Raw genomic sequence first — 109468 nt, 5'->3', positions numbered from 1 at the left:
AGCCGGTCTTCGACCAGCACGATTTCACCACGGGCGACCAGGCGGTCATTGATGAAAATCTCCACCGCCTCGCCGACCTGACGGTCGAGTTCGATGACGGTGCCGGTATCGAGCTTCAGGAGGCTCGAGACCGGCATCTTGGTGCGGCCGAGGACAACCGAGACGCGCACCGGCACGTCGAACACCGCTTCGAGATCGGCGGCAGTGCGCTCGATATAGCCTTCGCCGCGCGCCTCGCGATCGGGCGCATCCATCTCGCTCAGGCTGAAGCCTTCGGCGGCAGTGATGTCGTCTTGAGGATCGGTCATGAACCGCTCTCCTTGTGCTGCCCGCGGGTACGGGAGGCGAGATAGGTGGCAATCTGGCGGTCGATCTGGCCGGAGGTAGCGGCGATGTCGCGCACCAGCCCGCCATCGACCCATTCGAGCCGGCCATCGCCAAGGCGGATATCGGGATCGCCCATCACCACCAGCCGTCCGGCAAAACCGGCATGGGACATCTGGTCGGTGGCGATGTCGCGGATGGCGTCGGCGAGATCAGGATGGCAGCGGATCACCAGGTGCGGCACGCCCGAAAGGCTCGGCAGGCATTCGGCCACCAGGGCTTCGAGTTCGGCCAGCGGGAAACGGGCCACGAGGTGCAGCGCCAGCTTGCGGCCGACGCTGAGGGCCAGTTCCACCGCGTCCTGGTGATGTCCGGCGCGCGCCTCGTCGAGGGCAACCGCCATCTTGGCGGATTGGGTGGCGAGGCTTCCTGCAGCGGCGGCGATGGCCTGGGTGGCCATGGAAGCGGCATTCTGCTCGCCGGCCCGCATGCCCTCGGCATAGGCCTCCTCGCGCGCATTGGCGATGAGCTGGGCGACCACGTCCTCGGGAATGGATGGCACCGGTGGCGGTTGCGGGGCGCCGCGCCGCGTCGGGCGGGTCTCGAGGTTCAGGTCGAAGGTGAAGCGGGCGGGGCTGGCCATGGCGTCACGCAATCATCTGGTCGTCGGACTTGGTCTTGAGGATGATGATGTCGCCCTTGGCGGCAAGATCCTTGGCCGTGGCCACCATGCGGGTCTGGGCCTCGTCCACATCCTTCAAGCGCACCGGGCCCATGCCGGCCATGTCGTCCTGCAGGAGCTTGGCGGCGCGGCTCGACATGTTCTTGAAGAAGCTTTCCTTGACCTGGTCGTTGGCCCCCTTGAGTGCCAGCGCCAGGTCGCGCTTGTCGAGCTTCGAAAGCAGCGTCTGGATGGCCGACATGTCGAGGCGCGCCAGATCCTCGAAGGTGAACATCAACTGCTTGATGCGCTCGGCGTCGTCGCGATTGGCCTCTTCGAGATTGGTGATGAAGCGCGCTTCGGTCTGGCGGTCGAAGGCGTTGAAGATCTCGGCCATCTGCTCGTGGCTGTCGCGGCGCTTGGTGTGGTTGAGGGTCGACATGAACTCGGTGCGCAGGGTCATCTCGATCTTTTCGAGGATTTCCTTCTGCACCGGGTCGAGCCCCAGCATGCGCGCGACCACGTCCATGGCCAGTTCCTCGGGCAGCACGGCAAGCACCTTGGAGGCATGCTCGGTGGCGATCTTGGAGAGGACCACGGCAATGGTCTGGGGATATTCGTTCTTGAGATAGGCCGCCAGCACGTCGGCCTGCACGTTGGACAGCTTTTCCCACATGTTGCGGCCGGCCGGACCGCGGATTTCTTCCATGATCGCGTCGACCTTGTCCTGCGGCAGGAAGCTCAGCAGCAGGCGCTCGGTCGAGTCGGTATTGCCCGAGAGCGAGCCATTGGACGAAATGGTGGTGACGAATTCGATCATCAGGTCGTCGAGCATTTCCTGGGTGATCGGCCCCAGCCGCACCATGGCGCGCGAGAGTTGCTTGACCTCGAGTTCGTCGAGTTCGTCGAAGATCGGTTTGCCGTAGTCGGGGCCCAGGGCCAGCAGCAGAGCGGCAGCCTTTTCGTCGCCCTTCAGGAGGCGCTGTTCGCCGCCCACCTGGAGCTGCGCGCCCACCGTAGTGGGGATGCCGTTTTCATCGCCGGATTGAGAGACCAGGGCCATCTGCGTTACGCCGCGTTACCAAGCCAGTCGCGCACGATCAGCGCGGCCTGGCGGGGGTTTTCCTCGACCAGCGTGCCGACGGTCTTGAGCGTCTGGAGCTGGGTTTCGCCCATCGACTTGGCATTGGCGACCCAGGCGGGGGTCTTGTCGCGCGGTTCGATGATTTCGGCTTCGGCGATCACTACGCCATTGGCGCCCAAGACGCCGTGATGGCCGACTTCGGCAGCTTCCGGCAGGGCCAGCGCCTTGGTTTCCGGGGTCAGCACCTTCTTGAGCAGCGGACGCATGACGAAGAAGACAAGCGCCAGGGCGATCAGCAGGGTCACGGCCATTTCGGCGCCGTTCATCAGGTCGTCGCGGGTGAAATCGAGCAGGCCGCCGCTCGCTTCGGTGCCCAGCGGCGCCAGGTCGGGCCGTTCGGCGAACTGCATGTTGACCACTTCGACGCTGTCGCCGCGATCGGCCGAGTAGCCGACGGCGGAACGGACCAGGGTCAGGATCTGGGCGACTTCGTCGGCCGAGCGCGGCGTATAGGTCTGGTTGCCGGCGCCATCGTCGGCATAGGTGCCGTCCACGACCACGGCGACGGAGAGGCGCTTGACCGCGCCGGCCTCTGTGACATTGGTCTGGGTGGTCTTGGAAATCTCGTAGTTGATGATTTCCTCGGTCGAGGTGCCCTGTTCGGTCGTGCCGCCCGTGCCGGCCGCGCCGCTGGCGCCCGGCAGTTCGTTGGCGACGGTCACCTGGCCATTGTTGCCGCCCGAGAGGTTCTCGCTTTCGCGCGTCTGGGTGGAGCGAACGACCTGCGATTCCGGGTCGAAGCTCTCATTCGTTGTGGTCGAGCGGTTGAAGTCGAGTTCGGCGGCGACTTCGACGCGGGCGCGGCCGGCGCCCACCACATTGGCCAGCATGTCCTCGAGGCGGGTGCGCAGGCGGTTCTCGAAGCCAAGCGTCCGCTCGTCGTTCTGCGCGGTCATGACGCCATCGGCATCCTCGCCGCTGCCCGAGGCGAGCAGGTTCCCCTGGTCGTCGACGATCGAAACGCGGCTCGGTGCAAGGCCCTCGATTGCGGACGCGACCAGGTGCTGGATGGCGCGGATTTCGCCCGAGGACAGTTCGCCTCGAGTGGTCAGCACGATGGAGGCGGAGGGGTCCTTGCGCTCGCGGCGGAACAGTTCGCGCTCGGGCAGGACCAGATGCACGCGGGCGCCGGTGATTCGCGTCAGCGATCCGATGGTGCGGGCGAGCTCGCCTTCGAGGGCCCGGACATTGTTGATGTTCTGGACAAAGCTCGTGGCGCCCAGGGTCGATTGCTGGTCGAAAATCTCGTAGCCGACCTGGCCCCGGCTCGGCAGGCCTTCGCCAGCCAGCGACATGCGGGTCGTGGTGATCTGGTCGCGCGGGATCAGGATCGTGTCGCCTTCGCCCCGCAACTCATAGGGAATGTTGAGGGTTTGCAGCTCGGTGACGATGGCCGAGGAGTCTTCAAGGCTGAGGCCGGAATAGAGCGGCGCCAGGTTGGGGGTCTGGCTGCGCATGATGAGAAAGGCAAAAAAGCCCAGCATCAGCACGGCAACCAGGGCCATGGCTGCCAAGCGCGGCAGGCCGATCCGGTTGATGAGATTGGTGAGACTTTCCACGCCGCCACTCTATTTGTCTGCTGCGGTCGATGGTGCCCCCAAGACCGATGGGCAAAAATTACCTAGCGGATGGTAAACAATGTATTAACCGGCTGTTGCAGCTTGCGAAATTTGGGCAAGAACTGCCGGGTCTCGTTAACAAGGGGTGAATCGCCATGCTACGCGTTCTGGGTCGGGTGACCTCAATCAATGTGCGCAAAGTGCTCTGGGCACTGGATGAACTGGGCCTTACCTACGATCGGGAGGATTGGGGCCTGCCGCTCCGCGACCCAAACGTCCCGGAGTTCCTGGCGCTCAATCCCAATGCGCAGGTGCCGGTGCTGATCGATCGCGGCTTTTCCATGTGGGAGAGTGGCGCCATCCTCATCTATCTCGCCGATCGGGACGGGACGGGCGCGCTGCTGTCCAATTCCCTGCCGGCGCGTGGACGGGCGCTGCAATGGCTTGGCTGGCAGGCTACCGAACTTAACGCGCCCTGGGGCTATGCGGTCAACGCGCTGATGCGGCGCAATCCGGCCTATTCGGACCAGGACAGGATCGCCCAGAGCATTGCCGGCTGGACGGCAAAGATGGCCATTCTCGAAGCGGAACTGGGCAAAGGCTCGCCGTTCATCGCAGGCTCGGACTTCAGCATTGCCGATATTGCGCTGGGCCTCTCCTGCCATCGCTGGTTCATGACGCCATTCGACAAGCCGAGCATGCCGAACGTCGAGGCCTATTACCGGCGCCTTGGTGAGCGCGACGCCGGTGCCCGCTGGATGCCGCAAGATTACGGGTGAGAGGATCGCTTCGGGCCCCAATGCGTCCCCACCCACCGCGCCGTCCTCGGGCTCGACCCGAGGACCTGTCGACCCACAAGGTGAAACTTCGTTGTCGCGCCGCGGCACCCCACCCTCAGTCCCTCCCCATCGAGGGGAGGGAGGCGCAGGTTCGAGCGCCGGTGTTCATCGTCTCCTCCCCCATGTGGGGAAGACCAAGGGCGACAGTACCCGCCAAACAAAACCCGCCGGATTGCTCCAGCGGGGTTTGGATTGTGCTTACCTTGGATCCGGCCCGGCTTCTCGCGAAGCTCGAAGCGTGATCCGCTCAAATCTGTCCAACGGACAGATCTGATCGCCGGAGGCGGTCGCGGATCACCCCTCCCGGTAGTGCTGGATCCAGGTGGTCCTGAGACCGGCAAGGCCATGCTTGTCGATGGCGGCCTGCCAATTCAGGAATTCGTCGACACTGAGCGTATAACGCTCGCAGGCTTCTTCAAGGCTCAACAGGCCACCGCGAACGGCGGCGACCACTTCGGCCTTGCGGCGGATAACCCACCGTCTCGTATTGGCAGGCGGAAGGTCCGCTATGGTAAGCGGGCTGCCGTCGGGACCAATCACGTACTTCACGCGAGGACGCATCTGTACGGTCATTTTACTCTCTACTCAAACCTGACCATATGAGCTTGAGAGTAGGACAGTTGGTTTAAAATACCCCTAAGGGGAAACTTACAACAGGTTAAGAAACGCCAGTGGTTTCAATCAATTGAGTGTTGCAAAATGCGAAAGGCGGCCCGATGGACCGCCTTTGCGCGCAAACTGGTGCCAAACCGTCAGGCCTCGGTCTCGGGCTCTTCCTCGTCCGGGTCTTCCCCGGCAGGGGGCGGGGTAGTGGTTTCGGGCACCACGCGCACATCGGTGACATCCTTGAGCGCCACCTTGTTCTTGCCCACGGTAAGCATGGGTTCGGAACCCGAGAAGTCGACGCCGGTGACCACGCCCACGGACTGGGTCGACACCTTGACCTCGTTGCCCTTGAGGTTGGTGCCCTTGATCTCGATCGTATAGACGCCATCGGGCTTGGTGCTGCCATCCGAACCAACGCCATCCCAAAGGAAGGCGCCGGGTCCGGCATTGAGCGAACCGGTTTCGGTATAGACCACCTGTCCGGCGGAATTCTTGATGGTCACCGTGGCATTGGCGACATTGGCCTCGGCATTGTAGGCCCAATAGGCGCCGCCATCCTTGAGCTCGGCGGTTTCGCCCGAGGCGGAAACCTGCTTGCCGATATAGGAGACCGCATCCGAGCGCGCCGTGGTCTGGGTATTGAGCAGCAGCGCTTCGAGGAACTCGTTGGTCTTGAGCTGCTGCTCGACACCGGTGAACTGCACCAATTGCTGGGTGAACTGGTTGGTGTCGAGCGGATCGAGCGGGTTCTGGTTCCGCAGCTGCGTGGTCAGGATCGACAGGAAGGTGTCGAAATTGTCGGCGATGGTCTGGCGCGACGCGGCATTCTTGGTCGCTGCTGAATTGGTGCTCGAAACGCCATCGACGGCCATGACACCTACTCCTTAGGCAATGATGTTGACGCCGCTGGCCTGCAGCGCGCCACGATAGAGATTGACCATGGGGGGCGATGGCTCGGTCTCGGCCCCGGCAGCATTGTCATTGGCCGAGGGGCCGGTCTCGCCGCCGCCCTGAGCCTTGCCCTCGCCCATCTGGCCCTGCTGGCCGGCAAAGGGATTTTGCTTGAGGGAAAATTCGAGATTGGTCTTGGCGCCATCAAGGCCCGCCTGCTGCAGTGCGCGTTCGAGGCCACGCTGGTCGCGCTGCATCAGGTCGAGCGTTTCGGCCTTTTCCACCGTCAGCCGGGCATTGACCTGGCCGGCTTGGTCGATTTCGAGGCGCACGTCGATGCGTCCGAGTTCCGGCGGGTCGAGGCGGATCTGGAAGCGGGTATTGCCGTCCTGCACCTGCCGGGCCAGCTCGAAGGCGATCTGGGGCAGGTTCAATTGCTGCTGGCTGGTCTGGTAGCCGGCCTGGATGATGCGCGGATTGGCGGCGGCATCGACGCGGGCGCTGGTGGGCTGCTGCGCCGTGGCGTCGGCCGACGGGGCAGGGGTATTGGAAGCATCGGTTGGCGCCGGGGCAGCGGCAAAGCCGGGCCGTGCCTCGCGCGAGGCCGATGGCTCGGGGCGCTCACGTCCGCGATCGCCGTCCTGCTGGTCGCTGCCGGCCTGGCCGGACGTGGTTTCGGGCGCTTCGACAGGCGCCGCAGCGGCCGGAGTGCGCTCAGCCGTATCCGTGGTCTCGGCGACATTGCCCGACAGCACCGGCTCGGTGAGCTTGAGCGTGGGCGCCGCCAGGACCGGCTCTTCGGGTACCGTTGTGGGCTGGCCGGCAAGGCCGGCGGCGAAGCGACCGAGTGCGGCCTCGATTTCGGGGTCGAGCGGCTGGCCCGGCGCCATGCCCAGGGAAGCCAGCTTGCCTTCGGGCACGTCGCCCTTCTCGATCGCCGCCATCAGGGCGGCGAGCTTGTCGCCGAGCGCCTGAAGCTGGGACGCAGCGCCGGGGGCGCCGGCAAGGTCGGCGGCATCGGTGGCCGGCTGTGCCCCGGCCAGCGATTTGGCCAGCGGCGACAGCAGTTGCGTCAGCGCACCGGCAAGCCCCGTGTCATCGGCACTGGCTTCGAGCAGGGCCGCGAAATCGTCCGGAATGGCCAGCGCTTCGAGATCGAGGCCCAGCGCCTCGGCAAGGCCACTGAGCGCCGAATTGACTTGATCCAGCAGTGCGGGGTCGAGCGGCTCGCCCTTGTCGAGGCTGGCCTTGAGTGCGCCGAGCGCCTCGACGAAATCGACCATGGGCTTGGGTTCAGCCGGCGTTTGCGGCAAGACCGGGCCATCCACTGCGGCGGCCAGGGCGTCGGGATCGGCAGCCTCGTCACCGGCTTCGCCGCCACTGCCTTCGAGCGTCAGGCGGAACAGCGCCGCGAGGTCCTGGGTACCGGTTTCGCCCAGCGTGTTGGTGGGGGGCGTCGTGGTGGCGGCAGGGGCTGCATTGCCGAGCAAAGCTGCAAAGAGACCGAGGAGACCGCCGGGCTCGCTCGTTGCATCCTGCGCGCCGGCCTGCTGGCCGGTAAAGGCCCGGGTCGAGGCGCTGGCGCCGCTGATTACAGTCAGATGTGAAGCCACGTGGGCGCCCCTGAACAAACACTCATCCAGCCCACTGCAATGCAAGCGCCTTGCCAGATCACGGGATTTCGGAAATGTCTTTATTCACCGTGGTTTATCGCCGTGTTGTCGCCCCGGGGCAGTTAGGGTCGCGGCCAGAGCTGCCGGGCGGGCGGCAAAAGCTGCCGGGTGGATGCATGGACAGATCGGGCGCTTTTGCGTATGGAAGCGCGGAATAGTAGCCGCTGGCCCTTGACCCCAACCGGATACGAGAAGAGATGCTGAACTCGCTTGATATTGCCAAGCGCCCAGAGGACACGCGCGTCGTCGTCGCCATGTCCGGGGGCGTGGATTCCTCCGTTGTCGCCGGATTGCTCGCCCGCGAGGGCTATGAGGTCGTGGGCGTCACCCTGCAGCTTTACGATCATGGCGAAGCCGTTCATCGCAAGGGCGCGTGCTGCGCCGGGCAGGACATTCACGACGCTCGCCGCGTCGCCGCCGCGCTCGGCATTCCGCATTACGTGCTCGACTATGAAGAGCGCTTCAAGAATGCCGTCATCGAGCCCTTCGCCAACGCCTATCAGCAGGGCGAGACCCCGGTGCCCTGCATTGCCTGCAATCAGTCGGTCAAGTTCGTCGACCTGATGACCGTGGCGCAGGATCTGGGCGCCGATGTCCTGGCCACCGGCCATTATGTGCAGACGCGGCTCGGCGAAGATGGCAAGCGCCACCTTTTCCGTCCGGTCGACAATGATCGCGACCAGTCCTATTTCCTCTTCGCCACGACGCAGAGCCAGCTCGATTTCCTGCGCTTTCCGCTCGGTGGCATGGGTAAGGCCGAGGTGCGCCAGCATGCGCGCGACATGGGCCTCGAAATTGCCGAAAAGCATGACAGCCAGGACATCTGCTTCGTGCCGCAGGGCAAATATGCCGACATCATCGCAAAAATGCATCCCGAGGCGCTGGCCAAGGGCGAAATCGTCCATCTCGACGGTCGTGTGCTCGGCGAACACGAAGGCATTGTCCATTACACGATCGGCCAGCGTAAGGGCCTCGGCATTGCCGCAGGCGAGCCGCTCTATGTGATCAAGCTCGACCACCGCACGGGCCGCGTCATCGTCGGCCCGCGCGAAGCCCTCAAGACCCACACGGTGCGCCTGCGCGACGTCAACTGGCTGGGCGGCATGCCGCTCGCCGAAGCCAGCGCCGGCAATGGCGCGCCCGTCGAAGTCAAGGTGCGCTCCACCCGCGGCCCGCAGCCGGCGGTGATCCAGGTGCAGGGCGGCGATGTCTATGTGACGCTGATGAGCGGCGAATACGGCATCTCGCCGGGCCAGGCCTGTGTCTTCTACGCCGACGACAGCGAAACCAGCGAAGTCCTGGGCGGCGGTTTTATTGCCGAGGCGGTTCCGCAGGCGCTGGTGGCTTAGAGCCGCTCCGCAGCGCTTTCACCTCTCCCTTTGGGGGAGAGGTGGCTTCGCCCTACTCCCCGCTCAATTGCTCCGCCGTCGGCTGGGTCGCAGCGGCGTTGGCTTCCTTCAGCGCCTGGTAGGCATTGGGGCCGCCCAGGAACATGCCGATCGAAATCAGCAGCACCAGCGCGCCCATGGCGAGGATCATGATGCGGATCGGGTTGAGGCCGAAGGGGCCAGTTTTCGGTGCGTCCGGCATGGTGGGACCTTCCAGGATGATACAGCGATAAAAATGTTGCCTTCCGGCCAAAGGACTGGCGCGGCACCGGCGTCTTAGTCTCTACAATAGCCCGGAGAGGCAAGACGTGCATGCTGAACTGATGGGACTGACCGACGCACCCCCGATGGATGCCGAGGCGCTGACCAGCGCCCTGGTCCTGCGCGCCCAAAAGGGCGACGGCACGGCCTTTGCCGAGCTGATCGAGGCGCAGTATGACTGCATCTATCGCACCGCCTGGCGCTGGTGCGGCCGGCGCGACGATGCCGAGGACATTGCCCAGGAGGTCTGCGTCAAGATCGGGCAGGGCCTTGCCCGCTTTGACGGGCGCAGCGCCTTTTCGAGCTGGGTCTATCGCATCACGCTCAATGCGGTGCGCGATTGGCAGCGGGCCGGCGCGCGGCGCGTGCGCCACCACGATGCCTTTGCCGACGTCAGCCCCAGCGAGGCCGAGGCCGAACAGGAGGCTGTGGCCACGGCCTGCGAACTCTGGGCTGCCGTGCGCAGCCTGCCGGAAAAACAGCGCGACGCGGTGCTGCTGGTCTATGCCGAGGAACTGAGCCACGCCGAAGCCGCCGCCATCATGGGCATCAAGGAAGCGACTGTCTCCTTCCACGTATTCGAGGCCCGCAAGACATTGAGGGGGCTGCTATGAGCTTTCCTGACGACACTGATCCGTTTGCCAATCTCAAGTCCGGCGCCGTGCCGCCGCCGCGCGCCGCCGCGAAAACACGCGCTTTGGCTTCTGCCCGTGCCGCCTTCGAGGCCGAAGCGAAAAAATCTGCTGCTGCGCCCCAAGGAAAATCCGTGGGCCAGCGTCTCACGTCCATCATCCAATCCTTGAAGGGGATTTCGATCATGGACATGCGCATTCCCGTCGGCACCGCCGCCATCGCCCTCCTGGTGCTGCCGCTCGGCTGGCAGCTTTACTCATCCACCGCTCTGACCCCGACCATGCAGGTCGCGCCGCAGGTCGGCCAGAATGTGGAAGTGGCCGAGGCCGAGGCGGACCTCGACAGCGAAGTGCCCGTCTCGGCGCCACGCGAGGAAGCACCCGCCGATGCCAGTGTAGCCAAGACCGGAACCGCCGCTGCACCCGTGGCCCTGCCGCCGCCGGCGCCGGAACCGATGCTGGCCCAGGAAAGCCTCGACATGGCTGCCCCGGCGCAGCCGACATTGGGGGCCGCGCCAATGGCCGACAGTTTCGCCGCGCCCTCCGGTGGCATGCTCTCGGAGAGTGAAGCGGAAGTCATGCCAGCCCCGCAGTCGACACAACCGAGCGGCGACGAATTTTCCCGTTTCGAGGAACAGCGCCTGAAGGTCGCCGCCGAGGAGCCAGTCTCCACCTTCTCGCTCGATGTCGATACGGCAAGCTACAGCTATGCCCGGCGCATGCTGGAGGATGGTTATGTCCCCGAGCGCGATGCCGTGCGCATCGAGGAGCTGATCAACTATTTCCCCTACGACTACCCGGCCGCGGAAAGCGCCGATGTGCCGTTCCAGCCGACACTGATGGTCTATCCCACGCCTTGGAACAAGAAGACGCAGATCCTGCAGATCGGCATCAAGGGCTTTGAGCCTGATGTCGCCGACACGCGCAGCAACCTGGTGTTTCTGATCGACACGTCGGGCTCCATGGACGAAGCCGACAAGCTGCCGCTCCTGAAACGCGCCTTCGGCCTCCTGCTCGACCAGCTTTCGTCCGATGACACGGTTGCCATCGTCACCTATGCCGGTTCGGCCGGTGTGGCGCTGAAGCCGACCGCAGCCGACAGCAAGGCCGAGATCATGGCCGCGCTCGACCAGCTTTATGCGGGCGGCTCCACGGCCGGCGCCGAAGGCATCGAGCTCGCCTATCGCCTCGCCGAAGACGCGCGGATCGAAGGCGGCACCAACCGGGTGATCCTCGCCACCGATGGAGATTTCAATGTCGGCATCAACGATCCGGAAAAGCTCAAGGACTTCATCGCCGAAAAGCGCCAGAGCGGCGTCGGCCTTTCGGTGCTCGGCTTCGGTCGCGGCAATCTCGATGACGCCACCATGCAGGCCCTGGCCCAGAATGGCGACGGCAATGCCAGCTATATCGGCAGCTTTGCCGAGGCCAAAAAGGTGTTGGTCGAAGAGATCGGCGGCACGCTCCACACCATTGCTCGCGACGTGAAGGTGCAGGTCGAGTTCAATCCGGCAGTGGTCGCCGAATACCGGCTCATCGGCTACGAAACCCGCCATCTCAACCGCGAGGATTTCAACAATGACGCGGTCGATGCCGGCGATGTCGGGGCAGGGACCACGGTCACCGCGCTCTACGAAATCACCGCTGTCGGCTCGGGCGGCGAGCTTGTCGAACCGCTGCGCTATGGCGGCACGGACTCCACGGGAGCGACCGAGGAAATTGCCTTTCTCAAGATGCGCTACAAACTGCCCGACAGCGCGGTCAGCCAGCTCATCGAACAGCCGGTGACGGCCGAAGTCGTCTATGACGATATCGCCGATGCCGGTGTCGACGCACAGTTCGCCGCGGCGGTCGCCGCCTTCGGCCAGAAACTCAAGTCCAGCACCTATGGCACGTCCATGAGCTGGGACGAGGTCGAGGACCTGGCCAAAGCCGGACGCGGAGCGGATGACGGCGGCTACCGCGCCGAGTTTATCCGCCTGGTGGATATGGCAAGGCTCCTGAAGCCCGACACGCATACCGACGTCTGCGATTTTCCAGCTAGCGCCGATGATTGCGACTAAATCAGGCGGCAGCCGCGATCCCATTCTTCTCCCCATCGGGGAGAGGAATACGCTGAGCTGTTGACCTTCTTCACCTCTCCCTTTTGGGAGGGTGACCGATCAAATGTTCATCGTCATTGCCCGGCTTGTCCGGGCAATCCATGCTTCCGCGAAAATGGACCACCCGGACAAGCCGGGTGGTGACGATCAACGACAGGCCAGGTGAACCCTAAACCAGCGGCTTTAAACCCGCTTCGATCTGGGCCCGGCGGCCTTCGAGGAAGGGTGGCAGGGCCAGCGATTCACCCAGGGTTTCCATCGGCTCGTCAGCGGCAAAGCCGGGAACGTCGGTGGCGATCTCGAACAGGATGCCATTGGGTTCGCGGAAGTAGAGCGAGGTGAAGTAGAAACGTTCCACTTCGCCCGAGGAGCGGATACCAAAGCTGTTCACCCGTTCGATCCATTCGCGGAGACCCTCCTGGTCCGGCGTGCGGAAAGCGACGTGATGCACGCCACCGGCGCCGGGACGGGCGCGCGGCAGGCTCGGGTCGACCGAGACATGGAGTTCCGCCGCCGGGCCGCCGGGGCCCATTTCATAGACAAAGGTCTCCCCGCCGCGCTCGCGCGCCGGATAGTGCCGCACCTGCCGCATGTTCATGACGCGGGTCAGCATGGCATCGGTGGGTTCGAGCACCGGCACCGAGAGGGTGATGGGCCCCAGCCCGATGATCTGCTTGTCGGCTGGCACGGGCGACTTGGCCCAGGGCACGGTCTTGTTCTTGCCGTCGACGACGAAGCGAAACCGCTGACCTTCGAAATCCTCGAAGTCGAGCGAGACATGGCCGAAGCGTTCCTTGATGCCTGACGTCGAGACCTTGTTGGCTTCCAGGTGCTCCTTCCACCACTGCAGCGTCTCTTCGCTGTCGACGCGCAGGCCGGTGCGGCCAACCGTGTGGTTGCCGCGCTGTTCGCGCATGGTGGGAAAATCGAAGAAGGTCAGGTCAGCGCCGGGCGAGGCGACGCCGTCGCCGTAAAACAGGTGATAGGCCGTGGTGTCGTCCTGGTTCACCGTCTTCTTGATCAGGCGCATGCCCAGAGTCTTCGTATAGAAGGCGAGGTTCTTCGGCGCGTCGGCGGTAACGGCGGTCAGGTGGTGGATGCCGCCAAGTTCAAGGGTCATTTCGTTCTCCTCGGCGGCTCCAGCGAGCCGGCCAGTTCATTGGGGCGGCGCATCCGGCGCCGTCGTTCGAGGATGAATGTATGGGTGCCGGCCGCCCTTGCCTAGCGAGCCAATCACGACGGATTGGTGTCGATTGTTGAACGATCTCTCCTATCACAAATTCGCGTCACCTGTTCATTGTGACATGCGCATCGCAGCGTCATCCGCTATCAGTAGAACAAAGGATGAACACATGGTCTCGCTGAGTCTCACCCGAAAACTAGCCATTCTAGCCGATGCCGCCAAATATGATGCGTCCTGCGCCTCGAGCGGCAGCGAAAAACGCAATTCGGCCGGTACCGGGGGCATCGGCTCGACCGAGGGCAGCGGCATTTGCCATTCCTACGCGCCGGACGGACGCTGCATCAGCCTGCTCAAACTGCTGATGACCAATTTTTGCGTCTATGACTGCGTTTATTGCATCAACCGCTCCTCATCCAACGTGCAGCGGGCTCGGTTCTCTGTCGACGAGGTCGTCCGTCTCACACTCGACTTCTACCGGCGCAACTATATCGAGGGCCTATTCCTTTCTTCCGGTATCATCCGCTCGCCCGATTATACGATGGAGCAGATGGTGCTGGTGGCGCGGACGCTGCGCGAGACGCATCTTTTTGCCGGTTATATTCACCTCAAAGTCATTCCCAATGCCGCGCCCGAACTTCTGGTCGAAGCGGGGCGCTGGGCCGATCGACTCTCGACCAATATCGAACTGCCCACTGATGGCGCGCTCGAACAGTTCGCGCCGGAGAAGCGGCCGTCCGAAATCCGCACCGCCATGGCGCGTCTGCGCGGCAAGCTCGACGAGGCGACGCCCGAGGGCAAGACCAAGGCCAAGCCGGCGAAGTTCGCTCCCGCCGGGCAATCGACGCAGATGATCGTCGGAGCCGATGGCGCCAATGATGCAGCCATACTGACTCGCGCAGCCGGCCTTTATTCAGGCTATCGCCTCAAACGCGTCTACTATTCCGCCTTCTCGCCCATTCCCGACGCCAGTTCCCGCTTGCCGCTGAAGCCGCCGCCGCTGATGCGCGAGCACCGGCTCTACCAGGCCGACTGGCTGATCCGCTTTTACGGTTTCGACGTGCCCGAAATCGTCGCGGGCGGCGAAGAGGGGGATCTCGATCTTGCTATAGATCCAAAACTGGCCTGGGCGCTCAAGCACCGGCACGACTTTCCGATGGACGTCAACCGCGCTGACCGGGATCGGCTGCTGCGCATCCCGGGCCTCGGCATCAACGCCGTCGACCGCATCCTTGTCTCGCGCCGGCACCATCGCCTGACCCTGGCCGATGTGGCGCGCATGACCGCTTCGATCGACAAGGTGCGGCCCTTCATCGTCTGCGCCGATTGGACGCCCGGCACATCGCTCGACGATGCCAAGCTCCGGCAGAAGCTGGTTCCGACCCCCACCCAGTTGAGCCTTTTCTGATGCTCGCGGTTCGCCTCGAAAAGCCCAACAACCTCGACGAGTGGCGCGGCAAGGCTCGGCGCCTGCTGGTGGCCGGCATGCCGCCGAGCCAGGTCGTGTGGCGGACCGGAGCGGAGGAGAATGGTCTCTTCGAAGCCGGCGATGACATGCTGCCCTCGGCCGATGGACCGGTAGGGTCAGTGCCGCGCCAGTTCATGGAGGTCGCCACCTCCGTCATTCAGCATTCCAACCCGGATCGCTTCGCCATTCTCTATCGCGTGCTTTGGCGGCTGCAGTCGGATCCACATCTCTTCGCCAATGCGGGCGATAGGGATAACAGTCTGCTAGCAAATATGGCCTCTGCGGTGCGTCGCGACGCGCACAAATTGAAAGCTTTCGTTCGCTTCCGCTCGGTGCCGCGGGACGATGGCGAGGCCTTCCTGGCCTGGTTCGAACCCGATCACTACGTCCTTGAGGCCACCGCGCCCTTCTTCGTCCGGCGTTTCGACGGCATGCGCTGGGGCATTGTGACCCCCTATGCAAGTGCTTGGTGGGACATGGAAAATCTACGGTTCGGGCCTGGTGGCGCCAAGTCCGACGTGCCGGCAGCCGATGCCGTCGAGGATGACTGGAAGACCTATTACGCCTCGATCTTCAATCCGGCCCGCCTCAAGGTGGCGATGATGAAGAGCGAGATGCCGGTCAAATACTGGCGCAACCTGCCCGAGGCCGAGCTCATTGGTCCCCTGATCCGCAATGCGAAAGCAATGGAGCAGGAGATGATCGAACGCACCGCGACCCAGCCGCCGGCCCGCCATCTGCGGCAACAGGCACGTCAGCCGGAAATCGAGCAAAAGCATGAGCTTACCTCGCTCGCAGCAGCGCGCGAGGCGGTCCAGGACTGCCGCCGCTGTCCGCTCTACGAGCAGGCCACGCAGGCAGTCTTCGGCGAAGGTCCGGCCCAGGCCGAGGTCATGTTCGTAGGCGAACAGCCCGGCGACCAGGAGGATCTAGCCGGCAAGCCGTTTATCGGTCCGGCAGGGCAAGTGCTTGATGAAGCAATCGAAAAAGTCGGCATCGACCGTCGCCGCGTCTACGTGACCAATGCCGTCAAGCACTTCAAGTTCGAGCCGCGCGGCAAGCGGCGCATCCACCAGCGCCCCGATATGGGCGAGGTGCAGGCCTGCCGCTTCTGGCTCAATCTCGAACTGCAATTCGTTCAACCAAGGCTGGTCGTGGCGCTGGGGGCCACCGCCGCACAAAGCCTTCTGGGCAAGTCCAGCGTCACCATCAGCAAGCTGCGCGGCCAGCCCATGGAAATGGAGGACGGAGCAGTGCTGCTCGTCACCAATCATCCGTCCTATCTGCTGCGCATCCCGGATGCCGAGGGCCGGCAGCGCGAACGCGCAAAATTCGAGGCTGACCTCGCCCTGGCGCGGGACCTCCTGGCCGATCTGGAAAAGTCCGGCGCCCGACGCGGCAGCGCTTGACAGGACGGAGGGGGAAACCTTAGTAAGGCGCGCATCGGCACTGCCGACAGCCCTTGTGGGGCGGAGTAGCTCAGTTGGTTAGAGCAGCGGAATCATAATCCGTGTGTCGGGGGTTCAAATCCCTCCTCCGCTACCAAAATCCCAATACAATCAGTATCTTGATGCGACGCTAGCTGGCGTGCTGGTGCGCATTTAGGACTTTGCTGGCATTCTCTACATTTCCATGCTCGCTGCAGTCGTAGGGGGGTGCGTTGCCGGAAACGAAAAGGCAGCCGCCGTTTTGGGCGCAATCAAGAATGAGATTGCGTCGCCCGAGCAGTCGTGATTGCGCCCTAGCAAAATTTTCTCCATTTCAAAAAAGCGGCGCAAGCCTGGACCTTTTCAATCACGACTGAGTTGATAGGGTTTGTGCATCATTCACCGGGAGGTTCCGATGAAACGGACAGCCAAGATTGTTGCCTATACCGCCCTTGCCGCCTCGCTGGCATTGGGACTTGCCGTTACCACCTCCGCCCAGGCGCAGGACAATACGCTGATCAACGTCTCCTACGATCCGACGCGCGAGCTCTATCGCGAATTCAACGAAGCCTTCGTGGCGCATTGGCAGGAAACCAAGGGCGAGAGCGTCGCCATCCAGGTGACCCATGGCGGGTCCGGCTCGCAGGCCCGTACCGTCATCGACGGACTCGAGGCCGACGTCGTGACCCTGGCGCTGGAAAGCGACATCAACGCGATTTCCGATGCCAATCCCGACCTGATCCCGGCCGACTGGCGCGGCCAGCTCGAGAACAACAACGCGCCCTATACCTCGACCATCGTCTTCCTGGTGCGCAAGGGCAATCCCAAGAACCTCACCGACTGGGGCGACCTGATCGGCGAGGGCGTGGAAGTGATCACCCCCAATCCCAAGACCTCGGGCGGCGCCCGCTGGAACTTCCTGGCCGCCTGGGCCTGGGCTCGCGAGGCCAATGGCGGCGACGACGCGAAAGCGCAGGAATTCGTGACCGAGCTCTTCAAGCATGTGCCGGTGCTCGATACCGGTGCGCGCGGCTCGACCACGACCTTCGTGCAGCGTGGCATCGGTGACGTGCTGCTGGCCTGGGAAAACGAAGCTTACCTCGCCCTTGAGGAACTTGGACCCGATGCCTTCGACATCGTCACTCCGTCGCTGTCGATCCTGGCCGAACCGCCGGTGGCGCTGGTGCCGGGCAATGCCGAGCGCAAGGGCAATACCGAAGTCGCGCAGGCCTATCTCGACTACCTCTATTCCGATGTCGGGCAGGCTCTGGCCGCCAAGCACTATTACCGCCCCTTCAAGCCGGAACTGGCTGCTGCCGAGGACATTGCCCGCTTCGGCGAACTGAACCTCGTCACGATCGAGGATTTCGGCGGCTGGCGTGAAGCTCAGCCCAAGTATTTCGGCGACGGCGGCGTCTTCGACCAGATCTATTCGGGTCCGACCCAGTAAGCGACGATCACGCGGCCGGCTCCGGAGCCGGCCGCACCTGTTCTGCCCGCGGATCACCTTCTCGAGGAGCACGACATGGTTCACTTCCTTGGTATTTTTGGCCCTGACCGGTTCGCCCGCAGCAGCGGCCAGGAAGCGCCGAACAAGGCCAACTTCTTCGGTGGTCTGCCCGATGCGGCAATGGGTGCCGTTCCGATGACCCGTGCCGAGCAGGATGCCTGCTACCTCAGCGGCAAAGCGCCCCTCCCGCATGACGGCCTTGCGGACCCTCGCCGCGATGGGATGCCGGAGCGATGACCCGCCCCTTTCTCATCGTCCCCGGCCTCAACGGTTCGGGCGAGGACCACTGGCAGCAGCACTGGCTGGTCGACCATCCGGGCGCCATCCTCGTTGAGCAGGTAGGCTGGAGCAATCCGCAGGCGGGCCGCTGGCTGCACCGGCTCGAACAGGCCGTCATCGCTCATCCCGGCGCCGTGCTGGTCGCGCATAGCCTCGGCACCATCCTTGCGGCGCGGCTGGCGACCAGTTCCGTCGCCCCGCTGGTCGGTGGCGCTCTCCTCGTGGCTCCTGCCGATATCGAGCGCACCTCGGCGCTTCACGCCCGCACCTATGAATTCGGAACCCTGCCAATGTCGCCATTGCCGTTCCCGGCGCTGGTGGTTGGCAGTCGCGACGATATCTACATGAGCCTCGACAAGGCGCGCGCCCTTGCCACCGCCTGGGGTGCACCGCTGGTCGATCTGGGCCATGTCGGCCACATCAACGTGGCCAGCGGGTTCGGTCGCTGGCCAGGCGGCTACGAGTTGGCGCGCCAGATCGAGAATCAGGCAGCCAGATGGCAGCGCCCACGCCAGCAGCGGGCCAGCAGCGCGCAAGGCCTTGTCTAGGATGTCTATGGAAATTATACACTCTGCGCTGACGCCGGGGCCCCGCAACCTCTCCGGCAGGCAGGTTCTGCGCAATGCTCACAAAAAAAGGCAAGTACGGCCTCAAGGCGCTGGCGGCGCTCTCGCACCAGCCCCACGGGACGCTGATGGGCGTGGCCGAACTCGCCCAAGCCAATGCCATTCCCAAGAAGTTTCTCGACGCCATCCTGGCCGACCTGCGCAATGCCGGCTTCGTGCGCAGCAAGAAGGGCAAGCTCGGCGGCTACGGGCTGGCGCGGCCCCCGGCCGAGATCATGATCGGTCACGTGGTGCGCGTGCTCGATGGTCCCTTGGCGCCGATCCCCTGCGCCAGCCGCACGCGCTACGTGCCCTGCGACGATTGCGATGTGGCCACCTGTCAGGTGCGCCATCTGATGCTCGATGTGCGCAATGCCGTGGCCGAGGTGCTGGACAAGACCAGCCTGTCACAGATGGCTGCGCTAGGTGGCGCAGACATGCTGGAGCAGAAACTGCCCATCTGAGCGCAGCCATACCGCGGCGGCCGGAGGGCGCGGCATGAGTGGAAAATCCATCATCATCATCGGTGGCGGAGCCAGTGGCGTCTTGCTTGCCGCTCACCTCTTGCGCAGTGCGGACCCGGACCTCCGGGTGACGCTGATCGAGAAGCAGGGCCAGTTCGGCCAGGGCCTCGCCTATTCGGCCTTGCACCGCAATCACCGGGTCAACGTGCCAGCGCGCGGCATGAGCGCCTTTGCCGATGACCCCGACCACTTCTGGCGCTGGCTGGCCAGCCGCGAACCTGGCAAGCATGCCAGTTCCTGGACCTTCGTGCCGCGCCGCGTCTATGGCGCCTATCTCGAAAGCGTGTTGCGTGACGCCGGCGCCAGCATGCCCGGCCGGCTGCGCGTGCTGGTCGAGGAGGTCGAGGCGCTGCACGAAAGACCCGACGGCGTGGAGGTTCTGCTGGCCAACGGGTCGCGCCTCACGGCCGACCAGGCGGTCCTTGCCGTCGGCCACGAAACCCAACCGGCCCGCGGCAAGGGTCTTGCAGTGCGCGCCGGCTCGAGCCGGGACACGCCGCTGGATCCCGATGCACCGGTCATGATCCTGGGATCGGGCCTCAGCATGGTGGATGCCTGGGTGTCGCTTGCGGGCGGCCAGCATCGCGGGCCTATCATGGTCGTCTCGCGCAACGGGCTGGTGCCCCGCGGTCACCATGACGTGCCGCCGGTCAGCATCGATGCTGCCGATGTGCCTTTCGGGACGAGCCTGACTTACCTGACGGCCTGGTTTCGCGACCTTGTCGCCGACACGATCGCCCAGGGTGGGGACTGGCGCAGCGTGGTCGATGGGCTGCGCCCATACAACCAGCGGCTGTGGCAAAGCTGGCCAGAGCGGGAAAGGCGGCAATTCCTGCGCCATGTCCGCCCGTGGTGGAACATTCACCGCCATCGCCTGCCGCCCGACCTGCATCAGGGTCTGGTGGGAGCCATCGCAAACGGCCAGGTCGAGCTGGTGGCGGCCGAATTCGTCGGTATCGAAAGCCGCGACGGCGGTGTCCGCGCAACCATCAGACCGCGCGGCACCTCAGGCCGGCAGGTCGTGGACGTTGCGCGGGTCTATGATTGCGGTGGCGTCAGCGTCGATATCCGGGCCAGCGGCAATCCGGTCATACGTCAATTGGTCCAGAGCGGGGCCGCGCGGCCGGATGCCATGAGCATCGGCATGGATGTGAGCGAGGATTGCGCGCTGATTGCGGCCGATGGCAGCGTCTCGCAGCGGGTGCGTGTGGTTGGTCCGCTCACGCGAGGGCGCTTCTTCGAGATCGAAGCGGTGCCTGACATCCGCTTGCAATGCGCGTCTCTGGCCAAGGCACTCACCTAAGCCGTCGGGCGGGTCGATCTGCCGCAGTCGAGCCGGGCTCATTGGGCCTCCCGAGGTGGACAGCAGCGCCCCTCGTGTTTATGGCTTGGTCAGTGCAACGGTTGGGTGCTCCGCCATATCCCATGACTATCGCTGACCTTTACCCCCAGAACCGGATCTTTCTGAACGTCTCGGCGTCGAGCCGGGAGCAATTGTTCGACTACCTGTCCGATCGCGCCGCAGAACTGGGATTGGTCAATTCGCGCCTGTGCAACAGGGCGCTGCATATCCGCGAAGAGCTGGGATCGACCGGACTGGGCAATGGCATCGCCATTCCCCATGCGCGGATTGAGGGCCTCGACACGGTTGTGGGCCTCTTGGCCACTCTGGCGCGCCCAATTGATTTCGAGGCGGTGGATGGCGAGCCTGTCGATCTGGTGATGATGCTGCTCATGCCCGAGCAATCGGGCAGCGACCAGATCAAGGCACTGTCACGCATCGCCAAGATCGCGCGCGATGAGCCGACGGTGAATGCGATCCGTCGTGCCGTCTCGCCCCAGGAGGTTGCTGACCTCCTCGCGGACGCCGAGGAAGCCCTCTAGCGCCTCATTGATCCGATGGTTTGCCCAGTGCCGACGGCACCTCTGGGGACCCTTCAACGCGATCGCGATGCAGCGCGGCCCTCGCCAGCAGCATCAGTGTCACCGGGGTGGTGACGCTCACGAAAATGAAAATCAGCACTTCATGGGCGATGATCCGCCCCTCGCCCATGCTGGCGAGGATGGACGAGGCCAGGAGGACGCCGATCGCCCCGAAGCTGGTGCCGAGGGTCGGCATATGTATGCGTTGGTAGAAAGAGCGCGCGCGCACGAGGCCGACGGCGCCCACAAAGGTCAACGCGGCGCCGATCAGCACCGAGGCTGAAATCAGGATGGCCGCCCAAAGTGGCACGTCGTCGTAGTTCATTCGATAACCTCGCCGCGCATCAGGAACTTGGCCAGGGCGACCGTTCCCACGAAGCCCAGGAGACCGATCAGCAGAGCCACCTCGAAATAGATGACGGTGTTCGCCTGCATGCCAAAGGTGACGAGCAGCAGCATGGCGACGACATACATGGCGTCGAGGCTGAGCACCCGGTCCTGCGCCCGCGGGCCGACGACCAGCCGGCAGAGCGTGACCAGCATGGCGGCGCCGAGCAGCACTTGGGCTACGCTTATGCTCCAGAACAACATTGTTGCGCTCATCGGAAGATCTCCAGCAGCAGGACTTCGTAGCGTTGCTTGACGGTTTGCACCCACTCCTCGTCGTCGATCAGGTCCAGCACGTGAATGAGCACGCTGCTTTCGGCAGGACTGTATTCCAGCCAGGCGCTGCCCGGTGTGGCGGTGATGATGCAGGAGAGCACGGCCAGGCCCGCCGGATCCCTCAACTCCAACGGCATCTTGATGAAGCCCGCCGTGGTTTCGCGCCGGTCCCCGGCCAGGACGATGCGGCTGACGGCAATGTTGGAGCGGATGATGTCGACCGTCACCAGCGCGAAGAGCTTCAGCACGAGGCCGGGGCGCCGAATGATCGGACGGTGCGGCTGCAACTTGGCCATGGCCTGTGAGGCGGACCAGGCGACGGCGAAGCCCAGGAGGATGTGACCCAGCCCGGCGGATTGCTGCAGCAGGAGCCACATCAGGGTGAGGGCGATGGTGAGCAAGGGATAGGGGAAAATCCGGCTCATTGCGCGGTCTCCCGGGCGAGGGTGGCCGCGGCCTCAGGGCCCATGACCTCGAGGACATAAAGGCCCGGCACGTTCACCAGCGTCGCGGCGCCTTCCATATAGGCGAGGATCGGCGCAGGCAGGATGCCGATGGCGATGCAGAGCACCAGCAGCACCACGATGGGCGCCACTTCGCTGAGGCGGGCGGTGACCGCGCCAGGCTCCAGCGTGGCCCAGAAGATATTGATGCCGCTGCGCGCCATGGCGATCAGCACGGCCAGCCCGGAGACGATCAATGTGCCCATCAGCCACCACGCACTGGCGCCGGGCTCGACGCTGCCTTCCAGCACCGAGCTCAGAATGGCGAACTTGGCGAGGAAACCGGAGAGGGGCGGCAGGCCGGCCAGCAAGAGGCAGCAGATGCCGAAGCTGATGCCGAGAAAGGCGGTGCTGGCGGGAATGACGAGACCCGCTTCTTCGTGTTCGGGCTCGTTCTCGTCCTCGTCGCCTTCACCATATGCTTCCATGGTGACGGCCAGCACATCGGCGCCGACGATGCGGGAACGCTCGATGATTTCGATGAGGAGGAACAGCGCGGCGATCGCGAAAGTGGAGATGACGAGGTAGAACAGAGCCCCGCTCAGGACATTGACGCCGCCATAACCGATGGTCGCCAGCAGCGTTCCCGAGGAAACCAGCACCAGGTAGCTGGCGAGGCGCATGCTGGTCTGGGATGACAGTACCCCGATGGCGCCGAAGGCAAGCGTGACGATGCCGCCGATGAAGAGCACGGTGTGGTTGAAGCCGAGGACACCCTCGGCTTCGGCCGCGAAGAGCAGGTACGACAGGCGCAGCAGCGCGTAGACGCCCACCTTGGTCATGATGGCGAACATGGCAGCCACCGGTGCAGCCGCGACGGAATAGGCGCCGGGCAACCAGAAGCTGATGGGCCACATGCCCGCCTTGATGAGGAAAGTCAGGCCCAGGAGCCCGAGGCCCGCATCGAGCAGCGGCCGGTCGGCAGCCGCAATCTGGGGAATACGCACGACCAGATCGGCCATGTTCAGCGTGCCGGTTACGCCATAGATGAGCGCGGCGCTGATCAGGAACAGGAAGGACGCGACGAGGTTGACAGCGATGTAGTGCAGCGCCGCCTTGACCCGCGCCGTGCCGCTGCCATGCAGCAGCAGGCCATAGGAGGCCGCCAGCATGACCTCGAAGAAGACGAAGAGATTGAACAGGTCACCGGTCAGGAAGGCGCCGTTGAGGCCCATCAGCAGAAGCTGGAAAATGGCCGGGAAATGCGCGCCGGCCGTGTACCAGCGAGAGAGCGAGAAGGTGAGCGTCGCCATGCCAAGGATGCTGGTGACCAGCACCATCAGCGCTGAGAGCCGGTCGGCCACGAGGACGATGCCGAAGGGCATGGGCCAATTGCCCAAGGGATAGGACTTGATCAGCTCGGTGTCGGACGGCCCGACCTGGATCGTGGGCACGACAAGCAGCAGCGCCACGCCGACAAGCAGGGCGGTCGCGCCGAGGCTGATGCCGATCCTCAGCATGCGATAGCGATCGTCGATCAGGGTGACGAGGATGGCTGTCGCCAACGGCAGAAGGATCGGCAGGATAACGAGGTGGTCGGAGATGCCGGTCATGCTCAATCCCTCCCATCCACATGGTCGGTGCCGGTAAAGCCGCGGGCGGCCAGCATTACGACGAGGAACAGGGCGGTCATGGCAAAGCCGATGACGATGGCGGTCAGCACCAGGGCCTGCGGCACCGGATCGGTATAGGCGGAAGGGTCGGTGTTGCCGTGGGTGATGACGGGCGCGGCATCGATGCGGAGGCGCCCCATGCTGAAGATGAAGAGATTGACCGCGTAGGAGATCAGCGACAGGCCGATGATCACCTGGAAGGTGCGCGGTCGCAGGATCAGATAGACGCCTGAGGCGGTGAGTACGCCGATGGCGATGGCCAGGACGAGTTCCATCAGTTGGCTCCGCCGGTTTCGGCTTCCGCACTGCGGCGCGCCGCGCGCGATGCACGGGGCGCGCGCACCGACTGGTGGGCCAGGGCGATGAGGATCAAGACGGTGGAACCGACGACCAGAAGGAACACACCGAGGTCGAAGAGTAGGGCAGTCGCCAGCGGCACCCGGCCGATCCAGGGGATGTCGGCGTACTGGAAATAGGTGGTGAGGAAGGGATAGCCGAAGAGCCACGACCCGAGCCCGGTCAGCAGGGCAATGGCAAGGCCCGAGCCGATCCAGATGACCGGCAGGATCCGGAGGCGATCCTCGACCCAGCGGGTGCCGCCGGCCATATACTGCAGGATAAAGGCGATCGACATGGTCAGCCCGCCGACGAAGCCGCCGCCCGGCAGGTCGTGGCCGCGCATGAAGAGGTAGACCGCGACCACGATGATGACCGGGAACAGCCACTGCATGATCTGCGAGGGGACCAGCAGATAGGCGGCAATGGTATCGCCGGGATTGCGCTCCGGCGTATCCGTGTCGAAGGCGTTCTGCACCACCTGCTGCTGCGGCTTGCCGACGCTTTCCGATGCCGGCCGGAACCGGCGCAGCAGCGAGAAGACGATAAGCGCCACGACGCCGAGCACGGCGATCTCGCCAAAGGTGTCGAAGGCGCGGAAATCCACCAGCATGACATTGACGATATTGGTGCCGCCGCCTTGGCTGTAAGCGTTCTCGACGAAATAGCTCGAAATGCCATCGATGGCCGGACGGGTCATGACGAGATAGGCGGTGACGGCCAGCCCGAGCCCGGCCACGCCGGCAATGACCATGTCGCGATAGCGGCGGAAGCGATCGCGGACCTTCTGGTCCATGGTGACGTTTGGCAGGCGTTGCGGCAGCCAGCGCAGACCGAGGAGGATCAGAACCGTCGTGGCGATTTCCACCACGAGCTGGGTCAGCGCGAGGTCGGGGGCGGAGAACCAGACAAAGGTCATGCAGGTGACGAGGCCTGCGCCGCCGAGCAGGATCATTGCCGCGAAACGGTGAAACTTTGCCTGATAAGCGGCCGCGAGGGCACAGGCGCCGCCGACCAGCCAGATGAAGGCAAAGACCGGATCGAACGGCGTCGGCGGAGCTACCAGCGGATCGACGCGACCCCAGAGCGGCAGCACGCCCACCGCGACGGCGAGCGCCACGATGATCAGCAATTGCGGTTGCAGACGCCTTGTGCCGAAGATGCCGTTGAGCGCGCGGGCCCAGCGGCCGGTCACGGTCACCAGCACCATTTCGAAGATACGCTGCCCGCGGAAGCGATGCAGCAGCGGCGTGCCGTCGCGGTCGCCGTTCAGGTAGCGATAGAGCGCCACATAGAGCAGGGCGCCCCCGACCAGCGCAACGATGCTCATGACCAGCGGCAGGTTGAAGCCGTGCCAGATCGAGAGGCTGTAATAGGGAATGTCACCGTCGAGCACGCCGGCCACGGCCGTGGCGAGGTAGGGGCCGATGGTGATGCCGGGAATGATGCCGATGGCGAGGCAGATGAAGACGAGGAACTCAATCGGCCGCCGCATCAGCGCGGGCGGCTCGTGCGGGACCTTGTCCAGCTTGTCCGGCGGCGGGCCGAAGAACACGCCGTGCACGAAGCGCAGCGAATAGGCGACGCTGAACATGCCGGCAATGGTCGCGCCGATCGGCAGCGCCAGGTTGACGAACATGTTTGGGTCGAATTCGGCCGTCTCGGTGAAGAACATTTCCTTGGAGAGGAAACCATTGAGCAGCGGCACGCCGGCCATGGCGGCGCTGGCGATCACGGCCAGCGTGGCGGTGAAGGGCATCAGGCGGTAGAGGCCACTCAGACGCCTGATGTCGCGGGTGCCGGTTTCGTGGTCAATGATGCCGGCTGCCATGAACAGCGAGGCCTTGAAGGCGGCATGATTGGCGATGTGGAAGATCGCTGCCACCAGCGCCAGTTGCGTGCCCATGCCCAAAAGCGTGGTGATGAGCCCGAGATGGCTGATGGTGGAATAGGCGAGGAGACCCTTGAGGTCGCGCTGGAAGAGGGCGGCATAGGCGCCGATGACCAGGGTGATGAGGCCCGAAAAGGTCACGATCCAGAACCAGCCATCGGTCCCCGACATGACGGGCCAGAAGCGCACCAGAAGGAACACGCCCGCCTTCACCATGGTGGCGGAATGGAGGTAGGCCGAGACCGGCGTCGGGGCCGCCATGGCATGGGGCAGCCAGAACTGGAACGGGAATTGTGCGCTCTTGGTCATGGCCCCGAGCAGCACCAGGATCAGGGCCACGGTGTAGAGGGGGTGGTTGCGGATGGTGTCGCCCGAAGCGAGCACCACGTCGAGGTCGTAGCTGCCGACGATATGACCGATGACCAGGAGGCCGGCAAACAGCGCCAGCCCGCCGGTGGCGGTCACGATCAGCGCCATGCGCGCGCCGTCGCGCGCATCCCCGCGATGATACCAATAGCCGATCAAAAGGAAGGAAATGAGGCTGGTCAGCTCCCAGAAGATCGCAAGCTGGATGATGTTGCCCGATGTGACCAGGCCCAGCATGGCGCCCATGAAAGCCAGCAGAAAGGCGAAGAAGCGCGGCACCGGATCCTTGGGTGACATGTAGTAGCGTGTATAGAGCACCACCAGGAAGCCGATCCCGGTGATCAGTACGCAGAACAGCCAGGCAAAGCCGTCGATCCGGAAAACGAGGTTGAGGCCCAGCGACGGCAACCACTCGATTTCGGAACGTACCACGCCGCCATCCACGACCTGCGGATAGAGCGACAGGGCGATTGCTAGGAGGGCGAGGGACAAGGTGCCTGAAAGCCAGGCCTCGGCATTGCGGGCGTTTGAGGGAAAACTCGCAGCGACAAGGGCCGTGAGGAAGGGAGCAGCAACGATGACAATCAGCAAGAGTGATACTGGCATTGTTGCTTAGGAGTCTCCCCGTGAATCACCCAGGCAAACAGAACCAGGCATGCTGGCATTAGTGAGTGCAAGCCTTCCGCAGATCAAGCCTTGTAGATGTCGCAGGCGCCGGGAAGTTGCCCGTTTTTGTCATGGAGCGGAAGGCTGGGCACCCTGCCGGGCGGGAGCGCACGGTGCCAGGTGGCAGGAGTGCATCTCAGCCGGCGCTAGCGAAAACGCCGAAAAATACTCGCTGAGCGACTGACGTCTCCGGCCTTATGTCAACCGATGATCCTGAGGGCGGTCTTGCTGTCGAACAGATGAATATGCCCGGGTTCAGCGCTGATGCGGATTATGTCGCCCGGCACGCAGGCGAGGCGGTCGCGGAAGGTGCCGACGATTTCGGTTTCGCCGAGACGGGCGAGGATATGGGTTTCCGCGCCGGTCGGCTCGGTGGTGACGATCTCGACCGGGAAGCCTGCCGGATCGAGCCGCAAATGCTCGGGACGAATGCCGATCGTCACCGGGCCGGACGCAGCCGACGCTGGGCCGCTTGCCAGCGCGATGACGGTGCCGCCGTCAGCCGTGAACCGGCCACCGTCCAACGTGCCGGAAATGAAGTTCATGCTCGGCGAGCCGATGAAACCGGCGACGAACTGGTTGGCCGGTTGGTCGTAAAGCTCGAGCGGTGTGCCGATCTGCTCGATATTACCATCGCGCATCACCACGATGCGATCCGCCATGGTCATGGCTTCAATCTGGTCATGCGTCACGTAGACGGTGGTTGTTCCGATCCGCTGGTGAAGCTGCTTGATTTCGGACCGCATCTGCACGCGCAACTTGGCGTCGAGATTGGACAACGGTTCGTCGAACAGGAAGGCCGAGGGGCTGCGCACGATGGCTCGCCCCATGGCGACGCGCTGCCGCTGCCCGCCGGACAGGTTGCGCGGATAGCGCCCGAGATACGAGGTCAGCCCCAGAATAGTGGCGGCACCGGCAACCCGCTGTTTCACCTCCGCTGCCGAAACGCCCTGCAGCTTGAGCGAAAACCCCATATTCTGCTCGACCGTCATATGCGGGTAGAGCGCGTAGGACTGAAACACCATGGCGATGTCCCGGTCCTTGGGGGCGAGCCTGTTGACGACACGGCCGCCGATGGAGATCTCGCCGGCCGTGATGTCTTCCAGCCCGGCAATCATGCGCAGCAGCGTTGACTTGCCGCATCCAGAGGGTCCCACGAGGACGACGAATTCTCCATCGGCGATGTCGATGGAGACGCCGTGAAGGATTTCCACACTGCCGTAGGCCTTGCGCACATTGCTGATGGTGACTGCGCCCATGATCCTGTCTCCCTGTTCGGTTCAGGCGGCCCGGGCCGCCAGTTTGGCGAAAAAATCCTGGAATATCGGATCGCGGCGCACGAAGGTTACGTAACGCATCAGGTGACGCGAGCGATCGACACTGTAGGTCGTGTCCTGCGTCATGATCGGAGTGGGAACCAGCACGCTGGGCGCCCAGGCGGGGTCGAGCAGCCACCCGACCGGCGCCATGTCCCAGATTTCCTTGGACCAGCCCACGCCATTGCCGGTGACGTATTCCTTGAAGCGCATGGCCAGGAAGCGCCCGATCTCGCCGTGTGGCTCCACATGGTTCTCAATTTCCGGGATCGTGCTGTGCAGATGCGACACAGAGCCCATGCAGGGCACCAACACCAGCGGCACCCCTGAATCGTAGAGCACCTGGACCCCGCCCACATCCTGCCTGAGGTTGAATTCCTGCTGGTCGGGCCAATCGAGCGCATGCCCGCCCAGCCAGATCACCACCATCTTGTCGGCAATGTCGGGGGCCTGGATCAGCGCCGAGGCGACATTGCTGATGGCGGCGATGGCGATGACGTAAAGCGGATCATCGGACGACCCGCTTCGGGCCCGGGCGATCAGATCGTCCACCGCCGCGGCCCGCTGCGCTGTCTTACCGGGGCCGACATAGTCGGTGACGCCACGGTGCACGAGACCGTCGGGCTTGACGTCCAGCCGGTCGAGCAGCCTCAGCACTTCCTGGTAGGAGAGTTCCATGCCCTCGCCGGGGCTGCCGCAACGATCGTTATGAAACGGCGCGGCATAGATCGCCTGGAGGTCGAAGCGCTCGGGCGAAAGCAGCATCTGCACCAGGGCGAACTGATCATCGATCTCGTTATAGGTGTCGGTATCGAGCACGCAACGCAGGCGTCCAGCGGGCGGGACGAGCATCTTCAGGCGCGTCGCCTCCGAGAGCGGCATGGGAGTTGGATGGTACAAGGTCACTCCTTGCTGCCCGTGGCAGCAACTGAATTGGTGAAATACTGCTGGAAGAAGACGAAGATCAGCATCGGGATCAGCGACAGGAACATGGCGCCAGCAAAGATCAGGCCGAAGCTGACATTGTAGGCGCTGGAGAATTGGGCCAGCGCTACGGCGGCCACCTTCATGTCATTGGATGGCGCGATCAGCAGCGGCCAGAGATAGGCCTGCCACTGGAAGATGAACATGATGAGCGCCGCGCTGATCAGCGCTGGCTTGGAGAGGGGCAGATAGATGTTCCAGAAGATCTGGAACCAGCCCATGCCATCCACCATCGCCGCTTCGCGCAGGTCCTTGGGGATGCCCTGGAAGAACTGGCGCAGCAGGAAGATGGCAAGCCCGTTGCCGATGCCCGGCAGGATCAGGCCGGCATAGCTGTTCTGCAGGTTGAAGCCGCGCATGATCGAGTAGAGCGGCACGGCAATGGCGTCGAAGGGGATGAGGAAGCTCACGATCATGGCGGTGAAGATCGCCGACCGTCCGGGGAAATCGATGACGGCCAGGGCGAAGGCGGCCGGCGCGCAGACCATGAGGCCGGCGATTACCGTCACCAGCGCCACGACCAGCGAATTGGCGATGGCCCTCGAAAAGGAGCCACTCCAGAGCTCGGTGATGTTCTCGAAAGTCAGCCGGTTGGGCAGCAGCGTCCAGGGCCCGAATGGATTAAGATAGCGGAAGATGTCTTCCTCGGGCCGCAGGGCAGAAATGGTCAGCCAATAGAGCGGCAGCAGGAAGGTGAGCGCGATGGCGGCGATCACCACCATCTGCAGCGCCCTTCGCGGCGTGATGGTCTCTCTCATCGCTCGCTCCTCTCGCCCATCAGGCGGAACTGCACCAGCACGATGGCGAGCACCAGCGCGACGAGCACGACAGTGGCGGCGCCGGCCGAGCCCGGATCGCCGTTGACGAAGGCATTGGTGTAGATTTGGTTCATGATCAGGTCGGTCGACCCCTGGGGACCACCGCGGGTCAGGATGTTGACCGGGGCGAAGACCAGGAAGTTTGCTACCGTGTCTGCCACCAGCACGAACGTCAGCGGCCGGCGCATCTGCGGCAAGGTCCGTACCAGAACTTCTGCCAGCCATTGGCGCCGTCGATCGTGGCGGCCTCGTAGAGCGATTTGGGAATGTCCTGGAGACCGGCGATCAGCATGGTCATCCAGTAGCCAACGCCGATCCAGCTCACGACCACCATGATCGACCACAGCGCCTGCTCGGGCGAGGTGACGAAGCGCTGCGGCTCGATACCGAAAACGGCAAGCAAGCTGTTGAGCAATCCGTCGGGACGGTAGATCACCGCCCAGATCACTGCCGAAACGCTCTGCGGAATTGCCACCGGCAACAGGATGGCGGTGCGCCAGAACCCGGTCATCGGCAGCTTGTTGTTGAGCAGGATGGCAAGCGCCAGGGCGATGGCGATCTGCAGCGGATTGACGAAGAACGAGAAGAGCAGCGTCACCCAGACCGAGTTCTGAAACAGCGGGTCGGTAAAGATATAGATGTAGTTCTCAAGGCTGTAGCTCGTGGCGCGCGGCGCCAGCAGCGACTGATGCACGGCGATGACGGTGGGCCACAGGCGCAGCAGCATGACGCAAAGGATCGCCGGCATCAGGAACGCCATGGCGACGCGGAAGTTGGACCAAGGGGACATGGACGATCCTGGAGAAGGGGAGGCGGCCGGGACGATAGCGTCCCGGCCGAGGCAAGCCTACTGAATGCGGCGGAGCTGGGATTCGAGCTGCTGCTGGGCCTGCTGCAGGGTCGGCTCGACCGCTGCACCATTGCGAATGTCCGAGAAGGCGCGGTTGAGTACGGTCTCGAAGGCGACATAGCCGATCGAGCGCGGACGCGGCACCGGCGTATTGGCCAGTTCGTAGGTCATGATCTTCTTGAGGTCATCGCCCACTTCCGGGTTCTCGCCGGCCAGCCAGTCGATGTAGGGGCCATAGGCCTCGCTGTTGACGGGGATATTCGGGATGCCCTGCAGCACCAGGCCCACACCCTCGGGATCGAGCGTGATGAACTCGGCGAACTTTAGCGCCGCTTCAGGATTGGCGGCATGCGGGCTGATCGCCACGGCCCAGGAATCGGTCGGCGTCTGCGGCTCGCCGCCGTCCCAATAGGGAATGGGCGCGAGGCCGAAGTTGACATCCTCGGCGGCGGCAAAATCCTGCAGGCGCCATGGACCGGTGACGTAGAACACGGTTTCGCCGCTGGTGAAAACGGACGGCATCTGGTCCGGGGCAATGCCACGCGGCGCCAAGCCTTCGTCGAACAGCGAAGCGTAGAACTCACCGGCCTCGATCCAGGCCGCGTTGATCACATCAGGGGTCAGGTTGTCGTCACCGGTCAGCCCGGTACCGCCACCATTGCCCTGGAAGAGCGGCTGCAACTGGTAGTAGCGGTCGATCTGCTCGAGCACGAGGCCGTATTTGGCGTCCGATCCCTCGATCACCTGCCGGGCGAGCGCAATGACCTCGTCATAGGTCATGCGCTCCATTTCCTCGGAGGAGGGGTAGGGGAGGCCGGCCCCGTCGAAAAGGTCCTTGTTGTAGTACATCAACTGGGTCGAGGTCCAAAGCCGCAGCGCATAGAGCGTGTCGTTGTATTCGAGCACGGACTGGGCCGCTTCGCTGGCGACGGCTTCCACCGCCTCGCGCCGGTCGCTGATGTCGCGCAACTGTCCGTTGCGCGCCATGGCAGGAACACGCGGCGTATCGACCAGGAACAGGTCCAGCGAACTGTCCTGGCTGCCAATGCGCGACTCGATGGTCGGCACCATGCTGTCGAACGGCACAGTCTCGAAATTGACCTTGATGTCGGGGTTCTCGGCCTCGAAGCGCTCGATGGCGGCATCGAAGCTGCCCTCGGCCTCGGCCGTGAGGAAATTGATGGTCACCGGCTGCGCCATCACGACGCTGGCGGTCGATACGAGGAACACGGCGGTGAGTCCCGCCATGATGTTCGACTTCATAGAAAGCACTTTGGTCTCCTCCCAAACGGAGCAATCTGCACCCGTGTGCAGAAATTGTTTCATTCTTTTGTCAATGTCAATGGGTGCTGAAAATGCCAAGGAAATGGCGATCTTGGAGGTCTTAGCGCCAAAGTACGAACAAATATGCGCGCGTGTGCAGAAATTGTCAGGCAGTTGGACGTTCGCGCGTCGTCTGGCGCTCCACCATGCGGACCGGCACTACCTGATGTTCCACCGTCGCGTCGCCGGTGGCGATCTTGCGGACCACCATGTCCACGGTGAGGCTGACCATCTCGGCCATATCCGGCCCGACCGAGGTAAGTGCCGGCCAAGACCACATGGAGGGCGCGGAATTGTCGTAGCCAACGATGGCTAAGTCGTCAGGAACAGCCATGCCGAATTCGCCCCGTGACACCTGCAGCGCCGCGAGGGCCATGAGGTCATTGGCGCAAAAGATAGCATCAGGCCGCGGCGAGAGTGACAGTAGCTGGCGTGTGGCAGTCATGGCCCCCTCATGGGTGAAAAGGCCATTCGCCTGGGCATAGACGGCAAGGCCATGGGCGGCCAGGGCGTCGCGAAGGCCCCTTTCGCGATCGCGATTGTTGGCCGTATCGGACCGGCCCGAGATATAGGCTATGCGCCGATGTCCGGTTTCGCAGAGCAGCGTGCCGGCGGCATGCCCCCCGCCATAGTCGTCGCTCGATACCGAGTTGAGCACATTGGCCCCGAGGATCTGCTGCATCATCACCACCGGCCGTCCCGTCTGCACCGCAGCCAGCGGCAGATGCGTGTCGAGGGTCGCCACCGTGGTGATGACCGCATCCACCTGGTAGGAGAGCAGGCGCGGGATGAACTCGTCAAAATTCGACGTATCCGGCACAAGCAGCACGATGCCGAAGCCGCGGGCCTGGAGGCTCCGGCTCATGGCTTCGAGCATTTGCGCATGCACGGGGTTATAGAGGTCGGCAGCGATGATGCCGACAAGGCCCGTGGCGCGTTTCGACAGGCTCCGAGCAATCGCGTTGGGGCTGTAGTTGAGCATGCGCGCCGCTTCAAGCACCTTGCGGCGGGTCTCGTCCGAGACATAGGCGCCCTCGGTAAAGGTGCGTGACACCGCAGATCTCGACACACCGGCAAGCCGCGCCACATCCGCCGAGCGAGCGGCCGTCTGCTGCTTTTTCGTCATGACGCCACTGTCCCCCGGCCAATCTGGCAGCATGACCTAGCACGCTCGCGGCACTTGGCAAACGTGGCCACCTGCCGGGCTATACGCAGGGCTAGATATGGCTGACCTGGCCGAACCGCAGGTCCAGCCCTTCGGCCCGGGAATAGATGCCGAAGGCTGCTGGTCTTGTGCTGCCGCGCTCCTTGCTCATGGCGCCGATCAGCTTGAGTGGCTGCCTGCTGCGTGTGGCATCGGCCCGACTGATATTGGGCAGCTCACAGCGTGTGCACGGCTCCCTGAGGAGCAGACGCGCCGCGCCTAAATCCAAAGCTCCGATGCGTTCTTCCTCGAAAGGTTGGTGGTCGCCACTGAGCACGATATTGGGCCGAAACCGCTCGGGCTCGATGGGCGGCTGCAGCATGCCGAGACGGGCATTGAGTGACGCGAGGGAAATCATGGAGATGGCGTGGAGCGGGTTGAGGCCGCCCCAGTCATGAGCCGCTTGGCCGACACGGACGAGCCGGCACGGCGTCGACAGTCGCTCGCTCAGCCAAGACGCGGCCGCCTCGCCCTGGTCATGGCCCGCAAGCCGGTATCCATATTGAAGGACGTCCGCCGGCGCTCCCTCTGTCGGCGCCACGATAATCCGGTCGGCGGGCTCGGGGCCCTCCAGCACCAGACAGTCGTGTTCGATGCGTGCGGACAGCAGCGTCATCGCCGGCACATCGCCTTGCCAGAGCATCTTGCCATCGGGGCGGGTAACGATCCACTCGCGATCCCCATGGAAGGAGCCCGCGGCGGTGACTTGTACCCGCTCGACCGCCATGCCGCCAAGCGACTTGACCGGATAGATCCAGAGTTGGGCGATCTCGAATGCCGACATGACTTTGGGCGGCTAGAGCATGAAGGCGTCGAGGTCCATCTCGGCTTCCGGTTGCGGATCGTTGGCCGCGGTCGAGATCGCCGCCTTTGGAAACAGCCGGTCATGCGCCTGGCGTTCGGCTTCCATCGTGTAGTGCTTGCGCAGCCCTGCCAGGATAGCCGCCAGATCTGACGACGGGGTGTCCGGAGCCGCATCGCGCGACAATGCGGCGACGGCGAGCGCAAAATCGTCGAGCGTTTCGGCCATGGATGATTGGCCGGACAGGCCCGAGGCGGCGCCTTCGAGCAGTTTGATCACCTTGGGGCCATCGGCATTGAGGCGGGTCAGGGCGGCGGCCATGTGCTGGTCGAGGCGCGACAGGATGTCGAGCGCCAGGTTGGCCTGCTGCTCGAGTTCGCCTACCTGGCCGGCGCCCTGTCCAGAGGCCGCACCGAACGAACCGGCAAGACGCGAGGATTCGTCGAGCCGTGCCATGGCGGCCTCGGCGGCGACCACTGTTTCGCTGGTGAGTTCACGCAACTGCGTGGCAATGACCGTCAGCGAAGCGCCGCGCGGGCCGAGCTGGGCGCAGCGGACCGCCGCATTGAGGCTCACGAGGCGCATATTGGCCTCGATTTCCTGAACGGCCTCGACATGTTCGAGCAAGGTCTTGACCGTGCCCTGCACGGCTGCGGCCACCGTTTCGAGCTTGCCGCGCTCGGCCTCGAAATCGGCCAGAATGGTGACGGCGGTGCGCAACTGCGCCGAGAGACTGGCAATGGCGGAAGACTTGCCGCGCTCATCGCCGCCGAAATCGCGGCTGCGGGCCATGATCGTGCCGGCATCGGCAGCGAGCGCGGACAAGTCAGCCTCGGCCTGACCGACTTCCTGAGCAAAGCTGCTGGCCGCTTCGGAAAGTTGGGTCTGCTCCAGCACAGCAATCGCCGCCAACGCGGCGGCATGGTCACCCTCTGACAAGGTGTGGCCGAATGCAGGTCCACCATCCATGAGGTCCGCCAGGGCGGAAAGCCCGGCCTCGACGTGCTCAATGCGCTGACGCGTGGCGTCGCCGACTTGCAGGGACATGACCGCACTGCCGATGCGGCCCACGATCTGGCGCGAAACGCGGCCGGTCTCGGCGCTGCTTTCGACCGCGCTGGCACGCTGCTGGCCCAGAGCCTCTAGCGTCGTGGCAAGGCTGGAGCCGAGATGGGCCAGCGTATGGGCGTGAGCGCCTTCGAAGCGGGCGCGCTGGCTGGCGGCACGGTCGACTTCGGTGGTCAACTGCCGGTAGACCTGGGCAAAATCCTGGATCGTTCGGTTAGCCGAATCCGAGAGCGTGGCGATGTCGGTGGTGAACACATCGAAATCATCGCTGTCCCCGACAATGCCGGCGGCGGTGACGCGGGCATTGACCGAGACGATACCCATCATCTTGACCGCCCGCTTGAGGTCGGAAATGGGCGAGTTGGCGGCGGCAACCACATCGACGAGACGCGCGAGATCGGCCTTCTCCTGAGAGAAGGTCTGCGCCAACTGTTCGGCTCGCGTCGCCACGGCGCTGAGGCGGGTGCTGGCTTCCTCGGCCTGAGCGCCACCCAGCGCTTCGGGCAGGGCCTCGAACAGCTTGCTCAGGGTGTTGAGTAGCGTGGCGCCATCGGTCAGCCGCGATCCAACGGCGACGAAGGCGCTTTCGATTTCCTGCCGGGGACGGGAGAGCTCGCCGGCGATGCGGCGGATATCGGCGGGATTGGTGGAAGTGCTCATGCGACGCCTCCCGAGGCGGATGCGGTCTTGCGGCCAAAGGCGACGATCTCGCCGGCCATCTTGTTGAGGGCTAGCGTCCGTACTGCGGCGCCGCGCTGGATGGCCTCCTTCGGCATGCCGAAGACAACGCAACTGGCCTCGTCCTGGGCGAGGGTGAGGCTGCCCATCTGGCGCATTTCGAGAAGGCCCCGTGCGCCGTCATCGCCCATGCCGGTGAGGATCATGCCCAGGGCATTCCTGCCGGCCGACTGGGCGGTGGAGCGGAAGAGCACGTCGACCGAGGGACGATGGCGCGAGACATGTGGGCCTTCGGCGACCTTGACCGTGTATCGCGACCCATTGCGCACCAGCATCATGTGAAGGTTACCCGGGGCGATCAGTACATGGCCGGGCTGGACCAGGTCGCCATCCTCGGCCTCCTTGACCGTGACCGCGCAGCCAGCGTCGAGGCGCCGGGCAAAGGCGGTGGTGAACTTTTCGGGCATGTGCTGGACGATGAGGATGGGCGGGCTGTTGGCGGGCAGGGCCTCAAGCACTTCACGCAACGCCTCGGTGCCGCCGGTGGAGGCGCCGATGGCGACGATCGGTTCGGTCACCGGCAGCCGCGCGATCAGACTCTCGCGGCGGGCGTCGGAGATGGGTGGGATGATGGCGTCGGCGGTCAGCTTGGCCTCGACCTTGACGTCCGGACTGGGGGCGCGAATGGTCGGCGCGACCTTCGCGACACCGCGCATCTTGGCATGGGCGGCCGCCTTGGCGGCGTCGCAGATGCGCATGCGCGATTCCTGGAGGAATTGCGCCGTATCGACGCGCGGCTTGGCCACTACATCTACGGCACCTGCTTCCAGCGCCTGCATGAAGGCGTCAGATCCGTCCTGGGCCAGGCTCGAGCAGATGACCACCGGTATGGGCCGCTGGCTCATGATCTTCTTGAGGAAGGTGATGCCGTCCATGCGCGGCAGCTCGATGTCGAGGAACATGACGTCGGGCACTTCCTGGCGGATGCGCTCGACCGCGACATAAGGGTCTGCGGCGGTGGCCATGACTTCGAGGTCGGGATCGGCCGAGATGATGTCGGAAAGCGTCGTGCGCACGGAAGCGCTGTCGTCGACAATCAGGACACGAATTTTCTGGCTCATCGAGGGGCTCAGACTTTCTGGAATACGGCGGGCGCGATCTGGCGCATGGTGATCGACGTCCCGATCATGGACTCCGAATGCCCAAGAAGTAGATAACCGCCGGGCCGCAAATGCCCGACAAGGCGGCGGATGACATCGGCCTGGTCGGACTTCTCGAAGTAGATCAGCACATTGCGCAGGAAGATGATGTCGACATCCCGGTCGTAGGGGTAGGTGTCGTCCATGAGGTTGAGCCGGTCGAAGCGTACCTGGCGGCGCAGTTCGGGCACGATGCGCACTTCGGGGCGGGCGCCCGGGCGACGCGCATGCATGAGGTAGCGAGACTGCATGCCCATGGGCACCGGCACGACCTGGTCGGCCGGGTAGATGGCGCGGCGGCCTGTCTCGATGACGTCGGTGGAAATATCGGTCCCCAGCACGGCGAAGCGGAAGTCGCGGCGCTCCATGGCCAGATCCGCTAGGACCATGGCGATCGTATAGGCCTCGGCACCGGTCGAACTGGCGGCGCTCCAGACCTTGAGCAGCGGCGCGCGCTCCTTGCGAGCGGCGATGAGGCTGGGGAGAAGCACCTTTTCCATGCACTCGAAATGTTCCGGCTCGCGGAAAAAGTCGGTCTTGTTGGTGGTGACGGCGTTGATCAGGTAGGTCAGTTCGCGGTCGAGCCCGTCGCCGCGGAACAGGTAGTCGCCATACTCGGCAAAAGTAGTGAGGTTGAGGTGCCGCAGGCGCCGGCGCAACCGCCCCTCCACCATCAGCCGCTTGGCGGGCGGCAGCTTGATGCCGACCTCCTTGCCGATCAGTGTGGCGATGCGCTGGAAATCGCGCATGTTGAGATGGTCCTCGGCGTCATCGCTCAGGATTTTGCTGGCAGTCGCAGACATGAACTTACTCCGATACGCGGGGTTGACCGGCCCATGGGCCGGTCAGCGGCCGATCAGGCGGCGATGCCGAGCGTGGCGTCGCCCAAAAGGCGATCGAGATCGAGCACGGTGACAAACCGTCCGTTGCGCCGGCCGATACCCTCGATGCAATGTCCGCTCCAGCCGGCGCTGATGGCCGGGGCCGGATCGAGGGTTTCGCTATCGAGCACGGTCACCTCGAACACGCGGTCGGCGCGCAGGCCAACGATCACGTTGCCGTTGGGGCCGTTTACGGCGAGCACCACGATACGGGTGTTTTCCGTGTCCGGCGCCGGAGCGATGCCGAGCGTCTGCCGGAGGTCAAGCACCGGCACGCCCTCACCGCGGACATCGATCATGCCCAGGAGGTTGTCCGGGGCCCGCGGCAAGCGGGCAATGGGCCGCATGTCGAGGATTTCCTGGACCTTGGTGACCGGCGCCGCGAAGAGTTCGTCGGCAACGCCCAGGGTGACGTATTGCGAAAGTTCAGCCATGGCGGCTCCTATGCTGTGCCGCGGCGGGCAAAATCGGCGTCCAGGTCGTCGGCGCTGTCGTCGAGGGCGATGTCGAAGCCGCCGCCCTTGTGCTCTGCCGGACGGGCTGGTTTGCGCTTGGTCATATGCGGCGCCTTGGCCATCACTGCAGCGCGCAATTCTGCCTCGGGCGTGGCGGCTGGTGGCGGGGCGGCGGTTCGCGTCGTGTTGGTGTCGATGCGGAAGTAGCTGATGGCCGACTGCAGGTGTTCGGCCTGGCTCGCCAGTTCCTCGGAAGTCGAGGACAGTTCCTCGGCGGCCGAGGTGTTCTGCTGGGTCACCTTGTCGAGCTGCTGGATAGCCGTGTTGATCTGATTGGCGCCGGCATTCTGCTCTCGGGAGCCGGCGGAGATTTCTTCCACCAATTCGGCCGTGCGCTGGATGTCGGGAACCAGTTTGCCCAGCATGGCCCCGGCCGACTGCGCCGCCTTGACCGTGGTGCCCGAGAGCGTCGAGATCTCGGCTGCGGCAGCCTGGCTGCGTTCGGCGAGCTTGCGCACTTCCGAGGCGACGACCGCGAAGCCACGGCCATGTTCACCGGCACGGGCGGCCTCCACCGCAGCGTTGAGGGCGAGGAGGTCGGTCTGGCGGGCGATCTCCTGCACGACCATGATCTTTTCGGCGATGGTCTGCATGGCGGTCACTGCATTGTCGACGGCCTCGCCAGAGGCGATGGCATCGATAGCGGACTGACGCGCGATCTTTTCGGTCTGCGATGCATTATCGGCCGACTGCTTGATGGTGGCGGCCATTTCTTCCATCGAGGCCGAGGCCTCTTCTGTCGAGGAAGCCTGCTCGGTAGCGCCCTGGCTCAACTGTTCGGCCGTGGCCGACATTTCCTGGGAACCAGCGGCGACATTCCGTGCGGCCTGCATGGCGTCCGAAACCACATCGCGCAGCTTCTCCACCATGCGCTCGAGCGCCAGGCCCAGCGTGTCCTTGTCGGACAGCGGGGTGGGGCGGACGGTAAGATCACCATCGGCGATGCGGTCGGCGATGCCAGCGGTCTGGCGCAGATTGTCGGTCATGGCATTGAGCGCGTCGACCAACACCTCCACTTCGTCGCCCGACTTGACGCTGACATTGGCCGAGACGTCGCCCACGGCCACGGCATTGGCCAGGCTGGTGGCGGAAGCCAGGTTGCGCTTGATGCCGTTGGTGATGAGCAGCACCACGAAGGCGGCGATGGCGGTGACCAGGATGCTCACCCCGATCATGATCCAGGTCAGCAGACCGAACAGCGCCTCGCCCTCTTCCTTGAGGTGGTGGGCGGCGGTCAACTGGTAGGAAGAAAGTTCGGCAATTGCCTCGGTTGTCGGGTCGATCGCAGCATAAAGCTGACTATCGGCGAAGGCCCTGAGAGCCTCGGTGTCGCGAGTGGCGAGGATGGTTTCGAGCTGGGCCACCTTGGCGTCGGCACCAACCTTGCTGGCCTCGACGCGGGCCGCGATTTCGGCCTCTTCGGCGGTCAGTGCTCCGGAAGCATAGGTGTCCCAGTGCTCGTTTATGATTTCGCCCGCCTCATGCACCCTGCTCTCGGCCTCGGTCCAGCTCAAAGAGCCAGAGGCGACGCGATGGGTGGTGTCGACAATGTCAATGGCATAAGCGTCGGAAACGAATTTCAGTTCCTCGAGCGGCACGATGCGCTCGTCGTGGATGGCCAGCATGGCATGGTCCATGCTCAGCATACCGTAGTAGCCCACGCCACCCACGATGCCGGCAATGGCAATGCTGGACGCAAGCTGGAGGGCAAGTATCTTGGCCGGTATGGACCGGAATATCGGGCGGCGGTGACTGCTCATCAAAGTTACCTCCTGGTAATGGTCAGCATGGGAATTCTCAGCAATGACCCGGCCGCCTTCTGGCGGCCGGGATGTTCGTGAGTCAGATCAGGCGGCGCCGCGGCGGGCGAAATCCCCGTCGAGGTCATCACCGGCATCGCCCATGTCGAGGTCGAAGCCGCCGCCCGCACCACTCCTGGCCTTGGCCTTGGCGGGCTTTGCCGGCTTGGCCTTGGCGGTCATGTGCGGCGCCTTGGCGAGGATGGCGGCCTTGAGGTCGGCGGTGGCGGGCACCGTGTCGTTGGCGGCCGCAACCGTATTGGCGTCGATGCGGAAGTAGCTGATCGCCGACTGAAGCTGCTCGGCCTGGCTGGCCAGCTCTTCCGAGGTCGCAGACATTTCCTCGGCGGCCGAGGTGTTCTGCTGGGTGACCTTGTCGAGCTGCTGGATGGCGGTGTTGATCTGCGCTGCACCGGCATTCTGCTCGCGGCTGCCGGCGGAGATTTCTTCCACCAGTTCGGCCGTGCGCTGGATGTCGGGGACGAGCTTGGAGAGCATCTCGCCGGCCGACTGCGCCGCCTTGACCGTGGTGCCCGAGAGAGTCGAGATCTCGGCTGCGGCAGCCTGGCTGCGTTCGGCGAGCTTGCGCACTTCCGACGCCACGACCGCGAAGCCGCGGCCATGTTCGCCGGCACGGGCGGCTTCCACCGCGGCGTTGAGGGCGAGGAGGTCGGTCTGGCGAGCGATTTCCTGCACGACCATGATCTTTTCGGCGATGGTCTGCATGGCGGTGACGGCATTGGTCACGGCCTCGCCCGAGGCGATCGCGTCGGCAGCGGACTGGCGGGCGATCTTTTCGGTCTGCGATGCATTGTCGGCCGACTGCTTGATGGTCGCGGCCATTTCTTCCATCGACGCCGAGGCTTCTTCGGTCGAGGAGGCCTGCTCGGTGGCGCCCTGGCTCAACTGCTCGGCCGTGGCCGACATTTCCTGCGAACCGGCGGCGACGTTGCGGGTCGCGGCTGTCACCTCGGTCACCACTTCGCGCAGCTTGGTGGTCATGGCGTTGAGGGTCTTGATGAGGTCGGTGACCTCGTCGTCGCCCTTGACTTCGGCCGTTGCCGACAGATTGCCGCCGGCAACTTCGTCGGCGAGACGGACGGCGCTGGAGAGGGCACGGGAGATGGTGACGACGATCCAGGTGGCGGCGACCAGCGCGATGAGGGCCGAACCCACGAGCAGGCCGATCAGCAGCATCATGGAGTTGTCGTAGAGCGTCTGGGCCTCGTTGTCGGCCTCGGTCATCAGCGCCTGGCTCCGCTCGATCATGGCCTGCAGGATCGTATTGGCATCGCGGCGCAGCGTGCTGACGGTTTCGAGCGACTGGTTGGCGAAGAAGTCGCCATTTTCCATGCTCACGGCGACGGCCTTGTTCATGGCCGCGACCATGTCGTCATAGGCGGTGCGGGCAGCATTAAAGAGCGCGGCATCCGAAGGCGGCATGATGCGGGCCATGTCGGCGACGCGCTGTTCATTGGCCTCGACGCCGGCCAGGTAGTCCGTATGCCAGGTTTCCTGCAGGGTCCGGTCCTGGGAAGCGGCAAGCAGCACGTTGCGCTGCTGGCGGAACATGTCGGTGCCGGTCAGGAACATTTCGGTCGCGGCCTGATAGGGAGCAAAGGCCGAGAGGTCGCCTGCATCGACCTTGCGTTGGAGCGAGGCGCGAAGCGCACCCATTGTTTCTTCGAAGACGCCAAGCGAGCCGGAGCCCTCGCTGCGGCTGATCTGGAGAGCGGCAGTATCGGAATTCTTGAGCGTGAGTTCCTGGGCGACCTGGGCTTCTGCCCACATCGCATCGAGCTTGGCGGTGAAGGCCGGGAGCTGTTCACGCATCGCGGCATCGGTGACACTGGCCTCGAGGTTGGCCAGACCGGCAGCCAGCTCGGCGTAGTCCTCGCCGATCGAGACCACGTATTCCTGCTTGACCGCCGGGTCATTGCTCAGGATCTGCGCGCGAATGCGCGAGCCGAGGCTTTCGAGGCTGGTCTGCATCTGCGCCGAGGTGACCAGGTTGGCCGAGCGCACGTTGACGATGGTTTCGAGCTTGGAGTTGAGCGTTCCCAGGTTCTGCAGGGCGATGAACATGCTGCCCGCCGACAGCGCGACGACCACGCCGAACACGGCCGCCAGTTTGGTCTTGATAGTCAGTCTCACGATGCAGACCTTTCTTCTGATGCTGCGACGGGTGCGGTTCTTGCGCCCGGTGTTTCGAAAATGCGTTCCATGTTCGGAATGATAATGAAGCCGCCATTGCGCTTGCCGATGCCGCGGATGAATTCAGGGCGCCAGCGCATGCCGACCCGCGGTGCTTCCTCGATGGAGGCCGCCTCGATATCGGTGACGTCGTGGACCTTGTCGGCCAGGATGCCGGCAATGGTCGGCTCGCCGTCCATGTCCACTTCCATCACGACGATACGGGTATCCTTGTCGGGCTCGGGCCGGTTCATGCCGAACATGACCCTGAGGTCCGCCAGCGGCACGACGCGACCGCGGACATTGATGAGGCCGCCGACGAAGTCGGGGGCATTGGGCACTTCGGTGATGGGCACGAGATCGAGAATTTCGCGCACCCGTCCGGCTTCGACGGCGAACAATTCGTCATCGAGCCTGATGGTCAGCGCCGTCATCGAGGAGGGCATATGCTCCTGGGTCTGGCTCATGCGGCCCTCCCGGTAATGTTGCGGTCGACATAGGACTGGCCGGAGGCAACCAGATGCGCGGTATCGAGGATCAGGGCCACGGTGCCGTCACCGAGAATGGTGGCGCCAGAAAACGACTTGATGCCGGAATGAAGCTTGGAGAGCTGCTTGATGACCGTCTGGTTGTTGCCGATGATCTGGTCGACCACCAGCCCCACGCGGCCCTCGCCCGACGAGACGATCACCACCTTTTGGTGGGGTTCCGGATCGGCCGTGGTGCCGAAAACCTCGCGCAACCGCAGATAGGGGACGAGCGCGCCGCGGATGTCGAGGAAATTGCGGCCCTTGGCGTGGGCTTCGATGCCCTCGGGCAGTTCGACGCATTCTTCGACGGCGGCGAGCGGGATGGTGTAGCGGCCATTGCCGACTCGGACCAGCATGCCATCGATGATCGCCAGGGTCAGCGGCAGCCGCAGGGTCATGGTCGACCCTTCGCCTGGCTTGCTGGCCACGTCGATCGTGCCGCGCAGCCCGTCGATAGTCCTCTTGACCACGTCCATGCCCACGCCACGACCGGAAAGCGAAGTGACCTCCTTGGCCGTGGAGAAACCCGGCGCAAAGATCAGGTGATGCAGTTCCTGCTCGGTGAGCTTGGCATCAGGGGCGATCAGCCCGTTTTCCTCCGCCTTGGCGCGAATGCGGGCAGTGTTGAGCCCGGCGCCGTCATCGGTGACCGAAATGGCGACTTCAGCGCCCGAATAGACGGCCGATAGACGGACCACGCCCTTGGCGGGCTTGCCGGCGGCAAGGCGCTTGTCGGCGCTTTCGAGGCCGTGGTCGACCGAGTTGCGGATGAGGTGGACCAGGGGATCGGCCAGACGCTCGATCATGGTCTTATCGAGTTCGGTATCTTCGCCCGAAGTGATGAATTCGATCGGCTTTCCCAGTTCCCCGGAGAGGTCATGGATCAGGCGGCGGAAGCGGCTGAATAGGGTGCCGATCGGCACCATACGAATGCCCATGGTGGTATCGCGCAGGCCGGAAGACAGGCGTTCGAGTTCTTCGGCGATAGTTTTCAGCGCAGTGTCGGAGCTGAGGCCGGCGATCTGGCTGAGCCGGGCTTGGGCGATCACCAACTCACCGACGCGGTCCATCAGTTCGTCGAGCCGCTCGGCCGGAACGCGCAGCGATGAGGCAGCGGCGCGGTCGGCCGTTTCGGCCGCAGGTCCGGCCTTTGCTCTCGGGGCCGGCGCAGGAGCGGCGGGCGCGATCGGCTCAACCGTCGGTCCGGCGTTCACTGACATTGGCGCCGGCGCCGGCAACGCCGCCAAGTCCTCGACGGTATCGAGGCGAGTCAGCGTGAGTTCCATATTGTCGCGCAGGAACAGGAAGACGTCGTCGATGGCCGCAGTCGGGTCGGTCGCCTCGATGTCGACGCGCCAGCCGATATGGGGCACTTCCGGGTCGAGCGTTGCCAGGTCCGGAATGCGGCCGGTCAGAGCGGTGACCTTGGTCGGTCCGATCTGTGCCAGTTCCTCGAGCAAAAGCAGCGGATTGGTGCCATAGATCAGCGCGTCCGAGGGCAGGTAAAATTCGAGGCGCCATGTCGCCGCCGCGGCAGCCGGGACGGGCTCGATCTTGGCCGCCTGCTCGATGATGCTCGGTTTGGGCGCGGCCGCTGGTACGGCGCCGCCGGAAATGACGGCCCGCAAGCGATCGAGAATATCGTCGCCCCCGCCGATCTCGGTTTCGGGCGTCTCGATCAAGAGGTGGATGTGGTCCTTGGCGTCCAGGGCTACCTCGATCAGCGCGCCATTGGCGGCGCTCTGGCCCTTGCGGACCTGATCGAAGGCGGTCTCGAACTCGTGCACGAATTCGGCCACGGCGGTGAAGCCGAACATGGCGCCCGAGCCCTTGATCGTATGGAGGGCCCGGAAGGTCGAGTTGATCAGGTCGGCGTTGGAAGGGTCCTGCTCGAGATCGAGCAGGCCTGCCTCGAGCTGGTCGAGCAGCTCGCGCGCCTCCTGCCGGAAGGTTTCGGTCGGATCGGAAAGGTTCATGCGCCCGTCACCTTCTTGATGATGGCCAGCAATTGGTCCTGCTTGAACGGCTTGACGATCCAGCCGGTAGCGCCAGCTTCCTTGGCCTGGCGCTTGAGGTCCTCGTCGGACTCGGTGGTCAGCAGGATGATCGGGATGCCCTTTGAAGAGGGGTGCTGGCGATACTTCTTGATGAATTCGATGCCGTTGAGGACCGGCATGTTGAGGTCGGTCAGGACCGCATGGACGGTGTTGGTGGTCGCCTTTTCATAGCCTTCCTGGCCGTTGCCGGCCTCGATCACGTCCAGACCGGCCGACGTCAGGGTCATGGCCACCATCTGGCGGATGGAGGCGGAATCGTCGATCGTGAGGATGGTCTTGGTCATGCTCAGTGTCCTGCTGGCTGGTCGGAAAGGGCGGACCAGAAGCCGACATGCTCCTGATCGGAAGAAAGGAAGCCGGCGGCGTCCAGAACGGCTTGCAAGGGGCCGCCAAGGGGCGCGAGCAGCGTCAGGTGCTTTGCTCGGGCATGGGCGGAGGCGCGAGCCGACAACAATGTCTGCACGGTGGTGACGTCGGCGCCGGACAGGGTCTGCGTGTCGACCTCGATGCGGGCGTGCTTGTCGATGGCTTCGGTCAATGCGCCCGCCACTTCCTTGGCGGACTTGATGCCGGCGTCGCCCGAGAGGACGAGCGTGTAGGTACGTTCTTCGGTCATGGCCATGACCGGACGAAGTTATTCGAGGATGACATTCTGTCTCTCTACCGCAAAAAGATACTAGGGAAATCGGTAGGCGATTGGACTGGGGCCGCTAAGTCTCGCTGTTTTATTAATACCGGTTGTCCGCCGTATTCCCATCCGGCTTGAATGTTATACTTACACCTTCCGCTTAACTATTAGTTACCCTTGAAAAATCCTTGAAAAAATCTCCGAGCTTCATAGTTATTACTTCAGCTAATAATCATTTTAATCAAAGTGTTTGTACTGTCTCTTCTTGAATCAATCCGAATCCAACGTGAATCACAGTGAATCGATCGCGCTCGATTCAGAGTCGAGTGCGAAGAATTGGAGTCAGTATAGATTTTGATTCACTGGCTTCGCGGGCGCGCGATCGCGGCCGGACGTGCCAAGCCATTCGCCCGGCAAGGGCGGTGGCTCACCTGTTCAGGTAATAATGAACGTTCAGAAGCCAGCGGCCTTGGCAGGTTCGAGCGGCTCGATGGCGGCGCAGATGTCCGGCCATTTGGCGCGGAAAGCGGCTACGCATGCCGGATCGAAATGCGTGCCACTGCAGCGGATGATTTCCGCATAGGCCTTTTCGATGGGCCAGGCCGACTTGTAGGGACGCTCGGAGCAGAGGGCGTCAAAGACGTCGGCCAGGGCGACGATGCGCGCCTCGACCGGGATGTCGGTGCCCGAGAGGCGATCGGGATAGCCGGTGCCGTCCCACTTCTCGTGGTGGCTCTGGGCGATCAGTTCGGCGGTTCGGATGAGGTCGGAGCCGCCGCGTTCGAGGATGCGCGCGCCGATGGTCACATGCTCGCGCATGATGGCCATTTCCTCCGGCGTGAGCTTGCCCGGCTTGGAGAGAATGGCGTCGGCAATGCCGATCTTCCCGATATCGTGGAGGGGCGCGGCCAGGTAGATCATGCGGCAGCGCTCGGGCGAGAGGCCAATGCCTTCGCCGATCAGCTGGCTGATCTGGGCGACGCGCGAGACATGCTCGCCGGTATCGCCGTCGCGATATTCGATAGCGCGGGCGAGGCGATAGATGATCTCTTCTTCGCGGGCGAGAAGGTGTGCTGTGGCGCGCTCGACTTCGCGGCTAAGCCACTGGGCGCGGTCAGCGAGTTCCACTTGCGCCTGGCGCAGCGCCAGAAGATTGGAGACCCGCGCCTGCAGTTCGATCGGGTCGAAGGGCTTTTGCAGGAAATCGGTGGCTCCGGCCTTGATGGCCTCGATGCGTACGGCCTTGTTCGCGTCGGAAGTGACCATGATGATGGGCACGATGCGATAGGCGGGGCGCGAGCGGAGTGCGGCCGTAAAGGCCACGCCGTCCATTTCCGGCATGATGTGGTCGACGATGAGCAGATCAAACTGCTGCTCATGGCATTTTTCGAGGGCCTCAAGCGGGTTGAGGCACAGTTCTACCTCGCCCATCACAGCTTCTTTGACGATGCTGCCGATCAGCGCCAGACTAGACCGGCTATCGTCGACAACAAGCAAACGCATCGTCGGGCCCCCGCCAGAAACGCGGCAATCATACGCAGTCATCCCTTAGGCTAAACTTAACGGGAATTGAGGCCGGCCAAGTGTTTGCCGGGAGCGGGTGGCTTGGGTTATTCGGTGGTGGACGAGTTTGGAGCGGGCATGGCGCGTATCGCGATCATCGGGGGTGGGCCGGCAGGGCTGATGGCGGCCGAGGCGGCGTCGGCGCAGGGCGTGGCCGTAACGGTGTTTGAGGCCATGCCCACGGCGGGTCGAAAGCTGCTGATGGCTGGCAAATCCGGCCTCAACATCACCCATGCCGAGGATGGTGCCTCGTTCGATGCCCGCTACGGGGGCGCACGGGCGCGGCTGCAGGCGGCGCTCGACGCGTTTCCAGCCCAGACGGTCCGCGACTGGTGCACGGGGCTCGGCGTCGAGACTTTTGTCGGGTCGTCTGGCCGGGTGTTTCCCAAGGCGATGAAGGCTTCGCCGCTGCTGCGTGCCTGGCTCGGGCGGCTGGCCGAGCGGGGCGTTGTGCTCGAGACGCGTCACCGCTGGATCGGGTTTGACGGCGATAGCTTGGCGTTCGATACGCCCAATGGACAGAGCTGCGAGCGCTTCGATGCCGTGGTGCTGGCGCTTGGCGGGGCGAGCTGGCCAGAACTGGGTTCGGACGCGGCCTGGGTGCCGTGGCTGGCCGAACGCGATGTTTTGGTTGCGCCCTTCCGGCCCGCCAATTGCGGTTTCGAAGTGGCCTGGAGCCCGCCTTTTATCGAGCGTTTCGCTGGCGAACCGGTCAAGTCCGTGGTTGCCAGCAGTGATGCCGGCTCCATCCAGGGCGAATTCGTGGTGAGCCGGGATGGTATCGAGGGCAGCCTTGTCTATGCCCATGCGGCGTCGCTGCGGGACCGGCTCGAAGCCGCGGGACGCGCCGTGTTGACGCTGGATCTGGCACCGGGGCGGACGGCGGAAAAGCTGGCGCGGGATCTTGCGCGACAGCCGGCCAAGGCGAGTTTTTCCAACCGGCTGCGCAAGGCGACAGGGCTCGATGGAGTGAAGCTGGCGCTGCTGCGCGAGCTTGTGCCCGATATTTCCAGCCGGCCTCCAGATGAAATTGCTCTATATATCAAGGCGCTACCGCTGCCTGTTCTGCCCCCCCGACCGATCGGGAAGGCGATCTCGGTGGCCGGCGGGGTGGCGTGGGAAGGGGTGACGGATGACTTTATGCTCAGGGCTTTGCCGGGCACTTTTGTCTGTGGGGAGATGTTGGATTGGGAAGCGCCAACAGGGGGTTACCTGCTGACGGCGTGTCTCGCGACGGGTAGGGCGGCGGGTCTGGCGGCGGCGCGCTATGCGGGTGCGAAATTCCCGAGTTGGGGCCAGGAGTCCAATGATGAACAGGATTGACCGCGGAGATTGCGGGCGGCGGTGAGCTAGGCGGCGGATGGCGAGGCCATGCACTGGCCGCAGGTGCCGCTCCAGTCGATCTCGACGGTGGCGTGCCCGATGTTGTGCTCTTCGGCGAGCCGCTGCTTGACCGCGGCGGTGACGGTGGCCGGGTCCGCATCCTGGGCGAGGGCGATTTCGAGCGTCGCCATGGCCTGACCCGAGGACAGCGACCAGACATGCAGGTGCCCCAGGTTGGCAAGGTCCGGCACGGTGCCCTTGAGGTCCGCCGCGAGGCGATCGAGGTCGACGCCATCGGGTGCGCCTTCCATCAGGATGTTGAAGGTGCGGGTGAGAAGGCCCCAAGCGCTCCTGAGGATGAGGAGGCTGACAACAACGGACAATATCGGATCGATGGGCATCCAGCCGGTCAGCCAGATGATGAGGGCGGCGGCGATGGCGCCCACAGAACCGAGCAGGTCGCCCAGCACATGCAGCAGCGCGCCCCTGATGTTGACGTGATCCTTGTCGGCCCCCGAGAGGATGCGGAAGACCACGAGATTGACCACGAGGCCAAGTACGGCGACCACCAGCATGGGCCCTGCCAGCACCTCTTCGGGGTTGAAGAAGCGCTGCACCGCCTCATAGGCGATCCAGCCGACCAGGGCGAAGAGGGTGAGTGCGTTGATGAGACCGGCCAGCACTTCGAGGCGGGAATAGCCGAAGCTGCGACGCGCATCAGCCGGGCGGCTGCCAAGGCGGAAACCGAGCCAGGCGAGAAACAGGGCGACCGTATCGGTCAGCATGTGGCCGGCATCGGCGATCAGCGCCAATGAGCCCGAGAGTAGGCCGCCAGCCACTTCGGCGACCATGAAGCCGCCGGTAAGGCAGAGGCCGATCAGCACCGCCCGCTCATTGCCCTTGCTGACTTTTGGCGCGTGGCTGTGGCCGGCGTGATCGTGGTCATGTCCGGCGTGATCGTGATGGTCATGGTGAGAGTGGTCGTCACCATGGGTATGGTCATGCGCGGCCATAACAGCTTCCTTGTTCACTTCTACATATGAACATTCATTCATGTGAAGTTGTCAAGAGGGTTTGTGAGGGTGAGCAGCAAGAGGCAAGAGGAGCGGCAGGGGGAGGGTCTTGGCAGGGAGGGGGATGGCAAGGGGAGGGGGATGGCAAGGGGAGGGGGAATGGCAAGGGGAGGGGGGGATGGATAGGGGCGAGGGGAATGGCAAGGGGAGGGGGGATGGATAGGGGCGAGGGGAATGGCTAGGGGCGAGGGAGACGGTGAGGGAAGGACGGGATGGAAAGAAGCAAGAGTGAGACGGCGGCCGGACAAGAAGACAGCGGCGGATGGAGAAAGAGGAAGGCGAGGCAGGGGACGAGGCAAGTGGCGAGGGAGACGGAGCGGAAGGATGAGCGAGAGAGAGGACCGCGCAACATCGAGGCGATCAAGCGCCTCGCTGCGGCTTTCCACGCCACCTAAAGAAGAAGGGGCGGCCTCGCTGCCGGCCCCCAGTTTGCCAAGTCGCACAAACACCTCGTCGCCGGTCCCCGCCACCTGATCCTGCATGGGTTGCCCCTGCTGACGGCGGGGCTGGTTTTAGTGCTTCTCGTCGTGATGATGCTCGGCGTCAGCATCGGTGCTGTCGGCATTCCGCTCGATGTGGTCTGGAGCGTCGTCGCCAGTCACCTCGTGCCCGGGAGCGTCGAGGTGACGTGGTCCGCCGGACGGGACAATATTGTCTGGGAGGTGCGCCTGCCGCGCATCATCCTTGGCGCCATTGTCGGGGCAATTCTGGCCCTGGTGGGGGCAGCGCTGCAATCGGTGACCCGCAACCAGTTGGCCGATCCGCATCTGCTCGGGATTTCATCGGGCGCCGCACTGGGCGCCATCATCGTGCTGCTCCATACCGGCATGTTTCTCGGGCTCGTCACCGTGCCGCTCTTTGCCTTTGCCGGGGCGCTGGCGACGACCGTCCTGGTCGTGGGCGTGGCCAATCTCACCAATGCGACCAATGCCAGCCGCCTGGTGCTGACCGGTGTCGCCATATCCTTCATTGTCACCTCGCTCGGCAGCCTGGGCATCTTTCTGGGCGACCCCAGGGCGGCTCATACGGTGGTGTTCTGGATGCTGGGAGGCCTGGGGCTGTCACAATGGGCGCAACTGCCCTATCCCCTGATCGCCCTCGTGGCCGGTGGCGGATATCTCATGTGGAATGCCCGCTACCTCAACGCCATGACGCTTGGCGACGAATCCGCAACGACGCTGGGGATACCCGCCGGACGGTTCCGCATGGTCGTGTTCGTGGTCTGCGCCCTGCTCACCGGGGCCGCCGTGGCCTTTTCCGGGGTCATTTCCTTTGTCGGGCTGATGATCCCACATCTGGTGCGGATGGTGGTGGGTGGCGACTATCGGCGGGTGCTGCCGCTGTCGGCATTGGTGGGCGCGATTTTCCTCGTGCTGGCAGACATGGTGGCGCGTATCGTCATTCCCCCGCAGGACGTGCCCCTGGGGGTGATCACTGGGCTGGTTGGCGGCCTGTTCTTCATCCTGTTGATGCGACGGAGCCAGCGGCTGGGCTGACGCGACTTGCGCCAGCGGCACCTGCGTCGCATGCTGGCACGATGACAGAGATGAAAACCCACGACGACTATATCGCCGCTGCACCCGAACCGTTTCGTGCCGAACTTGAGCGGCTGCGCGGGCTGATCGCCAAGGCCCTGCCGGACGCGGAGCAAGTCATCATGTACAACATGCCCGGCTTCCGGGTCGGCTCGAAGGTGGTCGCCAGCTATGCCGCCTTTGCCAAGCAGTGCGGGTTTTACTGCGCGGCCGAGGCGCTGAGCGAATATGCGGATGAGCTCAAGGCCGCGGGGCTGAAACCAAGCAAGACGGGTGTCACCTTTCCACCCATGCGGCCCATTCCGGAGACGCTGGTGATCGATCTGGCCCAGGCGTCGGCGCGTGCCGCGCCTCGATGATCTCAGGTGCCCGCCGGCCCTGTAGCGGCGGGCAGGTCGATATCGTCTTCGCCGGTGTCGTGCTCTTCCATGGCGTGTTCGATCATATCGCGCAGCATGCGGGCGATGTGGTCGTCTGCGGCCTCATAGAAAACCTGCTTGTTGCGGCGCGTGCCGCGCACGAGGCGCGCGGCGCGCAGCAGGCGCAGGTGATGACTGACCAAGGACTGGCTGGCCCCTGTCACCTTGGCGATATCGCCCACGGCAATGGGTCCTTCGAGGCAGGTCAAGACGACCTTGAGGCGCGTCGGATCGCCCAGGAGCCGGTAGGTTTCAGCAATGACGGTGAGATAGTGGTCGTCGGGCAGGGGCACGGGCAGGTGTCCGATGAGGGCTTGCTGGAGCAATAATTAGGGCGCTTTGCCGCCTCTGGCCAGTCAGATGCGCCTGCCGGCGGCGTCGATCACCACTTCTCCATCTTCCTTGGTGAAGGGAATGCCCAAGGCCTCAGGCAGGATATCGAGAACGACCTCCGATGGCCGACAGAGGCGTACGCCATGCGGCGTTTCCACAAGCGGCCGGTTGATGAGGATGGGATCGGCCAGCATGGCCTCGATCAGTTCGGCATCCGACAGGGCCGGGTTGTCCAGCCCAAGCGCGAAATAGGGCGTGTCCTTGATGCGGATGGCCTCCCGCACCGAAAGTCCGGCGCGGTTGATGAGATCGACGAGGCGGGCACGATCAGGCGGCGTTTCGAGATAGAGGATAATCTCGGGGTCGATACCGGCGCCGCGGATCATCGCCAGCGTGTTGCGCGACGTGCCGCAATCGGGATTGTGGAGGATCGTCACGGTCATCAGCGATACCCCGCTGCCTGCAATTCGAAGAGTTCGGCATAGCGGCCCTTCATGGCTACCAGTTCCTCATGCGTGCCGGCTTCCAGGATGGCGCCGCCATCCAGCACGAGGATGCGGTCGGCCATGCGCACGGTCGAGAAACGGTGCGAGATGATGACGGCGGTCTTGCCGTGGGCGAGGCCCTTGAAGCGGGCGAAGACCTCGGCCTCGGCCTTGGCGTCGAGAGCGGCGGTCGGCTCGTCGAGGATGATGAGCTCGGCGTCGCGCATATAGGCGCGGGCAATGGCGACCTTCTGCCATTCGCCGCCCGAAAGATCGCGGCCCTCACGGAAGAGGCGTCCCAACTGCTGGTCATAGCCCTTGGGCAGCTTGGCGATGACGCCATCGGCCAGGCTTTGCTCGGCGGCGCGGTCGATGCGGTCCGCATCTTCGCGCGCGGCTATGCGGCCGACGGCGATATTGTCGCGGGCGGTCAGCGAATAGCGGATGAAGTCCTGGAAGATGACACCGATATTGGCGTGGATGTCCTCGAGCGCGAGATCGCGCAGGTCGATGCCATCGATGGTGACGCGGCCCTCATCGGGATCGTAGAGGCGGGTCAGAAGCTTGACGATTGTGGTCTTGCCCGCGCCGTTCTCGCCCACGAGAGCCAGGGTCTCGCCGGCCTTGAGCTCGAAGCTGAGATTGCGGACCGCCCAGGTATCGGTATCGGGATAGCGAAAGCCGACATTCTCGAAGCGGATGCCCTGCCTGAGCGGCGCGGGGAAGGCGACGGGCACGGCGGGGGACATGATGCCGGGCTCGATCTCGAAGAAAGAGAACAGGTCGTCGAGATACATGGACTGCGCCGCGACCTGGGTGAAGCCAAGCAGGATCGCCTGGAAGAGGCCGTTGAGCCTCAGGAACGAGCCCGAGAGGAAGGCCAGGTCGCCGATGGTGAAATCGCCGGTAATGGTGCGCCAGACGATGAAGGCATAGGCAAAATAATAAGTGACGGTGGAGATGGCCGCGAAGATGGCGCCCCAGAAGGCGCGCTGGCGGGCGACGCGGGTGTTTTCGACGAAGATAGTATGCGCCAGGGTGCTGAAGCGCTCTACGAGGAAATCCCCCAGGCCAAAGAGCTTGATTTCCTTGGCGGTTTCGGGCGTGGCGCCGATATAGCGGATATATTCGAGTTCACGCCGCTCGGGGGTGCGCCAGCGCGACAGCCAATAGGCGAGCTGGTTGAAGCGGGTTTCGCCCAGGACGGCCGGCATGAAGGAAACGGGCAGCAGGAGGATCAGCCAGGGCGCGTAGACGAAGAGGCCGGCCGCGAGGGTGGCGACGGTGATGACATTCTGCGCCTGGCCGAACAGCACCGAGAGGAGGGCATTGCGGCCGGCGGCCTGGCGGCGCGCGCGTTCGAGCCGGTCCTGGTATTCGGCGCTTTCGAAATGTCGCAAGTCCAGCCGCGCGGCATGGGACATGAGTTCGACGCTCATCTGGTTGGAATGAAGTTCGGTGAGGATGGAATCGACGAGGTTCATCGCCCGGTTGACGATGTCGATGCCGACGACCAGTGCCAGTTCGATCAGCAGGAGGCCGAGGACGTGGCTGAGCTCGCCGCTGGCCCACCAGTCGGCGATTTCGGGGCCGGGCGGGGTGATGCCCGAGAGGCGCACGACGTCGTCGATGATGAGCTTGCCGACCCAGAGCATGGCAATGGGCTGGAGCGCGCCGATAAGGCGCAGGACGACGCTGGCAACGGCCAGCGGTGGGCTGGTGCGCCAGATCTGCACCAGCAACCGGCCCAGCAGGCGGAAATTCTCCAACTGCTCGCGAATGGTCGGTGCGGTTTCGGGAATTGGCGGCGGGCGCCGTCCGGGAAGATCGGTCATGGGACCAATGTAGTGAGTCCCATCCCGCTCGGGAATAGGGCGCGGCTAGCGCAGGTTTCGCAGGAAACCGGCAAGGTCGGCGGTGACATGATGCACATGCGGCCCGGTGGAGCGGCCCAGTTCCCAGGCTTCGACCTGGTCATGGGCAAAGTCATCGCCGGCCACGACCTGCACGGTGGCCATGCCCACTTCGTGCGGCACGACGAGGTTTTTCTCGAGATCGTCGAACATGACGGCGCGCCTGGGGTCGATGCCATGGAGCGCGAAAAAGCCATCATAGGCGGCGCGATGCGGCTTGGGCACGAAGGTCATGGCGCGGATGTCGTGCACATGTTCGAACAGATGATCGCCGCCCAGGCGCCGCAGCACCGAGCGGGCATGACCGGTATCGCCATTGGTCAGGATGAACTTGCGGCCGGGCAGGGCCTGGATGGCGGCGATCAGATCCGGATGGGGATCGACGGGCGAATAATCGATGGCGTGGACAGTGTTGAGGAAGTGGTCCGCATCGATGGCGTGGCGCTGCATCAGCCCGTTCAGCGTGGTGCCGAAGTCGCGATAATAGGTTTTTTGCAGGTCGCGGGCGCTGGCGAAATCGAGCTTGGTGACGTCCATCACATAATTGGTGATGAGCGTATCGATCTGCGCGAACAGATTGCACTCACGCGGGTAGAGGGTGTTATCGAGGTCGAACACCCATTCGGTGACGTGGGCAAGGCTGGTGCTGGATGGTGTGGCGAGCGCGGTCATGGCTGCAGTCTGGCACAAAAGCATGAAGGCTTCATCAGTGCCGGGGCGGGCGGGACCCGAAGGCCCCGCCACGTTTGCGTTACTTGGTCTTCTGGTTGGCCGTCACGGTGAGGCCGAGAGCCTGGATCAGGCTCGCCGGATTCGAGGCGGCGGCGCCCAGGACGAGAAGGCTGGTCGGGGTGGCCGGGTTAATGGCGATCTCGAGGCTCTGCGGATCGTCGAGGAATTCCGAAACCGGCGGCACGACGACGTCGGCCAGGGCGGGAATGCCGCTTTCGGCGATCATGGCCGGGAGCGTTGCCTTGAGGCCTTCAACGAAAGTGGCGCGGTCGGCACCCGACTGGGCGGCGAACAGGTCGAGCAGCTTGGGCGCAAGACCGGCATCGTCATAGCGGATCGAGGCGCTGGCAATGGTCAGGGCCTGGGCGATTTCCATGCCGGCCATCATCTGCTGGGCCTGGGCCTCTTCGCTGGTCGGATCGAGATCCGAGTTCTGCAGCGCATAGACCTTGTCGAGCATGGCCGGGGTGAAGCCCGAGAAATCGGCCTTGATGTCCAGCGCGCCGACATCGGCGAAGTCGAACAGGAACTCGTCGATCACGATATGGCCGTCGGCCATCGTCCAGCTCATGGTCTGGGTGATGTTGCCGCTGATATTGGTGAGGCCGAGAGCTTCAATGATGGCGCCGGCTTCCGGTTCTTCTTCGCCGACGGTGCTCAGATCAGCCCAGATATTGGTGATGGCGAGGGTCGAAACGAGGGATTCGAGGCTGTCGTCGTCGGCATAGGTGAAGTCGGAAGCCGCTTCCATGCTGTCGATCTTGATGACTTCGGCGCCATCGCGGGTGATGGTCAGCGGACCGGTGGCGATGCGACCGACAGTCTGCAGCAGGGCCAGCGAGCTGGTATCGCCGTCTGCGGGCAGCCAGAGATCTTCCGCGACAATGTCGGACAGGGTCAGGTGGCCGACCGGATCGGTAGCAAATTCGGTGTCGATATCGGGAACGGTCAGGCTTTCGGCGGTGTAGCTGCCATCGTCGTATTCAACGACGCCGGTAAAGGTCAGCTCGGTGTCGAGCACCATCGGCTCTTCGACGCCGGCAAGACCGACCGTGACGCCGTCGACGGTGATGGTATCGCCTTCGAGCGTAGCTTCGCCAAACGTCAGGTCATAGCCCATGGCCTGATAGACGGTGGCGATGCGCTCGACGAAAGCGTCGGCTTCAAGGGCCATTGCCGGCTGCATGAGCATGATGGTGGCGAGGCCCGTTGCTGCGAACAGGCCAGTAGTCTTGATCGTCCCGATCATCTAGTTTTTCCCTCGATATGACTTCGCACGGACAGGGCAGTTCCACCCCGCGCGGTTGGTCGACAGATGGCCCCTCACCCCATCAAAAGCAATGGGGGCGTGGCGGAAATAAGTCCGCCTGCTATAGACGGGGTTTATTTCAACCTAATGTCTCAGACCGCTGATGGTTCAGGCAGATTTCAGAAACTGACGATAGGCCGGATTTTCGGTCTCGTCCCAATAGGGGAAGCCGATAGCGTCGATATGGGCGATGAGATCGGCCTCGGTTTGGGCCGGCACTTCGATGCCCACCAGCACACGGCCATAATCGGCGCCGTGGTTGCGATAGTGGAACAGCGAGATGTTCCAGGCGTCGTTCAGCCCTTCGAGAAATTTGAGCAGGGCGCCCGGGCGCTCCGGAAACTGGAAGCGGAACACCCTTTCGTCGGCGAGGCCGGCGGCGCGTCCGCCCACCATGTGCCGCACATGCAGCTTGGCCACCTCGTTATCGGTGAGATCGGCGACCTCGAGGCCGCTCGCTTCGAGCAGGGCGATGATTTCGTGCTTTTCCGCATCGCCGCCCGAGAGTTTGATGCCCACGAAAATATGGGCGCTGGCGCCGGGGGCGTAGCGATAGTTGAACTCGGTAATGGCGCGATTGCCGATGAGGCGAATGAAGGCGCGGTAGGAGCCGGGCTGTTCGGGTATGGTGACGGCCAGGAGCGCCTCGGCGCGCTCGCCGATTTCTGCGCGTTCGGCGACGTAGCGCAGGCGGTCGAAATTGACATTGGCGCCCGAATTGATGGCGATCAGCGCGCCCTCGGGTGCCCTGCCATGCTCGATGTCGCGCTTGAGACCGGCCAAGGCCAGCGCGCCGGCCGGCTCGGTGATGGCGCGGTGGTCGTCGAAAATGTCCTTGATAGCGGCGCAGATCTCGTCGGCGGTGACGGTGACGATGTCGTCGAGCAGTTCGCGGCAGAGCCGGAAGGTCTCGTCGCCCACCTGGCGCACGGCGACGCCATCGGCAAAGAGCCCGACCTGATCGAGCGGCACTGGCCTACCGGCCGTGATGGCGGCCTTCATGCTTGCCGCCTCTTCCGGTTCGACGCCAATGACGCGGATATCGGGCCTGAGGAATTTGACGAAGCTGGCAATGCCGGCGGCGAGGCCGCCACCCCCGACGGGCACATAGATGGCGCCGATGGGTTCGGGGTGCTGGCGCATCAGTTCGAGGCCCACCGTGCCCTGGCCGGCAATGACATCGGGATCGTCGAAAGGGTGGACGAAAACATAGCCGTGCCGCTCGGCAAGGCCTGAGGCGTGGGCGCGGGCGGCATCGAAGCCGTCCCCGAACAACACCACTTCGCCGCCGAGACGCCGGACGGCATTGACCTTGATGGCGGGGGTGGTGGTCGGCATGACGACGATGGCACGGATGCCCAGCCGAGTCGCCGACAGGGCCACGCCCTGCGCATGATTGCCAGCCGAAGCGCAGATGACGCCACTGGCGCGTTCGTCGGCGCTGAGGTGGACGATGCGATTGTGGGCGCCGCGAATCTTGAAGGAAAAGACCGGCTGCAGGTCCTCGCGCTTGACGAGAATGGTGTGGCCAAGCCGGGTCGACAGCAGGTCCATCGGTTCGAGCGGGGTCTGCTCGGCGACTTCATAGACCGATGAGGTCAGGATCTTGCGGACATAATCAGTCATGGCACGGCTTTCCTGGATACGGGGCTGATGGACGCTTCCTGACAGGAAATGTCAACGCCACGTCCGATAAGCCATGCAGCCCAGGCATTGCTGCCCGTTATCAATCAAGTGATTGATTAATGACTGCAGCCTGTGTAGAGCCAGTGCATGAAAACGGATCAGATAAAGCGGGAAACAGGCGAGGGACGCAGGGCGGCCATTGGCAAGGCTGCGCGCCAACTTATCGTCGAGAAAGGCCTTGAAGGTCTTCGGACCCGCGACATCGCGGCCCTGGTGGGGATCAATATCGCCACGCTGCACTACCACGTGCCGAGCAAGGAGGCATTGATTGGCCTCGTGGCCGAAAGCATCCGCGACGACTTCAAGGTGCAGGCGGCCCGGCACCCCCGCGACGGCAAGACCGGGCTTGAACTGCTTCGCCTGGAATTTGCCGACTTCGCCGAGACGATGGAAGAAGCGCCCGACCTCATCGTCGTCATGGCCGAGCTGACCGAACGTGCCCGCCGCGACAAGGCCATCTCCGCCATCATGGCGCCGATGGGCGACTTCTGGCGTCGCCAGATCGCCGAAATCCTGGCGCTCGGTGCCGAGGATGGCTCGTTTCGCACCGACCTCGATCCAAAGGCCGGCGCGCTGCTGATTACCGGAGCCCTTTCCGAATATGCCCGCACAAGCGGCAAGTTCGGGCCGGCTCCCGCCCTTTTTGCCGAAATCGAACGGGCGTTCCGGCGTTCGTCCACTACCTGAGGATAATCAAGATGACTTATGCGGCCGCAACGGCCACGCCACCCGATCCGCGCCGCTGGCTGTCGCCAGCCGTGCTGCTGATCGCCAATTTCATGAACCTGATCGACGTGACCATCGTCAATGTGGCGCTGCCGTCGATGCGGGAAGGCCTTGGAGCCTCCGACAGCCAGATCGAGTGGGTGGTCGCCGCCTATGTGCTGGCCTTTGCCCTGGGCCTGCTTCCCTTCGGGCGCTTGGGCGACATCGTCGGGCGCACGCAGATGTTTCTCTGGGGTGCTGTCGGCTTTACCGCCGCATCGGCGCTATGCGGGCTTTCTGGCTCGATCGAGATGCTGATCGCGGCCCGCGTCATCCAGGGGCTGGCAGGCGCGATGATGGCGCCGCAGGTACTGGCCATCGCCACCGTCACCTTCCCGGCCGAAGAGCGCGGGCAAGCCTTCTCGCTGTTCGGGCTTTCGGCGGGTCTTGCCTCGGTCTGCGGCCCGATCCTGGGCGGCGTGCTGATCGACGCGCAACTGTTCGGCATGGACTGGGAACCGATCTTCCTTGTCAACGTGCCGATCGGCATCGTCGCCATTATTGCCGGCTGGTTCCTGATCCCGCGCCTGCCGGGCCACGGCGAACTGCGGAACGACTTTGTGGGCATTGGTCTTTTCGGGGCCGGCATCGTCGCCATTGTCTATGGCATCGTGGAGGGCGAGCCGCTCGGTTGGCCGCTGTGGATATGGCTCCTGATCGGGGCAGGTCTCGCGCTGATCGGCGCATTCTATCTCTGGCAGCGCCACCGGGCGGCCCAGGGACAGCCGCAGCTTCTCAACTACGACCTGCTGCGCAACCGCGACTACATGTTCGGCGCCCTTGTGGTCACCATCTACGCCTCGGGCATTCCGGGCATGTTCATGGTGATCTCGCTGCTGCTCCAGTCCGGCTTCGGCTTTTCGCCGCTGCAGTCGGGCCTGACCAATACGCCGTTCTCGGTGGGCGTGTTGCTGGCCTCGTTCATCGCGGCACGCTTCGGCTCGCACTATCTGCGGGCGCGTGTCGCGGCGGCGGGGGCCATGCTGGCTGGCGGTATCCTGTGGCTTCATTTCGTGATCCAGAGCGCCGGCGACACGATCAATTCGTGGAGCTTCCTCGTGCCGCTGCTGATCGCCGGGATTGGCCTGGGCACCGGGTTCTCGTCGCTGTTCCAGCTCGTCCTCCGCAACGTGCCACCGCGTGATGCGGGGGCCGGTTCGGGCGCGCTGCAGGCCTTCCAGCAGGTGGGCGGGGCGATCGGCATCGCCATTGTCGGGCAGATTTTCTTCACCGAGCTTGCCGGGAATTTCGCGGCTGGCCAGGCGCCCAACGCCGCTTTTGCCGAAGCAGCGTCCCTGGCGCTCTGGTACCAGGTGATCTCGTTCGTGCTGGTGCTGCTGCTGGCCTTCCGCTTCCGGCCATCAAACCCGAAGGAGCATGGCGGGCCGTCGCCGGTGGTGGTCGAGGCCTGACGCGCTACTCCGGGGCGGCGTCCTACTCCGCCCCGGAGAACAATTCCCAGGCCTGGTAGCCTGCAAGCGCAATGACCAGAATGCCGACCAAGAGCATGAGGCTCTTGCCAGGCAGCCAGCGCACCACGAAGCCGGCGAGGGGAGCGGCGACGAGGCCGCCGACGACAAGGCCGGCCACCGCCCAGAAGTAACGGTTGATCTCTTCGGCTTCCGACCAGTGGCCGGTGAGCAGCGCCGTCAGGAATGCGACCGAAACCGCTGATGTAACGAAAAACTCGACCGCGTTGACAGTGCCCACGACATAGCGCGGCGCGCCGCCCGAGCCGATGAGGCTCGAGGTGACGATGGGTCCCCAGCCGCCACCGCCAACGGAATCGACGAAGCCCCCGGCGACGCCAAGCGGCAGCACGATGCCGGTGCGCGGTTCCTTGTAGGGGCCGTGGTCGCGCAGGGCACGATAGAGGATGAAGACGCCCAGGAGGCCGAGATAGACGGTCACGAAGGGGCGGATCATGTCGCCATCGACCGAGGTGAGCACATAGGTGCCCAGGACGCCGCCCAGCACACCGACCGGGGCGAGGCGCCAGAACAGGGGCCAGTTGATGTTTTTGTTGCGCCAGTGGCTGGTGGCCGAAGCGGCCGTGGTGAAAACCTCGGCTGCGTGGACGCTGGCCGATGCCGCCGCGGGCGGTACGCCAAAACTAAGCAGCATGGTGGAGGAAACGACGCCATATGCCATGCCCAGGGCGCCGTCCACGATCTGGGCGAAAAAGCCCACCGCCATGAAGATAAAGAATTCCGACCCCATCAGAGCCCCCCAAGCTGGCGGATGCCAGGCATGAGTTAACACGCTGGGGCAGAAAAGGTTCGTCGCGTGATTTTGCCGGCGCCTAGCGGACGATCAGCGTGCCGGCACCGAATTCGGTGAAGAGTTCGACCAGCACGACATGCGGCTGCTTGCCGTTGAGGATGACGACACCCTCGACGCCATTGTCCAGTGCTTCGAGGCAGGTTTCGACCTTGGGGATCATGCCGCCCGAAATGGTGCCGTCGGCGATCAGCGCCTTGGCATCGCGCACCGTCAGTTCCGGGATCAGCTTGCCATCGCGGTCGAGCACGCCGGGCACGTCGGTGAGGAACAGGAGACGCTTGGCGCCGAGCGAGCCGGCAATGGCGCCGGCAAAGGTATCGGCATTGATATTGTAGGTGTTGCCGTCGCGGCCGGGGGCCACCGGGGCGATGACCGGGATCATCTCCGAGCGCGCCAGAAGGTCGAGCAGGGTGCGGTCGACTTCCACCGGTTCGCCGACAAAGCCGAGATCGAGCACGCGCTCGATATTGGAGGTCGGGTCGATGACCTTCTTTTCGGCCTTGCGCGCGAAGACCATGTTGCCGTCCTTGCCGCACAGGCCGATGGCCCATTCGCCTTCGGCATTGATGAGGGCGACGATTTCCTTGTTGATGGAGCCGGCCAGCACCATCTCGACGATTTCCATGGTGCGCTTGTCGGTGACGCGCAGTCCGCCCTCGAACTTGGATTCGATGCCCAGGTTCTTGAGCATGGAGGCGATCTGCGGCCCGCCGCCATGGACGACGATCGGGTTGACCTTGGATTGCTTGAGCAGCGCGATGTCGCGGGCAAAGGCCTGGCCGAGCTTGAGATCGCCCATGGCGTGACCGCCATATTTCACCACGACGGTCTTGCCCTCGTAGCGCTGCATATAGGGCAGGGCCTGGGCAAGGATGCCGGCATCATGGCTGAACCGGTCGGTCTCGGAGGCTTGATCGGTCATTGTGTTCGCGGCTCCCTGGCAAGGCCTGTCTTTCGGGAAAAAGGGTCTAGTCGATTTCCGGTTGCGATGAAACGGCTTTAGGCCAAGTTTTTTGCGGCGCCTTGATCCAATTTTGCCCTATTCTCGTTGTGCGAATGGGACGCGCAGGCCAGTCTGCGCGAGGAGGGTGCCTGACCATGGCCGTGCAAGCCGCCAGTGCCGACATTGCAGATCTGATCGCGCGCTGTTCGCTGCACGACCGGACCGCGTTCCGTACGCTCTATCAACGCACCAGCGCGAAACTGTTCGGCGTGGTCCTGCGTATCTTGAAAAACCGAGCGGAAGCCGAAGAGGCGATCCAGGAAGTCTATATCAAGATCTGGCAGCGGGCCGACAGATTTGTCGCGGGGCAGTATTCTCCCATCAGTTGGCTGGTGGCTATTGCCCGCAACCACGCGCTGGACATGCTGCGGGCGCGGCGGCCGGCCGGCGAGGACATCGATGCGGCCCTCGACATCGCGGATGCGGCGCCCAATCCCGAGCGGCTGGCTGCCGCGAGCGAGGACGGAGCGCGTATCGAGGCGTGCCTGGCCCAGCTCGATGCCGAGAAGGCCGACGCGGTGCGCGGGGCCTATCTCGACGGCTATAGTTACGAGGAGCTGGCGCAGCGTTTTGCCGTGCCGCTCAATACGATGAGGACCTGGCTGCGACGCAGCCTTATTCGGCTGAGAGAGTGTCTGACGGCATGAGCGACGATCGGGACGACAGTGCAGGAGACCGGCGCGGGGCGCTGGTGGCAGAGTACGTCCTGGGGCTGCTCGGGCCGGCTGACCACGAGCGCATCGGCCGCCAGATCGAGGCCGACCCAGCGCTGCAGCGCGAACGCGATTTCTGGTCGGCGCGCTTTGCGGCGCTTGATGGAGAATTCGCCGAGGTGGCGACCCCGGCCCATGTGCTCGAACGCATCGAGGCACGGCTGTTCGGGGTGGAAAAGAAACCGTCTGTGTGGGAAAGCCTGGCGCTGTGGCGCGGCATTACCGCCGGCGCGCTGGCGGTGGCCGTGGCGGCCATCGGGTTCAATGTCATGCGGCCGGCGCCCAGCGTCACGGCGCTCACCACCCAATTGGTGGCGGCGCTCGAGGCCGAGGGCAGCGACGTGCGCTTCTTGGCGCTCTACGACGGCGCCGGCACGGTGCGGCTGACGGCGCTCTCGGGCGATGTGACGAGCGAGCAAGATCTCGAACTCTGGGCTATCCAGGGCGGGGCCGACCCCATTTCCATGGGCGTCATTCCGGTCAATGAACGCTCGGAAGTCGAGATTTCCGAAGAGATCATGGCAGGCTGGGGCGAAGGCTCGGTGCTGGCCATTACCGTGGAGCCCAAGGGCGGTGCGCCGGAGGGCAAGCCCACCGGCCCGGTGGTCGCGGCCGGCGAAGTGCACCAGATTTAGTTGAAACGTGAGGATGGTTTCATCCCACCCTCATTCCCTCCCCCTTAAGGGGAGGGAGGCGCAGGGCCCAGAATGCTCGGTTCTTCTGCTCCCTCCCCTTGAGGGGGAGGGAGCAGAAGCTTGGCGTCAGCCATAGCGGAGCTTGGGTGGGGTGATTGCCCCTCAGTCGATCAGCAGTTCTACCTTGACCCGGTCGTCGAAGGACCAGCCGCCCAGGGCCAATACGCCGCCCTCGGCGTCGCGCACCAGGGGAGCGGTGCGGATGGCTTCGGCCGGGGTGGTCACCTTGAAGCCGAGGAAATCCTCGAGCCGGTGGCGAGGCATGAAGTCGGTGGCGCCGGCCACAAGGTCGATGTCGTCGGACACGTTGGTAATGAGGAAGCGCTGGTCCCAGACCAGCTTCTGGCGGGGCATGAGGATGATGTCTTCAGGCAGAGCGCGGCCGGGCTCGCGCGAGACGAGGAGCGTCTCCCCCTTGAGGCGCACCACCGCCCCCAGGAGGGTCGCGGCGCGCGGCAGGTCGCCCTCCGCGATCTGGTCGTAGAGCCGTTCGACCTGTCCGAGTGCCCGCGGCTTTTGCCGGCCGCCGACGATGTTGAGAATGCGGCCGAGAAGGCGCCGGCCGATCGCCGGGCTCAATGCATGGAAAGCACTGCGCGGCACGCTGGCGGCGCCAAATCCATCCAGCACGACGAGTTCGGCGAAGGCTGCATCGGCAAGCTGCGCCAAGGCAGCATCGGCCTCGCCCATGCGGGCTGCGAACCGTGACAGGGCGGAGCTGTCCAGGCCCTCGGCCGCAAGCGCCGGCATGAGCTTGCGCCAGCGCACACGCTCATAGGCCGGATCGACATTGGACGGGTCGCGCGCTGGAGTGAGGCCGGCTTCGTCCACCAGCGCCGCCAGACTTGTCGGCTCTACATCGAGCAGCGGGCGGAAGACTGCGACGCCCTCGACCTGGCTCAGCGGCACCATGGCCTTGAGCCCTTCGATGCCGCTGCCATGGGCAAGGCGCATCAGCACGGTCTCGGCCTGGTCACCGCGATGATGGGCCGTCATCAGCAGGGTGGCGCCGTCGGCCTGCATGGCCTGGCCAATCAGCCGGTAGCGGACCTGCCTTGCCGCTTCCTGCAGACCAGAATCGGGTTTCGCGCCGTCCCAGCGCAAGCCCCGGGCCTCAAGCCCGAGGCGCTTCGCGGTGGTGAGCACCATGGCCACCTCGTCCTGCGCCTCGGGCCGCAGCGCGTGGTCGAGGCTGTAGACGACCAGTTCGGGTCCATTGTCCTGCGTTTCCAGCCAGCGCTGCGCCAGCAGCATCAAGGCAAGACTGTCGGGCCCGCCTGACACGGCCAGGCCCAGTTTCCCGTGTCCGGCGGCCGGCGCGAAGAGGCGCGCCAGCACGTTCGGATCGCCCAGGTCGGGCGTCAGGCCGGCGGACATTCAGCCTTGGCCTTTTCCTCGGCAAGACGCGCCTGGAATGCGGGAATGGTATTGGGGTAGCGTGTCGAGACTTCCGCAAAGGTGCGGCAGGCCGTTTCCCGCTCGCCGACACCGGCCAGCGAGACGCCGAGCTTGAGCAACAGGTCGGGCGCACGCGGGTGGTCGGGGTCGTTCTGGTAGGCGTCGACCAGCACGTCTGCCGCTTCGGCATAACCGCCGCGGGCAATCATGGCCTCGCCCAGCCAGTTGCTGGCATCCATCACCTGCGCATTGTCCGGATAGAGTTCGATGAACTGGGCGAACTGCTGCTCGGCAAACTCGTAATTGCCGGCCACCAGGGCCTCGTATCCAGCGCGATACTGCGCATCGGCGTCGGGATTGCCGGTGGCGGCGGTGGCCGGGTTGTAGCTCAGGTCCAGCGGCTGGCCGGTGATGAGGTCGACGCCGCCCGATTGACCGGTGCCCAGAAGCGGGTCGGCGGAGGGCGGGACCGTGCCGTCGTCGAATGTGGGATCGAATTCCACCTCGCCCGGCAGCGGCTGCACGCCCTGCTCGGGAATGTCGGTCATCGGGACGTCGGTTTCGGTAGGAGCCGGGGTCTGCGGCAACGCCTCGGGCTGCGTCGCGCCGCCCGGTTGGGTTGCCGCATCAGTTTTTCCCCCAGCACCGCCTTCCAGCGCCTGGAAGCGGAAATCGGCGTCTTCCTGGAAGCGGTTGAGAATTTCCTGCAATTGGGTGAGCTGGAAAGTGAGGCCGTCGACCTGGCCGTTGAGCAGGCGGATCTGCTCTTCGAGCTGCTGGATGCGCACCATGAGCTGGGCGCTGTCGGCCTGGGCGACGAGGATGCGGCCACCATCATTGTTGAAGGTGAGGCCGCTCAGTTCGCCGGGTGGATAGATGGTCTGGGCGCTGACCGCCGGGGCGCTCAGGCCGACGCCGAGCGCGCAGAGCGCCGCGCGACCGAATTTGCTAAGTCTGGATTGCGTCAAGCCTGCCTCCGATTGTGCCTTGCCCGGCCAAGATGGGTATTCCCCATGAGGCGATAAAGAGCAATTTTGGTGAAAAGAAAGCGCCCGGGCCATTTTGTGGCTCCGGGCGCTTCTTGCCTCCAGTTCGCACTGGATCGCGTGGGCTCTCCGGTTTCCCGGAAAGCCGTTCTGTTACTGCACGACCGTGACCGCGCGGCGGTTCTGGCTCCAGCAGGAAATGTCGTTACAGATCGCCACCGGACGTTCCTTGCCGAAGGACTGGGTGGTGATGCGCTGGGCGTTGACGCCCTTGGACACGAGATAGTTGACCACGACCGAACCGCGACGGGCGCCCAGGGCGATGTTGTATTCGCGGGTGCCGCGCTCGTCGGCATGGCCTTCGATCATGACGCGATAGTTCTGGTACTGGTTGAGCCACTGGGCCTGCTTGTCCAGGGTAGCCATGGCTTCCGAGGTCAGCGAGCTGGAATCGGTTTCAAAGAAGACGCGGTCGCCAACGGTAACGATGAATTCCTGCTGGCTGCCCGGCGCGCCGGCGCCGGTATTGCCCACGCCGGTGAGGCCGACATTGTCGGTGGCGGAACGGGAACAGGCGGCGATCACGACGACGAAAAGCATCATCGCGGCAGCGCGCATAACGGTATTGAGGGGTGCGGGGATGACCACGTGAGGCTCCTGAAAGACTACAATCTTAAGCGCAGCATTTACCGCGCTTAATCTTAAAAGCCGGTGTGCAGAGAGGGTTAATCTTCGGCTAATGGGGCGCCGATGTGGCGGGAATCCGGGCTTTTTTGTGGCGTTGCCATGGTGCAACAGCGCCCGGCCGCCACTCCATTAAGGTTAAGCCCCCCGCGCTCGCGAGACTGCTGGAGAGGTCCTGAGCAAGCCGGTTTTTTGCTGTTCCGGCTTCCGCGCGGCGTGGCACTCTGCTAACCCAGCGCGCAACACTTTCCGACCGGAGGCAGCACCATGGGCAATGGCTTCAAGACGCTCGACGAACTCGACCTGACGGGCAAGCGTGTTCTGCTCCGGGCCGATCTCAACGTGCCGGTCGCCGAGGGCAAAGTGACCGATGCCACCCGTATCGAGCGGCTCGTGCCCACCATCCGCGAAATCGTCAAGAAGGACGGCAAGGCCATTCTGCTCAGCCATTTCGGCCGCCCCAAGGGCAAGGTCGATCCGGAATTCTCGCTCGAGCAGGTCTGCGAAGCCGTCGCCAACGAGACCGGTCATCCGGTCGGTTTCGTCGCAACCGACTGGGTGGATGTGAGTGCCGCCAAGGCGGCCATCGACCAGGCGCCTGCCGGCTCGGTGCTGGTGCTGGAAAACACCCGCTTCCATCCGGGCGAGGAAGAGAACGACCTCGAACTGGCCAAGCGCATGGCGAGCCTGGGCGATGTCTATGTCAACAACGCCTTCTCGGCGGCGCATCGCGCCCATGCCTCGACCGAAGCGCTGGCGCATCTGCTGCCGGCCGCAGCGGGCCTTGCCATGGAAGCCGAGCTCAAGGCGCTCGAAGCGGGCCTGGGCAAGCCCAAAAAGCCTGTCGTCGCCATTGTCGGCGGCGCAAAGGTGTCGTCCAAGATCGACCTTCTCGAAAACCTCGTGACCAAGGTCGATGGCCTCGTCATCGGCGGCGGCATGGCCAACACCTTCCTCTTCGCCATGGGCTATGGCGTCGGCAAGTCGCTGTGCGAGAAGGACCTCGCCGATACGGCGCGCCGCATCATGGACAAGGCCGAGAAGGCCAATTGCGCCATCATCCTGCCCATCGATGCCGTGGTCTCCTGGCATTTCAAGGCGAATTCGCCGACCCGACTCTATGGCGTCGATGCCGTCGATCCAGATGGCATGATCCTCGATATCGGCCCGTCCTCGATCGAGCGCATCAACGGGGCCATCGATGACGCCCATACCGTGGTCTGGAACGGCCCGGTCGGCGCCTTCGAGATGGAGCCTTTCGACGCCGGCACGGTTGCCATTGCCAAGCATGTCGCCAAGCGTACGCATGACGGGCATCTGGTCTCGGTGGCCGGTGGCGGTGACACGGTGAGCGCCTTGGCCCATGCCGAGGTCAAGGACAAGCTGACCTATGTGTCCACTGCCGGCGGCGCCTTCCTTGAGTGGATGGAAGGCAAGCCGCTGCCGGGCGTCGAAGCGCTCAAGAAGTAAAGGGGCCGTTGCCAAGGGGCCTTCGCGCTTCGCGGCAAAAGTTCCTGTTCAATCTTCCATACAAGATCATCCTTTCGTCTCATAACCGGAGGTCTAATCGAAAGGGCGGCGACGAAAGTCTAATCTGGCGCCCAATTCAGACCCGAGGTGCAGATCCCATGACGAAGTCGCTCAATGCCATTGCCCAGAAGCTCATGACCCCCGGCATGGGTATCCTGGCCGCCGACGAATCCGAAGGCACGATCGGCAAGCGCTTCGACAAGATCGGTCTGCCCAACGTGCTCGAACTGCGCCGCGACTATCGCGAGATGCTGTTCGGCGCGTCGGAAGCCATGACCAAGTATATTTCCGGCGTCATCCTCACCGAGGAAACGCTGAAGCAGGAAGCGGCCAGCGGCACGCCGTTCCGCGCTATCCTCGCCGATGCCGATGTGATCCCCGGCATCAAGGTGGACCGCGGCGCCTTCCCCATGCCCGGCGAGGGCAATGAAAAGATCACCGAGGGCCTCGACGGCCTGCGCCAGCGCCTCACCCACTATGCCGAACTGGGCGCTGGCTTTGCCAAGTGGCGCGCGGTCATCACCATCAACGACATCGCGCCCACCCGCAACAATATCCGCGCCAATGCCCATGCGCTGGCCCGCTATGCCATGCTTTGCCAGGAAGCCGGGATCGTGCCGATCGTCGAGCCGGAAGTGGTGGGCGACGGCGAGCCCGGCAATCATTCGCTGGAACGCTGCGCCCAGGTGACTGGCGACGTGCTCGAAAACGTCTTCAAGGAACTGCGCCTCGCTGGTGTCGATCTCGCCGGCATGCTGCTCAAGCCCAACATGATCCTACCGGGCATCAATTCGCGCGAACGCCCCAGCGTCGAGGAAGTGGCGCGCCGCACCGTCGAGGTGCTCAAGGAGCACGTGCCGGCGGCTGTGCCCGGCATTGCGTTCCTTTCCGGCGGCCAGACCGACGAAGAAGCGACCGCGCACCTGTCGGCCATGAACCGCATCGGCGGCAAGCCTTGGCCGATGACCTTCTCCTATGGCCGGGCCCTGCAGAACGTGGCGCTCCGCACCTGGGCCGGGCGGCGCGAGAATTTCCCGGCTGCCCGCCAGGCTTTCGCCCATCGCGCCCATATGAATTCGCTCGCCGCGACCGGCGAATGGAGCAATGATCTCGACCGGGCTGCCTGATAGCTGCGGCTGACTTTTCCCCGCGAACCCAACGTCGCGGCCTGGCGCGCGCCTCCCCAGTGGAGCGCGCGCCTTTCGTTTTGGCTTCCGCCATTGCCTAAGGCGGGGTGCATCCCCTATTGAGGCATGTCCCTTTCTTGCCAAAATGGCAGCATAGGGAGCGCTTCCGGCAGGGCTGGCAATCCTGCGGTTCGGAAGGGCGACAGAACCAGAACAGCGTCGTCTTCACCCAGGGACATCATGGCTCCGCAGCTCTATCTCATTACGCCGGACACTCCGAACCTGGAACAGTTTCCGCGCCAGCTCATGGGTGTCCTGTCGGGCCCGGACGTGGCGGCATTGCTGGTGCGGCGTGGCGGGCTGGGCGAGGCCGATTATGCAAGCCTTGCCGAGCGGCTGATCCAGATCGGGCAGGCGGCCGGTGCTGCGGTGCTGCTCGAAGACGATGCCGAACTCGCCGCGCGGCTGGGCGCTGATGGCGTGCATGTTTCGTCCGGCGGGGTGAAGGCGATCCGCGCCGCGGTTGCGACGCTCAAGCCCGACGGCATTGTCGGGGCCGGCAATATTCGCAGCCGCCATGACGCGATGAGTTTTGGCGAGCTCGACGTCGACTATGTCATGTTCGGCACGCTGGGTGGGGCAGTGGACCCGCAGGCGGCCGAATTGGCCCAGTGGTGGGCCGAGACATTCGAGGTGCCCGCCATCCTCTCCGACCCCAAGGCGGAAACGAGCCTCGTCGGGACGACTGAAGCGGAATTCATCGCGCTGTCCGACTGCGTGTGGGCGGCGCCGGATGCGGCTGCGGCACTGGCGGGGTTCGACAAGGCGGTCAAGGCGTCTTCATGAAACTCATCTCAAGGCTCCTCATCCCCCTTCTCTGCGCTGTTTCACTGCCGGCCCTGGCCCAGAACAATGCTGCCGATGCGATCAGCAGCGACGTCTTCGGGCCGCGCCATCCCGTCGACCAGGCCTTTGGTGCCTTCCAGCGCGGCTACTACCTGACGGCGCTGGAGCTGGCGCTGCCGCGCGCCGAGCAGGGCGACGCCGCTGCCCAGACGCTGATCGCCGAAATCTATGCGCGTGGCCTGGGCGTGGTGCAGAGCGCGGAGCGGGCGGCGGGTTGGTATCAATTGGCGTCGCGCAATGGCGACCGGCTCGCCACGTTCGAACTGGGCATGCTCTACCAGTCCGGCACCGGGGTGCCGCGCAACAGGCAGCGTGCGGCGGAACTGTTCAAGACCTCGGCCGATGCAGGCTATATACCGGCGAAATACAATCTGGCGCTGCTGCATGTCGAAGGCGTCTATGTCGAACCAAGCCTTGCCACCGCTGCGACCCTGATGAAGGAAGCGGCCGACGCCGAACTGCCCGAGGCGCTCTATGACTATGGCGCCATGCTGCTCGAAGGGGCGGGCGTTGCTCCGGACGCGGCAGAGGGTGCGCGCTACATGAAACTGGCCGCCGAGGCCGGGCTGATCGATGCGCAGGTTGATTATGCGACGCTGCTCTATCTCGGGCAGGGCGTCGCCCAAGACATTGAAGAAGCAGCGCGCTGGTATGGCATTGCCGCGGAAGGCGGCAGCGTCGTGGCGCAGAACCGCTATGCCAAGCTCCTGGCCGTGGGCGAGGGCATCACGCTCGACCTCGAGGAAGCGGCGATGTGGCGGGCGCTGGCCCGGCGGCAGGGCCTGACCGATCCCGACCTCGACCGCCTGCTGATCTCGATCCCGGCGGAAGCGCTGGCGCGGGCCGAGGAGCGGGCACGGTTCTGGCCGTCGCCGCCGCCCAGTGCGGCTCCTGCGCAGCCCGCCCCTGAGGCGGTGGAAGGCCCTGTGCTGCCGGCGCCGACCGATGCCGAAAATGCACCCAGCCAGGTGGTCGACCCGCAGGCGGAGGAAGCGGTAACCGACGATGCCACCGGCGCTGCGGAGAACGCAGAGCCGGCCGACCCTGAGCCCGGCGCGGCGCAAGACCCTTGAACCGCTGACGGTTCTGGGGCAATAAGCCCGCCACACTTCAAACCAGCGGTGGGGCCCTGCGGCCCCCGAGCCGGCCGGCAGCTTTCCTGCGCGGCCCGGCTGATCCGCATGAGCTAGCGAGCACACTTTTCATGGCACGTTCCGCCCTTCTCAATGTCATGGTCAGTGCCGCCATCAAGGCCGGCAAGTCGCTGTCGCGCGATTTCAACGAGGTCGAGAACCTGCAGGTGTCCCGCAAGGGCCCGGCCGATTTCGTTTCCAAGGCCGACCTCAGGGCCGAGCAGATCGTCTATGACGAATTGCGCAAGGCGCGCCCGACCTATGCCTTCCTCATGGAAGAGGGCGGGGAAGTCGCCGGCACTGACGGCCAGCATACCTGGATCATCGATCCGCTCGACGGCACCACAAATTTCCTCCATGGCATTCCGCTGTTCGCGGTGGCCATCGCGCTGCAGCGCGGCGAGGACATCGTGGCCGCGGTGATCTACAACCCTGTCATGGACGAGCTTTATACCGCTGAAAAGGGCGGTGGCGCCTGGCTCGCCGATACCAAGCGCCTGCGCGTCGCCGGCCGCCGCCACCTGTCGGATGCGGTGATCTCCACCGGCATCAAGACCCAGGGCACCGGCAATGACACGCTGCAGCTCCGCCAGCTCGCCACCGTCAATCCGGCCGTTGCGGGCATCCGCCGCTCGGGTTCGATCTCGGTGGACATGGCCTGGCTGGCCTCCGGCCGGTTCGACGGGATCTGGGAAGCCGGCCTCAAGCCCTGGGATGTGGCTCCGGGCCTCCTGCTGGTCAAGGAAGCCGGCGGCCTCGTCTCGGATTTTGCCGGCCAGCCAGGCTCGGTCTGGAACGGCCAGATCGTCGCCGGCAACGAAACCCTGCACGGTCAGTTGCTCAAGACGCTGCGGACCATTCAGTAACCGGAGCGGGGCGACCCGGGTGCCGCCCCGATCTCGCCATACGTCATCGTTAACCTTTTCCGTTGTCACGCCTTTCGGCCGCCTCTAGTCTCCAGGGCAGTTGATTTGCGCGAGAGGGGCAAGGTTCGGCAAAGATGACGCAGACTTACGATCCCTACCACCTCTCCAGCCCGGCCGTTTATCTGGTCAAGATCATCATCTTCCTGGTTCTGGTGGGCCTCGTCGCCGCTATCCTGTTCACCAACATCATCACCTTCTTCTGGGCGAATCCGTTCATCAACTCGATGATCTTTTTCGCCTTGGCCGTCGGTATATTCCTCAGCTTCCGGCAGATTTTCCGCCTCTTCCCCGAGGTGAAATGGGTCAATTCGCTCCAAGACGGAACCGCAACCACGGTGCGGCCGCCGGTGCTGCTGGCCCCGGTCGCCGGGCTGTTGCGCGAGCGGATCGGCGAGGCGGTCATCACCCCGTCCTCGATGCGCTCCATCCTCGATTCCGTGGGCAATCGCCTCGACGAGGCCAAGGACACCTCGCGCTACCTCACCGGCCTCCTGGTGTTCCTGGGCCTGATGGGTACGTTCTATGGCCTGCTCGAAACGGTGGGCTCGGTGGCCGGGGTCATCAATGCGCTCGATGTCTCGGCGGGCGACACGGCTTCGCAGTTCGCCACCCTGCGCGAGGGCCTGGCCGCTCCGCTGGGCGGCATGGGCACGGCTTTCTCGTCCTCGCTGTTCGGTCTGGCCGGCTCGCTTATCCTGGGTTTCCTCGACCTGCAGACCAGCCAGGCGCAGAACGCGTTCTATACCGATCTCGAGGACTGGATGACCTCGATGACCGAGCTCGACCACCCGGTCAGCGCCATGCAGGCCAATGCCGGCGGGCCTGACATGACGGCGGCGATCGAAAAACTCGGCGCCAACATGCAGAACCAGAACTCCTCGCAGAACGCCATTCGCGCCATGGCCGAACTGGCGCGCGGCATTGACGGGCTGGTCAAGCATATCCGCACCGAGCAGGACGATTTGCGCAAATACATCACCGAGCAGGGCGAGACCAACAAGAAGCTGCGCGATCTCATCGAGGCCATGCTCAACGAAGCCGATAACGAGCGCAGGAACTGATGCCCGGAGCGCGTGCCCGCCGCAGACAGGAAGCCAATTACTGGCCGGGCTTTGTCGACGCCCTGTCGAGCCTGTTGCTCGTCATCATCTTCATGCTCTCGCTGTTCATGCTGACCCAGTTCTTCCTCGGCCAGGAACTGCAGGGCCGCGACACCGCGCTTTCCCGCCTCAACAGCCAGATCGCCGAGCTGACCGACCTCCTGCAGCTCGAGCGCGCCAATTCCGACGATCTCACGGCGCAACTGGCAACGCTGACCGCGACGCTGGCCGGTGCCCAGTCGGAAAACGAGGACCTGGCGAGCCAGTTGGCCGGCATCGGCACCGGCCTTGGCGATCGCGACGCCACCATTGCGGGACTGGAATCGGACCTGCTCGAGGCCGAGGCCCTCTCGGACGAGGCCAATGCGCAGGTTGCGCTGCTCAATCAGCAACTGGCGGCACTGCGCACGCAGATCGGGGCGCTGGAAGCGGCGCTCGAAGCCTCCGAGTCGCGCGACGCGGAATCGCGGACCCAGATCGCCGATCTCGGGCGCCGGCTGAACCTCGCCCTGGCGCAGCGCGTGCAGGACCTCGCACGCTATCGCTCGGACTTCTTCGGCCGCTTGAGGGAAATCCTCGAGGATCGCGCCGATGTGCGGGTCGTGGGCGACCGCTTCGTGTTCCAGTCCGAAGTGCTGTTCGATCCGGGCCAGGCCGATATCGATCCGGGCGGACGGCCGGAACTCGATGCACTGGCCGATGCCATCCTGCAGCTCGAAACCGAAATCCCGTCCGACATCAACTGGGTGCTGCGCATCGACGGGCATACCGACAGCCGCCCGATTTCAAACGAGCGCTTCCCGTCCAACTGGGAGCTTTCGGCGGCACGCGCCATTTCCGTGGCGCAGTATCTGGTGTCGCGCGGCGTGTCGCCCAATCGCCTCGTTGCCGCCGGTTTTGGCGAGTTCACCCCGCTTGACCCGGCCGAAACCGAAGACGCCTATCGCCGCAACCGCCGCATCGAATTCAAGCTGACGGAGGGGTGATCGGCTCAAATTGCTCCGGTGGAGCAATTTGAGCCGATCACGCCCTGAGCCAGCGAAGGGCCGGGCCAGCCTTTCCTCATACACGATTCCCCCCTCGGGCTTGACCCTGGGGCCTCTAGAGGCCTGAACCAAAAGTTCGGTGATCATGGTGAGCGGCCCTCGGGTCAAGCCCGAGGGCGGGCTGGTGCGTGCACGAGTTTCAGAACCCACCCAACATCGCCGAAATCATCGTGCCGATAAAATAGGTCCCCGGCGAGACCAACGTCTGACCGCCCAGGCGCAGGAGGTCGTCGACCATGACGTGCTTGGCAAAGCCGTCACTGGCGATCGGTGCGGTGCCAACCTGGGCGAGGATGTGGCGGTGCCGCCAGGTGAGAAAGCCCAGCATCAGGAGCGCGGGCAGGGGAAGGAGCCACGGCTCCTGGCAGATGCCGATGGCCAGATAGGCAAAGGGCAGGCTGGCGTTGAGGCGTCTCGTGACATGGAACATGGCTGTTGCTCCTGATATCAACAGCGCCAGTTCCTAGGCTGATTTGGTGACAGAGGCGTGACCCACTCGATCAGTCCGTGCGGGCAAAAAGGCCCGGATAGGTTACCACCAGATCATCCGCATCCACTTCCAGTATCCGCTCGAAGTCAGCGGACTGGAAGCGGACATGTGTGTCGTCGATCCGCGTATAGACTTGCTCCGAGCGTTTGACCTCGAGCGTCGTGGCGTCGATCCAGGCCATGGCGTAGCGGGTCGGCTTGTTCGCCTCCAGTTCGGTGCGCCACAGCGGTAGGGAATTGGTCAGCGGCGTGGGCCAGATGTCGACATCGACGCAGCCGCGCAAGGAGGGGATTGGCTCCGCACGGTCGTCCGACCAGCCGCCGGCGCCATCGCAGAACAGTTCCAATTGCTTGCCGTCCGCGCGCTCGATCTTGACCGTCCGCGTATTGCCGTTCTCGTCGAGCTTCAGGCGATAGAAAAGGCCGAAATCGGGGCCGATGATGGCGCCGCGGATCCTGGTGTCGCGGCCATTGGCGACGACATGGCAGTGCTCCGATGTGGCGAGGTCCAGCCCGCGCCAGCGGATCGATCTGTTGAGCATGGCCGAGCCTCCCTTGCCCCGCATTTCCATCAAATGCCCGGGAAAATCACAAGCCGCAGAATTGCAATTGCGTCATGCTCTGCGCACCGGCTGGCGCAGGATGGTCTTGAGCTTTTCGGGTGCCGACCGGCGCGGATCGCCGAGGTAGATTTCGTGGTGATGGCCGTTGAAGGTGAGGCCGCGCGCCGGCATTTCCACATCGTGAAGCTGCGCGAGAGCGGGGCCTTCGTCGTCATAGGGGCCGATATGGAGCATCTGCAGGCACTGCCCCTCACTTAGTGCCGCGAGCCGCAGGGTTGCGGGCGCATCGCCCAGCTTGCCTTCTGCCTTGGTCCGTGCTGCGTCGAACATGTCGGGCGTGATGACGTCGGGGGCGAGGATCATCATGGTCCAGTGCCAGCGCTCCTTGCGGCGCGCGATGAAGTCGGCCGGGTCGTCGGCCCACCAAAGGCCTTCGAGAGGTGGCACGACATAGTCCTGTCCCAGCGCCTTGGCAGCAAATTTGAGCGCATAGCTGGTCGAATAGAGCCACTCGACAGCCGCCTTGTAGGCTGGCGCCGAATTGGGATCGCCGGAGCCGTCGACCATGACATAGCGCAGCGGCGGCACCTCGATCTCGCTCCAGCGTGCCGTGGCCGAATAGATGGGCTTCAGTGCCGTGCGAATATCGATCTTGGTCATGCCCTCTGGGCCTTACTTGTCGGCGGCTGGAAGGCTCAGATTATCGCGGATGAGATCCAGCGTGACCAGATCGGTCGTGAGGGTCTCGTTGGTCGTTTGACAGGCCAGCGTCACGCGGCCCGGCGGGGTATCAAATATGGTCGCGACATGGACGGGGTAGTCATGGTTCTCGGCGTCCGGCCCCGGCGCGGCGAAGGTGAACTGGTGCCCGTCCACGCCGTCGAGGCTGACGGCTTCGTCTTCGCGCATGGTGAAGTTCTGGCCGAAATGGCCCAGGAGGGCGTCGATGCTTTCGGGGTCGCGCATCCGCGCATTGAGCTCGTCCTGGGTCTTGCCTTCGGTGTCCTCACGTTCATGCAGGGTCAAGACGCAGTAGGGCGTCGGCGGGTTGGCGAGGTCGGTGGTGGTGTGGGGATAAACGCCGACTGAGGATTTGGCCGTTGATTGCGCACTGTAGTCCGCGAGGTCGATCAACAGGAAACTGTTCGGCGGCTCGATGCTGAGCCCGGTCTCGGGGTCGGCAAAGCGGTCGAAGCTGGTAAAGCCGCAGAGCAAGAGGGCGAGCGGCAGGAGCGTCAGTCTGGAATGGATCACGGTGGCCTCCGCAGAACCAGTTTTCTGCAGGCAGAATTGGCAAGGTGGCCGGGAAGTTCCAGCGCGGCTGGCGGATACAAAAAGGGCGCCCCGGAGGACGCCCTTCAAATCTTGTAGTTCCGAAGACCTTAGAGAGTCTTGCCAAGCGCCACGGCGGTGTCGGCCATGCGGTTGGAGAATCCCCATTCATTGTCGTACCAACTCAGCACCGAAACGAAATTGCCGTCCATGACCTTGGTCTGGTCCAGCGCCATGGTCGAGGAGTGCGGGTCGTGGTTGAAGTCGATGGAGACGTTGGGCTGGTCGGTATAACCGAGCACGCCCTTGAGTTCGCCATCGGCATAACGCTTGACCGCGGCGTTGATCTCTTCGGCGGTCACATTGCGCTTGGCGATGAACTTGAAGTCGACGCAGGAGACGTTCGGGGTCGGCACGCGGATCGAGACGCCGTCGAGCTTGCCCTTGAGTTCGGGGAGGACGAGGCCGATGGCCTTGGCGGCACCGGTCGAGGTCGGGATCTGGCTGAGGGCCGCCGCGCGGCCGCGATAGAGATCCTTGTGCATGGTGTCGAGGGTCGGCTGGTCACCGGTATAGGAATGGATGGTGGTCATCATTCCCTTTTCGATGCCGAATTCCTTGTGCAGCACATAGGCCAAAGGCGCGAGGCAGTTGGTGGTGCACGAGGCGTTCGAGATCACCACGTCGTCCTTGGTCAGCGAAGCGTGGTTGATGCCGTAGACGATGGTCTTGTCGGCACCGTCACCGGGGGCCGAGATGATGACCTTCTTGGCGCCGGCTTTCAAATGCGCCGAGGCCTTTTCCTTGGAGGTGAAGATACCGGTGCATTCGAGCGCGATGTCGACGCCCATGGCGGCGTGCGGCAGTTCTTCGGGATTGCGGACGGCAGTCACCTTGATCGGGCCGCGACCCACGTCAATGGTGTCGCCATCGACCTTGACGGTGTGCGGGAAACGGCCATGCACGCTGTCGAATCGCAGCAGGTGGGCATTGGTTTCCACCGGGCCGAGATCGTTGATGGCCACGACTTCGATATCGGTGCGGCCGCTCTCGATGATGGCGCGGAGGACATTGCGGCCAATACGGCCAAAACCATTGATGGCGACGCGAACTGCCATGTTTTTACGCTCCAGGAGGGGAGGGGAGGAGAAAGGGAGGCGAGGCTCTCTTACAACTGTGCGGTGACGGCTTCAACAACGGCCTTGGACGTAATGCCAAAGTGGGCATAGAGCGCGTCGATGGGGCCGGAAGCGCCGAAGGAATGCATGCCGACGAAGCGACCCTTGTCGCCCAGCAGCTTGCTCCAGCTCATCTCGATGCCAGCTTCGACGGCGACACGGGCCTTGGCCGAACCCAGCACTTCAGCCTTGTAGGCGTCGGACTGCTTGGCGAAGAGCTCCATCGAGGGGACCGAGACGACGCGAGCCTTGATGCCCTTTTCGGTCAGTTCCTTCTGGGCTTCGACGGCGATGGCCACTTCCGACCCGGTCGCGAAGATGACGGCGTCGGCATCGGCGGGGCCGACCAGCGTATAGGCACCCTTGGCCGACTTGTTCTCCGCCGAATATTCGGTGCGTACGGCCGGAAGGTTCTGGCGGGAAAGCGCCAGGATCGACGGGCGGTCGGCGGTTTCCATCGCCAGTTCCCAGCATTCGGCGGTTTCCATGGCGTCGGCCGGGCGGAACACCAGCAACTGCGGGATGGCGCGAAGCGCGGTCAGGTGTTCCACCGGCTGGTGGGTCGGGCCGTCTTCGCCGAGGCCGATGGAGTCGTGGGTCATGACATAGATGACGCGCTGTTCCATCAGGGCCGAGAGGCGGATGGCCGGGCGGGCATAGTCGGTAAAGACCATGAAGGTGCCGCCATAGGGCACGAGGCCGCCATGCAGCGCCACGCCATTCATGGCGGCGGCCATTTCATGCTCGCGAATGCCGTACATCATGTAGCGGCCGAGACGGTTATCGGCCTGGAAGGGCAGGGTCTCGGGTGTATTGGTGAGGTTGGAATGGGTCAGGTCGGCGGAGCCGGCCAGGGTTTCCGGCACGGTCTTGTTGATGACTTCGAGAGCCATCTGCGACGCCTTGCGGCTCGCGACCTTCGGCTTATCTTCGGCAAGCTTCTTCTTGTAGTCGGTCATGGCCGACTTGAAGCCCTCGGGCAGCGTGCCCGACATGCGGCGGGTGAATTCGGCCTTCTTGTCCGATTTGGCGAGGCGGGCTTCCCATTCGCCGCGTACATTTTGCGAGCGGGTGCCGGCGGCGCGCCAGGCGTCGAGAATGTTGGCGGGGATTTCGAACGCCGGATAGGTGATGCCGAGCGCCTGCTTGGCCCCGGCCAATTCCTCGGCGCCGAGCGGAGCGCCGTGAACCTTTTCGGTGCCGGCCTTCTTTGGCGCGCCGAAGCCGATCGTGGTCTTGGCAGCGATCAGGGTGGGCTTGTCGGTCGAGGCCTTTGCCTGGAGCAAGGCCTTTTCGATGGCGTCCTGGTCGTGGCCGTCGATCTCGATCGTGTTCCAGCCGACGGCCTTGAAGCGGGCGATCTGGTCGGTCGAGTCGGCATTGGAGACCTTGCCGTCGATGGTGATGTTGTTGTTGTCCCAGATCACGATCAGCTTGTTGAGCTTGAGGTGACCAGCCAGCGAAATGGCTTCCTGGGAAATGCCTTCCATCAGGCACCCGTCACCGGCCAGCACATAGGTGTGGTGATCGACGATGTCCGAACCGAATTCGGCGGCGAGCTTGGCTTCGGCAACGGCAAAACCGACCGAATTGGCGAGGCCCTGGCCGAGCGGGCCGGTGGTGGTCTCGATGCCGGTGGCATGGCCGAATTCGGGGTGGCCGGCGGTTTTCGAACCGATCTGGCGGAAGTTCTTGACCTGGTCGATGGTCATGTCCTCGTAGCCGAGCAGGTAGAGCGAGGAATAAAGCAGCATCGAGCCGTGGCCGGCCGAGAGGATGAAGCGGTCGCGATCTGCCCATTGGGGGTTCGCGGGATCAAACTTCATCACCTTGGTGAACAGCACGGTGGCGATGTCGGCGCAGCCCATGGGCAGGCCCGGATGGCCCGAATTGGCTTTCTCGACCGCGTCCATGGAAAGGGACCGGATCGCATTGGCCAGGTCGTTCTGCTGGGCTGTATTCGTCATGGGAAGGACCGCTCGCTTGAGGAAGAAAGTCTAGGATTTCTCGGGAGCGGCGGCCGGAGCGACCTCCTCCCAAAGGCGGGTTTGAGGCATAACAGGTTCGGCTTGCCTGTCAATGTCGCCAAGGGCCTCAGGCGTTCGGTCGAGGGCCGGATTTCGGGGGAGTTGAGCCTCCAAGGCAGTTGCATTGCCATAATCGGTGGGGCAGGCTGGAAAAGTTGGAATCGTCGTGTCCTGAGGGCAGTAGCGGCCATGAGTGAGACGGAACTTGAAGAGGGCCTGGTGTCCGCCGCCGCCCGGTTCGACCGGGCCCTGGCGCGGCTGGGCGCGAGTACCCGCGATCTCGGCAGCCGCCTGCAGCGCCATCAGCGCATGGAAGTCGATACCCAGCGTCTCGTGCATGAGAGGGCCCGGCTCGCCACCGAGCTGGACAAGACCGCGGCTCGCGCCAAGCGGCTCGATGACAGCGCCCACGAAGTGTCGCGCCGCCTTGTCGAGGCGATGGAGACGGTGCGCTCGGTCCTGGCCAAGGCGGAGTAGCGCAGTGCCCGAAGTCAATGTCGAGATCAACGGCCGCAAATACCGCATGGCCTGCGAAGAGGGCCAGCAGGGCCACCTGATCGGGTTGGCTGATCGCTTCAACGCGCAGGTCGAGGGTTTGAAGGGCGCTGTGGGCGAAATCGGCGACAACCGCCTCACCGTCATGGCCGGCATTGCCGTGCTCGATGAACTTTCCGAGGCCGAGCGCAGGATCAAGGTACTCGAGGCGCAGGTGCTCGAACTCACCCGCGCCGGGCAGGACATTGCCGTCGAGCTCGAAAATACCGAGGCGCGGTTTGCCCAAAAGCTGGTTGAAGCCGCGAAGGCGCTAGAAGGCGTGGCCGCAACGCTGGACGAAACCGCCGTCCTGCCATAACCTCTGGCTTTATTGGCAAGGATTGCCAATAAAGCCAGAGGTGCCTCATGGCCACGATGAACGTCTCCCTTCCCCAGGCAATGAAAGACTGGGTCGAAGAACAGGTCGCCAGCGGCCGCTATGCCAATGCCAGCGACGTCATGCGCGACCTGGTGCGACGCGAGCAACAGCGAGCAGACGCGCGGGAAAAACTGCAGCAGATGGTGGATGATGCTCTCGCTAGCGGCATTACCGAGATGACCCGCGAGGATTTGCTGGCACGCATGAAGGCCAAGCGGATGGAAGCGATCGCGCAGCGTAAATCAGCCTGAAATGTGGGTGCTAACGGCGGATGCGCGCGATGACCTTGACCGCATCTCGCTCTGGGGTCTCGAGCGGTTCGGCCTCAATCAGGCTGAGAAGTATGATCTTCGCCTGGCGGACACCTTTGACGCTCTGGCGGCAAATCCGAGGATGGCTCCCGAACGTCTGAATTTTGGGCGCAGCGTGCGTCTCATGACCTGCGAGGCCAACCACATCCTCTACGTCATCGACGGCGACGACATCATCATCCTGCGCGTCCTCCATCACCTGCAGGATTGGTTCGACCTGCTCTAACCCCTGCCCACGCTGTCCATAAAAGCCTGTTCGAGATCGAGCTTGTCGAGCATGTCACGCACCACGGTGTCGTCGATTTCCTGCCTGTCGCGCGCCTGCACAAGGCGGGCACGGCGCGCCGCAAGCAGATATTGGCCGATGGCGAGGGCCGCCTCGGGATCGTCGCTGCGGGGTTGCTGCGCCTTGCGGCTGGCATCGAAACGCTGACGCATGCTGGCGACCAGCCTTTGCGAGGCCGGGTCGGGATTGTTCCTGGCATAGGCGTCGAGCCCCTGCATCGTAGCCTCATGCGTCAGGTCTTCGGCGTGTTCGATCTGCTGGGCGACGAATTTCTCGTGCCTGGCATTGTCCAGTTTCAGCCAGTCGATCAGCAGCGGCAGCGTCAGCCCCTGGATCAGTAGCGTGGCGATGGTCACGAGAAAGGCCAGCGAGACGATGGCCTCGCGGCCGGGCAAGGCGTCGCCACTGGCTGTCAAAAGCGGCGTACCGGCAGCGGCTGCCAGGGTGACGACGCCGCGCATGCCGGTCCAGGAAAGGACGGTATTTTCGCGCCAGCTCAGTGGCGCTTCCGGCTGCGGCCGTTGGCGCCGACGCGCTCCGGCGCTTGTATGCGCCAACTTGCCGGCCACGCGCCGGTAGCGCCAACGGCCGAGGGCGGCCGAGGCGAACACCCAGGCAAAGCGAATGGCGACGATGGCGAGGAAGATGACGAGGGTCGCCGTGGCAAGCTCGACCGTGTCGAAGCCGGCCTCGTTGGCATCGGTGATGACGAAGCGCAGTTGCAGCCCGATATAGGCGAAGACGAAGGTTTCGAGCAGGGTGTCCACAGTCCGCCAGAAAGCCCCCTCCTGCATCCGCTCGCGATAGTGCGACTGTACGCCATGGTGGCCGACGGCAAAGCCGGCGGCGACTACGGCGAGAACACCGGAAGCGTGGAGTTCTTCGCCGATGAGATAGGCGGCGAAGGGCACGACGACGGAAAGGGCGGTCGCCAGGGCAGGGTTGGACAACCGGCCGCGCACCCAGTGGGCGAGATTGCCCACCACAAGACCAACGATGATGCCCACCGAAGCCGCATAAAGAAAATAAAGCGGCAGGTTGTCGATGAAGGCATGGGTACCGGTGGCGATGGCAACCAGAATGGAAAACAGGGTCAGGGCCGCCGCGTCATTGATGAGGCTTTCGCCCTTGAGCACCGTCATCAGCCGCGCCGGGAGGCCAGCGCGGCGGCCGATGGCAATGGCGGCCACCGCATCGGGGGGAGCGATCACCACGGCCAGGATCAGCGCCGTGACCGGCAAAAGGTCCGGAAGCACCGAGAGAACGGCGATGCTGACCACGAAGGTGGAGGCAAAGATCAGGAATACGCCCAGATTGACGATCGAGCCGAGGCGGCGCCGGAAATCGGCAAAGGAGAAGTCGCGGGCTGCCGTGAACAACATGGGCGGCAGCACGATGGTGAGGATGAACTCGGGCTCGAGTTGCAGCTGCGGCACGCCGGGCACATAGGATGCGACGAGGCCAACCATCACCACAAGCAGGGCCGGGTGGATGTGACGACGCTCCGCCACCGCGCTCAGCGCCAGGGCAATGGTGATGACGATCAGCGTATAGGCGAACATCGAGGTCCTCGGGCGGCAAGCCGACACGGTCAAATCACGGTGCAATCCTGTCCAGAGACAGTGTGGGCCCCTTTGCTTGGCGAAGGGAAGCGCCTATATCTCTGTTCGCTGCCCGGCGCGTGAGGACACACATATCCCCGGGGCCTTAATCGATCCTAAGGGAGCTGTCCCTGACCAGGCCCGTGGGCTTGGACATACGGCGCCCACCTACGTATGTAGGTTCCCGGGATCGCAAGTCCCACGGCCAGGGTGGCACTGAATTTCTACGAGGGCGCATGGCGGAGCTGAATATCGACGAGGCGAAGGCCGCCCTGCGCCGTCAGGCCCATGCGAGCCGCGCCGCCCTTTCCGACGAGGACCGGGCCGATGCCGCCAAGATCGTCGCGGCCTATTTCTTCGACCAGATCGCCTATGAGCCCGAGCAGGTGATCGCCGGCTACTGGAAGATTCGCGACGAGATCGATTGCCAGACCATACTTGCCCGTCTCATGGACGGGGGCCAGACCGTCGTACTGCCGGTCGTGGCGGGCGACGATGCGCCGCTCGACCTGCGCGTCTGGGAGGCCGATGCGCCGCTCTACGAGGCCGGTTTCGGAACGCTGGCCCCGTCGGACCTTGCGCCCCGTGCCGTGCCCGATCTCATGCTGGTGCCGCTCCTGGGCTTTGACGGCGAGGGCACGAGGCTGGGCTATGGCGGGGGCTACTATGACCGTACCCTGGCCGCGCTGCCGAGAAAGCCGCTGCTGATCGGCCTTGCCTTCGCGGCCCAGGAAATCCCGCGCATTCCGCGCGAGGCGCACGACGTGCCGCTCGATGCCGTCATCACCGAAAACGGCGTCCGTTTCTTCGAGGGTCGCGCATGAGGCTATTGTTCCTGGGCGATGTCATGGGCCGCTCCGGCCGCGATGGCGTGACCGAGCGCCTGCCGGGCCTGATTGCCCGCTATGGCTTCGATTTCGTCGTGGTCAATGGCGAGAATGCCAGCCACGGCAAGGGGCTCATCGAAAGCCATTTTCAGGCACTGCGGGATGCCGGCGCCGATATCGTCACCCTGGGCGACCATGCTTTCGACCAGCGCGAGGCACTGACCTATATTGAGCGCGAACCCAGCCTTGTCCGCCCCATCAATTATCCGCCAGGCACGCCTGGGCGCGGCGCCATGTTGGTGGAAGGCCGCAATGGCCACCGCGTCCTCGTGGTCAATGCGCTGGGGCGGGTGTTCATGCCGCCGGTCGACGATCCCTTCCGCGCGGTGGACGCCGCGCTGGCCCAGGCGCCGCTGGGCGAAGTGGCCGATGCGGTCGTGGTCGATTTCCACACCGAAGCGACTTCGGAAATCCAGGCGATGGGCCATTATCTCGATGGCCGCGCCACGCTGGTCGTGGGTACCCATACCCATATCCCTACCGCCGACCATCGCATCCTTCGGGGCGGCACGGCGCTGATGGCCGATGCGGGCATGTGCGGGGACTTCGACAGCATTATCGGCACCGAGACGGAGGAGCCGCTCAACCGCTTCCTCACCGGGCTCCCAAATGGCCGCTTCACGCCGGCCGAGGGCGAGGCGACGCTCTGTGGCGTCGCGGTCGAAACCGATCCGCGTAGCGGCCTTGCCCGCTTCGTGGCGCCTCTCAGGGTCGGTGGTGTGCTGGCTCAGTCGTTGCCGGAGTTTCCGGAGGCCTAGGGGCCCCACGACTTCCTTTTTGCCGTTCCGCGCCCTATAAGCAGCGCGAAATTGCAGATTTGCTTACCCGAGGTCTCCCATGGCTGGCCATTCCCACGCCAAAAACATCATGCATCGCAAGGGCAAGTCCGACGCGATCCGCTCCAAGATCTTCTCCAAGCTGGCACGCGAAATCACCGTCGCGGCCAAGATGGGCATGCCGGATCCGGCCTTCAACGCCCGTCTGCGCCTGGCCGTCACCAATGCCCGCTCGCAGTCCATGCCCAAGGACAATATCGATCGCGCCATCAAGAAGGCGTCGGGCGCCGACAGCGAGAACTATGACGAGATCCGCTACGAGGGCTACGGTCCCGGCGGCGTTGCCGTCATCGTCGAGGCTCTGACCGACAACCGCAACCGCACCGCCTCCAATGTGCGCTCCTACTTCTCCAAGAATGGCGGCGCCCTGGGTGAAACCGGTTCGGTCGGCTTCATGTTCGACCGCGTCGGCGAAATCACCTATCCGGCCAAGGTGGGGTCGGAAGACAAAGTCATGGAAGCCGCTATCGAGGCTGGCGCCGACGACGTCGAGAGCGACGAAGAAGGCCACTATATCTATACCTCGTTCGAGGGCATGGCCGAAGTCTCTGCCGCCCTTGAAAAGGTTCTGGGCGAAGCCGAGTCCGTCAAGGCCATCTGGCGCCCGCAGAACCAGACCCCGATCGACGCCGAAAAGGGCGCGACGCTGATGAAGCTGATCGCCACGCTCGAGGAAGACGACGACGTGCAGAACGTCTATTCGAACTTCGACATGAGCGAAGAAGACGCGGCCAAGCTCGAAGCCTAAAGCTCGCAGGCCTTCATCAGCGATACCAAGGCGGCCTCCGGGCCGCCTTTTTTCATGCCGTGCGCTGGAGATTGATGGTCGGGTGATCTTCGACCTGTACCACGGCTGCGGTGTTGCGGCCGGCATGCTTGGCGCCATAGAGCCGCTGGTCGGCAATGCGGAAGAGCTGCGTGAAGCTCGTGGTCTCGGAAAATGCGGCGCCGCCAATGCTGACCGAAAGCGGCCGGGGCTCGCCATGCGGGCTGAACTCGGCGGCGTTGACCGCGGCGCGGATGCGCTCGGCCACGAGCTGGGCCTGGTGCTGGGTGACGCCGGGCAGGAAGACGCCGAATTCCTCGCCGCCCATGCGGCCGACAATGTCGCCATTGCGCAGCACCGAACGAATGGCGCGGGCGATGACGGTCAGGGCCTCATCGCCCTTGTCGTGGCCATAGAGATCGTTGATCGACTTGAAGTTGTCGGCGTCGATCATCAGCAGTGCGCCGCAACTGGCGGCCGCCGGCGCGCGCAGCCAGGCATTGATATGGCTGGTGAAGGCACCGCGATTGAGACAGGAGGTCAAGCTGTCGGTCCTGGCTACGCGTCCGAGCCGCGCATTGGCGATGGCGAGGCCCCGCATCCGCATGCTGAAATAGAAGAACAGCGGCGCGCCGATGATGATGGGCAGCGCCACGGCGCTGATCAAGATGCGCAAAGCCAGTTCTCCGCTGAGGTCGCCAAAGGCGAGAAGCGTGAAGCTGATCGAGGCGGCGATGCAGGCCATGGTGCCGAACAGCGTCCAGCGCCCGACACTGGACCAGCCGAAAAGCGGCAGGTTTCGCGGTGACATCATGGTTACAATGCGACCTCGTGCAGGACGAAAGTCTGAAGGCGGGCGGCCGATGCTGCGCCTGGCTGCGATGCATCAATTGCGCGGTTTGCCCCGCGCGCCAGTCGTCTTGCCACCTTTTCCATGTGCGCCCCGTCACTATTCCCAGGTTCGGGACGCTACAGCCTGCTTCCTCACCACTGGGTTTTCCCATTCGTTAAAAGTTGAATCAGCGATGACCCTAAGCGGGTTTGTTGCCCATTTGTTCACTTTGCTCTTGGTAAGCTCCGGGCGGCTGACTACAAGGAAGACCATGACACGTTCTGTGCGAATCATCGGCATCGATCCGGGGCTGCGCCGCTGCGGCTGGGGCATCATCGAGGCGCTGGACAACCGGCTGAGTTTTGTCGCGGGCGGAACCATCACCCCGCCTGTGGATGGCGACCTGGCCGATCGGCTCGCCGCGCTGGCCAATGGTCTGGGTGAAGTGCTGGACAAGCACAGTCCGGACGAGGCCGCAGTGGAAGAAACCTTCGTCAATGCCGGCGCCCGCTCGGCGCTGATCCTCGGGCAGGCGCGCGGGGTCACGCTGGTAGTGCCGGCCCTGCGCGGGCTCGTGGTGGCCGAATATGCCACCAATCTCGTCAAGAAGTCGGTGGTCGGTACCGGACACGCCGAAAAGAACCAGGTGGCCCTGATGGTCAAGACGCTGCTGCCCGCCGCCGTGATCAAGGGGGCCGACGCGGCCGACGCGCTGGCCGTGGCCATCTGCCATGCGCACCATCGTGTCTCGGCCCGCCGCATGGGAGCTTATGCATGATCGGCAAGCTCAAAGGGCTCGTCGACAGCTTCGCTGAGGACAGCGTTCTCATCGACTGTGGCGGGGTCTGCTACGAAGTCTTCTGCTCGAGCCGCACCCTGCAGGCATTGCCGCGGGTGGGCGAGGGGGCGGTCGTCTTCATCGAAACCATTGTGCGCGAGGACTTCATCAAGCTTTATGGCTTTGGCTCCGAAGCGGAAAAAAGCTGGTTCAACCTCCTCACTACCGTGCAGGGGGTGGGCGCCCGCGTTGCCCTCTCGATTCTCTCGATCATGTCGCCCTCGGAACTCTCCAGCGCCGTTGCCCTCCAGGACAAGGCCATGATCGGGCGGGCCAATGGCGTCGGTCCCAAGCTTGCCCTGCGCGTCGTCACCGAACTCAAGGGCAAGGTTCCGGCCATCGGCGCGATCGATGCCGGCACACTGGGCCTGCAGGCGGCTTTGGGCGACGGCATCGCCTCCAGCAATGTCGCCGATGCGGTGTCGGCCCTTACCAACCTTGGCTATTCCAGCGCCCAGGCCTCGGCTGCCGTGGCGAGGGTGATCGCCAAGGAGGGCGACGAGGCCGCCACCGAAAAGCTGATCCGGCTGGGCCTCCGGGAATTGAGCAGCTAGGGTGCCCCGAGCAATGGAGGTTTGGGGATGACTGGCATTGGTTTGAAACTCCTGGCAGTGGTTTTTTCCGTGACGGCAGCACTGGCCCCGGTCGCGGCGAGCGCCGACCAGAACGAGGCGACTGCCGTGGCGATCTGGTTCGTGGAGGAAGACGGCTCGACCAAGCCCTATTATTTCCATGACCCGGCCAATCCCATGCCGCGCTGGTCCTGCGAGCCGCGGCTGGACTACCTCACCAAGATGTTCTTTCGCATGACGCGGCAGAACCCCGACCTCAAGGACAAGACGGCCGTGCGGTCGGCCTGTGTTCCGGTGTCGAGCATAGAATAGGCCCCGTGTGACCAATCTCACTTCCGCGTCCGCCGGTCGCGATGACAATCTCGACGTATCGCTGCGGCCCTCCGGCTTTGCCGATTTCGTGGGCCAGGCCGCGGCGCGCGCCAATCTCGAAGTATTCATCGAAGCCGCCAAGAAGCGCGGCTCGGCGCTGGACCATGTGCTGTTCGTCGGCCCGCCGGGTCTGGGCAAGACCACCCTGGCGCAGATCATCGCCAAGGAACTGGGCGTCGGCTTCCGAGCCACGTCGGGCCCGGTGATCGCCAAGGCGGGGGACCTCGCCGCGCTCCTCACCAATCTCGAAGAGCGCGATGTCCTCTTCATCGACGAAATCCACCGGCTCAACCCGGCGATCGAGGAAGTGCTCTATCCGGCGATGGAGGATTTCCAGCTCGATCTCATCATCGGTGAGGGTCCGGCGGCCCGGTCGGTCCGCATCGACCTCGCAAAATTCACCCTTGTGGGTGCCACCACCCGCGCTGGGCTGCTCACGACGCCACTGCGCGATCGCTTCGGTATCCCGGTGCGGCTCAACTTCTACACGCCTTCCGAGCTGGTGCAGATCGTGACGCGGGGTGCTCGCCTCCTCGGCATGCCCATGTCGCCCGACGGCGCCATGGAGGTTGCCCGGCGTTCGCGCGGAACGCCCCGTATTGCCGGGCGCCTGTTGCGGCGCGTGATTGACTTCGCCCAGGTCGAGGGGGCGGAAGAGGTCAACAGCACGCTCGCCGACAAGGCCCTGTTGCGCCTCGATGTCGATGCCCGCGGACTCGATCAGCTCGACCGGCGCTACCTCACCACTATTGCGGATTTCTACAATGGCGGCCCGGTGGGGATCGAAACCATTGCCGCCGCCCTCAGCGAGCCGCGAGACGCCATCGAGGAGATCGTCGAGCCCTACCTGTTGCAGCAAGGCTTTATTCAGCGCACTCCGCGCGGGCGCATGCTGACGGCAATCGCCTTCCAGCACCTCAACAAGATCGTGCCACAGGGTTTTGCCGGCCTGCAGGCAAGCCTTTTCGAGGAGGGCGAGGAGTGAGCGCCCGCCACGTCATCAGCTTTCCCATCGATGGACAGCGGTTCAATTTCCGCGTCGCCGGCATCATCGTGGCGGAGGGCCACGTGCTGGTGTGCCGGGAGGATGATGACGCCTATTGCATGCTGCCCGGCGGACGTGTCGAACTGGGGGAGGACAGCCGCCTCAGCCTCGGTCGCGAAATCGCCGAAGAACTGGATATGCCAGCGGAAATCGGCGCGATGGTCGCAACCTCGGAAAGCTTCTATCGGCGGGAAGAGCAGGATTTCCACGAAGTCGGCTTTTTCTATGCTGTCACCCTGCCGGGGCAGGCGCCCGATGGAAAGACACCCTGGCTCAAGCGCTTCGACGAGGGTCACGACCTCTCGTTCTACTGGCTGCCACTGACGGGTAATGCCCTCGAGGAGTTCAACCTCCTTCCAGGCTGGTTGCCGGGTTTCCTCCGTGATCTGCCCGCAGAGCTGACCCATGTCATCCATGACGAGAGGCCGGCATGAGCGGCGCCGGGGATCGCATTGCCGACACGCTGAAGCTCAGCCGACCGGCCCATCGGGCGCTCGAGCATGCCGGCATCGTCACCTTCGCGGACCTCACGCGATGGACCCGCAAAGATGTCGCCGATCTTCACGGCATCGGTCCAAAGAGCTTCATCGAGCTGGATCCGGCTATGGCCGAACGCGGCCTCGGCTACGCCTCATGACCACCCATTCCCATTTGGTCCGCATCTATTACGAAGACACCGATTTTTCCGGCAATGTCTACCATGCGGCGTATTTGAAGTTCTTCGAGCGGGGCCGCACCGAGTTTCTGCGTGACCTCGGAATCCACCATCACGAACTGGCCGAACAAGGGATTGCCTTTGCGGTGCGGTCGATGGAACTCGACTTTGTTGCCGCAGCGCGGATCGACGATCTCCTGACCGTGACCACTGAAGTGGTGGAGACGAGCGGCGTGCGGCTGCTGCTCAGGCAGACACTTTTGCGTGACGACAAGCTCATCACCCAGGCCAAAGTCACGGTTGTGGCGATCAAGATTACGGGCGGACCGGCCCGCCTGCCGGCTGATCTGCGCGCGCGTCTCGTGCCCGGAGCCTGAAGCGCGGACTCTGTTTGTTAACTCCTTGGTGACCATAAGAAGGGCATAGGCGGATTTGCGCCGTGCCGGGTCGTCGCAGGCCCCGGAATGCGGGGCATTTCTCTTAATTTTGACAGATTTCGTCCCCATCGCACGGCAATGGGGCCGCACGAGCCGGCCAGAAGGAAAATAGTTTCATGGAAGCCATGGATGCAGTGGGAGCGGCCGCTCCCCATGCGGACCTCTCCATCTGGGGCCTGTTCTGGATGGCCGACATCGTGGTCAAGTCGGTCATGCTTGGCCTGCTGGCCGCATCGGTGTGGTGCTGGGCCATCATCATTGACAAGACCATATCCTATCGCCGCATGCGGGCCGAGATGAACCGCTTTGAGCGTACCTTCTGGTCCGGTCAGTCACTGGAAGAGCTTTACCAGCAGCAGGCCGAAAAGCCCTCGGGTGGCCTAGGCTCGGTCTTCGTCGCGGCGATGAAGGAGTGGAAGCGCAGCCACGAGCAGAATGCGGCCAGCTTTGTGGGCATGCAGCAACGCCTCGACAAGGTGCTTGATGTGGCCATTGCGCGCGAGAGCGAGTATCTCGAAAAGCGCCTCGGCTTCCTCGCCACCGTCGGTTCGGCTGGTCCCTTCATCGGTCTCTTCGGCACGGTCTGGGGCATCATGAATGCCTTCACTAATATCGCCGCCTCGTCCGATACCAACCTGGCCGTGGTCGCCGGTCCGATCGCCGAAGCGCTGTTTGCCACGGCCATCGGCCTCGTTGCCGCTATTCCGGCCGTTATCGCCTACAACAAACTCTCCTCCGACGCCGGCAAGATGATCGGGCGCCTGGAAGGCTTTGCCGACGAATTCTCTACCATCCTCAGCCGCCAGCTCGAAGCACGGGGCCGCTGACATGGGCATGGGTGGACCATCGGGCGGTGGCGGAGGCGGCGGACGCCGTCGCCGGCGCAAGCGCAGCGGCGTGATGAGCGAGATCAACGTGACGCCGATGGTGGACGTCATGCTGGTGCTGCTCATCATCATGATGGTCGCGGCCCCGATGATGACATCGGGCGTGTCTGTCGATCTGCCGCGCACCGCCGCTGGCGACATGGCCAGCCAGACGCGACCGATCACTGTCGCCGTGACGCCCGAAGGCGCCATCTTTGTCGACGAGACCCCGGTGACGGAAGCCGATCTCGTGGCCACCGTGGGGACGCTGGCCACGGTCGAGGATCGTGTGTTCCTGCGTGGCGATACCACAGCCAATTACGGCACGGTCATGCGGGTCATGGGCCTGCTGTCCGCTGCCGGTTATACCAAGATCGGGCTCGTCACCGAGCGCGAGAGATAGGCCCCAGCGTATGCGCACTGGCCTTGGCGTATCGGTATCCGTTCATGTGTTGCTGCTGGTTATCGGCCTGATCAATCTTGGATCGACCGAACCCCTGCAGGTAACCACGCAGTCGATCGCCGTCGATCTGGTGCCGATCGAGGAATATTCCAATATCCGCGCCGGTCAGCTCGACAGCACCGTTGTCGAGACCGATACACCCTCGATCGTCGAATCCGAGGACCCGGCCGAACTGGCACAGCCAACCGGCAATACCGAAGAGAACCAGGTGACGCCGTCACCGGCCGATGTGCCAACGCCTGCTCCGGTGACCGAGACGGCCCCGGCCCCTGAGGCTGAGCCCACGCCCGAGCCTGAACCCGAGCCCGAGCCCGCCCCCGAACCGGAGCCTGCGCCGGAGCCCGAACCCGAGCCCGAGCCCACCCCAGCGCCGGCTTTGCCGCAAACCCGCCCCGACGACCTCGCACCACCGCCTGAACCCGAGCCCGAGCCAGAACCGGTGCCCGAACCGACCCCTGAGCCGGAACCCGCGCCCGAGCCTGAGCCCGAACCGGAGCCGACCCCGGAGCCGGAACCCGAGCCGACTCCTGAACCGACCCCCGAACCGACGCCGCAGGTGGATGTGGCCTTGCCGACATCGCGCCCGGCCGACCTGGCGCAGGTGCGTGAGCAGGCGCAGGCCGCCGAGCGTCGTCGCCGCGAGGAAGAAGAACGTCAGCGCCAGGCCGCGGCTGCCGCCCAGGCTGCGCCGCCGACCGAAATCAGTTCGGAGACGGCTGATGACATTTCCTCGATCATCAACAATGCCCCCACGACCGGTGGTACCACCGGGCAGGGGGGCTCGCCGACCCTGGGCGATACGGGCGGTACGTCTGCACGCTTGAGCCAGACTGCAATCGATGGTCTGGTTGCCAAGATCAAGACCTGCTGGAACCTGTTGCCGTCGGACTTCAATAGCGGCCTCAATGTCACCCTGTCGGTGAGCATGAACCGCGACGGCAGCGTCAATGGTACGCCGCAGGTCATCGCCAGCGACAGCTCGCCCGCCGGGCAGTCGATCGCCCGCGCCGCACAGCGTGCCGTGGTGCAGTGCGGACCCTATTCCATGCTTTCCGCCGACGCCTATGATGAATGGCGCCAGATCGAAATCGAACTCAGACCCTGACCTTGAATTTGCCTTTCTGCTGGCCAAACTGCGGCCGAAACGGCAAGACCGGAGAGATCTAGACCATGACACTGATGACGCGCCGTACTGCGCTCAAGCTTGGCCTCGCTGGCGGCGCCCTGCTGGCCACTGCCCCCATGTCCCTGGCGCAACTGCGCATCGTGGTGGAAGGCGCCAATTTCCAGCCGCTGCCGATCGCCATTCCCGATTTCGCCTCGTCCGATCCCGCCTTCGGGCGCGAGATCGCCGATATCGTGCGCAACAACCTCAGGCGCTCGGGCCTCTTCCTGCCGCTCGATCCGGCCTCGCTGCCGGTGCAGCTGGGGGATGTCAACGCGACGCCGGACTTCAACGTCTGGCGCACCGCCAATGTCGATGGCGTGGTAATGGGCGCGGTGGAACGCGGTGGGCAGATCTCGGCCCAGGTCCGCGTCTGGGATACCCAGCAGGGCGCGCAGGTGGTCGGCAATTCCTACGCCACCGATCCGAGCTCGGCCCGCCGCATCGGGCACCTCGTGTCCGACGCGATCTATTCGCAGCTTTCGGGCGGCACCGGCTATTTCGATACCCGCGTGCTCTATGTGGCCGAAAGCGGGCCCAAGGCCAATCGCGTGCGGCGCCTGGCCATCATGGACCAGGACGGCGCCAATGCCAGCTACCTGACCGATGGCCAGTCCATGGCGCTGACGCCGCGCTTCTCGCCCAATGGCGACCTCGTCACCTACATGAATTTTGCCGACGGCAATCCGCAGGTCTATCTGCTGCAATTGTCCACCGGCCAGCAGCAGCGCCTCGCCAATGTCGGCGCCATGACGTTCGCCCCGCGCTTCTCGCCCGATGGCGGCACGGTCGCCTTCTCGGTGGAGCAGGGCGGCAGCACCAATATCTATGCTGTTTCCACCGGCGGTGGTCAGCCGATGCAGCTCACCTCGGGGGCGGCCATCGACACGGCGCCGTCCTTCTCGCCCGATGGCAGCCGCATCATCTTCGAAAGCGATCGCGGTGGCTCGCCGCAGATCTACATGATGGGTGCAGGCGGCGGGAACGCGCAGCGCATCAGCTTCGGCCAGGGCAGTTATTCGACCCCGGTCTGGTCGCCCGCCGGCGATCTCATCGCCTTTACCCGTCAGTCGGGCGGGCAGTTCCATATCGGCATCATGGCCCCCGATGGGTCGGGCGAGCGCCTGCTCTATTCGGGTTACCATGCCGAGGGTCCGACCTGGGCGCCGAACGGCCGGGTCATCATGTTCTACCAGGATCCGGGCGGCAATGACGGCCCGCGCCTGATGAGTGTGGACATCTGGGGCCGCGCGGCCCAGACCGTGCCCACCGAAAGCTATGCCTCCGACCCTTCCTGGTCCGGCCTGCGCGGCTGATCAGACTTCAGACCTGGCAAGAAACCCCGGACGCGGTCCGGGGTTTTTTCTTTGGCCGGGAGGAACTCCGCAGCTGATTGACGGCTTCTTACGAGCTCGCCCCGCAGTTGGATCACATGAGATTTCTTTCGAGAAACCGTCCGACTTGCGAGGCGGAGTTCATCTAAGTAATTGAAAGGTAATGGCTTTGTAAAAAAATCAAAAAATAGAACTCTTTCTGATCGTGGCGAAACTGGTTTTGCCAACCGCCCGTAGCTTCCTGCGACCCCACCGAGGAGTGGGACCAGAATTCATACAGGAAGGAACTACCAGATGACCGTTTCTCTTCGTGCCCTCTCCGTTGCCGCCGTTCTCGCCTTTGGCTCGCTCTCGGGCGCTGCCGTCATTGCCCAGGATGCGCCCATGGTTGGCGGCGCCGCCATGCCGGCTACCAACAACATCATCCAGAATGCGGTGAACTCGGCTGACCACACTACCCTGGTCGCTGCCGTGCAGGCTGCCGGTCTCGTCGAGACCCTCGAAGGCCCGGGCCCGTTTACCGTTTTCGCTCCGGTCAACGCTGCGTTTGAAGCACTGCCGGCCGGCACCGTGGAAGGTCTGCTGGCTCCGGAAGCCAAGGATCAGCTCACTGCCGTCCTGACCTACCACGTCATCGCCGGTGACATTCACTCGGCTGACCTGATCAAGATGATCGAGGACAATGGCGGTGAATACAAGGCCGCGACCGTCCAGGGTGGCGAGCTGACCTTCAGCCTCGACGGCGACAACGTCAAGATCACCGATGCCAATGGCGGCACCGCCACCGTGACCATCGCTGACGTCGACCAGTCCAATGGCGTGATCCACGTCATCGACGCCGTGCTCCTCCCGGCGATGTAACGAAAGCCTGCCGCTTGCCGAATAAGCAGGCATAGGGGTTCCGCAGCAAGCTCCAGGGCGTGGAACCCCACCCTCGACGTGACCAGAGAGGCTCAGGCCTGTTATGGTCACGTTGCCTTTTCCGAGAGCCCTGAGCTGATGGAGATGTCGATGCGCTTCGATCGCCGCAAGGTTTTGATTTCCGGCTCGCTGTTGAGCCTGGGCGCCATGCTTGGCCTGGGCCGCGGCGCTGTTGCTGCCGAAGGGAATTTCCCCTTTACCCTCAGCGACGAAGAATGGAAGGCACGGCTCTCCCCCGAGGCCTATCAGGTGCTGCGCCACGAAAATACCGAACATCCCTTCACCTCGCCGCTCAATGACGAAAAGCGGGCAGGGGTATTCCACTGCGCCGGCTGCGACGAACCGCTCTTCGCCTCCGACACCAAGTTCGACAGCGGCACCGGCTGGCCGAGCTTTTACGATTACATCCCACAGAGCATCGGCACCAAGGAAGACAACACCCTCTTCATGAGCCGCGTCGAAGTGCACTGCGCCAATTGCGGCGGGCACCAGGGCCATGTGTTCGAGGATGGCCCGGCGCCGACAGGCCTGCGTTATTGCATTAACGGGGTTGCGCTGAGGTTCGAGCCGGCGGCTTGATCGGGCGACGCGAAGTCCGATATGCCAGTGGCATAGAGGATTTCTGAATAGCCATGAAGCTCACCATCATCGAAGTCGGCAAGGTTCCCGATCCGCTCAAGGACAGGTTCGACCCCTATACGGCCATGTTCCAGGAGATGTTCGCTTCGACCGGGCATGGCTTCGACTATGATGCGGTCCGTGTGCTCGATGGCGAGACCTTGCCTGATCCTGCGGCGCTCGAGGGCATCGCCATCACCGGCTCGTCCGCCGGGGTCTATGAGGACCATGCCTGGCTGCCGCCGCTGCGCGAGTTCATCCGCAAGGCCTATAGTGCCGGCACGCCCATGCTCGGCATCTGCTTCGGGCACCAGGTTATGGCCGATGCGCTGGGCGGGGACGTGCGCAAGTCCGAAAAGGGCTGGGGCCTTGGGCGGCACTCCTATCGCGTCGTCAATCGTCCCGATTTTTTCAGCAGCGCGCCCGACAGCATCAACGTCGTCTGCTCGCATCAGGACCAGGTCATCGTGCCGCCAAAGGAGGCGCAGGTGATCCTCGCCTCCGAATTCACGCCCAATGCGGGCCTCCACTATGCCAATGGCGCGGCGCTGAGCTTTCAGCCGCACCCGGAATTCGACGATGTCTATGGCACTGCCCTGGTCGAGCTGCGGCGCGGCCGGGCGGAGGACGCGGTCATCGAGAAGGCGCTGGGCTCTTTCACCACGGCCTCTGACAGCGCCCGCATCCGCGACTCTATCGCGCAGTTCATGCTGGGCGCGCACGCGCGGCGATAAAGACCGAATTAACCATATCGGGTGGATGGTCGGTGCCAGTTTCCTTCTGTGCATCAGGCCTTTCCATGCGCCGCTTCGGCCAACTTTCCATCACTCATAAACTCGTCCTCGCCTTTCTGGTGTTCGGTGTTCTCGTCGTCGGTTTCGGCGGTGTGGCGCTGGTGCAGTTGCTGGCAGTAGGCAACATGGCGATCATCGCGCCATTGTTTGCCGCCGGGGCAGCGGCTGCGGCTGGCTGCCTTTCAGTGTTCCTGCTGTTCCGCAAGGTGGTGGCGCAGCGGCTGGCGAGCCTTGTGCAGATCACGGGCGCGCTGACTTCGGGCCAGACCGACGTCGTCATTCCGGCGCAAAAGGCGCAGGACGAGCTTACCGTGATGTTCGATGCCTTCGGCCGGTTCCGCGAGGCGCTAATCCAGCAGTCGGCCTTGGAGGAAAGCGAGCGCCAGCGGGGTGTCGCCGATGGCCAGCGCCGCCGCGCCTCCGACCGGCTGACCGATGACCTGCGGGCAGTGCTGCAGGCGGTAATGCAGGGTAATCTGAGTGAGCGGGTCGAGAGCGACTACGAGCAGGGCGAGTTGCGCCAGCTTGCCCTCGAGGTCAATGCGCTGCTCGCAGCTCTGGATGGCGGGCTGACCGCCAGCGGGCAGGTGCTGTCGGGTCTGGCGCAGGCTGATCTCAGCCAGCGGGTGACGGGCAATTTTACCGGGGCCTTTGCGGCACTGCGCGACAATACCAATGCGGTGGCCGACCGACTGGCGCGGGTGATGGGCGAATTGCAGGAAACTTCGCGCCGCCTCAAGACGGCCACCGGCGAAATCCTGGCCGGCTCGAACGACCTTTCCGAGCGCACCAGCCGCCAGGCGGCTATGGTCGAGGAAACCTCGGCCACGGTCGAACAGCTTTCGTCCACCGTCGGTGCCAATGCCAGGCGCGCCGAAAGTGCCAATGAAGCTGTGAGTTCGGCCTCGCGCATTGCGCTCGAAAGCGGGGCGGCCATGGAAGCTGCCAAGGCCGCCATGGAAAAAATCTCGGCCTCCTCGGCCAAGATCTCCAACATTATCGGACTGATCGACGACATCGCTTTCCAGACCAATCTCCTGGCGCTCAATGCTTCGGTGGAAGCGGCGCGGGCCGGGGAAGCTGGCAAGGGCTTTGCCGTGGTCGCCGTGGAAGTGCGACGCCTCGCCCAGAGTGCAGCGGAAGCCTCCTCGGAGATCAAGCAGCTCATCGACCTGTCGGTCGGTGAAGTCAAATCGGGCACGCAGGTGGTTCTGCAGATCGGCGAGCGCATCAGCGCGCTCAATGTGTCGGTCACCGAAAGCGCTACGCTCATCGGCGAAATCGCTGCGGCCGGCCGCGAGCAGGCAGTGGCGATTGACGAGGTCAATGTCGCGGTGCGGCAGATGGACGAGATCACCCAACACAATGCGGCGCTGGTGGAAGAAACCAATGCGGCCATCGAGCAGACCGAGGCGCAGGCCGGCGAGCTCGACCGCATCGTGGCCGTCTTTACCATCGAGCGGGCAGCCGAGACAGCGGGCAAGCGCCGCGCTGCCTGAGGGTCACGCATGGAAAAGCAAAGGGCGCCTTCGGGCGCCCTTTTTGTTTGTCGGCTGCCGCGCGCCTCAGCTCTCGAGCAGGAGGGCGATTTCGCTGCGCAGATGGGTCAGGCCGTCGCCCTTTTCGCTCGAGGTCAGGATGACATCGGGATGGGCAGCGGGGCGCTTGGCGATAGCGGCGCGGGTGGCGGCGATATTGGCCTCCAGCTCCTTGGCGGAGGGCTTGTCGATCTTGGTGAGGACGACCTGGTAACTGACCGCAGCGCGGTCGAGTTCGTTCATGACCGAGAGGTCATTGTCCTTGGGGCCGTGGCGGCTGTCGACCAGCACGTAGACGCGCCTGAGGGTAGCGCGTCCGGTCAGATACTGGTGGATCAGCGCCGTCCAGGCCTTCACCTTGGGCTCAGGAGCCTTGGCATAGCCATAGCCCGGCATGTCGACGATCCGAAGGTTCTCGCTCTGGCTCTCAAAGATATTGAGCTCCTGCGTGCGGCCCGGCGTGTTGGATGTGCGGGCCAGCCCCGAGGTGCCGCAGAGGGCATTGATGAGGCTCGACTTGCCGACATTCGAGCGGCCGGCAAAGGCGATTTCCACCCGGTCCATGGGCGGCAGGTCGGCCAGCTTGACGCAGCCCTTCACGAACAGGAAGGGGCGGGCGAACATCAGGCGTCCGCGTTCGATGATGTGGGGCGAATAATCGGGCTGCGTCATGGTGGTTACCCTCAAAGAGGAAGCCCGCCGGCGATGCGGCGGGCCTTTTGATCTGGTTGCTGCGGGCTCAGCTCTTGGTGGGCTCGGCCGGCTTTGGCTTGCGCCGGAAGGCATCCATGATGTTGCCGAGCAGGTTCACCTCGACGCCGTGGCGCTTCATGATGAACCACTGCTGGGCAATCGACAGGGTGTTGTTCCAGGCCCAGTAGATCACCAGACCGGCCGGGAAAGTGCCCAGCATGAAGGTGAAGATGACGGGCATCCAGTTGAAGATGGCGGCCTGGGTCGGATCCGGCGGGGGCGGGTTGAGGCGCATCTGCACCCACATGGTGATACCCATGATGACCGGCCAGACGCCCAGATGCAGGAAGCTTCCGATGATCGGCAGGGCGGTCGGGTTCCAGGGGATCAGACCAAACAGGGTGAAGATATTGGTCGGATCGGGTGCCGCGAGGTCCTGGATCCAGCCGAAGAAGGGCGCGTGCCGCATCTCGATGGAGATGAAGATGACGGTATAGAGCGCGAAGAAGACCGGGATCTGGATGAGGATGGGCCAGCAACCAGAGAGCGGATTGATCTTCTCTTTCTTGTAGAGCTCCATCATCGCCTGCTGCTGGGCAGCGCGGTCGTCCTTGAAGCGCTCCTGCAGGGCCTTCATTTCCGGCTGCACGCGGCGCATGGCGGCCATGGACGCATAGGAGCGGTTGGCCAGCGGGAAGAAGATGGCCTTGACGATGACGGTCACTGCCAGGATGGCGAGGCCGAAATTGCCCAGGATGCCGAACAGGGTGACCAGCAGCCAGTGCATCGGCTTGGTCAGGAAGTGGAACCAACCCCAGTCGATCAGGAGGTCGAGGCGGTCGAAGCCGTAGGTTTCCTGATAGGTGTTGATGACCCTGTCTTCCTTGGCGCCGGCAAAGACATGGGCCTCGTGGCTGACTGTGCCACCGGCAGGGACCATGACCGGCTGGGTTTCCACATAGCTGGTCTGGAAGACATTGGTGCCGTTGGGCTGGGTGAAGGAGAAGCGCGCATTGATCGTCGCTTCGGGATTGGGCAGCACGGCGGTGGCCCAGTACTTGTCGGCAATGCCGAGCCAGCCGGAAGTGGAGGCCCAATCGACCTGGCGCTCGTTCTGCAGGTCGCCATACTTGCGGGCGACATAGTTGTTGGTGCCCAGGACGCCGATCGGGCCTTCATGCTGGATGAAGAAGTTCTGCACCTTCGGGTTGCCGTGGCGGACAACGCGCGAATAGGGGAACAGGGCCACGTCGCCGGTGCCGGTATTTTCCACCGACTGGGTGACGGTGAAGAGATAATAGTCATCCACCGCGAAGGTGCGGCGGAAGATGAGACCGGCGCCATTGTCGTAGACGAGGGTGACCGGGGTTCCGGCGGTCAGCGAGGCATTGTCGCCTTCGACGGTCCAGACGCTCTGGCCATCGGGCACGGCTACGGTGGAGCCGGCGGCTGCGGCCCAGCCCTGCTCGACGAAATAGGCATCAGGCAGGCCGGCGGGCTTCAACAGGGTGACGATGGCCGAATCCGGCTCGGTGGTTTCGCGGTACTGGCGCAGGCGCAGGTCGTCGATGCGGGCGCCGGTCAGGTTGATGGAGCCTTCGAGGTCAGCGGTGGAAATCGCGACGCGTTCGGAGGCGGCCAGCGCGGTGGCGGTATCGGCAAAGACCAGCGGCGCGTCGGCGGCGGGAGCGGCGGCAGTGCCATCGGGATTGGTCGCGGGAACCGCAAGCTGCTCGGCCTCGGCCTGCTGCTGGGCGGCGATCTCGGCCTGGCGCTGGGCCTGCTCGAGCTGCGGGCCGGCAATGAAGAACTGCCAGCCGAACAGCACGATCATGCTGAGCACGACGGCAAGGATGACATTGCGATTGTCAGAGTTCATGGTCTCGGTTTCCGTTGGCCGCGGCCGGGAGTATTTCTGTTGTCGCCTGACTTTGTGTCATGCACACGAGCGATCAGGCTGGAAAGATCGGCCACCATTCTCTCGAAGGGCTGGCCAAGGGCTTCGCGCCGCGCCAAGAGCACATAGTCATGTCCGGGCACAAAGTCACGCGCGCAAGCTGCGGCAGCGGCGCGCAGGCGGCGTTTCATGCGATTGCGCTCGGGCGAATTGCCGACTTTCTTGGTGACGGTAAAGCCGATACCGGCGTCATCCTCGGGCGCGGCAATGACCTGCAGCCCAAACGCAGAGCGCCCGGCGCGATTGCCCCGGGCGGCTCTCAAAAACTGCGCGCGCCGCTTGAGGCGGCGCAATGCTCGCGGCTGGGAAAGGTCGGCCGTCATCCGGCCAGGTTTCCCTTAGGCCGAGAGCTTCTTGCGGCCGAGCGCACGACGGCGGTTCAGGATGATACGGCCGTCCTTGGTGGCCATACGGGCACGGAAACCGTGACGACGGGCACGCACGAGCTTGGAGGGCTGGTATGTACGCTTCATGACATCAGACCGCGCTACCGCACGGTTCCTCTAGTTTGGTGCTGCTAGAAAGCAGAATGGATGACGACGGCGGACAGATGCACCGTCTTCCGGGTTGGTGGCGTCTATAGGGAAAAGAGTCTCCCAAGTCAACGCGCCTCGGCACCCGGATCACGCCTTCTGGCCCTGTTGTCAAGGCAGGCTTTCCCCCGCATAAGAGCAGCATTGGTTCTGGCCCCATGGCGGATATGGCTGAGATATCACGACCCGAGCTCTGCATTGTCGGTGCAGGTGCCCTGGGCATAGCATTGGCGCAGCATGCTCGGCGCCTCGGATCGAGCGTGACCCTGGTCGATCGCGGCGGTGCCGAAGCGGGCGATGGCCCGCAGCGGGCCCTGCGCGTTGCTGCCCTGGCCGCCAGTGCCGCGGGCGCGGCCGCCATGCGGCGCGGCGCGGCGCTTGGGCTGGCTGCCGTCGATCCCAAGGTCAATCTCAAGGCGGTGCAGGAACGAACCCGCCAACTGGTCGCCGAACGGGCAGTCCTCGACAGTCCGGAGCGGCTGGCAGCGGTGGGAATCGACTATATTTCAGGACCGGCCCACTTCGCCGATTCTGCCACGCTGGTGGTGGGCGAGACGCAGATCAAGGCGCAGGCCTATCTCCTGGCGCTCGGCGGTCAGGCCGTGGTGCCCGATATTGCCGGGCTCGAAATGACGGAACATTTCACGCCCGATACCCTGCTCGACAATGTCCGCAAGCTGACGCACCTGCTGGTGATCGGCAGCGACGCGGAGGGGCTGGCTCTGGCCCAGGCCTATGCGCGGCTGGGGTCCGACGTGACGGTCGTCCCCCAGGGGCGCGCGCTGGCCGGGTTCGACCTCGAAACGGCCAGTATCTGGATGCAGGCTCTGGCCGAGGACGGCGTGCGGGTGATCGATGGCGCAAGGGTGCGCCACGTGCAGCCGCGATCCCAGGGAATCGGCGCCATCGCGGACAAGGACGAAGGGGGCGAGGTGAGCCTTGACCTGTCGCATATCCTCGTTGCCGACGGCCGCGTGGCCAGCATCAGCGGGCTCGGTCTCGACACGGCCGGGGTGCGACCCGTACGGGGCCAGGCCATGCGCTACGCAACCGGTGCACTCGGCCAGACCAGCAATCGGCGGGTGCGTGTGGCAGGCATCGCCGCGGGCATCGATCAGTGGCAGCAATCGCTCGCGCATGGCCGCTCCGTGGTCGAGGCGCTGGTGGCCGGGCGCCCCCGGCACCGTCCCGCTGCGCCGGCGCGGCTGGTGCTGACCGAGCCACCACTGGCCCAGATCGGGCGTCTGCCGGCCGATACGGCCCGGCTGGCGCCGGGGCATGTTATCATCCGTGCCAATCTCAGCGAAAACGACATGCTGAGCGCACGGGGCGAGGCCAAAGGGCTGATAAAGGTGCTGGCCGATGCGAAGGGGCGTATCCTCGGGGCCAGCGTCGTCGGCACCGGCGCGGCGGACCTTGCCGGAGTGCTGGCGCTGGCCATGGACCGGGGCATTCCGGTCGATGCTCTGGCCGATATTCCGCTGCCGCATCCAAGCCATTTCGCCAGCGTCGTGGCGCTGGCGGAAAACCGGATGGCCGAGCGCATCGTATCTCCTTGGGAGAAGCGGCGCGGCGCCCTGCGGCGCCTGATCGGTCTCTAGCGGCGCTGCGACAACAACAAACCGCCTGACGGCAGGCGACGAACGGCATAGGATCGGGGCAATGCAAGTTCAGCCCAGCGTCATGACCGGTCGGTTCTCGGGCCTCTCCAGCAAGCTGATCGCCACGATCATCGGCGTCATTCTGCTCGTCGAGATCGTGGTCTACCTGCCCTCGCTCGCCAGTTTCCGCACCAACTGGCTCGAAGACCGCCTCCGGGTCGGGATCGTGGCGGCACGCGTGCTCGATGCCGTGCCCGATGTCATGGCGCTGCCGCGCAACCTCACCGACAGACTGCTCAACTCGGCCGATGCCTATGCTATCGTCTATCGGCGCGAGGGGCAGAGCCAGTTGATCGAACTGACCGAGCCGGTCATTCCCGACGAGGTGGTGACCGCCGACCTGCGGCTCAGCGACTTGCCGACCCAGATTTGGGGGGCCCTCGACACGCTGTTCGCCGGACCGGGCCGCACCCTGCGCGTCGTGGGCGCGGGCGACATGGAGGAAAGCCTCGTCGAACTCCTGATGTCGGAAACGCCGCTCCGGCGCGAGATGCTGGACTATTCTCGCTCCATTGCCCTTGTGTCGCTGGGCATCGCGGCGGTGACGGCGTTCGTTCTCTATGTGCTGGTCAGCCGCCTCTTTATCGACCCGGTGCTACGCGTTACGGGCAATATGCTGTCCTTCCGTAAATCGCCGGAGAATGCCGCGCTCATTCTCACACCCTCGCTGCGGCGCGACGAAATCGGCATTCTGGAGCGGGAACTGGCGGCCATGGAGAACGAGATTTTCTCCATGCTGCGGCAGCGTCGACACCTGGCCGATCTGGGCCTCGCGGTCGCCAAGATCAACCATGACCTGCGCAACACCCTCACCTCGGCGCAACTGCTGTCGGACCAGGTGGCGACACTTGACGATCCCAAGGTGCAGCGCCTGGCGCCGCGTCTCGTCACCACGCTGGATCGGGCCATCGGCTTTGCCCAGTCGGTGCTCGATTACGGCCGGGAGACTGCGGCGGCGCCCAATTTTGCGCCGGTGGCGCTGCGCGCCGTGGTCGAGGACGCGGCATTCGAAGCGCGGGCTTCCGGCAATCCCCTGCTGGCCTTCAGCAACGAGGTGGACAGCGAACTGATCGTCGAGGTCGATGCCGGGCAGATGGGACGCGTCCTGGGCAACCTGCTCAAGAATGCGCGCGAAGCGCTGGAGGCCCATTCCGATATCGCCGATCCGGCGATTGTCGTTTCAGCCACGAGCGATGACGAGCGCGTTGTGATCTCCGTATCCGACAATGGTCCGGGTCTGCCGCCACGCGCCCGGGCCAACCTGTTCGTGGCGTTCGAAGGCTCGGCACGCGCCGGCGGCACGGGGCTCGGCCTCGCCATCGCGCGGGAAATCGTCGAGGCCCATGGGGGCGAACTGGCGCTGGCCGAGCAGGCCCTGGGCACCCGCTTCGACATCACCCTGCCGCAGCGCCGGGCCGCGACATAAACCTTCCACAAAAATCGCGCCGACCCGCTTGCAATGGCCCGGAGGCCAATGTATGGGTTGCCCCGCTTCGATCGGAAGCGCCAGACGCCCGATCCCAAAGAAGCCCGCCGCATCGTCGGCCTGCGCGCCCGTAGCTCAGCTGGATAGAGCACCAGACTACGAATCTGGGGGTCAGGAGTTCGAATCTCTTCGGGCGCGCCATTCTCGTGCAAAAGTGGGCACCATTGCCCGAGCGGAATCCTCTCCGTCAGAAGCGGCTTTCAAACGCTGGTCCTTTGGTCCGCAAATGCGGATGCAGTCCCTACCGATCGTGACCTTGCTAACGAACATATGCACCCAGGTGCGGCGAAACGACGGATCGGAATCGCGGAGCCGGCGCCGTATCCCTGAAGAGAAGCGCCGGACCATGGCCGGAGACAGTTCGGCTTTGACACTTCGGCGCTGACGTAGGGAGGCAAGATTGGCAGTTCCTTCCCGAATCTGTAGCTTGGCCAGATCGACGCGTTCCTTGAACCTGGGGTCGTGCAGTTCGGCGACGCCAGCTTCGATGGCGTCATAGAGCCGGTCAAGTCGTGCTTGAGCCTCGCCGACCGCGATACGCTGACGGTCGATCTCGGCTTCGAGCTGCTGGCGGGTATCGTCAGTCCGGTCCGTCATGGTTTCCAGGATGGCGGTGAGACGATCAGGCCTGAAGACGTGGTCTTCCATGGCTTTGATGACCAGTTCATCGACCTTATCCATGCGGATGGAATGACCGCAGCCAGTGCCTTCGGTGGCCCTCTTGGCGCAGGTCAGATAGCGGTATCGTCCACCCTTGCCAGTGCGCAGCATCATGCCGCGGCCGCATTTCTCACAGACAGCGATGCCGGTCAGGAGCGTGGCGCCGGTGACGACGCGGGGGGCAGTCTTTCTGGGGTTGCGCGCCTGAAGGGTGCGCTGGACAGCGTCGAAGGTTTCCGCTTCGACAATGGAGGGCACCTCCATCTTGATCCATTCGGCGGGCGGCCGAACCTTGCGGGTCCGGCTGTCGATGCGATTATAGTAGTGGATGCCGATATAGGCTTCGTTCTTGAGGATGCGTTCGACCGAGGCGGTATAGAAGGCCTTGCCGCGATAGCGGTAGCCCTTGGTATTGAGATGGGTGGTGATGGCCTTGATGCCCATGGGGCCGCCGCCCTCATGGCCACGCAGGTAGAGCCGGAACACCTTATTGACGATGGCAGCCTCTTCCTCGTCGATTTCCAGGACCTTCTTCTCCTTACGGCGCAGCACCAGGGCAACCTTTGTGCGATAGCCGAAAGGCGGCGCCGAGCCGTTCCAATAGCCTTCCTCGGCATTGGCCATCATCATATCGCGGACAATGCCGGCATTGACCTCGCTCTGGTGGCCGTCGAAGGCTGCCAGGATGGTTTCCATCAATTCGCCATGGGGGCCTTCGGGAATATCTTGGGTCGCCGAGACCAGGCGAACACCAGCTTCCTTTAGCCTTTCCTTGTAATTCAGATACTGCCTGGCATTCCGGAAGAAGCGGCTGAAGGCATAGACAATGACGAGATCGATGCGGTTGGCCGGATCGCAGGCATATTCGAGCATGCGCTTGAGTTCGGGGCGCCGATCTACACGTGCGGTGAGGCCCGGCTCAATGAAGGTCTCGACAAGGTCGGCGTCTCGCAGCACGCAAGTGGCGTCGATCTTCTTGTCCTGCTCTTCGAGCGAGATCTGATGGTCGGCCTGGCGCTTGGTGCTGACGCGGCAATAGCCCACCGCGCGAAGCCGGTTAGGATTGGTTTTCGGCCTGGCGCGGCTAGCTATTGCCATCGTCATCATTATCCGTTGCCGGAGCCAGCAGATCGCTGGCCCAGTGGAGGTAGAGGTCGGCTTCGGCGGCGGACACTTCAAGTCCGACACCGAAATCAAATTCAACCGACATTTCCACTACGGTTGACAGTGGAGCGCCGGTGCTCGGGCGCGACGTCTTCAAAACTGGCTTGGCGTGCGAAACGCCTGGCGCCAGAGGCCCGGGTGGTTTCAACGCCATGGATATCCTGGTGCCCCGCCCCAGCCAGTGGCCTACAACATCGGAGATTGACCACTGGCTGGTGCGGGAGAAGTTTCGGCACCTGACCCCGAGCGGCACCCGGGCGATCAGGATGTTCGGCCTGGGTACGCTCTCAGGCTTGTCGATTTTTCGATCCAGGACAAACGCAATTTTGTAGAAAAAATCAGAATCTTGTCCAGATCCTCTTCTGCGGGGCTGACGCGCTTTCAATCCCGTGTGCCAGCATTTGCAATCGTATCTGGTCGATATCATGCACCTGGTGACGGCAATCCGCACTACACCCCCGTTACCTCCTCATACTAAGTGACGGTCACTTGGTGACGACGTTGCTTCAATCTTGCGCCCTGACCGATCTTATGGCTTCCACGATGGCCACTCTCATCGCGCTTCTGGTGCGCGCCACCCAAGCGGCCTTTCGGACACTCGCATCGGTGACAAGACGCGCCATTGCTGCGACCGTGCGTTGTTTGTCGAAGCCGGCAGCGACCAGAAGTTCCTGGACCTCCAAGACGATCGGCTTCGATGAGGGCGTTTCAGTGCTATAACGGGCAAAGGCGGCATATGCGCAGGCCTGCAATATCTGCTGCGAGCTTGGTTCACGCAGGAGCAACTTACGCAGCTTGTAGTGTTTGGTCCGCAGGTTGGCTTTGTTCCGGGCGTTGGAATCCTTTGCGGTCTGACCGATTTCGAGTTCGAGGTATTTTGTGATCAGCTCGATATCGGCGGGAGAGGCAATTGCCCCCAGATTTACGACGAGGTCGTCAATGCTCACGTCTGCTATGCCGTCAGATTTCGTCATTGGCCCCTATCTCCAAAATGTCGCGCCAAAGGCGTGGCGGGCTCCAACCACCTCTGCGGTCCGGTGTGGGAGCGTCCGCCTTAATCTCGCCGATGGGGTGAAGTCGCATGCCTTCAACGGGCACGACTTCTAGGTTGGTGATGCCGAGGTCGCGTACCATTCTATCTATTTGCCAGTGAGCAGCCTTCTCGCCGATAACACCTCTATCGACCGCGACGACGAGCAGCACGAGATCGAGAAAGGTCGCTTCGGTCGCGAGAACCATCATTCTCCGCCATGTGGTGTCCGGACGCCAAACCGGATCGTCAATGAAGTCGATCCCGATCCACTTAGCTTGCCGTTCGGGTCCAAGCGGTATGAATTTGGAAATGACCGATGGTTTGCAGTACGCATGCGCAGTGCCAGGACGAATTATTGAATAGTTCCCCAAGCCAAGTGGCGCGAAAGACTCTGGCTGCTGCCTCACCCATTCAAGCCATTGATTTTGAAATTTCTGGCTGGACCGCTTGCCGCCCTGCGACGGGGACGCCCTACGGCTCGTCTGCTCCTTATGGCGTGCGTAGAGCGAGGCATAGTTCAGCTTGGGTTCAGTCCGCAAATAAGCGACAGTGCCATCCTGGTCTTGGCGCCAAAGCTTGCTAAGCATCTCGGCTGTCGAAAATCCCGGCTCTCCCAGCCAGGTCGCGAGGGCCGGGTCTGTCGCCTGCAATGCGTCGAGGAACGCTAGGCCGGCCAACATGCGCCGGAGCTGGTTCGTGGAATAGCCACTTAGGGTTTCGGCCGCGCGAATGCCCACTGGCTGCCCGGAGCCGGGTTCGCTTGACAGCAATATTTTGGTGTGTCTGGCAACATCTACCCAGCCCAAGTTGCGGGTGCGGGCGTCTTTGAGAGGGTGCATGGTTTTCAGTTAACGATAGATCCGATGAGGCATCTTGCAAGAGTATAGTACGGCGTACTAAAGTGTTGTGCAAGTGAGGACCCGACATGCATGTTTTAGGAATGGCGGGAGCAAAGGGTGGCACGGGGAAGACGAGCTTGGGGACAAATTTGGCTGTTTATATCAATCAAGGAGGTCAAGATTCGGTCATGCCTCGTTCACACGATACCAAGCCCATTCAGCTTCCGCCCAGCTTCAATCGCTTTATTCTGCTGATGGGAGCATCGAAGGGTGGATCTGGCAAGAGCACGCTGGGCGTCAATCTTGCGGTGACCGCCTATGTGTGTGGACTCAAGACCATCATCTTCGACACTGACATCGAAGGCGATAGCGGCCAGCAATCCTGCATGCGCTGGGCTAAGCTGCGGGGGGCGGATGGAGTGGTTGTGCGCCGTGCGCGATTGGAACGCATTGACGAAGCCATTCTCTGGGCGGAACGGAATGGCTTTACCTTCATCGTCATCGACACGCCTGGCCGGGATATGGCGGGCATGAAGCAAGCCCTCAATCTGGCCGATTTCATGTTGACCCCGTCCCAGCCGTCACCGTTGGATCTGCAGGCAACTGAACCGATCCGCCGCCTTTGGGCCGTGTCCACGACGCCCTCGAGCATCGCACTCAACATGGTCATCAGGGATACGCTGCCGCGGACCCGTCACTATGTGGCGCGCTATGCCGAGCAGGGCGCGGTGCTGCCTGCCTTTGTGGGGCGGCGGGTGCAATATATGGATGCGATGGAGCGCGGTCTGGGCGTTTCCGAATATATGCCGGACGATATCGGCGATCGCGAGATGCGCCAGCTTCTCACCGCGATTTTTGCCGAGGCACAAAAGCGGAAGGCAGCATGATGACGACCGATTTGCCGGAACAGCAAATGCAAGAATCCACCTCGTGTGATCGCGAGGTCTGGAATGTGCGCGAAGTTCGCCTCCGGTTGCCGCGTGCCGGGATTTCCGCGCTTAAGCAGAAGGCTGATGCGGACGATATATCGGTCAATGCTTTGATCGCCCGCTACATCGACCAAGGCCTCAAGGCCGATGCGCGTGCGGGCCTCTTTGAACTTGCGTCATGGTTCCGGGATTATTTGCGACCAAAGGGTGGGCGCGATAGCCGTGCCAAGAGCACGATCGATGAGCTAGATTTCACCTGATACCAAATAAGGGTTGACGTCCCTCGGCCCCAGCAACACTCCCTTCCACGGGTCCACGGGTCCACGGGTCCACGGGTCCACGGGTCCACGGGTCCACGGGTCCACGGGTCCACGGGTCCACGGGTCCAC

Annotated in this window: 114 protein-coding genes, 2 tRNA genes and 1 other RNA gene (1 of these 117 cut by a window edge); 55 read left to right on the top strand and 62 right to left on the bottom strand. The window is 63.9% G+C overall.

Annotated features, from left to right (window positions below):
* The 4 genes in view from fliN to fliF are tightly spaced (at most 50 nt apart) and all read right to left on the bottom strand, a layout consistent with a single transcriptional unit that may run on beyond the window.
* A protein-coding gene (fliN, locus tag JEQ47_RS19710; RefSeq protein WP_236021015.1) for a flagellar motor switch protein FliN crosses the window boundary here: on the bottom strand, positions 1 to 254 show its 5' portion. The gene continues 37 nt to the left of window position 1, outside the view; 254 of the gene's 291 nt are visible here — the first part of the coding sequence; it begins with the start codon at positions 252 to 254; its stop codon lies off the left edge, out of view.
* A gap of 50 nt (positions 255 to 304) precedes the next feature.
* Complete coding sequence (locus JEQ47_RS19705; protein ID WP_198878153.1) at positions 305 to 967, bottom strand: FliH/SctL family protein; 663 nt, start codon at positions 965 to 967, stop codon at positions 305 to 307.
* Positions 968 to 971: 4 nt separating this feature from the next.
* Positions 972 to 2048, bottom strand: coding sequence for a flagellar motor switch protein FliG (gene fliG / locus JEQ47_RS19700; RefSeq protein ID WP_198878152.1), 1077 nt, complete (start codon positions 2046 to 2048; stop codon positions 972 to 974).
* Positions 2049 to 2053: 5 nt separating this feature from the next.
* Positions 2054 to 3688, bottom strand: coding sequence for a flagellar basal-body MS-ring/collar protein FliF (gene fliF, locus JEQ47_RS19695; protein WP_198878151.1), 1635 nt, complete (start codon positions 3686 to 3688; stop codon positions 2054 to 2056).
* Positions 3689 to 3843: 155 nt separating this feature from the next.
* Here fliF and JEQ47_RS19690 point away from each other — a divergent pair, with 155 nt between their 5' ends.
* Complete coding sequence (locus tag JEQ47_RS19690) at positions 3844 to 4467, top strand: glutathione S-transferase family protein (protein WP_198878150.1); 624 nt, start codon at positions 3844 to 3846, stop codon at positions 4465 to 4467.
* Between the two features lie 354 nt (positions 4468 to 4821).
* Here JEQ47_RS19690 and sciP read toward each other — a convergent pair whose 3' ends face one another.
* The 3 genes from sciP to JEQ47_RS21135 all read right to left on the bottom strand — a co-directional run bounded on the left by sciP (position 4822) and on the right by JEQ47_RS21135 (position 7637).
* Positions 4822 to 5100, bottom strand: a complete 279-nt coding sequence (sciP, locus tag JEQ47_RS19685) for a CtrA inhibitor SciP (RefSeq protein WP_035085775.1) — start codon at positions 5098 to 5100, stop codon at positions 4822 to 4824.
* A gap of 179 nt (positions 5101 to 5279) precedes the next feature.
* Positions 5280 to 6005 carry a flagellar hook assembly protein FlgD gene (locus tag JEQ47_RS19680; RefSeq protein ID WP_198878149.1) on the bottom strand — a complete coding sequence of 242 codons (726 nt, stop codon included), beginning with the start codon at positions 6003 to 6005 and terminating at the stop codon, positions 5280 to 5282.
* A gap of 12 nt (positions 6006 to 6017) precedes the next feature.
* Positions 6018 to 7637, bottom strand: coding sequence for a flagellar hook-length control protein FliK (locus tag JEQ47_RS21135; protein WP_198878148.1), 1620 nt, complete (start codon positions 7635 to 7637; stop codon positions 6018 to 6020).
* Positions 7638 to 7894: 257 nt separating this feature from the next.
* Between JEQ47_RS21135 and mnmA the strand changes: the two genes are divergently transcribed.
* Positions 7895 to 9046: a tRNA 2-thiouridine(34) synthase MnmA gene (mnmA, locus tag JEQ47_RS19670; RefSeq protein WP_198878147.1), complete on the top strand. Its 1152-nt coding sequence runs from the start codon at positions 7895 to 7897 to the stop codon at positions 9044 to 9046.
* Between the two features lie 52 nt (positions 9047 to 9098).
* On the opposite strand, the gene JEQ47_RS19665 is transcribed toward mnmA, so the two are convergent.
* Positions 9099 to 9287 carry a hypothetical protein gene (locus JEQ47_RS19665; protein ID WP_198878146.1) on the bottom strand — a complete coding sequence of 63 codons (189 nt, stop codon included), beginning with the start codon at positions 9285 to 9287 and terminating at the stop codon, positions 9099 to 9101.
* Between the two features lie 106 nt (positions 9288 to 9393).
* On the opposite strand from JEQ47_RS19665, the gene JEQ47_RS19660 reads away from it, so the two are divergent.
* The gene (locus JEQ47_RS19660) at positions 9394 to 9960 is read left to right on the top strand and encodes an RNA polymerase sigma factor (protein ID WP_407931795.1); all 567 of its coding nucleotides are present in this window, start codon (positions 9394 to 9396) and stop codon (positions 9958 to 9960) included.
* Positions 9957 to 12041, top strand: a complete 2085-nt coding sequence (locus JEQ47_RS19655; RefSeq protein WP_198878145.1) for a VWA domain-containing protein — start codon at positions 9957 to 9959, stop codon at positions 12039 to 12041. The genes JEQ47_RS19660 and JEQ47_RS19655 overlap by 4 nt, the downstream gene beginning before the upstream one ends.
* 208 nt (positions 12042 to 12249) lie before the next feature.
* Here JEQ47_RS19655 and JEQ47_RS19650 read toward each other — a convergent pair whose 3' ends face one another.
* Entirely contained in the window at positions 12250 to 13200 is a 951-nt protein-coding gene (locus tag JEQ47_RS19650) for a ring-cleaving dioxygenase (protein WP_198878144.1), read from the bottom strand.
* Between the two features lie 232 nt (positions 13201 to 13432).
* Here JEQ47_RS19650 and JEQ47_RS19645 point away from each other — a divergent pair, with 232 nt between their 5' ends.
* The 9 genes from JEQ47_RS19645 to JEQ47_RS19605 all read left to right on the top strand — a co-directional run bounded on the left by JEQ47_RS19645 (position 13433) and on the right by JEQ47_RS19605 (position 20957).
* Positions 13433 to 14668 (top strand): putative DNA modification/repair radical SAM protein, encoded by a 1236-nt coding sequence (locus tag JEQ47_RS19645; protein ID WP_198878143.1) that lies wholly within the window; start codon positions 13433 to 13435, stop codon positions 14666 to 14668.
* On the top strand, positions 14668 to 16137 hold the full coding sequence (locus tag JEQ47_RS19640) for a UdgX family uracil-DNA binding protein (RefSeq protein WP_198878142.1): 1470 nt from the start codon (positions 14668 to 14670) through the stop codon (positions 16135 to 16137). The genes JEQ47_RS19645 and JEQ47_RS19640 overlap by 1 nt, the downstream gene beginning before the upstream one ends.
* A 59-nt stretch (positions 16138 to 16196) precedes the next feature.
* A tRNA-Met gene (locus JEQ47_RS19635) sits at positions 16197 to 16273 on the top strand.
* Positions 16274 to 16570: 297 nt separating this feature from the next.
* Positions 16571 to 17605, top strand: a complete 1035-nt coding sequence (locus JEQ47_RS19630; protein ID WP_198878141.1) for a sulfate ABC transporter substrate-binding protein — start codon at positions 16571 to 16573, stop codon at positions 17603 to 17605.
* 75 nt (positions 17606 to 17680) lie between these two features.
* Complete coding sequence (locus JEQ47_RS19625) at positions 17681 to 17902, top strand: hypothetical protein (protein ID WP_198878140.1); 222 nt, start codon at positions 17681 to 17683, stop codon at positions 17900 to 17902.
* Positions 17899 to 18492: an RBBP9/YdeN family alpha/beta hydrolase gene (locus JEQ47_RS19620; protein ID WP_198878139.1), complete on the top strand. Its 594-nt coding sequence runs from the start codon at positions 17899 to 17901 to the stop codon at positions 18490 to 18492. Before JEQ47_RS19625 ends, JEQ47_RS19620 begins: the two co-directional genes overlap by 4 nt.
* 74 nt (positions 18493 to 18566) lie before the next feature.
* Positions 18567 to 19013, top strand: a complete 447-nt coding sequence (locus JEQ47_RS19615; protein ID WP_198878138.1) for an RrF2 family transcriptional regulator — start codon at positions 18567 to 18569, stop codon at positions 19011 to 19013.
* A 34-nt stretch (positions 19014 to 19047) separates the two neighbouring features.
* The gene (locus JEQ47_RS19610; RefSeq protein ID WP_198878137.1) at positions 19048 to 20376 is read left to right on the top strand and encodes an FAD/NAD(P)-binding protein; all 1329 of its coding nucleotides are present in this window, start codon (positions 19048 to 19050) and stop codon (positions 20374 to 20376) included.
* 122 nt (positions 20377 to 20498) lie between these two features.
* Positions 20499 to 20957: a PTS sugar transporter subunit IIA gene (locus JEQ47_RS19605; protein WP_198878136.1), complete on the top strand. Its 459-nt coding sequence runs from the start codon at positions 20499 to 20501 to the stop codon at positions 20955 to 20957.
* A gap of 4 nt (positions 20958 to 20961) precedes the next feature.
* Here the strand turns inward: JEQ47_RS19605 and mnhG are convergent, their stop codons facing one another.
* The 25 genes from mnhG to JEQ47_RS19480 all read right to left on the bottom strand — a co-directional run bounded on the left by mnhG (position 20962) and on the right by JEQ47_RS19480 (position 47382).
* On the bottom strand, positions 20962 to 21321 hold the full coding sequence (gene mnhG, locus JEQ47_RS19600) for a monovalent cation/H(+) antiporter subunit G (RefSeq protein ID WP_198878135.1): 360 nt from the start codon (positions 21319 to 21321) through the stop codon (positions 20962 to 20964).
* Positions 21318 to 21599 (bottom strand): K+/H+ antiporter subunit F, encoded by a 282-nt coding sequence (locus JEQ47_RS19595; RefSeq protein ID WP_198878134.1) that lies wholly within the window; start codon positions 21597 to 21599, stop codon positions 21318 to 21320. Before JEQ47_RS19595 ends, mnhG begins: the two co-directional genes overlap by 4 nt.
* Entirely contained in the window at positions 21596 to 22084 is a 489-nt protein-coding gene (locus tag JEQ47_RS19590) for a Na+/H+ antiporter subunit E (protein WP_198878133.1), read from the bottom strand. The genes JEQ47_RS19595 and JEQ47_RS19590 overlap by 4 nt, the downstream gene beginning before the upstream one ends.
* Positions 22081 to 23715: a monovalent cation/H+ antiporter subunit D gene (locus JEQ47_RS19585; protein WP_198878132.1), complete on the bottom strand. Its 1635-nt coding sequence runs from the start codon at positions 23713 to 23715 to the stop codon at positions 22081 to 22083. Before JEQ47_RS19585 ends, JEQ47_RS19590 begins: the two co-directional genes overlap by 4 nt.
* Positions 23716 to 23717: 2 nt before the next feature.
* A complete protein-coding gene (locus tag JEQ47_RS19580) occupies positions 23718 to 24050 on the bottom strand; it encodes a Na+/H+ antiporter subunit C (protein ID WP_198878131.1) in 333 nt (110 codons plus the stop codon).
* A complete protein-coding gene (locus JEQ47_RS19575) occupies positions 24050 to 26974 on the bottom strand; it encodes a monovalent cation/H+ antiporter subunit A (protein ID WP_198878130.1) in 2925 nt (974 codons plus the stop codon). Before JEQ47_RS19575 ends, JEQ47_RS19580 begins: the two co-directional genes overlap by 1 nt.
* Before the next feature lie 260 nt (positions 26975 to 27234).
* Positions 27235 to 28293 carry an ABC transporter ATP-binding protein gene (locus JEQ47_RS19570; protein ID WP_198878129.1) on the bottom strand — a complete coding sequence of 353 codons (1059 nt, stop codon included), beginning with the start codon at positions 28291 to 28293 and terminating at the stop codon, positions 27235 to 27237.
* Between the two features lie 21 nt (positions 28294 to 28314).
* On the bottom strand, positions 28315 to 29250 hold the full coding sequence (locus tag JEQ47_RS19565; protein WP_236020999.1) for a nucleoside hydrolase: 936 nt from the start codon (positions 29248 to 29250) through the stop codon (positions 28315 to 28317).
* Positions 29251 to 29252: 2 nt separating this feature from the next.
* Positions 29253 to 30092, bottom strand: coding sequence for a carbohydrate ABC transporter permease (locus JEQ47_RS19560; protein WP_198878128.1), 840 nt, complete (start codon positions 30090 to 30092; stop codon positions 29253 to 29255).
* Positions 30089 to 30340 carry an ABC transporter permease family protein gene (locus JEQ47_RS19555; RefSeq protein ID WP_198878127.1) on the bottom strand — a complete coding sequence of 84 codons (252 nt, stop codon included), beginning with the start codon at positions 30338 to 30340 and terminating at the stop codon, positions 30089 to 30091. Before JEQ47_RS19555 ends, JEQ47_RS19560 begins: the two co-directional genes overlap by 4 nt.
* Positions 30325 to 30942 (bottom strand): carbohydrate ABC transporter permease, encoded by a 618-nt coding sequence (locus JEQ47_RS19550; RefSeq protein ID WP_198878126.1) that lies wholly within the window; start codon positions 30940 to 30942, stop codon positions 30325 to 30327. The genes JEQ47_RS19555 and JEQ47_RS19550 overlap by 16 nt, the downstream gene beginning before the upstream one ends.
* Positions 30943 to 30999: 57 nt before the next feature.
* Positions 31000 to 32265, bottom strand: coding sequence for an ABC transporter substrate-binding protein (locus tag JEQ47_RS19545; RefSeq protein ID WP_236021010.1), 1266 nt, complete (start codon positions 32263 to 32265; stop codon positions 31000 to 31002).
* Between the two features lie 166 nt (positions 32266 to 32431).
* Complete coding sequence (locus JEQ47_RS19540) at positions 32432 to 33451, bottom strand: LacI family DNA-binding transcriptional regulator (protein ID WP_198878124.1); 1020 nt, start codon at positions 33449 to 33451, stop codon at positions 32432 to 32434.
* Positions 33452 to 33542: 91 nt separating this feature from the next.
* Entirely contained in the window at positions 33543 to 34313 is a 771-nt protein-coding gene (locus JEQ47_RS19535) for an MOSC domain-containing protein (RefSeq protein WP_198878123.1), read from the bottom strand.
* A 12-nt stretch (positions 34314 to 34325) separates the two neighbouring features.
* Entirely contained in the window at positions 34326 to 36059 is a 1734-nt protein-coding gene (locus JEQ47_RS19530) for a hypothetical protein (protein WP_198878122.1), read from the bottom strand.
* On the bottom strand, positions 36056 to 37198 hold the full coding sequence (locus JEQ47_RS19525) for a protein-glutamate methylesterase/protein-glutamine glutaminase (RefSeq protein WP_198878121.1): 1143 nt from the start codon (positions 37196 to 37198) through the stop codon (positions 36056 to 36058). Before JEQ47_RS19525 ends, JEQ47_RS19530 begins: the two co-directional genes overlap by 4 nt.
* An 8-nt stretch (positions 37199 to 37206) precedes the next feature.
* Positions 37207 to 38079, bottom strand: coding sequence for a CheR family methyltransferase (locus JEQ47_RS19520; RefSeq protein WP_198878120.1), 873 nt, complete (start codon positions 38077 to 38079; stop codon positions 37207 to 37209).
* A gap of 53 nt (positions 38080 to 38132) precedes the next feature.
* The gene (locus tag JEQ47_RS19515) at positions 38133 to 38591 is read right to left on the bottom strand and encodes a chemotaxis protein CheW (protein WP_198878119.1); all 459 of its coding nucleotides are present in this window, start codon (positions 38589 to 38591) and stop codon (positions 38133 to 38135) included.
* An 8-nt stretch (positions 38592 to 38599) separates the two neighbouring features.
* A complete protein-coding gene (locus JEQ47_RS19510; protein WP_198878118.1) occupies positions 38600 to 40432 on the bottom strand; it encodes a methyl-accepting chemotaxis protein in 1833 nt (610 codons plus the stop codon).
* Positions 40433 to 40519: 87 nt separating this feature from the next.
* Entirely contained in the window at positions 40520 to 42625 is a 2106-nt protein-coding gene (locus tag JEQ47_RS19505) for a HAMP domain-containing methyl-accepting chemotaxis protein (RefSeq protein ID WP_198878117.1), read from the bottom strand.
* Positions 42622 to 43131, bottom strand: coding sequence for a chemotaxis protein CheW (locus JEQ47_RS19500; RefSeq protein ID WP_198878116.1), 510 nt, complete (start codon positions 43129 to 43131; stop codon positions 42622 to 42624). The genes JEQ47_RS19505 and JEQ47_RS19500 overlap by 4 nt, the downstream gene beginning before the upstream one ends.
* On the bottom strand, positions 43128 to 45170 hold the full coding sequence (locus JEQ47_RS19495; RefSeq protein ID WP_198878115.1) for a chemotaxis protein CheA: 2043 nt from the start codon (positions 45168 to 45170) through the stop codon (positions 43128 to 43130). Before JEQ47_RS19495 ends, JEQ47_RS19500 begins: the two co-directional genes overlap by 4 nt.
* A complete protein-coding gene (locus JEQ47_RS19490) occupies positions 45167 to 45535 on the bottom strand; it encodes a response regulator (protein ID WP_198878114.1) in 369 nt (122 codons plus the stop codon). Before JEQ47_RS19490 ends, JEQ47_RS19495 begins: the two co-directional genes overlap by 4 nt.
* Before the next feature lie 2 nt (positions 45536 to 45537).
* Positions 45538 to 45867, bottom strand: a complete 330-nt coding sequence (locus tag JEQ47_RS19485; protein WP_198878113.1) for an STAS domain-containing protein — start codon at positions 45865 to 45867, stop codon at positions 45538 to 45540.
* Positions 45868 to 46332: 465 nt separating this feature from the next.
* Positions 46333 to 47382, bottom strand: a complete 1050-nt coding sequence (locus JEQ47_RS19480) for an HD domain-containing phosphohydrolase (RefSeq protein ID WP_198878112.1) — start codon at positions 47380 to 47382, stop codon at positions 46333 to 46335.
* A 138-nt stretch (positions 47383 to 47520) separates the two neighbouring features.
* Between JEQ47_RS19480 and JEQ47_RS19475 the strand changes: the two genes are divergently transcribed.
* Positions 47521 to 48765 carry a TIGR03862 family flavoprotein gene (locus tag JEQ47_RS19475; protein ID WP_198878111.1) on the top strand — a complete coding sequence of 415 codons (1245 nt, stop codon included), beginning with the start codon at positions 47521 to 47523 and terminating at the stop codon, positions 48763 to 48765.
* A gap of 26 nt (positions 48766 to 48791) precedes the next feature.
* Here JEQ47_RS19475 and JEQ47_RS19470 read toward each other — a convergent pair whose 3' ends face one another.
* Entirely contained in the window at positions 48792 to 49778 is a 987-nt protein-coding gene (locus JEQ47_RS19470; protein ID WP_198878110.1) for a cation diffusion facilitator family transporter, read from the bottom strand.
* 575 nt (positions 49779 to 50353) lie between these two features.
* Here JEQ47_RS19470 and JEQ47_RS19465 point away from each other — a divergent pair.
* A complete protein-coding gene (locus tag JEQ47_RS19465; protein ID WP_328769690.1) occupies positions 50354 to 51334 on the top strand; it encodes a FecCD family ABC transporter permease in 981 nt (326 codons plus the stop codon).
* A gap of 50 nt (positions 51335 to 51384) precedes the next feature.
* Positions 51385 to 51732 carry an iron chaperone gene (locus JEQ47_RS19460; RefSeq protein ID WP_236020998.1) on the top strand — a complete coding sequence of 116 codons (348 nt, stop codon included), beginning with the start codon at positions 51385 to 51387 and terminating at the stop codon, positions 51730 to 51732.
* Between the two features lie 2 nt (positions 51733 to 51734).
* Here JEQ47_RS19460 and JEQ47_RS19455 read toward each other — a convergent pair whose 3' ends face one another.
* The 6 genes from JEQ47_RS19455 to ilvA all read right to left on the bottom strand — a co-directional run bounded on the left by JEQ47_RS19455 (position 51735) and on the right by ilvA (position 58190).
* Positions 51735 to 52085, bottom strand: coding sequence for an ArsR/SmtB family transcription factor (locus JEQ47_RS19455; protein ID WP_328769688.1), 351 nt, complete (start codon positions 52083 to 52085; stop codon positions 51735 to 51737).
* Positions 52086 to 52148: 63 nt separating this feature from the next.
* Positions 52149 to 52568 carry an arsenate reductase (glutaredoxin) gene (gene arsC, locus JEQ47_RS19450; RefSeq protein WP_198878108.1) on the bottom strand — a complete coding sequence of 140 codons (420 nt, stop codon included), beginning with the start codon at positions 52566 to 52568 and terminating at the stop codon, positions 52149 to 52151.
* Positions 52568 to 54445, bottom strand: coding sequence for an ABC transporter ATP-binding protein (locus JEQ47_RS19445; protein ID WP_198878107.1), 1878 nt, complete (start codon positions 54443 to 54445; stop codon positions 52568 to 52570). The genes arsC and JEQ47_RS19445 overlap by 1 nt, the downstream gene beginning before the upstream one ends.
* Before the next feature lie 45 nt (positions 54446 to 54490).
* Positions 54491 to 55195, bottom strand: coding sequence for a pyrimidine 5'-nucleotidase (locus tag JEQ47_RS19440; RefSeq protein WP_198878106.1), 705 nt, complete (start codon positions 55193 to 55195; stop codon positions 54491 to 54493).
* Positions 55196 to 55274: 79 nt separating this feature from the next.
* A complete protein-coding gene (locus JEQ47_RS19435; protein ID WP_198878105.1) occupies positions 55275 to 56504 on the bottom strand; it encodes an aq_1923 C-terminal domain in 1230 nt (409 codons plus the stop codon).
* Positions 56505 to 56672: 168 nt separating this feature from the next.
* Entirely contained in the window at positions 56673 to 58190 is a 1518-nt protein-coding gene (ilvA, locus tag JEQ47_RS19430; RefSeq protein ID WP_198878104.1) for a threonine ammonia-lyase, biosynthetic, read from the bottom strand.
* 147 nt (positions 58191 to 58337) lie between these two features.
* Here ilvA and JEQ47_RS19425 point away from each other — a divergent pair, with 147 nt between their 5' ends.
* Positions 58338 to 58937, top strand: a complete 600-nt coding sequence (locus JEQ47_RS19425) for a TetR/AcrR family transcriptional regulator (RefSeq protein WP_198878103.1) — start codon at positions 58338 to 58340, stop codon at positions 58935 to 58937.
* Positions 58938 to 58948: 11 nt separating this feature from the next.
* Positions 58949 to 60427 carry an MFS transporter gene (locus JEQ47_RS19420; protein ID WP_198878102.1) on the top strand — a complete coding sequence of 493 codons (1479 nt, stop codon included), beginning with the start codon at positions 58949 to 58951 and terminating at the stop codon, positions 60425 to 60427.
* A gap of 22 nt (positions 60428 to 60449) precedes the next feature.
* On the opposite strand, the gene JEQ47_RS19415 is transcribed toward JEQ47_RS19420, so the two are convergent.
* A complete protein-coding gene (locus JEQ47_RS19415; protein WP_198878101.1) occupies positions 60450 to 61235 on the bottom strand; it encodes a sulfite exporter TauE/SafE family protein in 786 nt (261 codons plus the stop codon).
* A gap of 82 nt (positions 61236 to 61317) precedes the next feature.
* On the bottom strand, positions 61318 to 62220 hold the full coding sequence (argB, locus tag JEQ47_RS19410) for an acetylglutamate kinase (protein WP_198878100.1): 903 nt from the start codon (positions 62218 to 62220) through the stop codon (positions 61318 to 61320).
* A gap of 176 nt (positions 62221 to 62396) precedes the next feature.
* Here argB and JEQ47_RS19405 point away from each other — a divergent pair, with 176 nt between their 5' ends.
* Positions 62397 to 62948: a sigma-70 family RNA polymerase sigma factor gene (locus JEQ47_RS19405; RefSeq protein ID WP_198878099.1), complete on the top strand. Its 552-nt coding sequence runs from the start codon at positions 62397 to 62399 to the stop codon at positions 62946 to 62948.
* The gene (locus tag JEQ47_RS19400; protein WP_198878098.1) at positions 62945 to 63649 is read left to right on the top strand and encodes an anti-sigma factor; all 705 of its coding nucleotides are present in this window, start codon (positions 62945 to 62947) and stop codon (positions 63647 to 63649) included. The genes JEQ47_RS19405 and JEQ47_RS19400 overlap by 4 nt, the downstream gene beginning before the upstream one ends.
* A gap of 162 nt (positions 63650 to 63811) precedes the next feature.
* Here JEQ47_RS19400 and tilS read toward each other — a convergent pair whose 3' ends face one another.
* The 3 genes from tilS to pal all read right to left on the bottom strand — a co-directional run bounded on the left by tilS (position 63812) and on the right by pal (position 66711).
* Positions 63812 to 65086, bottom strand: coding sequence for a tRNA lysidine(34) synthetase TilS (gene tilS / locus JEQ47_RS19395; RefSeq protein WP_198878097.1), 1275 nt, complete (start codon positions 65084 to 65086; stop codon positions 63812 to 63814).
* Complete coding sequence (ybgF, locus tag JEQ47_RS19390) at positions 65071 to 66075, bottom strand: tol-pal system protein YbgF (protein ID WP_198878096.1); 1005 nt, start codon at positions 66073 to 66075, stop codon at positions 65071 to 65073. Before ybgF ends, tilS begins: the two co-directional genes overlap by 16 nt.
* A gap of 171 nt (positions 66076 to 66246) precedes the next feature.
* Entirely contained in the window at positions 66247 to 66711 is a 465-nt protein-coding gene (gene pal, locus JEQ47_RS19385) for a peptidoglycan-associated lipoprotein Pal (RefSeq protein WP_198878176.1), read from the bottom strand.
* Between the two features lie 333 nt (positions 66712 to 67044).
* On the opposite strand from pal, the gene JEQ47_RS19380 reads away from it, so the two are divergent.
* The 7 genes from JEQ47_RS19380 to JEQ47_RS19350 all read left to right on the top strand — a co-directional run bounded on the left by JEQ47_RS19380 (position 67045) and on the right by JEQ47_RS19350 (position 74485).
* On the top strand, positions 67045 to 68247 hold the full coding sequence (locus JEQ47_RS19380) for a phosphoglycerate kinase (RefSeq protein WP_198878095.1): 1203 nt from the start codon (positions 67045 to 67047) through the stop codon (positions 68245 to 68247).
* 158 nt (positions 68248 to 68405) lie between these two features.
* Positions 68406 to 69434 (top strand): class I fructose-bisphosphate aldolase, encoded by a 1029-nt coding sequence (locus JEQ47_RS19375; RefSeq protein WP_198878094.1) that lies wholly within the window; start codon positions 68406 to 68408, stop codon positions 69432 to 69434.
* A gap of 240 nt (positions 69435 to 69674) precedes the next feature.
* Positions 69675 to 70280, top strand: coding sequence for a thiamine phosphate synthase (locus tag JEQ47_RS19370; RefSeq protein WP_198878093.1), 606 nt, complete (start codon positions 69675 to 69677; stop codon positions 70278 to 70280).
* Complete coding sequence (locus JEQ47_RS19365) at positions 70277 to 71413, top strand: tetratricopeptide repeat protein (RefSeq protein WP_198878092.1); 1137 nt, start codon at positions 70277 to 70279, stop codon at positions 71411 to 71413. The genes JEQ47_RS19370 and JEQ47_RS19365 overlap by 4 nt, the downstream gene beginning before the upstream one ends.
* Before the next feature lie 131 nt (positions 71414 to 71544).
* On the top strand, positions 71545 to 72339 hold the full coding sequence (locus tag JEQ47_RS19360) for an inositol monophosphatase family protein (RefSeq protein ID WP_198878091.1): 795 nt from the start codon (positions 71545 to 71547) through the stop codon (positions 72337 to 72339).
* A gap of 134 nt (positions 72340 to 72473) precedes the next feature.
* Positions 72474 to 73460, top strand: a complete 987-nt coding sequence (locus JEQ47_RS19355; protein ID WP_198878090.1) for a flagellar motor protein MotA — start codon at positions 72474 to 72476, stop codon at positions 73458 to 73460.
* The gene (locus JEQ47_RS19350) at positions 73460 to 74485 is read left to right on the top strand and encodes a peptidoglycan -binding protein (protein WP_198878089.1); all 1026 of its coding nucleotides are present in this window, start codon (positions 73460 to 73462) and stop codon (positions 74483 to 74485) included. The genes JEQ47_RS19355 and JEQ47_RS19350 overlap by 1 nt, the downstream gene beginning before the upstream one ends.
* Before the next feature lie 199 nt (positions 74486 to 74684).
* Here the strand turns inward: JEQ47_RS19350 and JEQ47_RS19345 are convergent, their stop codons facing one another.
* The 6 genes from JEQ47_RS19345 to tkt form a co-directional block, all read right to left on the bottom strand.
* Positions 74685 to 74975, bottom strand: coding sequence for a hypothetical protein (locus JEQ47_RS19345; RefSeq protein WP_198878088.1), 291 nt, complete (start codon positions 74973 to 74975; stop codon positions 74685 to 74687).
* Positions 74976 to 75045: 70 nt separating this feature from the next.
* Positions 75046 to 75576 (bottom strand): putative glycolipid-binding domain-containing protein, encoded by a 531-nt coding sequence (locus JEQ47_RS19340; protein ID WP_198878087.1) that lies wholly within the window; start codon positions 75574 to 75576, stop codon positions 75046 to 75048.
* A 72-nt stretch (positions 75577 to 75648) separates the two neighbouring features.
* A complete protein-coding gene (locus JEQ47_RS19335) occupies positions 75649 to 76257 on the bottom strand; it encodes a GyrI-like domain-containing protein (RefSeq protein WP_198878086.1) in 609 nt (202 codons plus the stop codon).
* A 12-nt stretch (positions 76258 to 76269) separates the two neighbouring features.
* Entirely contained in the window at positions 76270 to 76851 is a 582-nt protein-coding gene (locus JEQ47_RS19330; protein ID WP_198878085.1) for a hypothetical protein, read from the bottom strand.
* A 128-nt stretch (positions 76852 to 76979) separates the two neighbouring features.
* Positions 76980 to 77987, bottom strand: a complete 1008-nt coding sequence (gap, locus tag JEQ47_RS19325) for a type I glyceraldehyde-3-phosphate dehydrogenase (protein ID WP_198878084.1) — start codon at positions 77985 to 77987, stop codon at positions 76980 to 76982.
* Positions 77988 to 78037: 50 nt separating this feature from the next.
* On the bottom strand, positions 78038 to 80014 hold the full coding sequence (gene tkt, locus JEQ47_RS19320; protein ID WP_198878083.1) for a transketolase: 1977 nt from the start codon (positions 80012 to 80014) through the stop codon (positions 78038 to 78040).
* Positions 80015 to 80263: 249 nt separating this feature from the next.
* On the opposite strand from tkt, the gene JEQ47_RS19315 reads away from it, so the two are divergent.
* Genes JEQ47_RS19315 through JEQ47_RS19300 form a run of 4 tightly spaced genes read left to right on the top strand, consistent with a single transcriptional unit; the run spans position 80264 to position 81524 of the window.
* Positions 80264 to 80551, top strand: coding sequence for a DUF4164 family protein (locus JEQ47_RS19315; protein WP_198878082.1), 288 nt, complete (start codon positions 80264 to 80266; stop codon positions 80549 to 80551).
* A 4-nt stretch (positions 80552 to 80555) separates the two neighbouring features.
* A complete protein-coding gene (locus JEQ47_RS19310; protein ID WP_198878081.1) occupies positions 80556 to 80927 on the top strand; it encodes a cell division protein ZapA in 372 nt (123 codons plus the stop codon).
* Positions 80928 to 80974: 47 nt separating this feature from the next.
* Positions 80975 to 81238: a type II toxin-antitoxin system ParD family antitoxin gene (locus JEQ47_RS19305; protein WP_198878080.1), complete on the top strand. Its 264-nt coding sequence runs from the start codon at positions 80975 to 80977 to the stop codon at positions 81236 to 81238.
* 1 nt (position 81239) lies between these two features.
* Positions 81240 to 81524: a type II toxin-antitoxin system RelE/ParE family toxin gene (locus JEQ47_RS19300; protein WP_198878079.1), complete on the top strand. Its 285-nt coding sequence runs from the start codon at positions 81240 to 81242 to the stop codon at positions 81522 to 81524.
* On the opposite strand, the gene JEQ47_RS19295 is transcribed toward JEQ47_RS19300, so the two are convergent.
* Positions 81521 to 83146 carry a cation:proton antiporter gene (locus tag JEQ47_RS19295; RefSeq protein ID WP_198878078.1) on the bottom strand — a complete coding sequence of 542 codons (1626 nt, stop codon included), beginning with the start codon at positions 83144 to 83146 and terminating at the stop codon, positions 81521 to 81523. The genes JEQ47_RS19300 and JEQ47_RS19295 overlap by 4 nt on opposite strands.
* A 102-nt stretch (positions 83147 to 83248) precedes the next feature.
* Between JEQ47_RS19295 and ssrS the strand changes: the two genes are divergently transcribed.
* From ssrS to JEQ47_RS19275, 4 genes are all read left to right on the top strand, one after another.
* Positions 83249 to 83406, top strand: a non-coding RNA gene (gene ssrS, locus JEQ47_RS19290) — 6S RNA.
* A gap of 15 nt (positions 83407 to 83421) precedes the next feature.
* Positions 83422 to 84009, top strand: a complete 588-nt coding sequence (locus JEQ47_RS19285) for a 5-formyltetrahydrofolate cyclo-ligase (protein ID WP_198878077.1) — start codon at positions 83422 to 83424, stop codon at positions 84007 to 84009.
* The gene (locus JEQ47_RS19280) at positions 84006 to 84830 is read left to right on the top strand and encodes a TIGR00282 family metallophosphoesterase (RefSeq protein ID WP_198878076.1); all 825 of its coding nucleotides are present in this window, start codon (positions 84006 to 84008) and stop codon (positions 84828 to 84830) included. Before JEQ47_RS19285 ends, JEQ47_RS19280 begins: the two co-directional genes overlap by 4 nt.
* A gap of 79 nt (positions 84831 to 84909) precedes the next feature.
* On the top strand, positions 84910 to 85656 hold the full coding sequence (locus JEQ47_RS19275; RefSeq protein ID WP_198878075.1) for a YebC/PmpR family DNA-binding transcriptional regulator: 747 nt from the start codon (positions 84910 to 84912) through the stop codon (positions 85654 to 85656).
* Between the two features lie 52 nt (positions 85657 to 85708).
* Here the strand turns inward: JEQ47_RS19275 and JEQ47_RS19270 are convergent, their stop codons facing one another.
* Entirely contained in the window at positions 85709 to 86488 is a 780-nt protein-coding gene (locus JEQ47_RS19270) for a GGDEF domain-containing protein (protein WP_198878074.1), read from the bottom strand.
* A gap of 289 nt (positions 86489 to 86777) precedes the next feature.
* On the opposite strand from JEQ47_RS19270, the gene ruvC reads away from it, so the two are divergent.
* The 15 genes from ruvC (at position 86778) to JEQ47_RS19195 (ending at position 98085) form a co-directional block, all read left to right on the top strand.
* Positions 86778 to 87284, top strand: a complete 507-nt coding sequence (gene ruvC / locus JEQ47_RS19265) for a crossover junction endodeoxyribonuclease RuvC (protein WP_198878073.1) — start codon at positions 86778 to 86780, stop codon at positions 87282 to 87284.
* Positions 87281 to 87898, top strand: a complete 618-nt coding sequence (gene ruvA / locus JEQ47_RS19260) for a Holliday junction branch migration protein RuvA (protein ID WP_198878072.1) — start codon at positions 87281 to 87283, stop codon at positions 87896 to 87898. The genes ruvC and ruvA overlap by 4 nt, the downstream gene beginning before the upstream one ends.
* A gap of 27 nt (positions 87899 to 87925) precedes the next feature.
* A complete protein-coding gene (locus JEQ47_RS19255) occupies positions 87926 to 88228 on the top strand; it encodes a hypothetical protein (protein ID WP_198878071.1) in 303 nt (100 codons plus the stop codon).
* A 7-nt stretch (positions 88229 to 88235) separates the two neighbouring features.
* Entirely contained in the window at positions 88236 to 89273 is a 1038-nt protein-coding gene (ruvB, locus tag JEQ47_RS19250) for a Holliday junction branch migration DNA helicase RuvB (RefSeq protein ID WP_198878070.1), read from the top strand.
* Positions 89270 to 89767: an NUDIX hydrolase gene (locus tag JEQ47_RS19245; protein ID WP_198878069.1), complete on the top strand. Its 498-nt coding sequence runs from the start codon at positions 89270 to 89272 to the stop codon at positions 89765 to 89767. The genes ruvB and JEQ47_RS19245 overlap by 4 nt, the downstream gene beginning before the upstream one ends.
* Positions 89764 to 89970 carry a DNA-directed RNA polymerase subunit alpha C-terminal domain-containing protein gene (locus JEQ47_RS19240; RefSeq protein WP_198878068.1) on the top strand — a complete coding sequence of 69 codons (207 nt, stop codon included), beginning with the start codon at positions 89764 to 89766 and terminating at the stop codon, positions 89968 to 89970. Before JEQ47_RS19245 ends, JEQ47_RS19240 begins: the two co-directional genes overlap by 4 nt.
* Positions 89967 to 90365: a tol-pal system-associated acyl-CoA thioesterase gene (gene ybgC, locus JEQ47_RS19235; protein WP_198878067.1), complete on the top strand. Its 399-nt coding sequence runs from the start codon at positions 89967 to 89969 to the stop codon at positions 90363 to 90365. Before JEQ47_RS19240 ends, ybgC begins: the two co-directional genes overlap by 4 nt.
* Positions 90366 to 90550: 185 nt before the next feature.
* Entirely contained in the window at positions 90551 to 91252 is a 702-nt protein-coding gene (gene tolQ / locus JEQ47_RS19230) for a protein TolQ (RefSeq protein WP_198878175.1), read from the top strand.
* A 1-nt stretch (position 91253) separates the two neighbouring features.
* A complete protein-coding gene (locus JEQ47_RS19225) occupies positions 91254 to 91694 on the top strand; it encodes an ExbD/TolR family protein (protein WP_198878066.1) in 441 nt (146 codons plus the stop codon).
* Positions 91695 to 91704: 10 nt separating this feature from the next.
* Positions 91705 to 92859: a cell envelope integrity protein TolA gene (gene tolA / locus JEQ47_RS19220; RefSeq protein WP_198878065.1), complete on the top strand. Its 1155-nt coding sequence runs from the start codon at positions 91705 to 91707 to the stop codon at positions 92857 to 92859.
* A gap of 65 nt (positions 92860 to 92924) precedes the next feature.
* Positions 92925 to 94235, top strand: a complete 1311-nt coding sequence (gene tolB, locus JEQ47_RS19215; RefSeq protein ID WP_198878064.1) for a Tol-Pal system beta propeller repeat protein TolB — start codon at positions 92925 to 92927, stop codon at positions 94233 to 94235.
* 312 nt (positions 94236 to 94547) lie between these two features.
* On the top strand, positions 94548 to 95114 hold the full coding sequence (locus JEQ47_RS19210) for a fasciclin domain-containing protein (RefSeq protein ID WP_198878063.1): 567 nt from the start codon (positions 94548 to 94550) through the stop codon (positions 95112 to 95114).
* A gap of 150 nt (positions 95115 to 95264) precedes the next feature.
* Complete coding sequence (gene msrB, locus JEQ47_RS19205; protein WP_328769661.1) at positions 95265 to 95753, top strand: peptide-methionine (R)-S-oxide reductase MsrB; 489 nt, start codon at positions 95265 to 95267, stop codon at positions 95751 to 95753.
* Positions 95754 to 95806: 53 nt separating this feature from the next.
* Positions 95807 to 96526, top strand: coding sequence for a type 1 glutamine amidotransferase (locus JEQ47_RS19200; RefSeq protein ID WP_198878062.1), 720 nt, complete (start codon positions 95807 to 95809; stop codon positions 96524 to 96526).
* Positions 96527 to 96591: 65 nt separating this feature from the next.
* A complete protein-coding gene (locus tag JEQ47_RS19195) occupies positions 96592 to 98085 on the top strand; it encodes a methyl-accepting chemotaxis protein (RefSeq protein WP_198878061.1) in 1494 nt (497 codons plus the stop codon).
* 66 nt (positions 98086 to 98151) lie between these two features.
* Here JEQ47_RS19195 and yihA read toward each other — a convergent pair whose 3' ends face one another.
* The 4 genes from yihA to rpmH all read right to left on the bottom strand — a co-directional run bounded on the left by yihA (position 98152) and on the right by rpmH (position 101247).
* A complete protein-coding gene (yihA, locus tag JEQ47_RS19190; RefSeq protein ID WP_198878060.1) occupies positions 98152 to 98796 on the bottom strand; it encodes a ribosome biogenesis GTP-binding protein YihA/YsxC in 645 nt (214 codons plus the stop codon).
* 67 nt (positions 98797 to 98863) lie between these two features.
* Positions 98864 to 100696 carry a membrane protein insertase YidC gene (gene yidC / locus JEQ47_RS19185; RefSeq protein WP_198878059.1) on the bottom strand — a complete coding sequence of 611 codons (1833 nt, stop codon included), beginning with the start codon at positions 100694 to 100696 and terminating at the stop codon, positions 98864 to 98866.
* Positions 100693 to 101097: a ribonuclease P protein component gene (rnpA, locus tag JEQ47_RS19180; protein ID WP_198878058.1), complete on the bottom strand. Its 405-nt coding sequence runs from the start codon at positions 101095 to 101097 to the stop codon at positions 100693 to 100695. Before rnpA ends, yidC begins: the two co-directional genes overlap by 4 nt.
* A gap of 15 nt (positions 101098 to 101112) precedes the next feature.
* Positions 101113 to 101247 carry a 50S ribosomal protein L34 gene (gene rpmH, locus JEQ47_RS19175; RefSeq protein WP_086470424.1) on the bottom strand — a complete coding sequence of 45 codons (135 nt, stop codon included), beginning with the start codon at positions 101245 to 101247 and terminating at the stop codon, positions 101113 to 101115.
* 218 nt (positions 101248 to 101465) lie between these two features.
* On the opposite strand from rpmH, the gene JEQ47_RS19170 reads away from it, so the two are divergent.
* The 3 genes from JEQ47_RS19170 (at position 101466) to JEQ47_RS19160 (ending at position 104595) form a co-directional block, all read left to right on the top strand.
* A complete protein-coding gene (locus JEQ47_RS19170; protein ID WP_198878057.1) occupies positions 101466 to 102908 on the top strand; it encodes an FAD-dependent oxidoreductase in 1443 nt (480 codons plus the stop codon).
* Positions 102909 to 102969: 61 nt separating this feature from the next.
* The gene (locus JEQ47_RS19165; RefSeq protein WP_198878056.1) at positions 102970 to 104394 is read left to right on the top strand and encodes a sensor histidine kinase; all 1425 of its coding nucleotides are present in this window, start codon (positions 102970 to 102972) and stop codon (positions 104392 to 104394) included.
* Between the two features lie 124 nt (positions 104395 to 104518).
* A tRNA-Arg gene (locus tag JEQ47_RS19160) sits at positions 104519 to 104595 on the top strand.
* Here the strand turns inward: JEQ47_RS19160 and JEQ47_RS19155 are convergent.
* The 4 genes from JEQ47_RS19155 to JEQ47_RS19140 form a co-directional block, all read right to left on the bottom strand.
* The gene (locus tag JEQ47_RS19155) at positions 104566 to 106212 is read right to left on the bottom strand and encodes a recombinase family protein (protein WP_198878055.1); all 1647 of its coding nucleotides are present in this window, start codon (positions 106210 to 106212) and stop codon (positions 104566 to 104568) included. The genes JEQ47_RS19160 and JEQ47_RS19155 overlap by 30 nt on opposite strands.
* Positions 106199 to 106663 (bottom strand): hypothetical protein, encoded by a 465-nt coding sequence (locus tag JEQ47_RS19150; protein ID WP_198878054.1) that lies wholly within the window; start codon positions 106661 to 106663, stop codon positions 106199 to 106201. Before JEQ47_RS19150 ends, JEQ47_RS19155 begins: the two co-directional genes overlap by 14 nt.
* Before the next feature lie 121 nt (positions 106664 to 106784).
* The gene (locus JEQ47_RS19145) at positions 106785 to 107252 is read right to left on the bottom strand and encodes a hypothetical protein (RefSeq protein ID WP_198878053.1); all 468 of its coding nucleotides are present in this window, start codon (positions 107250 to 107252) and stop codon (positions 106785 to 106787) included.
* A complete protein-coding gene (locus tag JEQ47_RS19140) occupies positions 107239 to 108150 on the bottom strand; it encodes a hypothetical protein (RefSeq protein WP_198878052.1) in 912 nt (303 codons plus the stop codon). Before JEQ47_RS19140 ends, JEQ47_RS19145 begins: the two co-directional genes overlap by 14 nt.
* A gap of 149 nt (positions 108151 to 108299) precedes the next feature.
* Between JEQ47_RS19140 and JEQ47_RS19135 the strand changes: the two genes are divergently transcribed.
* Entirely contained in the window at positions 108300 to 109037 is a 738-nt protein-coding gene (locus JEQ47_RS19135; RefSeq protein WP_198878051.1) for a division plane positioning ATPase MipZ, read from the top strand.
* Positions 109034 to 109339, top strand: coding sequence for a hypothetical protein (locus JEQ47_RS19130; RefSeq protein ID WP_198878050.1), 306 nt, complete (start codon positions 109034 to 109036; stop codon positions 109337 to 109339). The genes JEQ47_RS19135 and JEQ47_RS19130 overlap by 4 nt, the downstream gene beginning before the upstream one ends.
* The last annotated feature ends 129 nt before the right edge of the window (positions 109340 to 109468 follow it).

The organism is Devosia sediminis (assembly GCF_016411825.1).
Lineage (GTDB): Bacteria > Pseudomonadota > Alphaproteobacteria > Rhizobiales > Devosiaceae > Devosia > Devosia sediminis.
This window is presented reverse-complemented; position numbering and strand designations above follow the sequence as displayed.

What these genes read in the sequence shown, in the direction of transcription:
- JEQ47_RS19355 (WP_198878090.1), top strand. Translation starts at nt 72,474, where the DNA reads ATGACGCAGACTTACGATCCCTACCACCTCTCCAGCCCGGCCGTTTAT.
- JEQ47_RS19400 (WP_198878098.1), top strand. Translation starts at nt 62,945, where the DNA reads ATGAGCGACGATCGGGACGACAGTGCAGGAGACCGGCGCGGGGCGCTG.
- JEQ47_RS19370 (WP_198878093.1), top strand. Translation starts at nt 69,675, where the DNA reads ATGGCTCCGCAGCTCTATCTCATTACGCCGGACACTCCGAACCTGGAA.
- JEQ47_RS19435 (WP_198878105.1), bottom strand. Translation starts at nt 56,504, where the DNA reads ATGATCGGGACGATCAAGACTACTGGCCTGTTCGCAGCAACGGGCCTC.
- JEQ47_RS19445 (WP_198878107.1), bottom strand. Translation starts at nt 54,445, where the DNA reads ATGACCGATCTTCCCGGACGGCGCCCGCCGCCAATTCCCGAAACCGCA.
- JEQ47_RS19500 (WP_198878116.1), bottom strand. Translation starts at nt 43,131, where the DNA reads ATGAGCCAGACCCAGGAGCATATGCCCTCCTCGATGACGGCGCTGACC.
- JEQ47_RS19665 (WP_198878146.1), bottom strand. Translation starts at nt 9,287, where the DNA reads ATGCCGGACGCACCGAAAACTGGCCCCTTCGGCCTCAACCCGATCCGC.
- sciP (WP_035085775.1), bottom strand. Translation starts at nt 5,100, where the DNA reads ATGACCGTACAGATGCGTCCTCGCGTGAAGTACGTGATTGGTCCCGAC.
- tilS (WP_198878097.1), bottom strand. Translation starts at nt 65,086, where the DNA reads ATGTCCGCCGGCCTGACGCCCGACCTGGGCGATCCGAACGTGCTGGCG.
- rnpA (WP_198878058.1), bottom strand. Translation starts at nt 101,097, where the DNA reads ATGACGGCCGACCTTTCCCAGCCGCGAGCATTGCGCCGCCTCAAGCGG.
- JEQ47_RS19495 (WP_198878115.1), bottom strand. Translation starts at nt 45,170, where the DNA reads ATGAACCTTTCCGATCCGACCGAAACCTTCCGGCAGGAGGCGCGCGAG.
- JEQ47_RS19575 (WP_198878130.1), bottom strand. Translation starts at nt 26,974, where the DNA reads ATGCCAGTATCACTCTTGCTGATTGTCATCGTTGCTGCTCCCTTCCTC.
- JEQ47_RS19350 (WP_198878089.1), top strand. Translation starts at nt 73,460, where the DNA reads ATGCCCGGAGCGCGTGCCCGCCGCAGACAGGAAGCCAATTACTGGCCG.
- JEQ47_RS19480 (WP_198878112.1), bottom strand. Translation starts at nt 47,382, where the DNA reads ATGCGTTTGCTTGTTGTCGACGATAGCCGGTCTAGTCTGGCGCTGATC.
- JEQ47_RS19520 (WP_198878120.1), bottom strand. Translation starts at nt 38,079, where the DNA reads ATGTCTGCGACTGCCAGCAAAATCCTGAGCGATGACGCCGAGGACCAT.
- JEQ47_RS19340 (WP_198878087.1), bottom strand. Translation starts at nt 75,576, where the DNA reads ATGCTCAACAGATCGATCCGCTGGCGCGGGCTGGACCTCGCCACATCG.
- JEQ47_RS19490 (WP_198878114.1), bottom strand. Translation starts at nt 45,535, where the DNA reads ATGACCAAGACCATCCTCACGATCGACGATTCCGCCTCCATCCGCCAG.
- JEQ47_RS19585 (WP_198878132.1), bottom strand. Translation starts at nt 23,715, where the DNA reads ATGACCGGCATCTCCGACCACCTCGTTATCCTGCCGATCCTTCTGCCG.
- tkt (WP_198878083.1), bottom strand. Translation starts at nt 80,014, where the DNA reads ATGACGAATACAGCCCAGCAGAACGACCTGGCCAATGCGATCCGGTCC.
- tolQ (WP_198878175.1), top strand. Translation starts at nt 90,551, where the DNA reads ATGGATGCAGTGGGAGCGGCCGCTCCCCATGCGGACCTCTCCATCTGG.
- JEQ47_RS19210 (WP_198878063.1), top strand. Translation starts at nt 94,548, where the DNA reads ATGACCGTTTCTCTTCGTGCCCTCTCCGTTGCCGCCGTTCTCGCCTTT.
- JEQ47_RS19165 (WP_198878056.1), top strand. Translation starts at nt 102,970, where the DNA reads ATGCAAGTTCAGCCCAGCGTCATGACCGGTCGGTTCTCGGGCCTCTCC.
- argB (WP_198878100.1), bottom strand. Translation starts at nt 62,220, where the DNA reads ATGACCGATCAAGCCTCCGAGACCGACCGGTTCAGCCATGATGCCGGC.
- JEQ47_RS19380 (WP_198878095.1), top strand. Translation starts at nt 67,045, where the DNA reads ATGGGCAATGGCTTCAAGACGCTCGACGAACTCGACCTGACGGGCAAG.
- JEQ47_RS19705 (WP_198878153.1), bottom strand. Translation starts at nt 967, where the DNA reads ATGGCCAGCCCCGCCCGCTTCACCTTCGACCTGAACCTCGAGACCCGC.
- JEQ47_RS19300 (WP_198878079.1), top strand. Translation starts at nt 81,240, where the DNA reads ATGTGGGTGCTAACGGCGGATGCGCGCGATGACCTTGACCGCATCTCG.
- JEQ47_RS19555 (WP_198878127.1), bottom strand. Translation starts at nt 30,340, where the DNA reads ATGCGCCGGCCGCTGACGTTCGTGCTGGTGGCAGACACGGTAGCAAAC.
- JEQ47_RS19140 (WP_198878052.1), bottom strand. Translation starts at nt 108,150, where the DNA reads ATGCACCCTCTCAAAGACGCCCGCACCCGCAACTTGGGCTGGGTAGAT.
- JEQ47_RS19470 (WP_198878110.1), bottom strand. Translation starts at nt 49,778, where the DNA reads ATGGCCGCGCATGACCATACCCATGGTGACGACCACTCTCACCATGAC.
- JEQ47_RS19510 (WP_198878118.1), bottom strand. Translation starts at nt 40,432, where the DNA reads ATGAGCAGTCACCGCCGCCCGATATTCCGGTCCATACCGGCCAAGATA.
- JEQ47_RS19540 (WP_198878124.1), bottom strand. Translation starts at nt 33,451, where the DNA reads ATGACGAAAAAGCAGCAGACGGCCGCTCGCTCGGCGGATGTGGCGCGG.
- JEQ47_RS19515 (WP_198878119.1), bottom strand. Translation starts at nt 38,591, where the DNA reads ATGGCTGAACTTTCGCAATACGTCACCCTGGGCGTTGCCGACGAACTC.
- JEQ47_RS19440 (WP_198878106.1), bottom strand. Translation starts at nt 55,195, where the DNA reads ATGACCGCGCTCGCCACACCATCCAGCACCAGCCTTGCCCACGTCACC.
- yihA (WP_198878060.1), bottom strand. Translation starts at nt 98,796, where the DNA reads ATGACGCAGCCCGATTATTCGCCCCACATCATCGAACGCGGACGCCTG.
- tolB (WP_198878064.1), top strand. Translation starts at nt 92,925, where the DNA reads ATGACACTGATGACGCGCCGTACTGCGCTCAAGCTTGGCCTCGCTGGC.
- JEQ47_RS19365 (WP_198878092.1), top strand. Translation starts at nt 70,277, where the DNA reads ATGAAACTCATCTCAAGGCTCCTCATCCCCCTTCTCTGCGCTGTTTCA.
- JEQ47_RS19605 (WP_198878136.1), top strand. Translation starts at nt 20,499, where the DNA reads ATGACTATCGCTGACCTTTACCCCCAGAACCGGATCTTTCTGAACGTC.
- JEQ47_RS19170 (WP_198878057.1), top strand. Translation starts at nt 101,466, where the DNA reads ATGGCGGATATGGCTGAGATATCACGACCCGAGCTCTGCATTGTCGGT.
- JEQ47_RS19130 (WP_198878050.1), top strand. Translation starts at nt 109,034, where the DNA reads ATGATGACGACCGATTTGCCGGAACAGCAAATGCAAGAATCCACCTCG.
- JEQ47_RS19405 (WP_198878099.1), top strand. Translation starts at nt 62,397, where the DNA reads ATGGCCGTGCAAGCCGCCAGTGCCGACATTGCAGATCTGATCGCGCGC.
- JEQ47_RS19145 (WP_198878053.1), bottom strand. Translation starts at nt 107,252, where the DNA reads ATGACGAAATCTGACGGCATAGCAGACGTGAGCATTGACGACCTCGTC.
- ruvC (WP_198878073.1), top strand. Translation starts at nt 86,778, where the DNA reads ATGACACGTTCTGTGCGAATCATCGGCATCGATCCGGGGCTGCGCCGC.
- JEQ47_RS19305 (WP_198878080.1), top strand. Translation starts at nt 80,975, where the DNA reads ATGGCCACGATGAACGTCTCCCTTCCCCAGGCAATGAAAGACTGGGTC.
- fliG (WP_198878152.1), bottom strand. Translation starts at nt 2,048, where the DNA reads ATGGCCCTGGTCTCTCAATCCGGCGATGAAAACGGCATCCCCACTACG.
- JEQ47_RS19275 (WP_198878075.1), top strand. Translation starts at nt 84,910, where the DNA reads ATGGCTGGCCATTCCCACGCCAAAAACATCATGCATCGCAAGGGCAAG.
- rpmH (WP_086470424.1), bottom strand. Translation starts at nt 101,247, where the DNA reads ATGAAGCGTACATACCAGCCCTCCAAGCTCGTGCGTGCCCGTCGTCAC.
- ilvA (WP_198878104.1), bottom strand. Translation starts at nt 58,190, where the DNA reads ATGACTGATTATGTCCGCAAGATCCTGACCTCATCGGTCTATGAAGTC.
- mnmA (WP_198878147.1), top strand. Translation starts at nt 7,895, where the DNA reads ATGCTGAACTCGCTTGATATTGCCAAGCGCCCAGAGGACACGCGCGTC.
- JEQ47_RS19335 (WP_198878086.1), bottom strand. Translation starts at nt 76,257, where the DNA reads ATGACCAAGATCGATATTCGCACGGCACTGAAGCCCATCTATTCGGCC.
- JEQ47_RS19255 (WP_198878071.1), top strand. Translation starts at nt 87,926, where the DNA reads ATGACTGGCATTGGTTTGAAACTCCTGGCAGTGGTTTTTTCCGTGACG.
- JEQ47_RS19375 (WP_198878094.1), top strand. Translation starts at nt 68,406, where the DNA reads ATGACGAAGTCGCTCAATGCCATTGCCCAGAAGCTCATGACCCCCGGC.
- JEQ47_RS19570 (WP_198878129.1), bottom strand. Translation starts at nt 28,293, where the DNA reads ATGGGCGCAGTCACCATCAGCAATGTGCGCAAGGCCTACGGCAGTGTG.
- JEQ47_RS19345 (WP_198878088.1), bottom strand. Translation starts at nt 74,975, where the DNA reads ATGTTCCATGTCACGAGACGCCTCAACGCCAGCCTGCCCTTTGCCTAT.
- JEQ47_RS19645 (WP_198878143.1), top strand. Translation starts at nt 13,433, where the DNA reads ATGGTCTCGCTGAGTCTCACCCGAAAACTAGCCATTCTAGCCGATGCC.
- JEQ47_RS19545 (WP_236021010.1), bottom strand. Translation starts at nt 32,265, where the DNA reads ATGAAGTCGAACATCATGGCGGGACTCACCGCCGTGTTCCTCGTATCG.
- JEQ47_RS19425 (WP_198878103.1), top strand. Translation starts at nt 58,338, where the DNA reads ATGAAAACGGATCAGATAAAGCGGGAAACAGGCGAGGGACGCAGGGCG.
- JEQ47_RS19610 (WP_198878137.1), top strand. Translation starts at nt 19,048, where the DNA reads ATGAGTGGAAAATCCATCATCATCATCGGTGGCGGAGCCAGTGGCGTC.
- JEQ47_RS19420 (WP_198878102.1), top strand. Translation starts at nt 58,949, where the DNA reads ATGACTTATGCGGCCGCAACGGCCACGCCACCCGATCCGCGCCGCTGG.
- JEQ47_RS19560 (WP_198878128.1), bottom strand. Translation starts at nt 30,092, where the DNA reads ATGAGAGAGACCATCACGCCGCGAAGGGCGCTGCAGATGGTGGTGATC.
- yidC (WP_198878059.1), bottom strand. Translation starts at nt 100,696, where the DNA reads ATGAACTCTGACAATCGCAATGTCATCCTTGCCGTCGTGCTCAGCATG.
- JEQ47_RS19530 (WP_198878122.1), bottom strand. Translation starts at nt 36,059, where the DNA reads ATGAGCACTTCCACCAATCCCGCCGATATCCGCCGCATCGCCGGCGAG.
- JEQ47_RS19590 (WP_198878133.1), bottom strand. Translation starts at nt 22,084, where the DNA reads ATGAGCCGGATTTTCCCCTATCCCTTGCTCACCATCGCCCTCACCCTG.
- gap (WP_198878084.1), bottom strand. Translation starts at nt 77,987, where the DNA reads ATGGCAGTTCGCGTCGCCATCAATGGTTTTGGCCGTATTGGCCGCAAT.
- JEQ47_RS19200 (WP_198878062.1), top strand. Translation starts at nt 95,807, where the DNA reads ATGAAGCTCACCATCATCGAAGTCGGCAAGGTTCCCGATCCGCTCAAG.
- JEQ47_RS19415 (WP_198878101.1), bottom strand. Translation starts at nt 61,235, where the DNA reads ATGGGGTCGGAATTCTTTATCTTCATGGCGGTGGGCTTTTTCGCCCAG.
- JEQ47_RS19640 (WP_198878142.1), top strand. Translation starts at nt 14,668, where the DNA reads ATGCTCGCGGTTCGCCTCGAAAAGCCCAACAACCTCGACGAGTGGCGC.
- JEQ47_RS19655 (WP_198878145.1), top strand. Translation starts at nt 9,957, where the DNA reads ATGAGCTTTCCTGACGACACTGATCCGTTTGCCAATCTCAAGTCCGGC.
- JEQ47_RS19225 (WP_198878066.1), top strand. Translation starts at nt 91,254, where the DNA reads ATGGGCATGGGTGGACCATCGGGCGGTGGCGGAGGCGGCGGACGCCGT.
- JEQ47_RS19195 (WP_198878061.1), top strand. Translation starts at nt 96,592, where the DNA reads ATGCGCCGCTTCGGCCAACTTTCCATCACTCATAAACTCGTCCTCGCC.
- JEQ47_RS19580 (WP_198878131.1), bottom strand. Translation starts at nt 24,050, where the DNA reads ATGGAACTCGTCCTGGCCATCGCCATCGGCGTACTCACCGCCTCAGGC.
- JEQ47_RS19595 (WP_198878134.1), bottom strand. Translation starts at nt 21,599, where the DNA reads ATGAGCGCAACAATGTTGTTCTGGAGCATAAGCGTAGCCCAAGTGCTG.
- arsC (WP_198878108.1), bottom strand. Translation starts at nt 52,568, where the DNA reads ATGACCGTGACGATCCTCCACAATCCCGATTGCGGCACGTCGCGCAAC.
- JEQ47_RS19650 (WP_198878144.1), bottom strand. Translation starts at nt 13,200, where the DNA reads ATGACCCTTGAACTTGGCGGCATCCACCACCTGACCGCCGTTACCGCC.
- JEQ47_RS19270 (WP_198878074.1), bottom strand. Translation starts at nt 86,488, where the DNA reads ATGATGTCACCGCGAAACCTGCCGCTTTTCGGCTGGTCCAGTGTCGGG.
- mnhG (WP_198878135.1), bottom strand. Translation starts at nt 21,321, where the DNA reads ATGAACTACGACGACGTGCCACTTTGGGCGGCCATCCTGATTTCAGCC.
- ybgC (WP_198878067.1), top strand. Translation starts at nt 89,967, where the DNA reads ATGACCACCCATTCCCATTTGGTCCGCATCTATTACGAAGACACCGAT.
- JEQ47_RS19525 (WP_198878121.1), bottom strand. Translation starts at nt 37,198, where the DNA reads ATGAGCCAGAAAATTCGTGTCCTGATTGTCGACGACAGCGCTTCCGTG.
- JEQ47_RS19285 (WP_198878077.1), top strand. Translation starts at nt 83,422, where the DNA reads ATGGCGGAGCTGAATATCGACGAGGCGAAGGCCGCCCTGCGCCGTCAG.
- JEQ47_RS19680 (WP_198878149.1), bottom strand. Translation starts at nt 6,005, where the DNA reads ATGGCCGTCGATGGCGTTTCGAGCACCAATTCAGCAGCGACCAAGAAT.
- JEQ47_RS19615 (WP_198878138.1), top strand. Translation starts at nt 18,567, where the DNA reads ATGCTCACAAAAAAAGGCAAGTACGGCCTCAAGGCGCTGGCGGCGCTC.
- JEQ47_RS19690 (WP_198878150.1), top strand. Translation starts at nt 3,844, where the DNA reads ATGCTACGCGTTCTGGGTCGGGTGACCTCAATCAATGTGCGCAAAGTG.
- pal (WP_198878176.1), bottom strand. Translation starts at nt 66,711, where the DNA reads ATGCGCGCTGCCGCGATGATGCTTTTCGTCGTCGTGATCGCCGCCTGT.
- JEQ47_RS19625 (WP_198878140.1), top strand. Translation starts at nt 17,681, where the DNA reads ATGGTTCACTTCCTTGGTATTTTTGGCCCTGACCGGTTCGCCCGCAGC.
- JEQ47_RS19550 (WP_198878126.1), bottom strand. Translation starts at nt 30,942, where the DNA reads ATGTCCCCTTGGTCCAACTTCCGCGTCGCCATGGCGTTCCTGATGCCG.
- JEQ47_RS19240 (WP_198878068.1), top strand. Translation starts at nt 89,764, where the DNA reads ATGAGCGGCGCCGGGGATCGCATTGCCGACACGCTGAAGCTCAGCCGA.
- JEQ47_RS19295 (WP_198878078.1), bottom strand. Translation starts at nt 83,146, where the DNA reads ATGTTCGCCTATACGCTGATCGTCATCACCATTGCCCTGGCGCTGAGC.
- JEQ47_RS19360 (WP_198878091.1), top strand. Translation starts at nt 71,545, where the DNA reads ATGGCACGTTCCGCCCTTCTCAATGTCATGGTCAGTGCCGCCATCAAG.
- msrB (WP_328769661.1), top strand. Translation starts at nt 95,265, where the DNA reads ATGCGCTTCGATCGCCGCAAGGTTTTGATTTCCGGCTCGCTGTTGAGC.
- JEQ47_RS19475 (WP_198878111.1), top strand. Translation starts at nt 47,521, where the DNA reads ATGGCGCGTATCGCGATCATCGGGGGTGGGCCGGCAGGGCTGATGGCG.
- JEQ47_RS19620 (WP_198878139.1), top strand. Translation starts at nt 17,899, where the DNA reads ATGACCCGCCCCTTTCTCATCGTCCCCGGCCTCAACGGTTCGGGCGAG.
- ruvA (WP_198878072.1), top strand. Translation starts at nt 87,281, where the DNA reads ATGATCGGCAAGCTCAAAGGGCTCGTCGACAGCTTCGCTGAGGACAGC.
- JEQ47_RS19535 (WP_198878123.1), bottom strand. Translation starts at nt 34,313, where the DNA reads ATGTCGGCATTCGAGATCGCCCAACTCTGGATCTATCCGGTCAAGTCG.
- JEQ47_RS19280 (WP_198878076.1), top strand. Translation starts at nt 84,006, where the DNA reads ATGAGGCTATTGTTCCTGGGCGATGTCATGGGCCGCTCCGGCCGCGAT.
- JEQ47_RS19485 (WP_198878113.1), bottom strand. Translation starts at nt 45,867, where the DNA reads ATGACCGAAGAACGTACCTACACGCTCGTCCTCTCGGGCGACGCCGGC.
- tolA (WP_198878065.1), top strand. Translation starts at nt 91,705, where the DNA reads ATGCGCACTGGCCTTGGCGTATCGGTATCCGTTCATGTGTTGCTGCTG.
- JEQ47_RS19315 (WP_198878082.1), top strand. Translation starts at nt 80,264, where the DNA reads ATGAGTGAGACGGAACTTGAAGAGGGCCTGGTGTCCGCCGCCGCCCGG.
- JEQ47_RS19155 (WP_198878055.1), bottom strand. Translation starts at nt 106,212, where the DNA reads ATGGCAATAGCTAGCCGCGCCAGGCCGAAAACCAATCCTAACCGGCTT.
- JEQ47_RS19630 (WP_198878141.1), top strand. Translation starts at nt 16,571, where the DNA reads ATGAAACGGACAGCCAAGATTGTTGCCTATACCGCCCTTGCCGCCTCG.
- JEQ47_RS19460 (WP_236020998.1), top strand. Translation starts at nt 51,385, where the DNA reads ATGAAAACCCACGACGACTATATCGCCGCTGCACCCGAACCGTTTCGT.